This window comes from Streptococcus sp. 151470009-6 (assembly GCF_053628175.1).
In genome coordinates this window covers 115,344-230,686 of record NZ_JBSEZF010000002.1, presented here as the reverse complement: position 1 = coordinate 230,686, position 115,343 = coordinate 115,344, and the positions used below count along the sequence as shown (strand labels likewise).

Below are 115,343 nucleotides of genomic sequence, written 5' to 3'. Positions count from 1 at the left end.
GATGTTGCCTTCTATGACTACGATGCCAAGTATATCGACAACAAGATTACCATGGACATCCCGGCTAAAATCAGTGATGATGTGGTAGCTATCATGCGTCAAAATGCAGAAACTGCCTTCCGTGCGATTGGTGGCCTCGGTTTATCTCGTTGCGATTTCTTCTATACAGATAAGGGCGAGATTTTCCTAAACGAGCTGAATACCATGCCAGGATTCACCCAGTGGTCTATGTACCCACTACTGTGGGATAATATGGGAATTAGCTACCCAGAGCTAATCGAGCATTTGGTTGACCTTGCCAAGGAAAGTTTTGACAAGCGCGAAGCGCATTTGCTATAAAAATGAAAGAGAGGGTAGAAGCCAGAACTATCACTGCGTGGTGACTAGAGTTCTCGGACTTCAACCCTTTTTAAAGGAGTAGAAATGAAATTAACGATCCATGAAGTTGCCCAAGCTGTTGGAGCTAAAAATGATGTTAGTCTTTTTGCGGACGTTCAGTTAGAAAAGGCTGAGTTTGACAGTCGTTTGATTGGGACAGGTGATTTGTTTGTGCCACTTAAAGGTGCGCGTGATGGTCATGACTTTATCGAAACAGCTTTTGAAAATGGTGCAGCAGTAACCCTCTCTGAGAAGGAAGTAGAAGGTCATCCCTACATTCTAGTAGATGACGTGTTGTCTGCTTTTCAAACTCTCGCAGCTTACTATCTTGAAAAAACAGCTGTTGATGTCTTTGCGGTCACAGGTTCAAATGGCAAGACAACGACCAAGGATATGTTGGCGCATTTACTGTCAACAAGATACAAGACTTACAAAACACAAGGCAACTACAATAACGAGATCGGGCTTCCCTATACAGTTCTCCATATGCCTGAGGAAACAGAAAAGTTGGTCTTGGAGATGGGGCAGGATCACCTTGGAGATATCCATCTCTTGTCTGAATTGGCTCACCCCAAGACAGCTATCGTGACCTTGGTTGGAGAAGCTCATTTAGCATTTTTCAATGATCGTTCCGAGATTGCTAAGGGGAAAATGCAAATTGTAGACGGTATGGCACCAGGTTCTTTGCTTTTGGCACCAGCCGACTCCATTGTAGAGGACTATTTGCCAACTGATAAAAAGGTGGTTCGTTTTGGTCAAGGAGCAGAGCTGGAAATTACCAACTTGGTTGAGCGCAAGGATAGTCTGACCTTTAAGGCTAATTTCTTGGAGCAAACCCTTGATTTGCCAGTAACTGGCAAGTACAACGCTACTAATGCTATGATTGCATCATATGTTGCCCTGCAAGAGGGAGTTTCAGAGGAGCAAATTCGTCAGGCTTTTCATAATCTTGAATTGACGCGTAACCGCACCGAGTGGAAGAAAGCAGCTAATGGAGCAGATATTCTGTCAGATGTGTACAATGCCAATCCAACAGCGATGAAGTTGATTCTGGAGACTTTTTCGGCTATTCCGGCCAATGAAAGTGGCAAGAAAATTGCTGTTCTAGCAGACATGAAGGAACTTGGTGACCAGTCTGTTCAACTCCATAACCAGATGATTTTGAGCCTTTCTCCAGATGTGCTGGATACTGTTATTTTCTATGGAGAAGACATTGCGGAATTAAGCCAACTGGCTAGTCAAATGTTCCCAATCGGTCACGTTTTCTACTTTAAGAAAACAGCCGACGAGGATCAATTTGAGGACCTAGTCAAGCAGGTTAAGGAAAGCCTCAGTGCCAATGACCAAATCTTGCTCAAAGGCTCTAACTCAATGAATCTAGCTAAGTTGGTAGAAAGTTTAGAAAAAGGTTGTAAGTGATTTTGCCCAATATTATCGTATTTCTGAATTCATTTTTTTCGATTGACATGGTATAATATGTGAGAAGATTTTGAAATAATGAGGAATATTAAATGAATTTATGGGATATTTTCTTTACTACGCAAGCGACAGAACCCCCCCAATTTGATCTTGTCTGGTATGTAAGTTTATTTACATTATTAGCTTTGACCTTCTACGCTTCTTATCGCTATTACGACAAAAAAGGCTATCAACGTTTTTTCCAAATTTTGCAAGCAGTCCAGTTGATCCTTCTCTACAGTTGGTACTGGGGAAATCACATGCCACTGTCAGAAAGTTTACCATTTTATCATTGTCGTATGGCGATGTTTGTAGTGTTGTTACTTCCTGGTAAGTCAATGTACAAGCAATATTTTTCTCTACTTGGAATCTTTGGAACGCTAGCGGCTTTTGTTTATCCAGTACCAGATGCCTATCCTTTTCCCCACATAGCCATCCTATCTTTCATTTTTGGTCACCTAGCTCTTCTAGGAAATTCTTTGGTTTATTTATTTAGACACTATGATTCTCGATTATTGGATGTTAAGAGGATTGTTTTATTAACCTTCTCACTAAATGCTTTGATTTTTGTGGTTAATTTAGTGACTGGAGGAGATTATGGATTCTTGACAAAGCCACCATTGGTTGGTGATCATGGCTTAGTGGTCAATTACCTGATTGTGTCGCTGGTGTTAGCTACAGCTATTAGTTTGACTAAGAAAGTATTGGAAGTTTTTTTAGAGCAGAAAGCAGAAAAAATACTTGTGAAGAAAGCTTAAATATAAGCTTTCTTTTTTTGTAAAAAACGATACTTTTTTTAAAGTTAGGCTGTTAAGATAAAAAAATAGAAATAAAAAGCGAAAAATGACTAGGAAATTTATCAAAATCTGAGCACAATCGGATTTTTTGTGTTATAATATTCTGTGAATAGTTATGCCCAAGTATAGTTATTAAATAGAAGTGAGAAACTTGGAAGACAGAGAGGATGCGATGTAATGACTAGAGATGGTTTTTTTACAGGCTTAGATATCGGAACTAGCTCAATTAAAGTGCTAGTAGCTGAGCATAGAGATGGCGAAGTAAACGTAATTGGTGTAAGTAACGCCAAAAGTAAAGGTGTCAAAGACGGAATTATTGTTGATATTGAAGCAGCTGCTTCAGCGATCAAATCAGCAATCACACAGGCAGAAGAGAAAGCTGGTATTTCTATTAAGTCTGTTAACGTTGGACTTCCAGCAAACCTCTTGCAGGTCGAACCAACACAAGGAATGATTCCTGTTACTTCAGATACCAAAGAAATCACAGACCAGGATGTTGAGAATGTTGTCAAATCAGCTTTGACAAAGAGCATGACTCCTGATCGTGAAGTGATTACCTTTATTCCTGAAGAATTCATCGTGGATGGATTCCAAGGCATCCGTGACCCTCGTGGTATGATGGGTGTCCGTTTGGAAATGCGTGGTCTGCTTTACACAGGACCTCGTACAATTCTACACAATCTCCGCAAGACAGTGGAGCGTGTAGGTATCCATGTTGACAATGTGATTATCTCACCATTGGCAATCGTAAACTCCGTTCTCAATGAAGGCGAACGTGAATTTGGTGCGACTGTCATTGACATGGGTGGAGGTCAGACTACTGTAGCGACTATCCGTAACCAAGAATTGCAGTTCACTAACATCTACCAAGAAGGTGGAGATTACGTTACTAAAGACATTTCTAAAGTCTTGAAAACATCTCAAAAAATTGCAGAAAGTTTGAAACTGAACTATGGTGAAGCTTACGTTCCACTTGCAAGTAACGAAACTTTCCAAGTTGAAGTAATTGGTGAAGTAGAACCTGTTGAAGTAACAGAAAGCTACTTGGCAGAAATTATCTCAGCACGTATCAAACATATCTTTGACCAAATCAAACAAGAGTTGGAAAGAAGACACTTGTTAGATTTACCTGGAGGTATCGTCCTTATCGGTGGAAATGCAATTTTGCCAGGAATTGTTGAATTAGCCCAAGAAGTATTTGGTGTTCGCGTAAAACTTTATGTACCAAATCAAGTTGGAATTCGCAACCCTGCATTTGCGCACGTGATTAGCTTGTCTGAGTTTGCTGGTAAATTGACTGAAGTCAATCTTCTTGCCCAAAAAGCAGTTAAAGGAGATGAATACCTTCGTCAAAAACCAATCAACTTTGGCATTCCAAATCAACGTTTGAATCCAGTAGCGCAACCAAGTCCAGCACAAGCAGCTCCAGCTGAAACTGTGCAGGAAGCTCCAGTTGCTCCCAAGGAAGAATTCCAAGCAAGTTCTCAAAGTAAACCGAAGCTAACAGAACGTTTCCGTGGTTTGATCGGAAGCATGTTTGATGAATAAAAGAGGATAAGAAATTATGACATTTTCATTTGATACAGCAGCAGCTCAAGGCGCAGTTATTAAGGTAATTGGTGTCGGTGGTGGTGGTGGTAACGCCATCAACCGCATGGTTGACGAAGGTGTTGCTGGTGTAGAATTTATCGCAGCCAACACTGATGTACAAGCCCTTAGCAGTACGAAAGCAGAAACAGTTATCCAACTTGGTCCAAAATTGACTCGTGGTTTGGGTGCTGGAGGGCGTCCGGAAGTTGGACGTAAAGCTGCAGAAGAAAGTGAAGAAGCTTTGACGGAAGCTATCACTGGAGCAGACATGGTCTTTATCACTGCTGGTATGGGTGGTGGATCTGGTACAGGTGCAGCCCCTGTCATTGCACGTATCGCTAAAGATCTTGGTGCTCTTACAGTTGGTGTCGTGACACGTCCTTTCGGATTTGAAGGAAGCAAACGTGGCCAGTACGCTGTAGAAGGAATCAACGAACTTCGCGAGCATGTTGATACTTTGTTGATTATCTCTAACAACAACTTGCTTGAAATCGTTGATAAGAAAACGCCACTTCTTGAAGCTCTTAGCGAAGCAGATAACGTTCTTCGCCAAGGTGTTCAAGGGATTACTGACTTGATCACGAACCCAGGATTGATTAACCTTGACTTTGCTGACGTGAAAACTGTAATGGCCAACAAAGGGAATGCCCTTATGGGTATCGGTATCGGTAGTGGTGAAGAACGTGTCGTTGAAGCGGCTCGTAAAGCAATTTACTCTCCACTTCTTGAAACAACTATCGATGGTGCTGAAGATGTCATCGTCAACGTTACTGGTGGTCTTGATTTGACTTTGATTGAAGCAGAAGAAGCTTCAGAAATCGTCAACCAAGCAGCTGGCCAAGGTGTAAACATCTGGCTTGGAACATCAATTGACGAAAGCATGAAGGATGAAATCCGTGTTACAGTTGTAGCGACAGGTGTTCGTCAAGAGCGAGTGGAAAAAGTAGTTGGAGCTCGTAACAACCAACCAGTTGGACGTCCATCAACTAAAGCGCCACAAGCACACACATTTGACCGTCAATTCGACTTGGAAGAGACAGCAGAATTGCCTAAATCAAGCCCACGTCGTTTTGAAACTAACCAAGCCTCTGCTTTTGGAGACTGGGATTTGCGTCGTGAGTCTATTGTTCGCCAAACAGATCCAGTTGTTTCACCGGTAGAACGCTTCGAAACACCAGTTTCACAAGATGAAGATGAATTGGATACACCTCCATTCTTCAAAAATCGTTAATCAATGAATTTGAAAAAAAATACTGAATTAGTTTTTCAGCAAATAGCTGATGCTAGTCAAGAAGCCAACCGTGCTCTAGATGCTGTTTCAGTAATCGCAGTGACAAAGTATGTAGATGTACAAACAGCGGAAGCCTTGCTTCCGCTTGGTGTCCGTCATATAGGTGAAAATCGAGTCGATAAATTTTTAGAAAAATATCAGGCCTTGAAAGATTACCCAGTTACTTGGCATTTAATAGGAACACTACAGAGACGGAAAGTGAAAGAAGTAATCCCATTTGTGGATTACTTTCATGCTTTAGACTCCCTAAAGTTAGCCCAGGAAATTCAAAAGAGAACAGATCATGTTATCAAGTGTTTCTTGCAGGTCAATATTTCTGGGGAAGAAAGCAAGCATGGGTTTTCAAAAGAAGAATTGCTAGAACTTTTGCCAGAATTGGCTAAGTTAGATCAGATTGAGTATGTTGGTTTAATGACCATGGCTCCTTTTGAGGCAGACAGTGATGAATTGAAAGAAATTTTCAAGGATACGCAGGCTCTGCAAGCAGAAATTAGAGAAAAACAAATCCCTAATATGCCGATGACAGAGCTAAGCATGGGAATGAGTCGTGATTTTAAAGAAGCGATTCAGTTCGGCTCAACCTTTGTTCGAATCGGTACAGCATTTTTTAAATAGGAGAGAGCTATGTCTTTAAAAGATAGATTCGATAAATTTATAGATTATTTTACAGAAGACGGAGAAGAAACGACTAACTACCAGACTCAACAAGAGGAAACAGTTAGCCCAGCCATCTCATCTTCTAAAGAATTACCAGCACCTGCTCAGTCAGGATCAGCAAAAGATGCAAATATTACTCGTCTACATGCGCGACAGCAAGAATTGGCAATGCAAAGCCACCGTTCAGATGAGAAAGTGACAATTGACGTTCGCTATCCAAGAAAATACGAAGATGCAACTGAAATTGTAGATTTATTGGCTGGAAATGAAAGTATTTTGATTGATTTCCAATACATGACAGAAGTACAAGCCCGTCGTTGCCTTGATTACTTGGATGGAGCCCGTCATGTCTTGGCTGGAAACATGAAAAAAGTTGCGAGTACGATGTATCTATTGACGCCTGTCAACGTTGTCGTGAATATTGAAGATATCAAGCTTCCAGATGAATCACAAAGCGCTGAGTTTGGTTTTGATATTAAACGAAATAGAGCAAGATAATGATTTTCTTAATTCGTTTAATCCAAAATGCGGTCAGCATTTATTCCATCATTCTCGTTGCATTTGCTCTTCTTTCATGGTTTCCAAATGCCTATGAAAGCCAGCTAGGTCGCTTAGTCATCAGACTTGCTCGCCCAGTTATTGAGCCACTTCGTAAGCTCAATCTACAATTTGCTGGTCTTGATTTTACGGTTTGGGCAGCGCTGATTCTGATTCAGTTTGTTGGCAATCTCTTAACACGACTAGTCCTATTACTATGACAGTAAATCGAGCCATTTATCAGCATTTTTGCCAAGATGATATTCCCTTTATTGATAAGGGTTTAGAGTGGATCAAGCGGGTAGAAGATACCTATGCGCCGGTACTTACTCCTTTTATCAATCCCCATCAGGAACAGATTTTGAGGGTACTAGCTGGGACATATGGACTGGGTTGCCAAAGTAGTGGTGATTTTCTTCCGACAGAGTCGGTTCGAGTTCTTCTCTATCCAGATTACTTTGAACCGGAGATATCAGACTTTGAAATGGCCTTGTTGGAAATTTGCTATCCGAGTAAGTTTGAGCAACTGAGTCATGGAAAAATATTGGGAACAATCATCAACCAACTAGGGATTGACCGGAAATTATTTGGTGATATCTTGGTAGATGAAAAGAGAGCACAGATTTTTGTCAATCGTGATTTCATTCCTCTTTTTCAGGATGGAATAAGAAAGATTGGCAGACTTCCTGTATCGCTGGAGGAACGTCCTTTTACCGATAGGATTTTGTCTAAAATTGATTATAGAGAACGAGAAATTTTAGTTTCGAGTTTTCGATTGGATGCCCTCTTATCAAGTGCCTTGAAATTATCTAGAAATCAAACTAGCCAACTGATTGAGAAAAAATCTGTCCAGGTAAATTATCATGTGATTGAAAAATCTGATTACCAGGTTGCAGTTGGAGATTTGATCAGTGTGAGAAAGTTTGGTCGTTTGAAAGTTGTCAAAGACAATGGTCAGACCAAAAAGGATAAGAAAAAACTAACAGTCCGGCTACTTTTAAGCAAGTGAGAAGAAATATGTCGATTACACCACAAGAAATAAGTGATAAAGCTTTCTCAAGAACATTCAGAGGCTACAATCAGGAAGAAGTTGACCTCTTTCTTGATAAGATTTACTTTGAATTAGAGGAGATGATTCGATACAAAGATGAAACTGAACTCTATATCAAAAAACTAGAAGAACGTCTTTCCTATTATACGAATGATATTCCTAAGAGAACAGTAACAAGCGAGCAAGAACCAGAAGCAATTAATGATTCTATTTTTTATTAAGTAAGTGAGGAAAAGTATGCCAATTACATCGTTAGAAATTAAAGATAAAACCTTTGGCACAAGATTTAGAGGTTTTGACCCAGAAGAAGTAGACGAGTTTCTTGATATCGTTGTTCGTGATTATGAAGACTTGGTTCGTAGTAATCACGATAAAGAGACACACATCAAAAGTTTGGAAGAACGTTTGTCTTACTTTGATGAGATGAAGGATTCCTTGAGTCAGTCAGTTTTGATTGCTCAAGATACAGCTGAGCGTGTCAAACAAGCTGCTCAAGAACGTTCAAACAATATTATTCAACAAGCTGAACAAGATGCTCAGCGTTTGCTTGAAGAAGCGAAATACAAGGCAAATGAAATTCTCCGTCAGGCTACAGATAATGCGAAGAGAGTGGCTGTTGAGACAGAAGAGTTGAAGAACAAGAGCCGTGTATTCCATCAACGCCTCAAGTCTACGATTGAAAGTCAATTGGCTATTGTCGAGTCATCTGATTGGGAAGACATTCTTCGCCCAACAGCTACTTACCTTCAGACAAGTGATGAAGCCTTTAAAGAAGTGGTGGGTGAAGTTCTTGGTGAAACTGTATCTTTACAACCAGAGGAAGAACCAATTGATATGACTCGTCAATTCACACCAGAAGAGGTTGCTGAATTGCAAGCTCGTATCGAGGCAGGCAACAAAGAATTAGCTGAGTTTGAAGCCCAACAAAATCAACAGACAGAAGAAAGTGACCAGCATGAAGAGTCAGTTGAAGTAGAAGCTACTGCGGCAACTGAGAACGATGCAAATAAAGAATCTGTTCTTATCCTATAAAAAATGTGAGAACAAAATCCAACCAACTATATTTTCAGCGAGCGGGAGATGGTGAGAGTCCTGCAATCCCTAGTGGTTAGATTATCCTCTCAAGCAATCCAGTCCGAAAACAGTAAGACTGGACGTTCCCCACGTTACGGGAAAAGAGGAAAAGAGACCCTGTCTTTTTTCGAACAAAGGTGGTACCACGATTTTCGTCCTTTTTGCGAATCGTGGTTTTTATTTTGTCAGTTTAAATTAAAGGAGTAACAATGAAACTTAAAGAAACCCTCAATCTAGGGAAAACAGATTTTCCAATGCGTGCTGGTCTTCCAACCAAAGAACCAGTTTGGCAAAAAGAATGGGAAGAAGCAAAACTTTACCAACGTCGTCAAGAATTGAACCAAGGAAAACCTCATTTCACCTTGCATGATGGACCTCCGTATGCAAACGGAAATATCCACGTTGGACATGCCATGAACAAGATTTCTAAAGATATTATTGTTCGTTCTAAGTCTATGTCAGGATTCTATGCACCTTACATCCCAGGTTGGGATACACATGGTCTGCCAATCGAGCAAGTATTGGCAAAACAGGGCGTTAAACGCAAAGAAATGGACTTGGTTGAGTACTTGAAACTTTGCCGCGAGTATGCTCTTTCTCAAGTAGATAAACAACGAGAAGACTTTAAACGATTGGGTGTTTCTGGTGACTGGGAAAATCCTTATGTGACTTTGACTCCGGACTATGAAGCGGCTCAGATCCGTGTCTTCGGAGAAATGGCTAAGAAAGGCTACATCTACCGTGGTGCCAAGCCAGTTTACTGGTCTTGGTCATCTGAATCAGCTCTTGCTGAAGCGGAAATTGAATACCATGACTTGCTTTCAACTTCCCTTTACTATGCTAACCGCGTCAAAGACGGAAAAGGTGTCCTAGATGCAGATACTTACATCGTTGTATGGACAACAACTCCTTTTACCATCACAGCATCTCGTGGTTTGACAGTTGGAGCAGATATTGACTACGTAGTCGTTCAACCAGCTGGTGAATCTCGTAAGTTTGTAGTTGCTTCAGAATTGTTGAACAGTTTGTCTGAGAAATTTGGTTGGACGGATGTTCAAGTCTTGGCGACCTACCGTGGTCAAGAATTGAATCACATTGTGACAGTCCACCCATGGGATACAGCTGTAGATGAGTTGGTAATCCTTGGTGACCACGTTACGACTGACTCTGGTACTGGTATTGTCCATACAGCCCCTGGTTTTGGTGAGGACGACTACAATGTCGGTGTTGCCAACGGCCTTGAAGTTGCTGTAACAGTTAACGAACGCGGTATTATGATGGAAAATGCTGGTCCTGAATTTGCGGGTCAGTTCTATGACAAGGTTGTGCCGACTGTTATCGAAAAACTGGGTGATTTACTCCTTGCTCAGGAAGAAATTTCTCACTCATATCCATTTGACTGGCGTACGAAAAAACCGATCATCTGGCGTGCAGTACCACAGTGGTTTGCCTCTGTATCTAAATTCCGCCAAGAAATCTTGGATGAAATTGAAAAAGTGAAGTTCCACTCAGAATGGGGTAAAGTTCGTCTTTACAATATGATTCGTGACCGTGGCGACTGGGTTATCTCTCGTCAACGTGCTTGGGGTGTTCCGCTTCCAATCTTCTACGCAGAAGATGGTACAGCTATCATGACAGCTGAAACGATTGAACATGTAGCTCAACTCTTTGAGGAACACGGTTCTATCATCTGGTGGGAACGTGATGCTAAGGACCTCTTGCCAGAAGGATTTACTCATCCAGGTTCACCAAATGGCGAGTTCAAGAAAGAAACAGATATCATGGACGTATGGTTTGACTCAGGTTCATCATGGAATGGCGTAGTGGTCAACCGTCCAGAGCTCAAATATCCAGCAGACCTCTACCTAGAAGGTTCTGACCAGTACCGTGGTTGGTTCAACTCATCACTTATCACATCTGTTGCCAACCATGGCGTAGCGCCATACAAACAAATCTTGTCACAAGGTTTTGCCCTTGATGGTAAGGGTGAGAAGATGTCTAAATCTCTTGGAAATACCATTGCACCAAGCGATGTTGAAAAACAATTTGGTGCGGAAATCTTGCGTCTCTGGGTAACAAGTGTTGACTCAAGCAACGACGTGCGTATCTCTATGGATATCTTGAGCCAAGTCTCTGAAACTTACCGTAAGATCCGTAACACTCTTCGTTTCTTGATTGCCAATACATCTGACTTTAACCCAGCTCAAGACGCAGTAGCTTACGATGAGCTGCGTTCTGTTGACAAGTACATGACCATTCGCTTTAACCAGCTTGTGAAAACGATTCGTGATGCTTATGCCAACTTTGAATTCTTAACCATCTACAAGGCCTTGGTGAACTTTATCAACGTTGACTTGTCAGCCTTCTACCTTGATTTTGCTAAAGATGTTGTTTACATCGAGGGTGCCAAATCACTCGAACGCCGTCAAATGCAGACTGTCTTCTATGACATTCTTGTGAAAATCACCAAACTCTTGACACCAATCCTTCCTCACACTGCAGAAGAAATCTGGTCCTATCTTGAGTTTGAAGCTGAAGACTTTGTTCAGTTGTCAGAACTGCCAGAAGCTCAAACTTTTGCCAACCAAGAAGAAATCTTGGATACCTGGGTAGCCTTCATGGACTTCCGAGGACAAGCTCAAAAAGCCTTGGAAGAAGCTCGTAATGCAAAAGTAATCGGTAAATCACTTGAAGCCCACTTGACAGTTTATCCAAATGAAGTGGTGAAAACTCTTCTTAGAGCATTGGATAGCAATGTGGCTCAACTTTTGATCGTATCAGAATTGACCATCGCTGAAGGTTCAGCTCCAGAGAGTGCAGTAAGCTTTGAAGATGTTGCCTTTACAGTTGAACGCGCTGCAGGTGAAGTATGTGACCGCTGCCGTCGTATCGATCCAACTACTGCAGAACGTAGCTACCATGCAGTTATCTGTGACCACTGTGCAAGCATTGTAGAAGAAAACTTTGCGGATGCAGTTGCAGAAGGATTTGAAGCCAAATAATCAGATTAGAAATATGTCTTCTCATAGTTTAAAATGAGATGAAAAGGAAAAAGAGAGGAAGTCATTTCTCTCTTTTTTGCTGGAAAAAGTTTAGAACAAATATGCAGAAATCTAATAATTCTGGGGTTCGTTTTAAGTTGATTTTTGAGATTTTTTAAAAAAGAGGAGTCGTGTTTTAGTACTTCTCAAAAGCATGTGTTGCTTCTAAAAATCGCGACAAATAATTTGAATAATCAAGTGAAATCAGGTAGAATAGAAAGGATTGAATAATATATTGAAAAGGAAATCTTTAGAATGACACATCAGTTTTATGGAGAAAAACGACAGCGCTTTTCTTTCAGAAAGTTGTCCGTTGGGCTGGTTTCGGCGACTATTGGAAGCTTCTTTTTGAGTGGGCAAATAACTGGGGACTTGACTTCTGTAAATGCAGCAGAAATTCAAAGTCAGCAGTCTGCTCAGGTCAAATACCACTACGTAGTGGAGTCTGAATTGACGGAGGCAGAGAAGAGTGCCTTGATAAGGGAGATTCCAAAGTATGTTGAGGATGCTTCAGAGACCTATTATTTAGTTTATCGTCCGACTATTCAAGGGGATTCATCTGGAGTATTGCCTAAGACAGGTCACTCCGGCCTTTGGGAATCAACTTTTACAGCCATGGGTCTTGCATTACTAGTACTTGTAGTTGTTAGAGGCAGGAATGGGAAGAGGTATTTATCTTCGATCTTGTTGGTAACTGGAATGGGATCCATGCTACTATCTCCAACAGTCTTAGCAGTGACGAATATCGAACTCGCTGCATATAATCAAAGTCTTAACTTGGGTCTTGGAGAATCTCTTCCAGCGCCATTAAGAATTGACGGTTACGACTATATCGGTTATCTAAAGAATGAAGAACAAAATGATAGTCATTTAGCTCATTCTGCTCTGAAGGACAATCCGTCACTGGACATGGAGAAAGAGAAGGGAAGTGAACTTAAACCGAGTGAAACAAATCCGAATACAAAAGAGATTGTTTCGGATAAGGAAGACGGTCTGACAGAGCAAGATAGAGAAGCTATCGCTACTAAGGAGAGAGAACTCGCTCGCCTTGGAGCAGTTCATGAATTGCCAGAATTAAAAATTAGTGAACAAAAGTCGGTTCAAGATCTCCCTTATCAGACCCAATACCAGTATTCAGATGACTTGGTTCAAGGTCAATCAAAAGTCATACAATCAGGTGTTCGAGGTCAACGTACAGTTGTGACTCGTCATTATCGTGAGAATCAAGAAATCGTAAAAAGCGAAATGATTTCTGATCAAGTGACGCTTGAACCTGTTTCTGAAATTATTTTAGTTGGAACAGCTCCAACTAACTCGATACCAAAAGAAACTCCAGTTCACGAAGTTCCGAAATTGTCAGAATATGGCACAACTCCTGAAACAGCGCCTGTTCATGAAGTTCCAGAATTGGCAGAATATGGTACAACTCCTGAAACAGCGCCTGTTCATGAAGTTCCAGAATTGGCAGAATATGGTACAAATCCTGAGACATCGCCAGTTCACGAAGCTCCAGAATTGGCAGAATATGGAACTAGTCCTGAAACGGCTCCAGTTCAAGAGATTCCAGAATTGACGGAATATGGCACAACTCCAGAAACAGCGCCAGTTCATGCAATTTCGGAATTGACGGAATATGGCACAACTCCAGAAACAGCTCCTGTTCACGAAGTTCCGGAATTGGCAGAGTACGGAACCAGTCCCGAGACAGCTCCTATTCATGAGAATTCTGAGTTGGAATTAACTACAAATGATGAGGTTAGAATAGAAAAGATTGATTTTTCTATTGACGAGCAATATACAGATGAGATTCCAGAAGGAAGTCGTCAAATCGCGACTCCGGGAGTCCAAGGTGAGCGGACCATCAAGACTCGTGTCTACAGTTCCAATGGTCAAGAGGTTGACCGCCAAGAGTTGTCTAACGAGGAAACTCTGGCTCCTGTCACACAAATCGTCAAAGTCGGTACGGCTAAACCAAACATGGTACCAAACAATGCGCCGAAAGTGGACGCTCTGCCTGAGTATCCACTAACTTATACTGACGAAACGCGCGTTGAAAAAATCAACTTTAACATTCGTGAAGAAGAAACGGACGAATTGGTCCAAGATGCGCGCCAAATCGCAACTCCGGGAGTCCAAGGTGAACGAACTATCAAGACTCGAGTCTACAGTTCCAATGGTCAAGTTGTTGACCGTCAAGAATTATCTAACGAAGAAACTCTGGCTCCTGTAACACAAATCGTCAAAGTCGGCACGGCTAAACCAAGCATGGTACCAAGTGATGCACCGAAAGCAGATGCTTTACCAGAGTATTCGCTGACATATACAGATGAAACCCGCGTAGAGAAAATAGCCTTCAATATCGAGGAGCAATATACGGATGAGCTTGTTCAAGATGCTCGTCAAATCGTAACTCCGGGAGTCCAAGGTGAACGAACTATCAAGACTCGTGTCTACAGTTCTAACGGTCAAGAGGTTGATCGCCAAGAGTTATCCAATGAGGAAACCCTAGCTCCCGTAACGCAAGTGGTCAAAGTTGGAACGGCTAAGCCAAGCATGGTGCCAAATGAAGCACCGAAAGCAGAAGCCCTGCCAGAGTATCCACTAACTTACACTGACGAAACGCGCGTTGAAAAAATCAACTTTAGCATTCGTGAAGAAGAAACCGATGAGCTTGTTCAAGATGCCCGTCAGATCGCAACTCTGGGAGTCCAAGGTGAACGAACTATCAAGACTCGTATCTACAGTTCTAACGGTCAAGAGGTTGATCGTCAAGAGTTGTCTAATGAGGAAACCCTAGCTCCCGTAACGCAAGTGGTCAAGGTCGGCACGGCTAAACCGACTATGGTACCGAACGATCCACCGAAAGCAGAGGCTCTGCCAGAGTATCCGTTGACTTATAGCGACGAAACTCGTGTAGAGAAAATAGCCTTCGACATTGAAGAACAAACTACGGATGAATTGGTCCAAGATGCTCGTCAAATCACAACACCAGGTGTTGAGGGAGAGCGCACGATTAAGACTCGTGTCTACAGTTCCAATGGTCAAGAGGTTGACCGCCAAGAGTTGTCTAACGAGGAAACTCTAGCTCCTGTCACACAAATCGTCAAGGTCGGCACGGCTAAACCAAGCATGGTGCCAAATGAAGCACCGAAAGCAGAAGCTCTGCCAGAGTATCCACTAACTTACACTGACGAAACGCGCGTTGAAAAAATCAACTTTAGCATTCGTGAAGAAGAAACCGATGAGCTTGTTCAAGATACCCGTCAGATCGCAACTCTGGGAGTCCAAGGTGAACGAACTATCAAGACTCGTGTCTACAGTTCTAACGGTCAAGAGGTTGATCGTCAAGAGTTGTCTAATGAGGAAACCCTAGCTCCAGTAACACAAATTGTCAAAGTCGGTACGGCTAAACCAACTATGGTACCAAATGATGCACCGAAAGCAGATGCTTTGCCAGAGTATCCGCTAACTTACACTGACGAAACGCGCGTTGAAAAAATCAACTTTAGCATTCGTGAAGAAGAAACGGATGAATTGGTTCGAGATGCTCGTCAAATCACAACTCCAGGTGTTAAGGGAGAGCGCACGATTAAGACTCGCGTCTACAGTTCTAACGGTCAAGAGGTTGATCGCCAAGAGTTGTCTAACGAGGAAACTCTGGCTCCTGTCACACAAATCGTCAAGGTCGGCATGGCTAAACCAAATATGGTGCCGAATGAAGCTCCGAAAGCAGATGCTTTAGAAGAGTTCGATTTAATTTCACTGCATAATCTCTTAGCAGAAGCGGATCAGATTAAAGCTCAGGCCCGTTATTTTAACGATAGTCAGAGTCATCAAGCTAACTATGATGCTGCTTTGACGGCAGGTCAAGCGATTCTGAGTCAATCCCAAGCCAGCCAAGCAGAAGTCAACCAATTGGTGGAACAAATCAATCAAGCCAAGGCTCAATTAAGTGGTCTTGAAGTTGTCAAAACGGCTCTACAAAATGAATACGATTTAAATCCAAGAGTTAAAACTTCGGTTAAATATAAGAATGCGGATTCAGAAAAACAGACAGCTTATACTGACGAATTGACTAAGGCTGAAGGAGTTTTGAACAATCAAACTGCTACACAAGTGCAAGTCAATCAAGTTCTTGCTAGCCTGACAGCAGCCAAAGAAGCACTGAATGGAGTGCCTAAAGTCAAGCCGACAGTTTCGATTCTAAGTCTGACTGAGAATGCTGATGATAAGTCGGTGATGGTCCAATATAGATTGGAAGACCAGACCAAATCCTTCCGTTCAGCGACTGCAGAGTTGTACCAGGGAGATCAGCTGGTTCGCACTCTTCCGATTACTAACTTTGCTGGTAGCTTGAAGATTGGCGACCTAGACTACTACACAGGTTATACTTTGAAAACTAAGTTGACTTATGAACTGGATAATGGCAGCTTTACTGAGTTTGAAACAGACAGTCGTAACTTTGAGCTAGAATACAAGAAGATTGCCTTCCGTGATATTGATTCTGTTGAGTTTTATCATAAAGAAAACGACCAATATAAGCGCTTTGTATCGATGAGTTCTATGCCTACGGATCTGTCTACTTACTTCGTCAAGATCAAATCAAGCGAATCCAAGGAAATTCTCCTACCAGTTCACAGCATTTCTGAAGCAGAGAAAGATGGTAAGGCAGTCTATAAGGTTAATGTAACCCTTCCTGAACTCGTCCAAGAAAGTGAAGCGGGCTATAAGTCTGGGCACGACTTCTACATCAGTAAGGCGGTCCCAAGTCAGCAAAATGTCTACACCAGCTTTGCTGGATTGGTAGACGCTATGAAGCGAAATATGGCAGGAAATTATGTTCTGGGAGCTGATTTGGATGCGAGCGAGGTCAACCTAGCTCCTGCGGATTATGTCTACCTCAAAGGGAACTTCACCGGCAGTCTGACAGGTAGTCATAATGGTAAGCAATACGCTATTTATAATCTAGCCAAGCCTTTATTTGAAAACCTCAAGAGTGGGTCTACCATTTCAAATATCGACTTTAAAGACGTGAATATCGTGGGTACCTATGACTCGGCTGCGCTAGCACGCAATGCGGAGAATGCGCGAATCACTGACGTTTCTGTTCAGGGGAGAGTATCGGTAGTAGGCAACGCTTCTAACGTAGCGGGTCTTGTAGTTAATGGAACCAATACGAAGATTACCAATAGTTCCTTTACGGGTACCATACTATCTAACAGTCAACACATCAAAGCCTATAACGTAGGTGGTTTGGTTGCAAGCCTTAAAGGAGGAGAATCAATCCTCAGCCAAAGTAAAGCAGATGTAACGATTATTAGCGGTGCAAGATCAAATGAACAACGTATTGGTGGTTTGGTTGGCCGTCTAGAAAACAATGCTCGAATCACCAAATCTTATGTGACAGGAAAATTATATAATTCAACTACTAACGGTCAGATCGGTGGAGTGGTCGGTTCGAACTACTTTAATGGTTTAGTTGATAATGTTATCAGTAATGTTAGCGGTACAAATGTTTACAGTATTTCTGGGGATCAGGGATACAAGAACGACCGCATTACACAAGCATATAAAGTTGCCAAAAGTGAAACCTTGAAAAACGATCAGTTTGTTACTTCTACCATTACTCAAGAAGAAATGGAAGAAAAACTGACTGCTATGGACATAACAACTAGCCTAGATGACACGAATCTAAATATGCGTTTTGTCGACTATGGTCAAGTAAACAATGCTCAATTTGACCGCGGATATTCTTATGCAAATATGGAGAAACTGCTTCCTTTCTACAATAAAGAAACCATTGTTTCGTTTGCTAACAAGATTCCGAAAAATCATAAGTTGAACAAGGAGTACCTACTGGATGTTGTTCCGATGAAGGGCGACCAGGTTATCACTGATATTCATAGCAATAAAACTGGAATCAATCGTTTGATGCTGCACTACATGGACAATACCATTGACTACCTAGAAATATCTTATCAGGGAGATTTCGTAAATCGAGGCATTGCTGAGTATAGTATCAAGGGGTTAGACCTTCTTTATACTCCAGAAGCCTTTGTATCAGATTATACTAGTATTCTAAATCAAGTCCTGCCAGAGTTAAACAAGATCGTTCTTGATTCGCCAGCTATGCGAACAGCTCTTGGAGTAGCAGCAGATACTTCTTTGGATGAACTATACTTAGACACCGCATTTACGCAAGTGAAAAGCAAACTGTCAACAGAACTACGAAAAGTTCTGGCTATGGATAAGGCTATCAATACTGAAGGTGAAGTAGTTAAGGATTATCTTGTTAAGAAGATTCTTGCTGATAAAGAAGCTTTCCTATTGGGGCTGACTTACCTTAACCGTTGGTACAATATCAACTATGATACCTTTAATGTCAAAGACCTGTCGGCTTACAAGATGGATTTCTACGGTAAAAATGACGTTTTGGTTCTTGATACAATCATAGCTTTAGGGAAATCAGGACTTGAGAATCTCAAGGCTAAGAACAACTATACAGCTTATGATAATTCGCTCTCTGAAGCAACTGGTAAACGAGGACTCTTCAATTACCTTGAAGGCTATCGTCAGCTCTTCCTACCTTATAAGACCAATAATGAATGGCTCAAGACCAATACAAAAGCCTACATTGTTGAGGCTAAGTCGGATGTAGCAGAAGCGAGACAGCTTCAGGACGCAGCCGAGGGCAAGAGCAAGTATTCTGTTGGTGTTTATGACAAGATTACTGCAGATAATTGGGAACACAAGGGCATGCTCCTGCCACTCTTGACCATGACCGAGAAAGGTGTCTATGCTATCTCTAATATGTCTACCCTCTCTATGGGAGCTTATGATCGCTATCGTCTTGATGCTAATAACAGGATCCGCACAGATGCAGAACTAGTTGAATATGTCGAAGACCGAGTGAGAAAAACTGCTGAATACCAGCGCGACCACTATGATTTCTGGTACAAGATTCTCAGTCCAGAAAGCAAGGACAAACTCTTCCGTTCGGTTCTGGTTTATGATGGGTTCTTCTTGACTGACAAAGCAGGACAAAGCTATTGGGCACCAGCTAATGACAAAAGATCACAGGCAATGCAGGAATTCTTTGGACCAGCCGGCAAGTGGTATCCAAGCAAGGGTTACAATGCCTATGCTACGGGAAGTGTGACCCATTTTGATAGAGCACGACTATTAGAAGACTATGGAAACTCTGTCTACACCCATGAGATGACCCATAACTCTGACGGAGCAATTTACTTTGAAGGATATGGTCGTCGTGAGGGACTAGGTGCGGAACTCTATGCTCGCGGACTCTTGCAGTCTTCGCCGAGTGCAGATGAACCAACTATTACGCTCAATACTCTCTTCAAGGTGGACAAGGATTCTAAGACCCGTATGCATACCTATAATTTCAAGGAACGTGTTCAAAATGCAGCAGACCTGCAGCACTATGTCCATGGTATGTTTGACATGATCTACACCTTGGACTATCTAGAAGGTACTTCTATGCTGAAGCAGAGCGATGCTGCGAAACTTCAGTGGTTCAGAAAGATGGAGAATTACTATATTACAGATAAGTATGGTAAGGAGACTCATGCTGGTAACCAGACGAGAAGCTTCACTACTGAAGAAATCAAGCAATTAAAGACCTTTAACTCTCTGATTGAAAATGATGTGATCACTCGTCGTGAGAATAAAGACAGTGGTCAATATGGTCGAAATGGCTACCTCAGTCTCAGCCTCTTCTCACCGATTTACTCAGCCTTGAGTAATCCGAAGGGAGCTCCAGGTGATGTCATGTTCCGTCGCACAGCCTTTGAATTACTAGCCGCCAAAGGGTACCATGATGGATTTGTCCCTTATGTTTCTGGTCAGTACTCTCAGGAAGCCTTTGATGAAGGGATGAAAACGTGGGATGGATGGTCTGGAAGAGATGTTGGTCTTGTGACAGACCAGAAAGTCTTGGAAAATGTATTCAAGGGTGAATATGATTCCTGGGTAGCCTTCAAGAAGGCTATGTACCAAGAGCGGATTGATAAGCTAACCAAGCTCAAACCAATCACTATTGAGTACGAACTCAGAAATCCAAATAGTACCAAGAAAGTAACCATTCGTTCTTATGCAGAGATGCAGCAGTTGATGGATGCAGCAGTAGCAGAGGATGTACGCAACATTTCCAATGCTACTAGCCGTGTCGAAGCTAGCTGGGTTAACTTGCTCAAGAAGAAGATTTACAACGCTTATCTTCGTGAGACAGACGACTTCAGACAGTCTATTTTCAAGAAATAAGGAAACGATTCTGTTCAATCAAAATTTGAAAAATTCCTAGGTTTAAGGCTACCTAGGAATTTTTTCTGTGGTTTCTCCATGATCTTGTTTGTGCATTCAAGACCTGATAAGATAAGGATTTTTAAAGCTCAAATGAACTGATAAGATTAGTAGTGTTTGGTTGTTACTATTTCTAGCAAATAAATTGAATAATCTAGTAAATTTCGGTAGAATAGAGGGGATTCAAATCATGATAAAGGAAAGATTAGGAATGAAAAGAAGTTATTTAGGAGAAAAGCATCAGCGTTTTTCATTTAGAAAAGTTTCGGTTGGTTTGGTTTCTGCTCTGGTAGGGGTTTTCTACCTTTTTAGTGGAGGAGGTTCTATTGCAAATGTAGCAGCTAGTGAACAGACGTCATCCGTCACAAAACAGATTCACTATAAGTACGTGACAGAGAGTGAACTCACGGACCAAGAGAAGCAATTGGTAGTCAAAGAGTTGCCACAGTTTGTTGAGGAAACAGACGATACGTACTATTTGATTTATCGTCCGACGAGACAGTTGCCTGCAACTGGTCACAGTCAACTCATTAGCTCAATTGCAGCAGGGGCAGGCATAGTGCTACTGGTCGTAGCGATTAAACTGGGCAGAGATGATCGCAAGAAACTCGCTTCATTCATGCTTTTGACCAGTCTAGGAAGTCAGCTGATTGCGCCAACTTCCTTGGCTTTAACAAATCAAATGCTGGCAGACTATAATCAGGAATTGACTTTACAGGTTGGAGAAGCATTGCAATCACCTCTTGCGATTGAAGGTTACCAATATGTAGGGTATTTGAAATCTCAAAAAGCAGTAAAATCTCCAGTTGATGGCAAGAAAGAGTTGAATCATTCGGCTCCTATTGATACTCCAGTTCAAACTTCAAACGGAAGTCAAGCGCAGGAAGAGTATCGTGCTCAGAAACCAAGTGATGCTCCTGTATTTGAACAACCAGAGTTAAAGGTTGATAGTAAAGATACGAGTCGTACAGAGATCATTCCTTTCCAAGTGGAGGAAGTAGAGGCAGCTGATTTGCCACAAGGTCAAACTGAGGTAATTCAGGCAGGGAAAAATGGTAGTCGTACCATTGTGACCCGCAGCTACATTTTAAATGGTCAGGTAATCCATACAGAGGAGGTTTCCAATCAGGTAACGACTGAGCCGACTTCTGAGATTAGAAAAGTCGGAAGCAAGGTCCTTTCTCCTACAAAACCAAACACAGGGGAGTCCGTTAGTGAAAAACCAACAAACGCTCCAATAAATGAAGTTCCAAGCTTAAACGTTGAAGAAAAAGATGTTACCACAACGATAGCAGAACCCTACACTCGAGAAAGAGTAGAGAGTGATAGTTTGCCAGTTGGCCAAACCAAGATAACCCAAGCTGGTCAAGATGGAGTGCGTACGATTGTCACCCGTCAGTACATGGTGGATGGCAAAGTAGAGAGAAGCCAGGAAATCTCCAACGAAGTGACGACTCCAGCAGTCTCAGAGATCGTAACAGTCGGAACAGGCCCTGTTAGCGAGAAACCAACAGACTCCCCAATAAATGAAGTTCCAAGCTTAAACGTTGAAGAAAAGGACATTACCACAACAGTGGCCGAACCCTATACTCGAGAACGAGTAGAGAGTGATAGTTTGCCAGTTGGCCAGACCAAGATAAGCCAAGCTGGTCAAGACGGTGTGCGAACGATCGTCACTCGTCAGTACAGTGTAGATGGCAAAGTAGAGAGAAGTCAGGAAATCTCGAACAAAGTAACGACACCAGCAGTTTCGGAAATCGTAACAGTCGGAACAGGCCCAGTTAGTGATAAACCAACAGACGCTCCAGTACACGAAGTTCCAAGCCTAGAGGTCGAAGAAAAGGATGTTACCACAACGTTGGCAGAACCCTATCCAACCAAGGAAGTGGAAAGTGCAGACTTGCCTTTGGGGCAAAGGGAAGTTAGCCAAGCTGGTCAAGACGGTGTGCGAACAATCGTCACCCGTCAGTATTTGGTAGATGGAAAAGTTGAAAATACGGAGGAAATTTCTAATACTGTCACAAAAGAAGCAGTTCCTCAGATCATCAAAGTTGGTACAAAACCAATCTCTACAAATGCGGATCATGCTCCTGTAGAGCCAGAAAAAGGAACACTCGACCTCGAACCCTTACACCAATTAGTGGAAGAGGCCGACAGCATCCAGAAAACGCATCAGTATTTCAATGATACCGCTGCAGATCAAGAGTCTTATAAACAGGCAGTTGCAAATGCCCAAGCTATCTTTGAGACATCTCACGCTAGTCAAGAACAGGTTGATTCCTTGAAAAAGGCCCTTGAAACTGCTAAGAATAATCTAGACGGCCAACCTGTTGATAAGAAAACTCTCGGAGTTGAATTTGAGATGAAGGATGTGACTCAGTCTACAGTTGCTTACCAGTATGCTGATGAACAAGTCAAACTCCGTTATCGTCGTGCTCTAGATCAGGCCAAGCTCGTTTTGGACAATCCTTTCGCCAATCAAGCCTTGGTTGATCAAGTTCGGACGGATCTCGCGGCGGCTCGTCAAGCTCTGGATGGAGTCAAGAGAAAACCAACCCTCTCTCTAGTCCGTGTCGAGAAGGAAGAAGATAAACGCCAAGTTTCTCTTAGCTATCACTTGACGGATGCTACAGCTAGCTATCAATCAGCCAAAGTGCAGCTTTACAAGGGCGAAACGTTGATCAAGGAAGTTGACCTTGTGGATCTCGCTCAAAAATTGACACTTGATGACTTGGATTACTATACTCCTTATACCCTCAAAACCGTCATGAAATATGACCTAGGTCAAGGGGAACAAACTAGTATAGAGGATCAACGTCCAGTTCAGCTAGATTATAAGAAGGTTGAAATCAAAGACATCGACCGCATCGAACTGTACGGTAAAGATGGCAGTCACTACCGACGTTACCTATCCTTGTCAGAAGTGCCGTCTGATTTGAACAATTACTATGTCCGAATTCAGTCAGACAAGTTCAAGGATATGCTCATGCCCGTTTCTAAGATTACAGATAAGGGCAATGCCTACTCCGTAACAGTATCAGCTAATCAGCTTGTTGAGGGAGAAGGGGATCATTATCGTCCAGATTACTCCTTTGATCTTCCGAAAACCCCTCTTAGTCAAGAAGGAGTCTATACGTCCTTCAAAACGCTCATAGAGGCCATGAAGTCAAACCCGACTGGAAACTTCACATTAGGAGCGGATGTTTCAGCAGATGAGATTGAGTTGGAACAGTCTACGACAAGCTATGTTCCAGAAGAATTTTCAGGTAGCTTAACGAGTCGAGTAGATGGCAAAGATTATGCTATCTACAATTTAGCAAAACCACTCTTTGCAACCTTGAAAAATGCCACTATCCAGCAACTGACCTTGAAATCGGCTGCAGTTTCAGGTAAGGACTCTATAGGGGCCTTGGCTAGCAACGCTCAGAACGCAACGATTACGGATGTTTCTGTAAGTGGTAGTCTATCTGGTAACAAGCATATCGGTGGACTAGTAGGAGTTGCCCAAAATACAAAACTAACCAATGTTGTCTTTAAAGGGGCTATCACCAGCACCCAAGATGGAGGGCAGGAGTACAATATTGGTGGCCTAGTCGGTAATTTCCACGGGAACCAATCACTGGCGCAGAAGAGTCAAGCAGATGTATCTATCCAAGTAACGGGTCGAAATGGAGACCAGCGTGTTGGTGGCTTGATTGGTCGCTTGCAGAATGGAGCTAGATTAGAAACTTCTTATGTGTCTGGTTCTATCCAAAATGGAGGTCATTCTGGCCAAGTCGGTGGAGCAATCGGGTCTACTTGGAACAATGGACAGGTCCGAAATGTCTTGACCAGTGTCAAGGTTCAAAATGGTCATGCCATGACAGGAGATCCCTATCCTGAGGCTTCTGTTCGGGACTCACATGTTCTTGAAGGGACTACAGCAAATCGAAAAGATGAGCGTTTTGTCCGTACTATTTCAGAGGTAGATGGACAAGCCAAACGTCAGTCCTTTGGAATCACTTCAAACTTGACGGACCAAGAGCCATTGCAGCTAGCTTACCAGCATCAGACAGACTATAGTCGAGTGAGGGGAGCCCAAGAGTCCAGAAAGCTAGCCTACGAAAATGTAGAAAAACTATTACCATTCTACAACAAAGACTTCATCGTTCATACAGCCAACCAATTAGCTGAAGACGATAAACTCAACAAAGTAGCCTTGTTAGATGTGGTTCCGATGAAAGATGGGACACTGATAACGGATGTCAATAGCCATAAGGGTGAAATCAATAGACTGATGCTGCATTATGCAGATAAGACCATTGCTTATCTTGATTTGACCTACAAGGGAGATTTTGCCAATGGTCAGATTGCTGAATATAGCATCGCTGATAAGAATTTGCTCTATACACCAGAGGCCTTCCTATCGGACTACCAGTCCATTAAAGAGAGAGTCTTGGATGAACTCAAAGCTGTGACTTATAACTCAACTGCAGTGCGTAAGGTACTGGGAATTGGTGAAACAGCTTCCTTGGATGATCTTTATCTGGAAAAAGCCTTTGAACAAACCAAAGCTGAACTAGGTCAGGAGCTCCTCAAGGTACTTTCAGTTGACAAGTCGATTAACACTCTAGGTCCTGTGGTAGCGGATATGATTAGCCAAAAGATTCTGCAGAACAAAGAGGCCTTCATGCTTGGTCTGACCTATCTCAATCGTTGGTACAATGTCAACTATGGAACTTTCAATACCAAGGACCTTAATGCCTATAAGTTTGATTTCTTCGGCAATCAAGCAGCTTCGACACTCGATACCATCATTGCTCTCGGTAACTCTGGCATGGGCAATCTTCGAGCACAAAACAACTTCAATGCCTACCGACAATCTCTAGCCAAGGAAAAAGGCAAAGGAGACCTCTTTACATACTTAGAAAGTCTGCGTGAACTCTTCTTGCCACACAAAACCAATAGTGAGTGGTTTAAGGAAAATACCAAGGCTTATATCGTAGAAGCTCGTTCAAGTCTGCCAGAAATTCAGGCTAAGCAGGACAATGCGGATCGTAAGAGTAAGTATACAATCAAGGTCTACGACAGACTGACTCAGGGAGATTGGGGCTTCAAGCAAATGGTTCTCCAGCTTTTGACCTTACCTGAAAGAGATGTCTATATCATCAGCAATCTGTCGACTATTGCATTTGGTAGCTTTGGAAGCTACAGGAAAGAAGGTGGCAGAGTTCTCTCAGGTGAGGAACTCCATCGACACGTTGAAAAACTTGTGAATCAATCAGCTGAATGGCAACGAAACCACTATGACATGTGGTACAACATTTTAAGTCCAAACAGGAAAGATACCTTATTCAGACGGGTAATCGTTACAGACGGTTTCTTGCTTTATAATGATAAAGGCCAGCAATATTGGGCTCCGCGTAATGATAAGACCTCTGTTGCTATGTACAATTTCTTTGGCCCTGCTGGCAAGTATCACGGAGACAATGGACTAGGAGCCTTTGCCAATGGTTATGAAGTCTTCTACGTCTATGACCAGATGCTGGGAGCTTCTGGAACCATGGTCTATACCCATGAAATGACCCACAACTCGGATGGTTCTATCTATTTTGAAGGACATGGTCGTCGTGAGGGTGAAGGACCTGAGAGCTTTGCTACAGGGATGTTAGAGTCTGTAACCAATGTTAGCGAAAAAGGTCTCGTTCTCAATAGTTTCTATCAAGGAGATAAAGATTCAACCTCTCGTTACCATACCTATGATCCTGTTGCCCGATTCTCCTCAGCAGACGCTTTACGGGATTACATGCATGGAGTCTTTGATGTGCTAAATCTTCTGGATTATGTAGAAGGGGATATTGTTACTAGTGTTCTAACTGATCAGCAGAAAATGAAATGGTACCGCAAGGCTGAAAATTATAAATTTGAGAATACGTCTTATGGTAAACAAGCCCATGCTGATGATCGCATTGTCCCTATAACTGCTGAAGAAGCAGCCAAACTAAAATCTGTCGATGCTCTGGTTGATCATAATATCATTGGTCGTCGCGATGGTTGGGATACAGCTAGCTTTGGACGAAATGGCTACTATGTCGTTAATATGTTTGCTTCCTTCTATGCAGCTCTGGACAATCCAACTGGTGCACCTGGTGGGCTGATGTTCCGCCGTAGAGCCTATGAATTGCTCGGAGACAAGGGTTACCAGCAAGGATTTGTCCCATATGTATCTGGCCAATACGCTAGCCAAGCGCTTAAAGAAGGTCATAAGACCTACTCAATCTGGAACAGAGGAGATGTCGGTGTAGTTGGAGATGATCTGGTTTTCAAAAATCTCTATGGTAGCCAGTATGAATCATGGAAGGATTTGAAGAAAGCTATGTTGAATGAGCGATACAACAAGGCTCAAAACTTCCTTCGTCCTATCACCATCGAGTTTGAAGCCGGAAAACTAGATAGCAAACGACAAATTACGATTTCTTCTTATGAGGAATTACAAGATTATATGTACTTAGCAGTACTAGCGGATGCCTCAGCTAAGAACATTGATCGGGCATTATCAGACAGTTCTAAGAGCAGTGTCGCCCAACTCAAGTATCGTATTTTTAATGCTTATCTACGTGCCACAGATGACTTCAGACAGTCCATCTTTGAAAGATAAGTCTCTTGCAAAAACAGACACGAAAAAAGAAGATCACTTGGATCTTCTTTTTTTAGGGGAACGGCTTGCTTAGTACAAAAACGAATGAATTTACAAACCAATCTATAGATTTTTTATATCCTTCTTAGCATGTTTAGATAGAAATTTGAAATCATTCATCATCTAGTATCCTCATTTTGAAATTCCTTTTGTTTTTCATGAAAATATGATAAAATGATAGCTGTACAAATTTTTAAGGAGATTCAGATGAAAACAAATACACTTGCTCGCGTAAATGCGATTTTTGGTCTTATTTCAGGTATTGTCTTGCTGTTGGCTCCAGTTGTTATGTTTATGATAGCTGTCGGTGCTGCTGCGGCAACGGAGGACTCAGATGCAACAGTTGGGCTATTGACGATTTTTTCAATTATTTTATCATTGGTGAAAATTGCAATCTTGGTTTTAGGAATTGTAGCTATTGTTTATTACAAGGATGATGAGCGTGTGACTCCTGCACCGTCTGTCTTGTTTATCGTGGGTGGTGCTGTTGGATTGATCCCATTCTTGGGCTGGGTAGGAGGAATTTTGACAATCATTGGTGGCTCCCTCTACTTTGGACTTTTGAAAAAATTCGATGTTCAAGAATAACGACTTTTTGTTAGGAATATTTTTAAATAAGAGAAGGCGGTTAGCCTTCTTTTTTCTTACCAAGTAAGAGATAAATCTGATAGGATAAATAAACTTTTTAATTCGTAAAACCTAAAGCATTTATTTGGGACAAGGAACTCTTTTTATAGTATAATGATGAATGTAAATTACCTATATCAAAATATAATTCTAGTTATTTTCTTGATAGAGGTTAAAAAGCGAGAGGATTTAGAATGAAAAAGATTTTTGGAGAGAAGCAGCATCGTTTTTCCTTACGAAAATTAGCAATTGGTCTTGTATCAGCTTCGATTTCAAGCCTATTTTTTGTGTCCATTGCGAGCAGTGGAACTGTATTTGCTCAAGAAAATGTAGCTGTTCACTACAAATATGTGACGGATACGGAGTTGAGTGGGCAAGAAAAAGACTTGATTGTAAAGGACATTCCTAAAATTGCTGAAGATAGTGAAAGCACCTATTATCTAGTCTACCGTATGGATGAGAAAGCACAGCTAGGTCAGTTGCCCAATACAGGTGGGCAGCATAGTCTTACTAGTGTTTTATCAGGTGGAGCGCTAGCTTCGATTGGCCTTCTTATTTTTGTTGTATCCAAAAAGAAAGGCAAAAAGAAGGCCCTCTTGAATGTGATTTTGGTAACAGGGATGGGCAGTGGTTTGGTTTCTTCGGTTCAGGCTATCGAAAATCAACTTTTGCTACAATACAATCAGGAATACCAATTATCCCAAGGAGATAGTCTGCCTTTGCCACGCACCCTATCGGGTTATACTTACCTAGGCTATATTAAGCAAGACAAGGACTCTAGTCTGCAAGAAACTGCTGCTAGAGATCAACTTGACTACACGGTTCAACCTCATTTTCAGACCAATGAAGGTGGGCAAAAAGTAGAAGATGAGCAGAAAAATCTATCTCCAACAATCCCTGCTGACAAGCCAATCCCTTCTCAAGATTCATCCAATCAAAAGCCGTCTGGCATTGCTAGTGTAGATCCTCAGGACGAAGTCTTGGCAGGTCGCGTGAACAAACCAGAGCTCCTATACAAAGACCAAGAGATTGTAACCAAACTAGATGTTCCAGAAGTGGTTCAGGAAAATCCAGAACTAGCAGAGGGGACCATTCGGGTCAAACAAGAAGGGCGTGCTGGGAAGAAGGTTGAAGTCGTTCGCATTTTCACTGTTGAAAACCAAGAAATTTCCCGAGAAGTTCTATCAACTAAATTAGAAGAAGCCTTGCCACGTATAGTAGAAAAAGGGACTAAGAAGGCAGTTGTACCGAGTGAAGTACCTCAGTCTGCAAGAAAAGGAGAGCCTGAGACCCAGGCTTCCTTACCAGAATATAAAGGAGAACAAGCGGGAGCGATTGTTGCCCCTGAAACAGCTGAAAAACCAGAATATACTGGCACCCAAGCTGGAGCAGTCGTTGAACCCGAGCAAGTCGCTCCGCTACCTGAGTATCAGGGAACTCAAGCTGGTGCTATCGTTGAACCGGAACAAGTTGAGCCAGAGGTTGGGGGCGTCCAGTCTGGTGCTTTGGTGGAACCAGAAACGGCTGACAAACCAGCTTATACAGGCGAGCAGTCTGGAGCAATCGTAGAGCCTGAACAGGTGCCACCAACACCAGAGTATACAGGAACTCAAGCGGGAGCGATTGTAGCCCCTGAGACAAGCGAAAAACCAGAATATACAGATACTCAATCAGGTGCCATAGTGGAACCAGAGCAAGTCGCTCCACAAGCTGAGTATCAGGGCACCCAGGCTGGTGCTATCGTTGAACCAGAAATCCAGTCTTCCCTTCCAGAGTATACGGGTAATACCGAGCAAGTAAAACCGGAAGCTCCGACAGAAAAACCAAAAGAAAAAGATCCAGAGAAAACGCTTGAGCTAAGAAATGTTTCGGATCTGGAGCTGTATAGTCAGACCAATGGTACTTACAAACAACATGTTTCTTTAGACAGCGTTCCAAAGAATACAGAAACTTACTTTGTCAAGGTTAAATCTTCGTCATTTAAAGATGTCTATCTACCAGTTTCTTCAATAACGGCTGAAACGAAAGATGGTCAGTCAGTTTATAAAATTACAGCCAAGGCTGAGAAACTCCAGCAAGAGCTAGAAAATAAATATGTCGATAATTTCACCTTCTACCTAGCTAAGAAGGCTAGAGAGGAAACGACAACCTTTACTTCCTTTAGCAACCTCGTCAAAGCTATCAACCAAAATCTCTCTGGAACCTATCATTTAGCAGCTAGTTTGAATGCCAACGAAGTGGAGTTAGAGCCTGAAGCTAAATCCTATATCAAAGCCACCTTTACTGGTCAGTTGATCGGTGAAAAAGATGGTAAGCAGTATGCTATTTATAACTTGAAAAAACCTCTGTTTGAAACCTTGAGCGGCGCTAGAGTAGAAAAATTGAGTCTGAAAAATGTCTCCATTTCAGGGAAAGATGATATTGGTTCACTGGCCTATGAGGTTCAGAATGGCACAAAGATTCAGCAAGTTCACGTCGATGGTGTTCTGGCTGGTGAACGTGGCATCGGTGGTTTGCTGGCTAAGGCAGACCAATCAAGTATCACAGAGAGCAGTTTCAAGGGAAGAATTATCAACACTTATGAAACGACTGCTGCCTACAATATCGGTGGTCTGGTCGGTCATTTGACAGGAAGTAGAGCTTCACTGACTAAGTCAAAAGCGACAGTAGCCATTTCATCTAACACAAATACTTCAGATCAGACTGTGGGTGGACTTGCAGGCCTAGTAGACCGAGATGCACAGATCCAAGATAGCTATGCTGAAGGTGATATCAACAATGTCAAGCATTTTGGTAGAGTGGCGGGAGTAGCAGGCAATTTGTGGGATCGAACTTCTGGTGATGTAAAGCATGCTGGAAGTTTGACCAATGTCCTCAGCGATGTCAATGTAACCAACGGAAATGCCATTACCGGTTACCACTATAATGGAATGAAGGTGAAGGACACATTCAGTAGCAAGGCCAACAGAGTCTACAATGTCACCTTGGTCAAGGATGAGGTCGTCAGCAAGGAATCCTTTGAAGAAAGAGGAACAATGCTAGATGCTTCTCAAATTGCAAGCAAAAAAGCAGCAATCAATCCTCTCACTCTACCAACAGTGGAGCCCCTCTCAACAAGTGGCAAAAAGGACAGTGATTTTTCTAAGGTGGCCCATTATCAAGCTAAGCGCGCTTTGGCTTATAAAAATATTGAAAAATTGCTACCTTTCTACAACAAGGCAACCATCGTCAAATACGGAAACCTAGTTAACGAGAACTGTCTTTTATATCAAAAAGAACTCTTGTCAGCAGTCATGATGAAGGATGACCAAGTCATCACAGACATTGTTTCAAACAAAGAGACTGCAAACAAACTCTTGTTTCACTACAAGGACCATTCATCTGAGAAGATCGATCTCAAGTACCAGGCTGATTTCGCCAAATTAGCGGAATATAGTCTAGGAGATACTGGGCTTCTCTATACGCCAAACCAATTCCTGTATGACCAATCTTCTATCATCAAGCAAGTCTTACCTGACTTACAAAAGGTTGACTACCACTCAGAAGCGATCAGAAAGACACTTGGTATTTCTCCAAACGTCAAGCAAACTGAGCTCTACCTAGAAGACCAGTTCGCCAAAACAAAGGAACATTTGGAAGACAGTTTGAAAAAGCTCTTGTCAGCAGATGCTGGACTTGCTGGCGATAACTCAGTTACCAAGGGCTATCTTGTAGATAAAATCAAGCACAACAAGGAAGCCTTGCTACTTGGCTTGACCTATCTGGAACGTTGGTATAACTTTAGCTATGGTCAGGTGAATGTCAAAGACCTACTTATGTACCATCTGGACTTCTTTGGTAAGGGAAATGCTTCACCACTCGATACTCTGATTGAGTTAGGTAAATCTGGCTTTAACAATCTTCTAGCTAAGAATAATGTCGATACTTATGGTATCAGTCTTGCCAGTCATCATGGAACGACAGATTTGTTTAGCACGTTAGAACATTACCGAAAAGTCTTTTTACCAGAGAAAAGCAACAATGACTGGTTTAAATCAGAGACTAAGGCTTACATCGTCGAAGAAAAATCCACTATCGAAGAGGTGAAAACGAAGCAAGGACAAGCTGGCACCAAGTATTCTATCGGTGTTTATGATCGCATTACGAGTGCCACATGGAAATACCGCAATATGGTCTTGCCTCTCCTAACCTTGCCAGAGAGATCCGTCTTTGTTATCTCAACTATGTCTAGTCTAGGATTTGGAGCCTATGATCGCTACCGCAATAGTGACCATAAAGCGGGCAAGGCTCTCAATGACTTTGTTGAAGAAAATGCGCGTGAAACAGCCAAACGTCAGCGAGATCACTACGATTATTGGTATCGTATTTTAGATAATGAGGGACGTGAAAAACTCTATCGTACCATCTTGCTTTATGATGCCTATAAATTTGGTGATGACACAACCTCAGGAAAAGCTACATTGGAGGCTAAGTTTGATAGTTCCAATCCAGCCATGAAAAACTTCTTTGGACCAGTTGGCAATAAGGTAGTACACAACCAGCATGGAGCCTACGCTACAGGTGATGGCGTCTACTATATGTCTTACCGTATGCTGGACAAGGATGGAGCCATTACTTATACCCATGAAATGACCCATGATTCCGATCAGGATATTTATCTTGGTGGCTATGGTCGAAGAAGTGGCTTGGGCCCAGAGTTCTTCGCAAAAGGCTTATTGCAAGCGCCTGACCAACCAAGTGACGCAACCATTACCATCAATTCTATCTTGAGACACTCAAAATCAGATAGTACAGAAGACTCCCGTCTGCAAGTCTTGGATCCGACAGAGAGATTCCAAAAGGCAGCAGATCTTCAGAACTATGTCCATAACATGTTTGACCTTATCTACATGCTGGAATACCTCGAAGGACAATCAATCGTTAACAAACTAAATGTTTACCAGAAAATGGCGGCTCTCAGAAAGATTGAGAACAAGTATGTGAAAGATCCAGCAGATGGAAATGAGGTTTATGCCACTAACGTAGTCAAAGAATTGACAGAAGCAGAGGCCCGAAACCTGAATAGTTTTGAAAGTTTGATTGACCATAACATCTTGTCATCTCGTGAGTACCAGTCTGGTGACTATGAACGAAATGGATACTATACGATCAAACTCTTTGCCCCAATCTTTTCTGCTCTCAGCAGTGAGAAAGGCACGCCAGGGGACCTTATGGGACGCCGGATTGCTTACGAACTTCTGGCTGCCAAAGGCTTTAAGGATGGAATGGTACCTTACATCTCAAACCAATACGAAGAAGTTGCCAAACAAAACGGTAAAACCATCAATCTCTATGGTAAAGAACGCGGATTGGTGACAGATGAACTTGTACTGGACAAGGCATTTGAAGGTGAGTATTCATCTTGGGCTGCCTTTAAGAAAGCCATGTATAAAGAACGTGTGGATCAGTTTGGAAACTTGAAGCAAGTGACCTTTAAAGATCCGACAAAACCATGGCCAAGTTATGCGACAAAGACCATCAATAGTGTGACTGAATTGCAAGCCCTCATGGACCAAGCTGTTCTCAAGGATGCTGAAGGACCACGTTGGAGTAATTATGATCCAGAAATCGACAGTGCAGTTCATAAGTTGAAGAGAGCAATCTTTAAGGCCTATCTTGACCAAACAAACGACTTCAGAACCTCTATTTTTAAGAAATAAGGGTTGGAAAATGAAAAGGGAGGATCGACTGGTCTTCTCTTTTTATAGCTTGATATCCCTGTTAGAAAGCTGGTAGGCGATTTGTTTGTGCCTGAGAAGGTCTTTTGTTTCTGGAGCAAATATGGTAGAATGATAGCTACGAGAGAAGGAGGTTTTTATGGAGAGAGATAGATTGGTTCGACTCAATTGGAGACTGGGCATGCTGGCAGGAGTGACCTTACTTTTTGGGCCTGTCCTACGATTTTTGCTATCCTACACTGGGGCTCTCATCTATAAAGATCCTTCAAAGATGTTGGTCGTAACGGTTGCCTTTTCCTTGCTCCTGACATTTTTTAAAATTCTGGTAATCGCATTAGGCACTTTTATGCTAATCTATTTTGAAGAAGACCAACAACTTCGAAAGTTGCCTTCTATTCTATTTATCATTGGTGGCGTGATGGGATTTCTTTCAGCGACCGAGTGGATAGGAGGATTTCTAATCATTAAAGGAGCTGTTTCTTTTGCCAAATTTTTGAAAGAATTCTATGGCCTTGTCTGATAGTCTAGTGAAACAACCCATTTGTGTACTGACATCAAAAAGTTAGACAAATAATTTAGGTGAAGGATTTAGTTCTGTATTGCACAGGGCTAAGTGCTTTTCAAACTCTACTAGTTTTGCATCTTACTTCTGGTGGAACACATGTTGTCAGTGTGGTAGTATTTGAAAAAGCTAATCTTGAAAATTGCAAAGAAACAATTGAAGGTCTAATTCATAATCGTTACAATGATACTAATGTAACTAAGAAAACTGATCGCTTGATTGATGCTTTAAATAACAAATAATTGCAATCGTTTCTTGATTGAATATCGCGAATTAATAATAACTAGATGAGAGGACACTGTTCTCTCTTTTTAGTTGATTTTAACTAGCTTTTTTGTGAAAAATTGTGTAAAATAGAATAGATAAATGAGGGCAACCTCGAAAAATTAAAGGAGAATCCATCTAATGGTAAAATTGGTTTTTGCTCGCCACGGTGAGTCTGAATGGAACAAAGCTAACCTTTTCACTGGTTGGGCTGATGTTGATTTGTCTGAAAAAGGAACACAACAAGCGATTGACGCTGGTAAATTGATCAAAGAAGCTGGTATCGAATTTGACCAAGCTTACACTTCAGTATTGAAACGTGCGATCAAAACAACAAACTTGGCTCTTGAAGCGGCTGACCAATTGTGGGTTCCAGTTGAAAAATCATGGCGCTTGAACGAACGTCACTACGGTGGTTTGACTGGTAAAAACAAGGCTGAAGCTGCTGAACAATTTGGTGATGAGCAAGTTCACATCTGGCGTCGTTCATACGATGTATTGCCTCCTGCAATGCCTCGTGATGACGAATACTCAGCACATACTGACCGTCGTTACGCTTCACTTGACGACTCAGTTATCCCAGATGCTGAAAACTTGAAAGTGACTTTGGAACGTGCCCTTCCATTCTGGGAAGACAAAATCGCTCCAGCACTTAAAGATGGTAAAAACGTATTCGTAGGAGCTCACGGTAACTCAATCCGTGCCCTTGTAAAACACATCAAACGCTTGTCAGACGACGAAATTATGGACGTGGAAATCCCTAACTTCCCACCATTGGTATTCGAATTTGACGAAAAATTGAACGTAGTTTCTGAATACTACCTTGGAAAATAATCTATAAACAGAAAGCCTAGGAATCCTAGGCTTTTTTGTTTTTGCTTCTAGTTTTCAACTAGTTGAAAAAGCGTTATAATGATAGTAAAGAGTGACTTGATTGTAAGAAAAGTAGATATGCTCGAAGCCCTGAAATCAGTAGAGTAATTCACGGTTTTAAACAGTAAATCAGTTGACAAAGTCTCTGCTTCTTGGTAGAATAAGAACTGTCGTAAAGACAAATAACTTCTTCTTGGTTACAGGCATGCCAACCTGTCACTCGGATGAAGCCAAATAAAAAGGAGAAACATCATGGCAATCTCAAAAGAGAAAAAAAATGAAATCATCGCACAATATGCACGTCACGAAGGTGATACAGGTTCAGTAGAGGTTCAAGTTGCTGTCCTTACTTGGGAAATCAACCACCTTAACGAACACATCAAACAACACAAAAAAGACCACGCTACTTACCGTGGATTGATGAAGAAAATCGGTCGCCGTCGTAACTTGCTTGCATACTTGCGTAAAAACGACGTTAACCGTTACCGTGAGTTAATCAACTCTCTCGGACTTCGTCGCTAATCTTGCGTCTAAAACGTTTCTATACTTCGTTGGCTTCAGCTCGATGTACCATTAGTACAATCTTCGCCTCGTCGCCTTGTCTATAAACGTTTTATCCAGCAAGAATCATGATGCTAAGGGCGTTAAAAATACGTATGAAAATAGGGAAACGACACAGTGTTCGATGAACACAAGGAGTTTCATCTTTTTCACTAGGATTTTAGCCCGAGCTCAAATCAAGCTCTTTGGTTTCAGAGAGCTTTTTTACTTTTGTCACCCTACCTCGATATACTAAAGTATTATCTTCGGTTACGGTTTCTAGCACTGTAAGGTAAAATAAACCAAATCATCTCCCTTTGGGGAGATTTTTTGTTTCACTAGGATTCTGGCTCTAGTTCAAATCAGCTCTCTGTTATCAGAGGGCTTTTTTATTGAGGTTTTATCGGTCACAATTTTGGAGACTACAAAAACTCAACTGGGAGTCGCTCTTCCAAAGGAAACGTTTTATCGGTCACAATTTTGGAGACTACAAAAACCCATAGTCACACCATATTATTTCCGTGTATGTTTTATCGGTCACAATTTTGGAGACTACAAAAACAAGGTCGCTGTTCCAGGCTGCTAGTGATTTGTTTTATCGGTCACAATTTTGGAGACTACAAAAACCCATCATTACCGGCAAATGCACCATGTCGAGTTTTATCGGTCACAATTTTGGAGACTACAAAAACAGATGTTGACAAGTAGTTTTTCTATAGATGGTTTTATCGGTCACAATTTTGGAGACTACAAAAACCTGCATCTGTCACAACTTTTACGGTAACTTGTTTTATCGGTCACAATTTTGGAGACTACAAAAACCGTGTTTTGATGTCTTTTCTTTGCGCGTATGTTTTATCGGTCACAATTTTGGAGACTACAAAAACCTCAAATGGTATCAGCTAATGACACCATGAAGGTGCGCAGTTACTCGGCTTTTCAAGCCGAGTAACTGTCTGCAAGCCCCCTCGGAGAGCCCACACTTTACGAAGTAAAGTATAGTATGTTATACTTTACATGGAAGTAGTCACCGAATTCCAGTTAGAAATTACTTTGTAACTACGTTTTGAGGAGGAGTAAAATGCTTTCCTACGTTCGACATTACCCACTAGCGATAGCTAAATTAATGTGTCTGTGCTCTCCTAAAATCTGCTGATTTATTACTGACTAATACAGGAGGTTTTTATGGGACAGACAATCCTATCTGCTATTGGTGTTTATATTTCCACCAGTATCGATTATTTAATTATTTTAATTATTTTATTTGCACAGCTATCACAGAATAAACAGAAATGGCATATTTATGCGGGGCAATATCTAGGCACAGGCTTACTTGTAGGGGCGAGTTTAGTTGCTGCTTATGTCGTTAATTTCGTGCCTGAAGAATGGATGGTTGGATTGCTTGGTTTAATCCCTATCTATTTAGGGATTCGCTTTGCAATTGTTGGAGAAGGTGAGGAAGAAGAGGAAGAAATTATTGAAAGATTAGAACAAAGCAAGGCAAATCAACTGTTTTGGACAGTTACATTGCTGACAATTGCGTCTGGCGGAGATAATTTAGGTATCTATATACCTTATTTTGCTTCGTTAGATTGGTCACAGACCCTCGTGGCGTTGCTTGTGTTTGTAATCGGCATAATTATCTTTTGCGAGATTAGTCGGATGTTATCCTCTATTCCGTTAATATTCGAGACAATTGAAAAATACGAGCGAATCATTGTGCCCATAGTATTCATTCTACTTGGACTATATATCATGTATGAAAATGGCACGATAGAGACTTTTCTGATCGTGTAGATTTTTTTGTTTCACTAGGATTTTAGCCCGGGTTCAAATCAGCTCTCTAATTTTAGAGGGCTTTTTATGTTGTCACCCTACCTCGATATACTCAAGTATTATCTTCGGTTACGGTTCCTAGCACTGTAAGACCAACTATATTTATTTTTCTCATCTTGTTCCATTGTTGAAAATATGCTATACTTTTCATGAGAATTTTCTAAATTTTTAAGATTCTATCAAAGGAGGTTTGCATGCTTTCCAAATTTTCTGGAAGCCGACAAGACCAGCAATTTGTGTTACTTTTAGTTATTTTGCTAGGTATTTTAGGGATTTCTCTCTTTCTAGCAGTTTCAATGGGATCTGTTGCGATTGATCTAGGAGATACCTATCGGATTATTTTGAGCAGATTGGGATTTCCTCTTGAGATAGGAGAGGTTTCCAAGTCTACTCTTGCCATTGTATGGAACATGAGATTCCCCCGAGTATTGCTGGGTCTGATAGTAGGGGCTGGTCTGTCTATGTGTGGTAGTGTGATGCAGTCCACAGTGAACAATCCCATTGCAGAGCCCTATGTCTTAGGCATCTCTGCGGGTGCAACTCTAGGAGCAACCTTAAGCATCATTCTTGGTTTAAAATTGGTGATTAGCCTTGGAGCTTTCCTTGGAGCTATTTTGGCAACAATCGCTGTCCTTATCATTGCCTCTATGCAGGGAAGGATGACAACATCTAGTCTGATCTTATCAGGAACGGTGGTCAATGCTCTCTTTCTGGCTTTTTCAAACTTTATTATCTCAGTCGGCGCTAATGCGGACAGTGTGATGACCATTAAGTTTTGGACCATGGGCTCGCTTGCAGGGACTACTTGGTCTGACTTAGTCCTGCCAACTATAGTAGTAGGATTGGCCTTTCTATTTTTCGCTACCCAGTATCGTGTTTTTAATGCGATGATGATGGGAGATGAGGCTGCTTTAACTTTGGGAATTCCCTTACGCTTCTATTGGTATCTTTACGTGACCGTGGTGGCTGTGCTGACAGCTGTCTTGGTGGCGACTTGTGGGATTATTGGATTTGTTGGTCTGATTACTCCTCACTTAGCTCGAGGGTTAGTGGGAACGAATTACAGGAGGCTTTTTCCTATTGCGACCTTCCTGGGTGCCCTCTTTGTGGTCTGGGCAGATGTACTCTCTCGTGTCATCATTCCAAATGCTGAGCTGCCGATTGGTATTTTCACAGCCTTAGTAGGTGCTCCCTTCTTTATCTACATTGTTGGAGGTAGGCGAAGGGAGGTGAGGGTCTGATATGGACTTGATTTGTCAGGATGTCCACTTTGGACTAGGAGAGAAAAAAATCCTCAAAGGAGTTTCTCTTAAGGTTGATGGGCATCAATTTCATACGATATTAGGGCCAAATGGAAGTGGAAAAACCAGCCTGCTTAAACTCCTCTATCGTCAGGAAAAGGCGGACAAAGGCTTGATAAGCTTAGATGAAAAGCCTTTGGAACATTGGTCACTCAAAGAAACAGCCAAGCAAATGGCAGTTGTCACCCAGTTTAATCAATTGCAGTTTGATTGTACAGTTGAGGAAATCGTCTTGCTGGGCAGAACGCCCCACCTCTCTTTTCTACAAAAGGAAAAGGAAAGAGATTATGTCCTCGTTCAAGATGCCCTCGTCAAGGTGGATATGCTTGAGAAAAAAACTCGTCTCTATTCGTCTCTGTCAGGGGGGGAGAAACAACGAGTCTTATTAGCCCGCGCCTTGGCGCAAGAACCGTCTCTCTTGCTCCTGGACGAACCAACCAATCACCTGGATATCAAGTATCAACTAGACTTGCTGGCCATTGTGAAGAATCTCAAGGTCAATGTTTTAGCTGTCCTACATGATATTCAACTTGCTTGTCGCTATTCGGATTATCTCTATCTGATGAAAGAGGGAGAAATCCTTTACCAAGGGACTCCAAAGGAGACCATCACCCCTGAGTCATTGCAAACTGTATATGGAGTTCAAAGTCAGGTGACTTGGACTGAGGATCAGCAAGCCATGATTCACTATTTATAAGAAAGAAAAGGAAAACAAAATGAAAAAAACACTAAGCATTTTACTCGTAACAGTAGCTACCCTAACCATGGCAGCTTGTGGCAACACTACCACTGAAAAGGCTACCACACAATCTAGCACAGAAACAAGTCAAAAGGCCAGCACAGAGACGACTTATCCGTTAACGGTCAAGACCTATGATGCTAAGGGAAATGAAGTCGAACAAGTCTTTGACAAGGCACCTGAAAAAGTTATCACCAACAATCTGTCAACCACTGAAATCTTATTGGAGTTAGGCTTGAAGGATAAAATTGCTGGCATGCTCAACCCTGACAATGCTGTAACAGACAAATACAAGGATGCGATTGCGACGATTCCTCAAATTGGGGACAAAAAAACAGTCTCACAAGAGACAGTCCTTTCTTATGAGCCAGATGCTGTGATGGGTCGAAACATGATGTTTTCTGAAAAATCCTTGGGGACAGTTAGCACTTGGAATGAAAACAAAATCCCAGTCTATACGCAAAAAGCTTCTCTCTCAACGATTCAGCAAGATTTGGGAAATATCGTAGAAGATGTCAAAAATCTTGGAATGATTTTCAATGTTCAGGACAAGGCTAATGAATACGCAGCTCAATTACAAGCTAAAATTGACGCTGTTAAGAAAGCAAACCCAGCAAGCCAAGGTGAAAAGAAAAAGGCTTTGATTATGGTTGCTTATAATGACGAAACCTTCGGTGCTTACAAGTCTGCTTTGCAAGAGAGCTTGTTGAATCAACTTGGTTATACCAACGTTGCAACGGGAACATCAGGCTTGACCTTGGAAAATCTCGTGTCAATGGATCCTGAGTTGATTATCTATGTGACCAGCGACCGCAATAAAAAATTGGATGCCAACGCAGTAGAGTTGATGAAGGCAAATGAAGTTTTGGAAAATGTTCCTGCAATTAAGAATCAAAAAATCATGACCATTTCTTACGATGAGTTGATGGACTATGGTCCAGCAGTGATTGATTCCCTTGAGAAAATCAATGACTTTATCAATAAATAATGAGTTTGATTGGGAAGGGATCCAAGTCAAGGTCAGCCTTCCTTCAACCTATGATCCCAATCAAATCTATCCAGCGATTCTCTTGAATGATGGAAACTTGGATTTTCTATCTTCCCTTTCAGAATCTGTGATTTTAGTGGGCTTGACCTCTAAAAATCGCCTAGATGACTACACTCCCTGGAAGGCACCTGCTCTGAGAGATGGAGCTCCAGATTTTGGCGGTCAGGCAAATGCCTATCATAGTCATTTATTTGGAGGTCTTTTAGACAAGTTGCAGTCGCTTTATCGCCTGGACAAAAATCGCCTTGCCTATGGGGGTTACTCACTAGGTGGTTTGACAGCAGTATACAGTCTTTTCCATTTTGACAAGGTCTCCTGTATCTTCTCTATCTGCGGTTCCTTTTGGTATCCTGATTTTGTGACTTACTGCAAGGAAGAAAAGGTGAGAAATTTAGATTGTTTGCTGTATTTACAGAACGGTCAAACAGAAGGAGCCCATCATACCAATCGCTTGGCTCAAGCACCAGTCTATGCTGAGCAGATCCATACTAGCCTTCAGAAGCACTATCCGGCTGGTCAGTTTGTCTTTGATTCTTATGGGCATCATGAGCAAGTGGTTGAGCGATTTCTAGTCTTTTCCAGCTGGTTGGCCCAAGAATGGGAAATTGCATAAAAGAAATATCCCTTGGTAAAAGCCAAGGGATAATTGTATTTTTTAACCAAGAGACTCTCTCTTCTTATCTGGATTCCAGATAAAGCTTGCGATGAAGGTAAAGATAATCGTTAGGATACCAACAATCACAGCAAGGAAGAGGGCAGGGATACGGACAAACCACCAGAGTGGATTTGGTTTTTTATCATTGTGCCATTGCTTGGTTTCTTCGTCCAAACGTTGGAATTCTGCTTGGATACGGTCTGCAACCATTTCAATCCCTTCATCATTCATTTTCTTGATGTCTGAGATATCGATTGGATTTCCAAAGTTCATATCGACACGTTCACGGCTAACCAAGCCCTTCAAGGTCATGGGACCGGTGTAGGTAACCGGCATGATACGGACCTTGGCCATTTTAGCAATCAAGGCAACTCCGCCTTTGACATCTGTCGAGTGGCGACTACCACTAGGAAACATGATAAGGGAACGGTCACTTTTTTTGAGAACATTGATAGGGTATTTGATAGCAGAGGCGCTAGGATTTTCCCGGTCGATAGGAAAGGCCCCACACATACGAATCCACCAGCCAAAGATGCGGTTGTTAAAAAGCTCTTTTTTAGCCATAAAGATGAACTGTTTTGGTTTGGTCGCAAAAGCCATGTAAACTGGATCCCACCAGGTACGATGAGGTGCGACCAGGATATAGTTTTCATCTTTACTAGGGATTTTATCAGTATTGTGGTAGTGGGCATTGCCGTTGATGGACCACAAAATTAGCATGACTAGTCCACGTAAATAAGTATAAAACATGAGATCTCCTTCGATTGTATTGCTTTTATTATTATACCTTATCAAAAGACTGCTGGCAAACTTTTTCAGTTATCAGCCAACAGTTTTAGATTGAATTAGAATTCTTTTAAAAAAAATGATATGATAGAATTTATGGATAAAAATAAGATAATGGGATTAACCCAAAGAGAAGTCAAGGAAAGACAGGCTCAAGGTTTGGTCAATGACTTTACCGCATCAGCCAGTACCAGTACTTGGCAAATCATCAAACGAAATGTTTTTACACTTTTTAACGCATTAAACTTTGTTATTGCCCTAGCGCTTGCCTTTGTGCAGGCTTGGAGCAATCTGGTCTTCTTTGCTGTTATCTGCTTTAACGCTTTTTCTGGGATTGTGACCGAGCTACGAGCCAAACACATGGTGGACAAGCTTAATCTCATGACCAAGGAAAAGGTCAAAACCATCCGTGATGGTCAGGAAGTTGCCCTTAATCCTGAAGAATTGGTTCTAGGAGATGTCATTCGTTTGTCTGCCGGAGAGCAGATTCCTAGTGATGCTCTGGTTCTGGAGGGTTTTGCGGAAGTTAATGAAGCTATGTTGACTGGTGAAAGTGATTTGGTGCAAAAGGAAGTGGGCACCTTGCTTTTGTCTGGAAGTTTTCTAGCCAGTGGATCAGTTTTGGCTCAAGTTCACCATGTTGGGGCAGAAAACTATGCTTCTAAACTCATGCTGGAGGCCAAGACCGTTAAACCCATCAACTCTCGCATTATGAAATCGCTGGACAAGCTAGCAGGTTTTACTGGGAAGATTATCATTCCCTTTGGTCTGGCTCTCTTGCTAGAAGCTTTGATTTTAAAAGGCTTGCCTCTCAAGTCTTCTGTAGTGAATACTTCGACAGCACTTTTGGGTATGTTGCCCAAGGGAATCGCCCTTTTGACCATCACTTCGCTCTTGACTGCGGTGATCAAGCTGGGCTTGAAAAAGGTCTTGGTGCAGGAGATGTACTCTGTTGAGACCTTGGCGCGCGTGGATATGCTCTGTCTGGACAAAACGGGCACCATCACCCAAGGAAAGATGCAGGTGGAGGCCGTTCTTCCTTTGACCGAAGAGTATGGTGAGCATACGATTGCCAGCATTTTGACCAGCTACATAGCTCACAGTGAGGATAAAAATCCAACAGCCCAGGCTATTCGCCAGCGTTTCCAAGGAAAGGTTGCTTATCCTATGATTTCCAATCTGCCTTTTTCTAGCGACCGCAAGTGGGGGGCTATGGAGTTGGAAGGGCTAGGGACAGTTTTCTTAGGGGCGCCTGAGATGTTGTTGGACTCTGAAGTCCCAGAAGCCAGAGAGGCTTTAGAGAGAGGTTCACGTGTCTTGGTCTTAGCCCTTAGTCAGGAAAAACTAGATCATCACAAACCACAGAAACCGTCTGACATTCAAGCCCTGGCCTTGCTGGAAATCTTGGACCCGATTCGAGAAGGAGCAGCTGAGACGCTGGATTATCTCCGTTCTCAGGAAGTGGGCCTCAAGATTATCTCTGGCGACAATCCCGTTACAGTATCCAGCATTGCCCAGAAGGCTGGCTTTGTAGACTATCACAGCTATGTAGATTGCTCAAAAATCACAGATGAGGAATTGGTTGCCATGGCTGAAGAGACAGCAATTTTCGGACGTGTTTCCCCTCATCAAAAGAAACTCATCATCCAAACTCTGAAAAAAGCAGGGCATACAACAGCAATGACAGGGGACGGAGTCAATGATATCCTGGCCCTTCGTGAGGCAGATTGTTCGATCGTGATGGCGGAGGGAGATCCGGCGACTCGTCAGATTGCTAATCTGGTTCTCTTGAACTCTGACTTTAATGATGTTCCTGAGATTCTCTTTGAAGGCCGTCGGGTGGTCAATAACATTGCCCATATCGCACCGATTTTCTTGATTAAGACCATCTATTCCTTCCTGCTTGCAGTCATCTGTATCGCTAGTGTTCTTCTGGGACGGTCTGAGTGGATTTTGATTTTCCCTTTCATTCCGATCCAGATTACCATGATTGACCAATTCGTTGAAGGTTTCCCGCCATTCGTTCTGACTTTTGAGCGAAATATCAAACCTGTCGAATCAAACTTCCTCAGAAGATCCATGCTACGTGCCCTACCAAGTGCCCTTATGGTCGTCTTCAGCGTTCTTTTTGTCAAAATATTTGGAGCGAGTCAAGGTTGGTCTGAGTTAGAAATCTCAACCCTACTTTATTATCTCCTTGGGTCTATCGGTTTCTTATCCGTATTTAGAGCCTGCATGCCATTTACCCTCTGGCGTGTGATCTTGATTGTCTGGTCGGTAGGTGGCTTCCTGGCTACGGCTCTTTTTCCAACGATTCAAAAGTTGCTTGAAATTTCGACCTTAACTGGACAAACGTTTCCTGTTTATGGGGCAATGATGCTGGTATTTACGGTGATTTTCATTCTATCCAGTCGTTACCAAACTAGAAAATAAAGAAAGACCGCAATCTGTGTATTGCGGTCTTTTTAGGTGCAAGATTGCTAGCTGAAATATGGTATAATAAAAGGTAACAGAGTTTTGGAAAGAGAGAGAAGATGATTTCAAAGAGATTAGAATTGGTGGCGTCCTTTGTGCCCCAAGGTGCTGTGTTACTTGATGTGGGGAGTGACCATGCTTATCTGCCTATCGAGTTGGTAGAGAGAGGCCAAATTGAAGCTGCTATTGCTGGTGAGGTGGTGGATGGCCCCTACCAGTCTGCGGTCAATAATGTTGAATCTCATGGTCTAAAGGAGAAAATCCAAGTCCGTTTAGCCAATGGCTTGGCAGCTTTTGAAGAGACTGACCAAGTGTCGGTCATCACCATTGCAGGTATGGGTGGTCGTTTGATTGCGACCATATTAGAAGAAGGATTGGATAAGCTTGCGAGTGTAGAACGTTTAATTCTCCAGCCCAATAATCGTGAAGACGACTTGCGTATCTGGTTGCAAGAGAACGGTTTCCAGATTATAGCAGAAGGCATTCTAGAAGAAGCTGGCAAGTTTTATGAAATTCTAGTGGTGGAAGCGGGACAAATGGAGCTATCAGCTAGTGATGTTCGCTTTGGACCTTTCTTGTCCAAGGAAGTCAGCCCAGTTTTCGTTCAAAAGTGGCAAAAAGAAGCTGGTAAGTTAGAATTTGCCCTTGGTCAAATCCCAGAAAAAAATATGGAAGAACGTCAAGTTTTAGTAGATAAAATTCAAACCATCAAGGAGGTGCTCCATGCTAGCAAGTGAAGTAATTAACGCATATGAAGCCTTTTGCCCTCAGGAATTTTCAATGGAGGGAGACAGTCGTGGTCTGCAAATCGGTACTTTAGACAAGGATATCCAAAGGGTCATGGTGGCTCTGGATATTCGTGAAGAGACGGTGGCAGAGGCCATTGAAAAGGGTGTGGACTTGATTATCGTCAAGCATGCGCCGATTTTCCGTCCCATCAAGGATTTGGTCGCTAGTCGTCCGCAAAATCAGATTTACATTGATCTCATCAAGCATGACATCGCAGTTTATGTCAGTCACACCAATATTGACATCATTGAGAATGGTCTCAATGACTGGTTCTGCCAGATGCTAGGTATTGAGGAAACGACTTATCTGCAGGAAACAGGTCCAGAACGTGGGATTGGGCGTATTGGAAATATCCCGACTCAGACATTTGGGGAATTGGCTCAACATGTTAAGCAAATCTTTGGTCTAGATAGTCTTCGAATGGTGCATTATCAAGAGAGTGATTTGCAGAAGCCTATTTCAAGAGTGGCCATCTGTGGTGGCAGTGGGCAGTCTTTCTACTCTGATGCTTTAGCAAAGGGGGCAGATGTTTATATCACTGGCGATATCTACTATCATACAGCTCAGGATATGCTGTCTGATGGCCTGTTGGCATTGGACCCAGGCCACTATATAGAAGTGCTTTTTGTGGAAAAAATCGCAGCACTTCTTACTCAATGGAAGGCAGAAAATAGCTGGACTATTGATATCTTGCCTAGTCAGGCATCGACTAATCCTTTCCACCATATCTAGTTAGAAGGTGAAGACAATGAAAAGAGTAGCCATATTCGGAGCAGGGATTGTGGGGGCAACAGCTGCCTACTACCTCTCGAAAGAAAGTGACCTAGAGGTGACCGTTTTTGACCATGGTCAAGGTCAGGCTACCAAGGCAGCAGCGGGAATTATCAGTCCTTGGTTTTCAAAACGCCGTAATAAAGCCTGGTACAAGATGGCGCGCTTGGGAGCTGACTTTTATGTGGATTTGTTGGCTGATTTAGAAAAGTCTGGTCAAAAAATCGACTTTTATCAGCGTTCGGGAGTTTTCCTCTTGAAAAAGGACGAATCCAAGCTAGAAGAACTCTATCAACTAGCACTCCAGCGTAGGGAAGAATCTCCCTTGATAGGCCAGTTAGCCATTTTAGACCAAGCGTCTGCAAATGAATTATTCTCTGGCTTGCAGGGATTTGACCGCCTGCTCTATGCTTCTGGTGGAGCGAGAGTAGATGGCCAACTGTTAGTGAATCGTTTGCTAGAAGCCAGTCAGGTCAAGCTGGTCAAAGAAAAAGTGAGTCTGACACCTTTAGAATTCGGCTATCAGATTGGCGAAGAGGTGTTTGATCAGGTTATTTTGGCGACAGGAGCTTGGTTGGGGGACATTTTGGAACCTTTAGGATATGAGGTAGATGTTCGTCCCCAAAAAGGACAACTCCGAGATTATCAGCTCTCTAAAGACCTAGCATCTCACCCTGTTGTCATGCCAGAGGGGGAGTGGGATTTAATCCCTTTTGTAGGTGGGAAATTGTCCTTGGGCGCTACCCACGAAAATGATATGGGATTTGACTTGACGGTAGATGAAACCTTGCTCCAACAAATGGAGGATGCGGCCTTGCCTCACTATCCAGCCTTGGCAGAAGCTACTATAAGAGGTGAGCGAGTAGGAATCCGTGCCTATACCAGTGATTTTTCTCCATTTTTTGGGCAAGTCCCAGGCTTAGCAGGTGTCTATGCAGCTAGTGGACTAGGGTCATCAGGTTTGACAACGGGCCCTATCATTGGTTACCATCTAGCCCAATTGGTTCAAGATAAGGAGTTGACCTTGGACCCAGTAAACTATCCAATTGGAAACTATGTCAAACGAGTAAAAAGCGAATAAGATTTTACTGAAATTTTAGCCTACCTTCTAGGATGGCAAATGACATTCCCTATCAAAAATGATAAAATAAGAAAAAATAATCCGAGAATCGAGGAAAAAAGATGCAAGAAAAGATTTTGGTAACTGGCGGTGCCGGATTTATCGGAACCCACACTGTTATTGAATTGATCCAAGCAGGTCATCAAGTCGTTGTGGTGGATAATCTTGTCAACAGCAATCGTAAGAGTTTAGAAGTTGTTGAAAAAATTACAGGAGTTGAGGTGCCTTTCTATGAGGCAGATATCCGTGACACAGATACCCTCAGAGATATTTTCAAGCAGGAAGAGCCGACTGGTGTCATTCACTTTGCTGGTTTGAAGGCTGTTGGTGAATCAACACGTATCCCTCTTGCCTACTATGACAACAATATCGCTGGAACTGTCAGCCTTTTGAAAGCCATGGAAGAAAACAACTGTAAGAACATCATCTTCAGTTCTTCTGCGACAGTTTATGGAGATCCTCATACAGTGCCAATCTTAGAAGATTTCCCACTTTCAGTGACCAATCCATACGGTCGTACTAAGCTCATGCTAGAGGAAATTTTGACGGATATCTACAAGGCAGACTCAGAATGGAACGTGGTCTTGCTTCGTTACTTCAACCCAATCGGAGCGCATGAAAGTGGAGATTTGGGAGAAAATCCAAACGGTATTCCAAACAACCTCTTGCCTTATGTTGCGCAAGTAGCAGTTGGTAAACTAGAGCAAGTGCAAGTGTTTGGAGATGATTACGATACGGAAGATGGGACTGGTGTTCGTGACTATATCCACGTTGTAGATCTAGCCAAAGGTCACGTTGCAGCTTTGAAAAAACTTCAAAAAGGTTCAGGTCTTAATGTTTATAACCTTGGAACAGGTAAAGGTTACTCAGTTCTTGAAATTATCCAAAATATGGAAAAAGCAGTGGGACGTCCTATTCCTTACCGCATCGTAGAACGCCGCCCAGGTGATATCGCTGCCTGCTACTCAGACCCTGCAAAAGCCAAAGCTGAACTGGGATGGGAAGCAGAACTCAGTATCACGCAAATGTGTGAAGACGCATGGCGTTGGCAAAGCAAGCATCCAAATGGATTTGAAGACTAAGATGATGATCTCAATCATTGTCCCATGTTTAAACGAAGAGGAAGTACTTCCTCTTTTTTATCAGTCTGTTGAAGCACTGCTTCCAGAATTGGGAGCAGAGATCGAGTATGTCTTTGTGGATGACGGGTCTAGCGATGGAACCTTAGACTTGCTAAAGGCCTATCGGATGCAAAATCCTGCGGTACATTACATTTCTTTCTCGCGAAATTTTGGGAAAGAAGCAGCTCTGTATGCAGGCTTACAGTATGCAACTGGAGACTTGGTGGTCGTGATGGATGCAGACCTCCAGGATCCTCCTAGTATGTTGCTCGAAATGAAGGCCTTACTAGACCAGAATGCAGACTTAGACTGTGTTGGGACACGGAGAACTAGTCGGGAGGGAGAACCCTTCCTTCGAAGCTTCTGTGCCAATCTCTTTTACCGCCTCATGCAAAAAATTAGCCCAGTAGCCTTGCCCTCGGGTGTCCGTGATTTTCGGATGATGAGAAGGTCTGTGGTGGATGCTATTTTAGCCTTGACCGAATCCAATCGTTTTTCTAAGGGTCTCTTTGCCTGGGTTGGTTTTCGAACGCACTATCTTGACTATCCAAATGTCGAAAGACAGGCTGGCAATACCAGTTGGAGTTTTAGGCAGCTCTTTTTCTACTCGATTGAAGGGATTCTCAACTTTTCAGATTTTCCCTTAAGTATAGCCTTTGTAGCGGGACTCCTATCTTGTTTTATTTCTTTTGTGATGACTGTTTTTGTGGTGTTTCGGACCCTTATCTTGGGAAATCCGACATCTGGCTGGACCTCTCTGATGGCTGTCATTCTCTTTCTTGGAGGAATTCAACTCCTGACCATTGGGATTCTAGGCAAGTATATCAGTAAGATTTATCTAGAGACCAAAAAAAGACCACTCTATCTCGTTAAAGAAAAAAGTGATCTTTCTATTTTTGAAGGAAAAAATAGCCGGAAAAGACTATAATTTTACCTAGAAATATGCTAAACTAGTAGATGAAGGGATTAAAGTGATAAAAAGAATCTACAATATCAATCTCCCTTTTAAACTATGACGGATCTTTTAGAAGTGCACGTGTAGGACAATTTTTGATGGCCTCTAGAACATCGCTGGTCTCAGTGATTTCTCTTTGCAATTCAACTGGATCATCATAAAAGCGAACGATTCCATTATCGTGATAATCAAAGAGTTCAGAATAGGTTTGGCAAAGCCCACAGGCGATGCATCGTTCAGGTATAAGTGTGAGTTTCATATTTATATTGTAATAAGAAAGTTTAAAAAATACAAGGAGTAAGGTATGGAAAAAGAACCATGGCAAGAAGATATTTATGAAAACAATGAGGAAGAATCAAGATCGGAACGTCGTCACCGTAAACAAAAGGGAAAAGGTGTTGTTGCCAATCGTGTCTTGACAGTTCTAGCTAGCCTCTTCTTTGTAATCGTTGTAGCAATGGTTGTCATATTGATTTACCTTTCTACTGGAGGAAGCAACCGCACGGCTGCCTTGAAGGATTTTTATGATCCTTCAGCACCTGCTAGCAGTTCCACTTCAAAAGTGGAAGAATCATCCTCTTCAAGTAGCAAGGTAGAGGAAACAGCTTCTTCTGAATCAACACCTTCACAGAGCAGTTCGGAAGAACATACTACAGAGGGTGAAGGAACACTTACAGTACAGCCTGGAGAGGGAGAAGCAGCTCTTGCACAACGTGCAGGGATTTCCATTGCCCAGTTGGAAGCTTTGAATCCTTCTCATATGTCATCTGGCTCTTGGTTTGCTAACCCAGGTGATGTCATCAAGACAAGATAGGAGTCGGAAATGAAGACAATTCAAATTGCTATTGATGGTCCTGCTTCCAGTGGTAAGAGTACGGTCGCAAAGATCGTCGCAAAAGATTTTGGCTATACTTATCTCGACACGGGTGCTATGTACCGTGCTGCTACCTATATTGCCATCAAACACCAAGTAGATGCTGAAACTGTAGACCAACTTCTTCATCTCCTTGACCAACATCCCATTAGTTTTGGGCGTTCGGAGGCAGGTGAACAACTTGTCTTTGTTGGTGATGTAGATATTACCCATCCGATTCGTGAAAATGAAGTGACCAACCAGGTTTCAAGCATCGCTGCCATTCCAGAAGTGCGTGAGAAACTGGTCTCTCTCCAACAGAAGATTGCCCAGCAAGGTGGTATTGTCATGGATGGACGTGATATCGGGACAGTTGTTTTACCACAAGCTGAACTCAAGATTTTCCTAGTAGCCTCTGTTGAAGAAAGAGCAGAGCGTCGTTACAAGGAAAATATTGCTAAAGGGATTGAGACGGACCTGGAAACTCTGAAAGAAGAGATTGCGGCACGTGATTACAAAGATAGTCATCGCGAAACCTCGCCTCTCAAACAAGCAGAGGACGCAGTTTACCTCGACACAACTGGATTGAGTATCCAAGAAGTAGTCGAAAGAATTGAATCAGAAGCAAAAAAATATATGTCCTAGGGACGAGAGGAGCAGGCTAAATGAAGCCTGCTCCTTTTCTCTCTTTTGCGCGCGTTTCAAAACAGCCTTTTTGGGAGAATTTTGATAAAATAGTAGTATCAATAAAAAGGACGGAAGCATGACAAAGAAAATCGTAGCCATTTGGGCCCAGGATGAAAAAGGTGTGATTGGGAAGGAAAATCGTCTCCCTTGGCATTTGCCGGCAGAGTTGCAACATTTTAAGGAAACAACTTTAAATCATGCTATACTGATGGGACGAGTGACCTTTGATGGTATGGGACGTCGTCTGCTTCCAAAACGGCAAACCCTGATTTTAACGCGAAATAGCGAAGAAGTCATAGATGGGGCGCTCGTATTTCAAGATGTGGAGTCTGTTTTAGCGTGGTATCAGAGTCAGGAAAAAAATCTCTATATCATTGGCGGAAAGCAGATTTTTCAGGCTTTTGAGCCTTATTTAGATGAAATCATCGTGACACAGATTCATGCTCAGGTGGAGGGAGATACCTATTTCCCTGAGGAGTTTGACTTGTCTCATTTTGAGACAGTAGCAAGCAAATCTTACACCCGAGATGAGAAAAACGACTATGATTTTACCATCGAATACCGAGATAGAAAGGAAGTCTAATGGAGCGCAGTATATTTGGATTTTTTACAGCTTTTTTGTGTGTGATCTGTATTTTGACTGGAGCACAGGCTTTTCGTAAGAAGCGCTATGGACTGTCTGCCTTACTCTGGTTGAATGCTTTTACCAATCTGGTAAACAGTGTCCACGCTTTTTATATGACCTTATTTTAGATAGAATGATAAATTAGAATGGAAGGAAATCATGCCTACAAATAGGAAAAATGATATGATGGTTTATTGCTCATTTTGTGGCAAGAGCCAAGAAGAAGTAAAGAAAATAATCGCTGGGAACAACGCCTTTATCTGTAATGAATGTGTGGAATTGGCCCAGGAAATCATTCGGGAGGAGTTGGCCGAGGAAGTTTTGGCAGACTTGTCTGAAGTACCAAAACCAATCGAACTCCTCAATATCTTAAACCACTATGTGATTGGTCAAGATCGTGCCAAACGTGCCTTGGCAGTGGCTGTATACAATCACTATAAACGCATTAATTTCCACGATACGCGTGAAGAGTCAGAAGATGTGGATTTGCAGAAGTCAAATATCCTGATGATTGGTCCAACTGGTTCAGGGAAAACTTTCTTGGCTCAGACTTTGGCTAAGAGCTTGAACGTGCCTTTTGCTATTGCAGATGCGACAGCTCTGACTGAGGCTGGGTATGTGGGTGAGGATGTGGAAAATATCCTCCTCAAACTCCTGCAGGCTGCTGACTTTAACATCGAACGTGCAGAGCGTGGGATTATTTACGTGGATGAAATTGACAAGATTGCCAAGAAGAGCGAGAATGTGTCTATCACACGTGACGTTTCTGGTGAAGGGGTGCAACAAGCCCTTCTCAAGATTATTGAGGGAACTGTCGCTAGCGTACCGCCTCAAGGTGGACGTAAACACCCGCAACAAGAGATGATTCAAGTGGATACTAAAAACATCCTCTTCATCGTGGGTGGTGCTTTTGATGGCATCGAAGAAATCGTTAAACAACGTCTTGGTGAAAAAGTTATTGGCTTTGGACAGAATAATAAGGCGATTGATGAAAACAGCTCCTACATGCAAGAAATCATTGCAGAAGATATTCAAAAATTCGGTATTATCCCTGAGTTGATTGGACGCTTGCCTGTCTTTGCAGCTCTTGAGCAATTGACGGTTGATGACTTGGTTCGCATCTTGAAAGAGCCAAGAAATGCCTTGGTCAAACAATACCAAACCTTGCTTTCTTATGATGACGTTGAGTTGGAATTTGACGACGAAGCCCTTCAAGAGATTGCCAATAAGGCCATCGAACGCAAAACGGGTGCGCGTGGTCTTCGATCAATCATCGAAAAACCATGCTAGACGTTATGTTTGAAGTGCCAAGTCAAGAAAATGTGAAATTGGTCCGCATCACAAAAGAAGCTGTCGATGGAACGGAAAAACCAATCCTAGAAACAGCCTAGAGGTGACCATGGAAATCAATACACACAATGCTGAAATCTTGCTCAGTGCGGCCAATAAGTCTCATTATCCGCAGGATGAACTGCCAGAGATTGCCCTTGCAGGGCGCTCCAATGTTGGGAAGTCCAGCTTTATCAACACCATGCTCAACCGCAAAAATCTCGCTCGTACATCAGGGAAACCTGGGAAAACCCAGTTACTCAACTTCTTCAATATTGATGACAAGATGCGTTTTGTGGATGTGCCTGGGTATGGCTATGCCCGCGTTTCCAAAAAGGAACGTGAAAAGTGGGGCCGCATGATTGAGGAGTACCTAACGACTCGTGAAAATCTCCGTGCGGTTGTCAGTTTGGTGGACCTCCGCCACGACCCATCGGCAGATGATGTGCAGATGTATGAATTTCTCAAGTATTATGAGATTCCGGTCATCATCGTTGCGACTAAGGCAGATAAGATTCCTCGTGGTAAGTGGAACAAACATGAATCTGCAATCAAAAAGAAATTAAACTTTGATCCAAGTGACGACTTCATTCTCTTTTCATCAGTCAGCAAGGCAGGGATGGATCAGGCTTGGGATGCAATATTAGAAAAATTGTGAGGGAAAGAAATGGCAAAAACAATTCACACAGACAAGGCTCCAAAAGCAATCGGGCCTTATGTTCAAGGGAAAATCGTTGGCAATCTATTGTTTGCGAGTGGGCAAGTTCCTCTTTCGCCTGAAACTGGGGAGATTGTAGGAGAGACCATCCAAGAACAGACAGAACAAGTCTTGAAAAACATTGGTGCTATTTTGGCAGAAGCGGGAACGGACTTTGATCACGTTGTCAAAACAACTTGCTTCTTGAGCGATATGAACGACTTTGTTCCTTTTAATGAGGTTTACCAAACGGCCTTCAAAGAGGAATTCCCAGCTCGTTCAGCTGTGGAAGTAGCTCGTCTTCCTCGCGATGTGAAAGTCGAAATTGAAGTCATCGCAGAGATTGGATAAGCTAGTTGAAGTTTGGTTTTGCCAAACTTCTTTTGATATAAGGAGAGATAGATGACAAAAAAACAACTTCACCTAGTGATTGTGACAGGGATGAGTGGTGCAGGAAAAACCGTAGCCATTCAGTCCTTCGAGGATTTAGGATATTTCACCATTGACAACATGCCGCCAGCCCTCTTGCCAAAGTTTTTACAGTTGGTCGAAACCAAAGATGATGACCACAAACTGGCTTTGGTAGTGGACATGCGTAGCCGTTCTTTCTTCTCAGAGATTCAAGCTGTTTTGGATGAGTTGGAAAATCAAGATGATTTGGATTTCAAAATCCTCTTTTTGGATGCCAAAGATAAGGAATTGGTAGCCCGTTACAAGGAAACCAGACGGAGTCACCCTCTAGCAGCAGATGGTCGAATTTTAGATGGGATTAAGCTGGAACGTGAACTTTTGGCACCTTTGAAAAACATGAGCCAAAATGTGGTGGATACGACAGAACTTACCCCGCGTGAACTTCGTAAAACCATTGCTGAGCAATTTTCGGACCAAGAACAAGCCCAGTCTTTCCGTATCGAGGTCATGTCTTTTGGATTCAAGTACGGCATCCCTATCGATGCGGACTTGGTATTTGATGTCCGTTTCTTGCCAAATCCCTATTACCTACCAGAACTGCGCAATCAAACGGGGATGGATGAGCCTGTCTACAACTATGTCATGAAACATGCAGAATCAGAAAGTTTCTATCAGCACTTGCTTGCCTTGATTGAGCCGATTTTGCCAAGTTACAAGAAAGAAGGCAAGTCTGTTTTGACCATTGCAGTGGGATGTACAGGTGGACAGCACCGTAGTGTTGCCTTTGCCAAGCGAATCGCAGAGGACCTAGCTAAAAACTGGCCTGTCAATGAAAGCCATCGTGACAAAGACCGAAGAAAGGAAACGGTAAACCGTTCATGAGAAAACCTAAAATAACGGTGATTGGTGGAGGAACAGGTATCCCCGTCATTTTGAAAAGTTTGCGGGAAAAGGATGTTGAGATTGCAGCCATCGTAACAGTCGCCGATGATGGTGGATCTTCTGGTGAGTTAAGAAAGAATATCCAACAACTGACACCGCCTGGAGATCTTCGTAATGTTTTGGTGGCCATGTCGGATATGCCCAAGTTTTATGAGAAGGTTTTTCAGTACCGATTCTCAGAAGAGGCTGGCGCTTTTGCTGGTCATCCCCTAGGGAATCTCATCATCGCAGGCCTTTCTGAAATGCAGGGATCTACTTACAATGCCATGCAGCTACTAAGTCTCTTTTTCCATACAACAGGGAAGATTTACCCATCAAGTGACCACCCTTTGACGCTACATGCAGTCTTTAAAGACGGTTCTGAGGTGGCGGGTGAGAGCCATATTGCAGATCATCCAGGCATGATCGACCATGTCTATGTGACCAATACCTTGGATGATGAAACACCCCAAGCCAGCCGTCGAGTAGTCACTACTATTCTCGAGAGTGACATGATCGTCTTGGGTCCTGGTTCCCTCTTTACATCGATTTTACCCAATATCGTGATCGAAGAGATTGGACAAGCACTCTTGGAGACCAAGGCAGAAATAGCCTATGTCTGCAATATCATGACCCAACGTGGGGAAACAGAGCACTTTTCAGACAGTGACCATGTGGAAGTCCTCCATCGCCATCTAGGTCGGCCTTTTATTGATACGGTCTTGGTCAATATTGAAAAGGTTCCTAGAGAATACATGGATACCAACCGTTTCGATGAATATTTGGTACAGGTAGAGCATGATTTTGCTGGTCTTTGCAAGCAGGTTCCTCGTGTGATTTCTTCCAATTTCCTTCGTTTGGAAAATGGAGGAGCCTTCCATGATGGCGATTTGATTGTGGATGAATTGATGCGAATTATACAGGTGCGAAAATGAGTTTTACAGTTGCAGTAAAAGAAGAAATTCTTGGTCAGCACCATCTCAGTCGTCATGAATTATCAGCCATCATCAAGATGTCAGGTAGTATTGGTCTCTCAACTTCGGGCTTGACCCTGTCTGTTGTGACTGAAAATGCCAAGTTAGCTCGGCACCTTTATGAGTCCTTTCTCCATTTTTATGAAATCAAGTCAGAGATTCGTCACCATCAGAGAAGCAATCTTCGCAAGAACCGTGTCTATACGGTCTACACTGATGAGAGGGTACAGGAGCTTTTAGCTGATTTGCGGCTTGCGGATTCCTTCTTTGGTTTGGAGACGGGCATCGATCCTGATATTTTAGCAGATGAAGAAGCAGGTCGTGCTTATTTATGTGGGGCCTTTCTGGCAAATGGAAGTATCCGTGATCCTGAGTCTGGCAAATACCAGCTGGAGATCAGTTCTGTTTATCTGGACCACGCCCAAGGACTGGCCTCTCTCCTCCAGCAATTCTTACTGGATGCCAAGGTTATTGAGCGAAAGAAAGGTGCAGTTACCTATCTCCAGCGTGCAGAGGACATCATGGATTTCTTGATTGTGATTGGGGCCATGCAGGCGCGTGATAATTTTGAGCGCGTCAAGATTTTGCGTGAAACACGTAACGATCTCAATCGAGCCAATAATGCCGAGACAGCTAATATCGCTCGAACAGTTTCTGCCAGCATGAAAACCATCAATAATATCAGTAAAATCAAAGATAGAATGGGCTTGGAAAATTTACCCGTGGATTTGCAAGAGGTGGCTCAGTTGCGAATCCAGCACCCAGACTACTCTATCCAGCAGTTGGCAGATAGCCTCAGCAATCCCCTGACCAAGAGTGGTGTCAATCACAGACTGAGAAAAATAAACAAGATTGCTGATGAGCTATGAAGAGAGCACATAAGATAAGCGGATTTTAAGCTTCTATATATGTTTACGGGTATGAATTTGATAAAGAAGGGTGTACTCATGTTTTGAATTCTGGGGATATGAAAATAGTTGTACCCCCCCTTAATTCTTGGTACAATAGAACTAAATAAGTAGGTAGTAGTTTACGAGTGAAAACGTGGTATAGAACCTTTGAAAGAAGATGGATTTAGCGAGTATACACTGAGTATAGTAGTATCTAGCTATTGAAGCTTGTGCTATTATCAAGACGACGGTTGAAATCCGTCCACCTATAATGATTAGCCTCAATTTAATGTTGGGGCTTTTTCTTAATTCAGTCTTTTTTTCTACAATCAAATTAGCCTTTATAATATTTCTAGAGGATTTATACGTTGCGAATAATATAATTCCATTATAAAACCACGAATCGTTGATTCGTGGTTCTTTTTTATAAACTTGTCGAGTGTTTTGGTTGAACTTTTTGTTCTGGGTCGATGTAGTTGATAGCATTGTTAACAGCTGTTGGAGCTTCACCCAGTCCTGTAGCAATCAAATCAATCTTTCCTTCATAGTAGCAGCAGTCTCCGATAGCGTAAATACCCGCTTGGCTGGATTCTTGCTTGCTATTGACGATAATCTTATGACGGTTGAGATCTAGACCCCAATTTTTAAGATTTCCGACAGAAGACTTGAAGCCGTAGTTGACAAAGAGGTGGTCTACCTCAATCGTTTCGGCTTCATCCGATTTGACTTTTGTGATTTCCAGTTTATCAAGTGTTTTTCCATTTCCAAGGAGTTGGCTAGGAACGAATGGTGTCTTGATAGTCACAGATGATTCTTGCAGGGCTTGCACACTGTGTTCCAAGGCGCGGAAGTTATCTCGACGGTGAACGAGAGTAGTTGGGGCAATTTTTTCGAAAGCCAATGCCCAGTCAACTGCTGAGTCCCCTCCACCAAGGATGGTCACTTTCTTACCAGCGTATTGCTGGATATTGGCAACGTGGTAGTGGATATTTTCATGGTTTTCGACGCCATCTAATTCGAGCGGACGAGGTTTAAAGGCACCACCACCCATGGCAATAATGACTGTTTTAGTCAGGTGGCTTCCCTTGTTGGTTGTGATGGTAAAACCTTGATCTTGTTTCTCGATTTCAAGAACCGTTTCGTTGAGATGAACAGGTGTATCAAAGCCATCTAGCTGCTCAAGCAAACGATTGGTTAACTCTTCTCCAGTTAAGTTTGGGAAACCTGGCACATCAAGGATTTGCTTTTCAGGGTAGAGGATGGCAGGCTGACCACCGAGCTGGGGAAGGGAGTCGATGATTTGGACTTTGGCTTGGCGTAGGTGGGCGTAAAAGGCAGCAAAGAGGCCGACAGGACCGCCCCCTACAATGGTAATATCATAGAGTTGAGACATGATTTCTCCTTCGTTTTTTCTAGTCAGTTTATTGTATCATAATTTTGCTTAATTTAAAATGAAGTAGGATGGGGAAAAAATGAGCAGAAAATGGTATAATAGTACGGAAAGTGTTTTGACAGGGAGGAGGCCAGGGATGAATTTTCAACAATTATCCAATTGGCAATACTGGACAAGTTTGTTTTCAAGTCCTTGGACGATAGTCATCAATCTGATTGATATTTTGATTGTGACTTATATTTTGTACCATTTTACCAAAGCGATTGCAGGGACTAAAATCATGATATTGGTTCGGGGAGTTTTGGTCTTTATTCTAGGTCAGATTCTGTCCAATATGATTGGCTTAACGACCATTTCATGGTTGATCAATCAGATTATCACCTACGGGGTCATCGCAGCGGTGGTTATCTTCTCGCCAGAGATTCGGACTGGTTTGGAGAGATTAGGTCGAGCTACTGATTTCTTCTACAATGCCCCTATTAGTGCAGAAGAGCAAATGGTTCGTGCCTTTGTCAAATCAGTCGAGTACATGAGTCCGCGTAAGATAGGTGCTCTGGTTGCTGTTCAGCGAGTGAGAACCTTGCAGGAATATATCTCAACTGGAATTCCTCTAGATGCGAAAATCTCATCCGAGTTATTGATTAATATCTTTATCCCTAATACTCCCTTACACGATGGTGCGGTCATTGTCAGAGAAGACCGGATTGCCGTAACTTCAGCCTACCTACCCCTGACTGAAAATACAGGAATTTCCAAGGAGTTTGGGACACGCCATAGGGCGGCGATTGGTTTGTCAGAAGTATCGGATGCTCTTACCTTTGTGGTTTCTGAGGAAACAGGTGGAATCTCAATCACCTATAATGGAGTCTTTAAGCATGACTTGACCTTGGAAGAGTTTGAATCGGAGTTAAGAAGAATCTTGCTTCCAGCATCAGAGGAAAAACAAGGTTTGAAAGAGCGTTTGCTAGGAGGATTGAAACATGAGAAAAAATAGCCTTTATATTATTTCTTCATTTTTTTTCGCCTGCATCCTCTTTATCTACGCGACTTCTACAAACTACCAGAATAGCAATAGTGCCAGACAGGTGAGGACAGAAACCTATACTAATACGGTTCTTAATGTCCCAATCGATATTCAGTATGACAGCGATCAGTACTTTATTAGTGGCTTTACCTCTGAAGTGACCGTCTTTCTGACAGGGTCAAACAGAGTTGCTTTGGCGAGTGAAATGCAGGAAAGCACTCGGAAATTCAAGGTCAAAGCTGACTTAACCAATGCCAGTGTAGGAACTATCGAAGTTCCTCTAACCATTGAAAATTTACCAAGTGGTTTGACGGCTGTTGCGACACCGCAAAAGATAACAGTGAAGGTTGGTAAAAAAGCAAAACGAGATAATGTAATCGTTGTGCCAGAGATTGATCCTAGCCAGATTGATTCTCGTGTGAAAATTGATACAGTCACTGTGTCAGATGAAAAAGTAACGGTTATTAGTGACGAGGAGACTCTCTCTAGAGTAGATCGAGTTATTGCCATCTTGCCGACGAGTGAACGGATAACAGGTAACTATTCAGCCTCTGTTCCTCTACAAGCAGTCGATAAAAATGGAAATGTCTTGCCAAGTGTCATTATGCCATTTGACACTACAATGAAAATTACAACCAAGACAGTATCGTCTAGCTCGAGTTCTTCGTCAACGACCTCATCAACAGGATCCTCGACTAGCAGCTCGTCTTCAACGAGTTCAGAAACGAAACCAGACTCGTCTAAACAAGAATAAATAAAAAAGTAGAAAAGGATGATTAACAAAATGGGTAAATATTTTGGGACCGATGGAGTCCGTGGAGAAGCAAACGTAGAACTGACACCAGAATTGGCCTTTAAATTGGGACGTTTTGGTGGTTATGTTCTTAGCCAACATGAAACGGAAGCCCCTAAAGTCTTTGTAGGACGTGATACACGTATTTCAGGAGAAATGCTAGAATCTGCCTTAGTGGCAGGTCTCCTCTCTGTAGGGATTCACGTCTACAAACTCGGTGTCCTTGCAACACCAGCAGTAGCTTATTTGGTTAAAACTGAGGGAGCTAGTGCGGGTGTCATGATTTCAGCGAGTCACAACCCAGCCCTTGATAATGGAATTAAGTTCTTTGGTGGGGATGGCTTCAAACTTGATGACGAAAAAGAAGCAGAAATCGAAGCCTTGCTAGATGCTACAGAAGATACCCTTCCTCGTCCGAGTGCTGAGGGCTTGGGAACCTTAGTGGACTATCCAGAAGGTTTACGTAAGTATGAAGGCTACCTTGTTTCAACTGGAACTCCTCTTGAAGGGATGAAAGTGGCCTTGGATACAGCTAATGGTGCAGCGTCTACAAGTGCTCGTCAAATCTTTGCAGACCTTGGAGCTCAAATAACTGTTATCGGTGAGACACCGGATGGTCTTAATATCAACTTGAATGTGGGTTCTACACATCCAGAAGCTCTTCAAGAGGTGGTCAAAGAAAAACAGTCAGCTATTGGTTTGGCCTTTGACGGAGACAGTGACCGTTTGATTGCTGTCGATGAAAATGGCGACATCGTCGATGGTGATAAAATCATGTACATCATCGGGAAATATCTTTCTGAAAAAGGCCAGTTAGCTAAAAACACCATCGTGACAACCGTCATGTCTAACCTTGGTTTCCATAAGGCTTTGGATAGTGCTGGCATTAACAAAGCAGTCACCGCAGTTGGAGATCGCTATGTTGTCGAAGAAATGAGAAAATCAGGCTACAACCTTGGTGGTGAACAGTCTGGTCACGTTATCTTGATGGATTACAATACAACTGGTGATGGCCAATTATCAGCTGTCCAATTGACCAAAATCATGAAAGAAACAGGTAAGAGCTTGTCTCAACTGGCATCAGAAGTGACGATTTACCCACAAAAACTGGTCAATATCCGAGTGGAAAATGCCATGAAAGAAAAAGCCATGGAAGTACCAGCTATCAAAGCCATCATCGAAAAGATGGAAGAAGAGATGGCAGGCAACGGCCGTATTCTTGTCCGCCCAAGTGGAACAGAACCCCTCTTGCGTGTCATGGCAGAAGCACCAACAACAGAAGAAGTCAACTACTATGTAGATACGATTGCTGCTGTGGTTAAAGATGAAATTGGAATTGACTAAAGCCTAGAAAAACTAGATGAAATGATAAAAATGTGGTACAATTGCATAGTAAATTGTAGCAATGGGAGAGAAAAATGAATCTTAAAAGAGAACAAGAATTTGTTAGCCAGTATCACTATGATGCTCGTAACTTTGAATGGGAAAATGAAAATGGAGCTCCTGAAACCAAGGTAGACGTGAACTTTCAGTTACTCCAACATGACCAAGAAAACCAAGTGACTTCGCTTGTCGTTATCTTGAGTTTCATGATTGTCTTTGACAAATTTGTCATCAGCGGGACGATTTCCCAAGTGAACCATGTGGAAGGTCGTATTGTCAACGAACCAAGCGAATTTAACCAAGAAGAAGTCGAAACCTTGGCACGTCCATGTTTGAACATGCTCAATCGTTTGACGTATGAAGTAACAGAAATCGCCTTGGATCTTCCAGGGATCAATTTGGAGTTTTAGTCATGAAATTAGCTGTCATTACAGATTCTTCCGCCTATTTAGAGGAGAAGACGCTGCAAAGAGAGAATCTATTTATCTTGGATATTCCTGTCAATATTGATGGGGAAGAGTATGTCGAAGGTGTCAATCTGACTGCTGAAGAATTTTATCAAAAAATGGCTCAGTCTGCTGAATTGCCTAAGACCAGTCAACCAAGTATTGCCAAATTGGATGAGATTCTTAGTTCTTTGAAAGACGAGGGTTATACCCATGTCTTGGGACTCTTTCTTTCGTCAGGGATTTCAGGTTTTTATCAGAATATCCAATATATGTTAGACGAATATGAAGGTTTGACCATTGCCTTTCCAGATACTCATATCACAAGCTCCCCTCTAGGATTTATGGTAGAGAGTGCTTTTGAATGGGCAGAACAGGGCGATGATTTTGCTCAGATTCAGGAGAAGTTGGCTATTCAAATCGCTGATAACTCCGCCTTTATCATAGTAGATGACCTTGATCACTTGGTTAAGGGAGGACGTCTGTCAAATGGTGCGGCCATCCTAGGAAATCTTCTCAGTATCAAGCCCATTCTTTACTTCAATGACCAAGGTGTGATTGAAGTTTACGAAAAAGTTCGTACGGAAAAGAAGGCAACCAAACGTTTGGTGGAAATCATCAAAGAGTTGACAAAAGATGGGGACTACCGTATTACAGTCATTCATGGGAACGCTCCTCAAAAGGCGGCAGATTTGCGTCAACTCTTGATTGAGAGTGGTGTGAATTCTGAGATTCCAATTGTCAGCTTTGGTAGTGTCATTGGGACCCACCTTGGAGAAGGTAGTATCGCCTTGAGCTATACGCCAGTTGTCTAGATTGTTCTTACAAGTTTTGTATCTTAGCAATTGAACACGGCCTACCTGCCTCTTGAAAAAAGATGCCTGTCTTGCCTTTCATGGAAAGTCAGCGCCATTCCCTATTTTTCATGGGCAGCTAACGTCCTTTGTATCTTAGTCAGGAGTAGTGATGAGTATTCGAGTGATTATTGCTGGGTTTAAGGGAAAGATGGGCCAGGCCGCTTGTCAGATGGTCTTGGCTGATCCTAACTTGGACTTAGTCGCAGTTTTGGATCCGTTTGAGTCTGAGTCAGAGTGGCAGGGAATTCCTGTCTTCAATGATAAGGCAGCCTTGGCTGGTTTTGAAGCGGATGTCTGGGTAGATTTTACAACTCCAGCTGTTGCCTACGAAAATACACGCTTTGCTCTTGAAAATGGCTTTGCTCCAGTCGTAGGAACAACAGGCTTCACTAGTGAAGAAATTGCAGAACTAAAAGCATTTTCCCGTGAACAAGATTTGGGTGGCTTGATTGCCCCTAACTTTGCCTTGGGTGCGGTCTTGCTTATGCAATTTGCGGCCCAGGCGGCTAAATATTTCCCAAATGTGGAGATTATCGAGCTTCATCATGACAAGAAAAAAGATGCTCCGAGTGGAACAGCCATTAAAACAGCTGAGTTGATAGCAGAAGTTCGAGAGTCTATCCAACAAGGTGTGCCTGATGAGGAAGAACTGCTTGCAGGAGCTCGTGGAGCTGACTTTGAAGGTATGCGAATCCACTCAGTCCGTCTACCAGGATTGGTAGCTCATCAGGAAGTCATTTTTGGAAATCAGGGAGAAGGATTGACCCTCCGTCATGACTCCTATGATCGCAGCTCCTTCATGACAGGGGTCAATTTGGGAATCAAAGAAGTTGTCAAGCGTCATGAGCTTGTCTATGGATTAGAACACTTATTATGAGATTAACACAAATGCCTTCTGAATTTCAGAAGGCTTTACCAGTATTAGAAAAAATTAAAGAAGCAGGTTTTGAAGCCTATTTTGTTGGGGGCTCTGTTCGAGATGCCATTCTCCATCGTCCAATCCATGATGTGGATATTGCGACCTCATCCTATCCAGAGGAAACCAAGCAGATATTTTCCCGCACAGCCGATATCGGAATTGAGCACGGAACGGTCTTGGTCTTAGATGGTGACGAGGAGTATGAGGTAACCACCTTTCGGACAGAGGATGTCTATGTAGACTATCGCAGACCCAGTGCAGTTTCCTTTGTGCGCTCGCTAGAAGAAGATCTCAAGCGCCGTGATTTCACAGTAAACGCCTTTGCCTTGGATGAGACAGGAGAAATCATCGATTTGTTCCATGGTCTCAAAGATCTGGAAAACCAAGTCTTGCGAGCGGTTGGGGTGGCTAGTGAGCGTTTCAATGAAGATGCCTTACGTATCATGCGTGGTTTTCGTTTTCAGGCCAGTCTTGGTTTTGAACTTGAGCAAGAAACATTTGAAGCCATGAAATCTTTGACTCCGCTCTTGGAGAAAATCTCTGTGGAGCGTACCTTTGTTGAATTTGACAAACTCTTGCTTGCACCTTTTTGGCGTGTTGGCTTGTTTTCCATGATTGAGAGTCAAGCTTATGATTACCTCCCTGATATGGCAGACAGTCGAGAAAAGCTCCAAAAATTGTTTGATTTAGAGGCGGATTTCACCTTTGAGTCTTCTGAACAAGCCTGGGCGGATCTCTTGTGGGCTTTGGAGATTAAGGATGCACAGTCATTTTTGAAGCATTGGAAAACCTCACGTCAATTTGCCAAGCAGGTTCAGGATTTACTGACTATTTTGGCTTTGCGAGAAGAAGGAGAGTTGAGCAAGCGTGATTGTTACCGTTTTGACTTGGATTCCCTTCTACAAGCTGAACGTCTTCGTCAGGCTCAAGGAAAAGAGGTCAACCCCCAACTTATCACAGAAACTTACCAGAGTTTGACCATTCAAGACAAGAAAGAAATCCAGATTAACGGTGGTATTTTAATCAAGGAATATGGTTACCAGCCAGGTCCAGATTTGGGAGATATTTTAACTGAGATTGAGTTTGCCATTGTCGATGGTGACTTGGAGAATGACCGTGATGCCATTCATACTTACCTGAGGGAGAAAAAATGAGTGATTTTATCGTTGAAAAACTAAGTAAATCCGTTGGTGACAAGACCGTTTTTAAGGATATTTCTTTTATCATCCATGATTTGGACAGAATCGGTCTGATTGGTGTCAATGGGACTGGTAAGACCACTCTGTTAGATGTCCTTTCTGGTGTTTCTGGCTTTGACGGGGATGTCAGTCCTTTTTCAGCTAAGAATGACTATAAGATTGGCTACTTGACCCAAGATCCAGAGTTCGATGATAGCAAGACAGTTTTGGATACGGTCCTATCCAGTGACCTCAAGGAAATCCAGTTGATTCGTGAGTATGAACTCCTCATGCTCGACTATAGCGAGGACAAGCAGGCACGTTTGGAACGTGTCATGGCTGAGATGGATTCTCTCCAAGCTTGGGAAATTGAAAGCCAGGTCAAGACGGTCCTCAGCAAGCTAGGTATTCAGAACTTGTCAACTCCAGTTGGTGAATTGTCAGGTGGTCTGAGAAGACGGGTTCAGTTGGCGCAAGTTCTCCTAGGCAACCACGACCTCTTGCTTCTGGACGAGCCGACCAACCATCTGGACATTGCGACCATCGAGTGGCTGACCCTCTTTTTGAAAAATTCCAAGAAGACGGTTCTCTTTATCACCCATGATCGCTATTTCCTAGATGCACTGTCAACGCGGATTTTCGAGTTGGACCGCGCAGGCTTGACCGAGTATCAGGGTAATTATCAGGACTATGTTCGCCTTAAGGCGGAACAAGATGAGCGTGACGCTGCCCTTCTCCACAAAAAAGAACAACTCTACAAACAAGAACTGGCCTGGATGCGCAGACAACCGCAAGCGCGTGCGACCAAGCAGCAGGCTCGGATCAATCGTTTCCACGACTTGAAAAAGGAAGTTTCAGATAATCCTACTGAGACAGACTTAACCATGACCTTTGAGACCAGTCGAATTGGAAAGAAGGTCATCGAGTTTAAAGATGTTTCCTTTGCCTACGAGAACAAACCTATTCTGCAAGATTTTAACCTCTTAGTGCAAGCCAAAGATCGTATCGGTATCGTTGGTGACAACGGTGTTGGAAAATCCACCCTGCTTAATCTGATTGCAGGAAGTCTTGAGCCGACAGCAGGTCAAGTTGTGATTGGGGAAACGGTTCGTATTGCCTATTTCTCTCAACAAATCGAAGGCTTGGATGAAAGCAAACGGGTCATCAACTACCTGCAGGAAGTAGCAGAAGAGGTCAAGACTAGCGGTGGGTCTACAACTTCCATCGCTGAGTTGCTAGAGCAGTTCCTCTTCCCACGTTCAACCCATGGAACCTTGATTGAGAAATTGTCAGGTGGAGAGAAAAAACGTCTTTATCTCCTCAAATTGCTCTTGGAAAAACCCAATGTTCTTCTTTTGGACGAGCCGACCAATGACCTAGATATTGCGACTTTGACAGTCTTGGAAAATTTCTTGCAGGGCTTTGCAGGTCCTGTCTTGACAGTTAGCCACGATCGTTATTTCTTGGATAAGGTAGCGACCAAGATTCTCGCCTTTGAGAATGGCAAGATTCGTCCTTTCTTTGGCCATTACACCGACTATCTTGATGAAAAAGCCTTTGAAACAGAGATGGCCAATCAAGTGCAAAAGGCCGAAAAGGAGAAAGTGGTCAAGGTCCGTGAAGACAAGAAACGTATGACCTACCAAGAAAAGCAGGAGTGGGCAAGCATTGAAGGCGATATTGAAGCCTTGGAAAATCGTATCGCAGCCATTGAAGAAGAAATGCAGGCAAATGGCTCCGACTTTGGTAAACTAGCGACTCTTCAAAAAGAGCTAGACGAGAAAAACGAAGAACTTCTTGAAAAATACGAACGCTATGAATACCTAAGTGAGTTAGCATGATGGAAGAAAAAGTCATTAAACGTAGTCCCAAGAAAATCATTTGGAATGCCTTGTTTGGCTTGGCTTCAGTGCTTTTCTTCTTGTTACCTCTCTATTATCTCCATTCGTATTCGCAAGAGGGGACCAGACTTCATACGATAAGTCTTTTGTTGATGCTGTTTGTACTTTTTTGTGCTGGAGTAGTCATTTATCAGACATACAGACTGTTAAGTTCCGATAAGGAATATTTGAGATTTACAGTTAAGGGGTTTTACTACAAACCGAATCCAAAGAAACCCAGTCATTTCTACGCTTGGGCTGATGTAGAGGAATTTTCCTTCTCTCGGATTCGAGGGAAGTATAGGGATTCCTATCGGATTGAAGTTGATTTTAAAAACAAGGAAAATGTGAAATCCCAATCTCTTATAGCCCTACTGAAGAGAAGGTGTTTCCCTTTTCATCAGTCAGCAGATTTGATCATCCCTATCTTTCTACTAGATGTAGGTCTTCCTGAAAGGGTATACGAGACTATGAAGTACTATGAAAGAGAATGGCGTATCGAACAAAATCGTCAAGCAAGAAAAGAGGCAAAACAAGCTTTGAAAACCAAATCTTCCAAACAGCTATAAGTCAGTTTAGCTTAAAGAAAATCAATCAAAAAAGCCCTATCCACTGGATAGGGTTACTCTTTGTCTTCTTTTTTTGTTTCCTGGTGGAAGATATTTTGCCAAGTCTCATGGCGACGCCAGATACTAGTGTGGACGATACCATCTAACTCATAGCAAATGAGCTTGGTTTTTTGACTAATGGAAGTAATCTGAATATCCTTGATTGTAGTAGGTAGTTCTTTTGCAACTTTGTAGGCGCCCTTGTCCATCTGCTCTCCATCTTGACGAATATAGATAAAGTCCTCAGCAAGGAGTTCTTCTAATTGATTGCCTTGGTCGATCAATTGCTCGCGCATGAGTAGTTTTTTATAGACATTGTCCAAAATTTCGTCTTCAGGTATAGGAGCAGGTTCGATATGGATATCGGTATCAAATACTCCAAATCGTTCTTCTAGCATAGACTCAACCTGATCTGCAATCTCGTGACTTTCATAGACAGATAAGTCGGGATTCATTTCTAAGGTGATATCAAGGTAGATGTTGCTACCGTAGGTACGCCCTCTTTGGGACTTGACCTTACTAATCTTTGGAATCTCCATGATGGCCTTCTGGTAGTCTTCCAGCAGACGATCGTCAAAACCATCTGAAAGACTAAAGGAAGACTCGATAAAGATATCATAGGCTGTCTTTAAGATAAAGAAAGTGATGATGATAGCGACCAATTTATCCACGATTGGATAATTAAAACTGCTGGCTAGGATGGCAATGGAAGTCCCAAGCGAGGTGACAGCATCGGAAAGATTGTCCTTGGCGGCAGCCTTAAGCGCCTTGGACTTAGATTTCTTACTGAGGCGAGTATTATAGAGATAAACTGCGAACATGACTGCCGCAGAGACGACTCCGAGAGTTGCACCTAGAGGGTCGATAACTGTCTGTTCCCGACCGAGAATTTTTTGAATGGTGTCCCGAAGAACATCAAAACCAACATAGAACATGATGATGGAAGTGATTAAGCTAGCCAAATCTTCAATCTTCCAGTGACCAAAGCGATGGTCACGGTCTGCAGGTTGGCGGGCCATTCGAATCCCAATCAAGAGAGCAACATTTCCGATAATATCGGATACGTTGTTGAAACCATCCGCCACCAAACTGGAAGAATGCAGGAGGTGACCAGTTGCCAATTTTGCTGCAGACAAGAGGAGGTAGGTTGAAATACCGATAATAGCTCCACGTTCTGCCAATTTGAGATTTGACATGGATTGGTTCATCGGACTTCCTTTCTAGTGCTGAGATTCTGTTTTCATTATACTGGTTTTCATGGGAAAATTCAAATTTAGTCTTGTTTCATCGGATTTTAATTCTTGAAAATTGTTCAAATTTTGATATAATAGTACTACTCAAGGGAGTAGCTGGCAGAAACCTGTGATAGTGTCGTCATTCCGAATTTTATACTGAAAAGTATTCTTTCCGGCGCTATCTTAAACAGCGAGACTTGTTATGATTAACAGGTCTCTTTTTGTTTGTCATAAAACAAAAGAGAGCTTGTTTTGCACACAATGTCAAGGAGGAGACACATGTCAAAAGAACAAAAACGGCAAGCGTTTTATACTCAAAGTCCTGAAGAGGTCTTGAAGTCGGTTGAAGCAACTGAGCAAGGTCTTTCGTCAAGCGAAGCGCAGAAACGCCTAGCTGAATATGGGCGCAATGAACTCGAAGAGGGTGAGAAAAAATCTCTCTTGGTTAAATTTATCGAACAGTTTAAGGATTTGATGATTATTATTTTGGTGGCTGCAGCCATCTTGTCTGTCATAACTTCTGGTGGGGAAGATATTGCAGATGCCATCATTATTCTAGCCGTTGTTATCATCAACGCAGCCTTTGGTGTTTACCAAGAAGGAAAAGCAGAAGAAGCCATCGAAGCCCTCAAATCGATGTCTAGTCCAGCTGCGCGCGTTCTTCGTGATGGGCATATGGCTGAGATTGATTCCAAAGAATTGGTACCAGGAGATATCGTTGCCCTTGAAGCAGGTGACGTGGTACCAGCGGACCTACGTTTGCTAGAAGCTAATTCTCTTAAAATCGAAGAAGCAGCCCTAACAGGTGAGTCTGTTCCAGTCGAAAAAGACTTGACCGTCGAGCTCTCTGCAGATGCCGGTATTGGTGACCGTGTCAATATGGCCTTCCAAAACTCAAATGTGACTTATGGTCGTGGTCTTGGTGTTGTTGTCAATACAGGTATGTACACGGAAGTTGGTCATATCGCTGGCATGCTCCAAGATGCGGATGAGACGGATACACCACTCAAACAAAACTTGAACAACCTTTCTAAGGTCTTGACCTATGCAATTTTGGTCATTGCGCTTGTTACTTTTGTAGTCGGAGTCTTCATTCAAGGTAAAAATCCACTTGGTGAGTTGATGACCTCTGTTGCGCTTGCTGTTGCAGCCATCCCAGAAGGACTTCCTGCTATCGTGACCATCGTTCTTGCCCTTGGTACTCAAGTTTTGGCAAAACGAAACTCTATCGTTCGTAAGTTGCCAGCAGTAGAAACACTTGGTTCAACTGAAATCATCGCTTCTGATAAGACTGGTACGCTTACCATGAACAAAATGACAGTCGAAAAAGTCTTCTATGATGCAGTCTTACATGACTCTGCTGATGACATTGAACTAGGTCTTGAAATGCCTCTTCTTCGTTCTGTTGTTTTGGCTAATGATACTAAGATTGATGCAGAAGGAAACCTGATCGGGGATCCAACGGAAACAGCCTTCATCCAGTATGCCTTGGATAAGGGCTATGATGTTAAAGGATTTTTAGAGAAATATCCTCGTGTAGCTGAGTTACCGTTTGACTCAGATCGTAAGCTCATGTCAACAGTTCACCCATTACCAGATGGGAAATTCCTCGTAGCAGTCAAAGGGGCTCCAGATCAACTCTTGAAACGTTGTGTTGCTCGTGATAAAGCTGGCGATGTCGCTCCGATTGATAATCAAGTCAATGACTTAATTCACACAAATAACTCTGAAATGGCTCACCAAGCCTTGCGTGTCCTTGCGGGTGCTTATAAGATTATTGATAGCATTCCAGAAAACTTGACTTCTGAAGAACTGGAAAACAACTTGATCTTTACTGGATTGATTGGGATGATTGACCCTGAGCGTGCCGAAGCAGCTGAAGCAGTTCGTGTCGCTAAGGAAGCGGGAATTCGTCCAATCATGATCACGGGTGATCACCAAGATACAGCGGAAGCCATTGCCAAACGTTTGGGAATCATCGATGAAAATGACTCAGAAGACCATGTCTTGACTGGTGCTGAGCTCAACGAACTTTCTGATGAAGAATTTGAAAAAGTGGTTGGTCAATACTCTGTCTACGCGCGTGTATCTCCAGAGCACAAGGTTCGTATCGTGAAAGCTTGGCAAAACCAAGGTAAGGTCGTTGCCATGACAGGTGATGGTGTGAATGATGCACCAGCTCTGAAAACAGCCGATATTGGTATCGGTATGGGAATCACTGGTACTGAGGTTTCTAAGGGTGCATCTGACATGATTCTTGCGGATGATAACTTTGCGACTATTATCGTCGCAGTTGAAGAAGGACGTAAGGTCTTCTCAAACATTCAAAAGACTATTCAATATCTTCTTTCTGCCAATACAGCTGAAGTTTTGACCATCTTCTTAGCGACCCTCTTTGGATGGGATGTTTTGCAACCAGTTCATCTTTTGTGGATCAACTTGGTAACCGATACCTTCCCAGCTATTGCTCTTGGTGTTGAACCTGCTGAGCCAGGTGTTATGACCCACAAACCACGTGGACGTAAGTCAAGCTTCTTCTCAGGTGGGGTCTTGAGTTCTATCATCTATCAAGGTGTACTCCAAGGGGCACTGGTCTTGACCGTTTATGGCCTTGCTCTTACCTATCCAGTCCATGTAGGAGACAACCAAGCTATTCACGCAGATGCCCTTACAATGGCCTTTGCAACACTCGGTTTGATTCAGCTCTTCCATGCCTACAATGTTAAGTCTGTTTACCAATCCATCTTGACAGTTGGACCATTCAAGTCTAAGACCTTCAACTGGTCAATCTTGGTATCCTTCATTCTTCTTATGGCAACCATCGTTGTAGAACCGCTTGAAGGTATCTTCCACGTAACCAAACTAGACTTATCACAATGGGCTATTGTTCTAGCTGGAAGCTTCTCAATGATACTTATCGTCGAAATCGTCAAGTTTGTTCAACGTAAACTTGGTTTTGATAAGAACGCGATTTAAAAAGAAAGTCATCTTCGGATGGCTTTTTTTGCATTTGAGGGAAAGGACTAGAAGTTGCCCCCTTTTGTGCTATAATAAAGTAAAGTTGTAAGGAGCGTAAGAGAATGGAAAAGAAAATTGTCCGAGATGTCTTATTCTTGTCGCAGGTCTCGAAACCTGCAAGTCAGGAAGACCTTTATCTGGCTAAGGATTTGCAGGATACCCTGCTGGCTAATCGCGAGACCTGTGTCGGTCTGGCGGCTAATATGATTGGGGTGCAGAAGCGCGTGATTATCTTTAATCTTGGTCTAGTTCCCATGGTTATGTTTAACCCCATTCTCCTTTCCTATAAAGGACCTTATGAGACAGAGGAAGGTTGTTTGTCTTTGACTGGGGTTAGAACGACGACTCGTTATGAAACGATTACGGTTTCCTATCGCGATAGCAAGTGGCAGGAACAGACTATTACGCTAACAGGTTTTCCAGCTCAGATCTGCCAACATGAACTGGATCATTTGGAAGGACGGATTATTTAGGAGGAACTCAGATGAAACGCATACTATTTGAACTTGTTTTTATTGCAACGACCTGGTATATCTTTTTGCCTCCCTTCAATCTTACTAGCTGGGAATTCATCTTCTTTCTCTGCGGGCATCTGGTGGTGACGGGGCTTTTGTTTAGTTTCCGCAAGGATTCCAATATCATCAAAACGGTTCATGTACGTCATGGCAAGCCTGCCAACGAGCTCAATCTAGAAGGACTCCATTTTACCAAACTCAGTAGAGGATTGTTTCTGGCCGCAGGCCTTATCTTTGCCCTTGCTGGTCTTGTTAGCCTAGTAACCTCTAGCTTTTTCCAAGCAAAAAATTATGCTAATGTGGTATCCATTACAGAAAAAGACTTTAAAGATTTTCCTAAGAGTGATACCAGTAAGGTTCCAATCCTAGATCGGAGCACTGCAGAGAAGATTGGAGACCGTTATCTAGGCTCTCTGACGGATAAGGTCTCCCAGTACGTGGCAGCAGATACCTACACTCAGCTGACGGTTGATGGAAAGCCCTATCGGGTGACACCTTTGGAGTATGCCGACCCGATCAAATGGTTTAATAATCAGTCCAAGGGAATTGGCGAGTATATCAAGGTTGATATGGTGACAGGAAATGCGGAATTGGTGGATTTAAAAACGCCAATGAAGTATTCAGACTCCGAGTACTTTAATCGCGATGTCAAACGTCATCTTCGAATCAAGTACCCAACCAAGATTTTTAAAACGCCCTCCTTTGAGGTGGATGATGAAGGCAATCCTTTCTATGTAGCAACCGTTTATCAAAAGCAGTTTGGTCTAGGAGTTCCTCGCCCTTCGTCTGTTATTATCTTAGACGCCACCAATGGAGAAACCAAGGAATACAGCTTGGATGAAGTACCAGAATGGGTGGATCGTGTCTATCCAGCAGAAGAAACCATCCAGCAAATCAACTATAACGGCAAGTATAAAGACGGCTTCTGGAATGCCTTGATTTCTAAGAAAAATGTTACCCAAACGACAGAGGGCTATAACTATCTTTCTATCGGAAATGACATTTATCTCTACACGGGTGTGACTTCAGCAAATGCTGACGAAAGTAATTTAGGATTTATCCTTGAAAACATGCGCACTGGTGAAATCACCAAGTACAATCTAGCATCAGCAACCGAAGAATCTGCCCGAGCTTCCGCAGAAGGGGCCGTGCAAGAGAAGGCCTATAAAGCGACCTTCCCTATTCTTGTCAATCTCAACGACAAACCACTCTATATCATGGGCTTGAAGGACAACGCAGGCTTGGTCAAGGAGTATGCTTTGGTTGATGCAGTAGAGTACCAAAACGTCATCGTAGCAGCTACGGTAGATGAACTCCTCAGCAAATATGCCAATAAAAATGACCTCGAGCTGGATAATGAAACGGTAGAAAACATTAAGGGAATCGTCTCAGACCTTAAATCAGCTGTCATCAAGGGTGACACCGTCTACTTCTTTAAAGTTGATGGCAAGATATATAAGGTCAAGGCTTCAGTGTCAGACGACCTTCCTTACCTCGATAATGGCCAATCTTTCGAAGGTCAAGTTGGAAAAGATAACTATCTCAAAACCTTTAAAGTACAATAATACTCTTCGAAAATCAAATTCAAACTACGTCAGCGTCGCCTTGCCGTACTCAAGTACTGCCTGCGGCTAGCTTCCTAGTTTGCTCTTTGATTTTCATTGAGTATAAAAATAGGTTTTCTCAGTTCAAGGAGAAAAAAGATAAATTCTTATCTATCTTAACAAGCTTAGCTGGCACAGCCCTTGTTCTCGTGGCTATCTGGTTAGGATGGCCAAAATAAACAGAGAAACCTCGGTATGAACCGAGGTTTTTAAGATGAAATTCTTGGTCGTGATTGAAAAATATGCTACACTAACAATATGAAAATTTTAATCCCAACAGCAAAAGAAATGAACACCGAAATCCCTAGTTTAGATGCGAATCCACTGAGTCCTGAAAGTCAGGCAGTTCTTGACTCACTGGCGCACTACTCAGCTAGTGAATTAGAAAGTTTTTATAAGGTATCTGCCGAGAAAGCAGAAGAAGAATACGCTCATATTCAAGCTCTAAAAGATCGAAGGGCTAAGAATTATCCAGCCTTGAAACTCTTTGATGGTCTCATGTATCGCCACATTAAGAGAGATAAATTGACCGAGACTGAACAAGCCTATCTTGAAGATCATGTTCTGATTACCTCGGCTTTGTATGGCGTAGTTCCAGCCCTATCTCCCATGGCGCCTCACCGCTTGGACTTCTTGATGAAGTTAAAAGTGGCTGGAAAAACCCTGAAGAGTCATTGGAAATCAGCCTACGATGAGGCGCTAGAGGATGAGGACTTGATATTTTCTCTCTTGTCATCAGAGTTTGAAACTGTATTTTCTAAGGCAATCAGAGAAAAGATGGTGACCTTCAAATTTATGGAGGACAAGGCTGGTCAGTTGAAGATTCACTCAACCATTTCCAAGAAAGCGCGTGGGGCCTTTTTGACCGCCTTGATAGAGGGGCAAGTTCAAACTGTTGAACAAGCTCGCAAGCTCAGTTTCGCCGGTTTTGACTATCGACCTGATTTATCAAGTGACTTAGAACTCGTCTTTGTGAAATAAGGATAAAACCAGCTCATTCGAGCTGGTTTTTGCTTGATTAGTTGATGGCTGCAAGAAGGTTGTCAGCTTGTTTGGCAAGTGATGAAGCAGTTGTTTCTTCTAACACCAATTTTCCGTCTGCCCAAGCAGAGTCATTGACACGTGCAGCAGTGAAATCACCAACGACTTGTGTACGGATAAATGGCAAGAGGTCTTTATAAATCGCAAAGAGTTGATCGTGACCGGCATTGGCTACAGATGAGACAGTAACAAACTTGTCTTGGAGGGCAGAAGCACCACGTGTATCAGACAAGTCAATGGCACGAGAGAGCCAGTCAAGCAAGTTTTTCACTGTTCCAGGGATAGAGAAGTTGTAGACTGGAGAGAAGATCCAGATAGCATCGGCAGCAAGGACAGCTTCGCGAGCAGCAGCTACGGCTGGATGAGTTGGAACTTCAAAATCTTGGCTGAAGAGGGGAACAGCTGAGTAATCAAGATAGCTAACTTCCGCTTTTCCGGCAAGTGCTTTTTCAGCTTCGAGGGCCATTTGGTGGTTGAAAGAACCTTGGCGAAGTGAACCGACGATAAATAATACTTTTTTAGACATGATATGTCTCCTTTAGTTTAAAATTCAAAGAGCGAACCCTTTTGTTACCATCTATGTTACAACAAAAAATACTAATTAGCAATAATTTTGCTCACAAATTTTTAAATTTTTTTAAAATGTGGATTAAGTCTTCCTTTTCGCTATCTTCCAAGATGCTGAGTGCTTCTACGATAGAATCGATATGGTCAGGGAGAACCTCTTCGATTTTTCTGCGTCCTGCAGGTGTTAATTTCAGGAAAAAAGAACGACGGTCTTTTGGATCACAAGTTCTAGAAATCCACCCATCTCGAACCATGTTTCGAATAACAACAGTCATGTTTCCAGAAGTGGCCAACATTTTTTCAATCAAATCCTGAATACGCAGTTCTCCCTTGCTATAGAGAGTTTCCAGAACGGAAAATTGAGTAGGGGTTAGTCCGTGTTCTTTGGCAGCCTTGGTTTCATAAGGTTTAAAACTTCGCATCGCTTTATTGATAACGATAGCCGTTTTCAAGTCTAATTGATTTTGGGAAATTTTCTCTTTCAAATATTGTTTCATAAGGGTATTTTATCAATAATTAGATAGAAAAACAAGAACTGATATTTTATAGGAAAAGATTCTCAGAATGTTTCTGTCATTACTTGTAATAAAGAAGGAGAGATGGTAAAATAGACGAGTGAAACAAAGACAGAAAAAAGCAAAAAACAAGCTACTTATGCAGTATGGAATCGGCATTTCTCTGGTGCTGCTAGTCATGACGACTTCCTTCCTTTATCTGATATCACTCAGCATGAAACCCTATCAAGATGCTAGGGTTGAGGGAGAAAAACTGGCCAAGCAGTATGCAGAATTGGAAAAGGCAGATCAGGTTGATTTTTATAATGGACTAGAAGGTTATTACAGCGTTTTAGGACATAATAAAAAGCAAGAGGCCATTGCCGTGCTGATTGAAAAGAATGAACATAAGATTTACGTTTATCAGCTAGATAAGGGGATTTCTCAAGACAAGGCAGCGACGATTTCGAGGGAAAAAGGAGCTAGCGACATTGACAAAGTCACCTTTGGTCGTTATCAGGACAAGCCGATTTGGGAAGTTAAGTCGGGAAACCAGTACTATCTGGTTGACTTTGAAACAGGAGCAGTGATCCAATAAGGAGGGCATATGAAACTATCCAAACGTGTACTAGAAATGGAAGAGAGTGTTACTCTAGCCAGTGATGCAAGAGCCAAGGCATTAAAAGCTCAAGGAAAGGATGTTCTTTTCTTAACCTTGGGACAGCCTGATTTTCATACTCCTGAAAATATTCAGGATGCGGCGGTGGAAGCGATTCGAGATGGACGAGCTTCCTTCTATACAGTTGCTTCAGGCCTACCGGACTTAAAAGCGGCGGTTAATACCTACTTTGAACGCTACTATGGCTATTCCGTAGCAGCCAACGAGGTTACCTTTGCCACAGGTGCTAAGTTCTCTCTCTATACCTTTTTTATGGCTGTGGTCAATCCAGGTGATGAGGTCATCATCCCTACACCATATTGGGTCAGTTATGGAGACCAAGTCAGGATGGCAGAAGGTCTGCCAGTCTTTGTCCAAGCTAAGGAAGACAATCACTTTAAGGTGACAGTGGAGCAACTAGAAGCGGCCCGAACAGACAAAACCAAGGTCTTGGTTCTCAATTCGCCATCGAATCCGACCGGTATGATTTACACTCGTGAGGAGCTCTTGGCTATCGGAAATTGGGCGGTTGAGCATGATGTCCTCATCCTAGCAGATGATATCTACGGACGTCTAGTTTATAACGGAAATGAATTTGTTCCTATCTCTAGTCTGTCAGAAGCGATTCGCCAGCAAACCATCGTTATCAACGGTGTATCTAAGGCATATGCCATGACTGGTTGGCGGGTAGGTTATGCAGTAGGAAATCCTGAGATTATTGCTGCTATGAGCAAGCTAACAGGACAAACAACCTCAAACCTAACTGCTGTATCACAATATGCTACCATTGAAGCCCTGACTGGACCACAAGACTCCGTCGAAACCATGCGCCAAGCATTTGAGGAACGTTTGAACACTATTTACCCTCTCTTGTGCCAAGTACCAGGATTTGAAGTTGTCAAGCCCCAAGGAGCCTTCTATCTCTTCCCAAATGTTAAAAAAGCGATGGAAATGAAGGGTTATACCGATGTGACGGAGTTTACAACAGCTATCCTTGAAGAAGTCGGTCTTGCCTTGATTACAGGAGCTGGATTTGGAGCACCAGAAAATGTTCGTCTCAGCTATGCCACGGACTTGGATACCTTGAAAGAAGCCATTCGCCGTTTGCATCAATTTATGGAAAAATAAAACTCAAAATCTTCGCCTTTTTGGCGAAGATTTTTTGTAACGAAAATCTCGCGAATTTTCTCTAGTCGAACCTAGCTATCGCAGTCTATTTATGGTAAAATAGTGGGTAATGATGTCTTCGGACAAGTTAAAGAAAAGGAAGATAGATTATGACAAAACGTGTAACAATTATCGATGTAAAAGACTACGTTGGTCAAGAAGTGACCATCGGAGCCTGGGTTGCCAACAAATCAGGAAAAGGGAAAATTGCCTTCTTGCAATTGCGTGATGGAACTGCTTTCTTCCAAGGTGTAGCCTTTAAACCAAACTTTATTGAAAAATTTGGTGAAGAGGTAGGGCTTGAAAAATTTGAAACGATCAAACACTTGAGCCAAGAAACGTCTGTTTATGTGACAGGAATTGTCAAAGAAGACGAACGTTCTAAGTTTGGTTATGAGCTCGATATCACAGATATCGAAGTCATCGGTGAATCTCAAGACTACCCAATCACTCCAAAAGAACACGGAACAGACTTCTTGATGGACAACCGTCACTTGTGGCTCCGTTCTCGTAAGCAAGTAGGGGTCATGCAAATCCGTAACGCTATCATCTATGCAACCTATGAGTTTTTTGACAAGAACGGCTTCATGAAGTTTGATAGCCCAATCCTTTCAGGAAATGCGGCTGAAGATTCAACAGAACTCTTTGAAACAGACTACTTTGGGACACCAGCCTACTTGAGCCAGTCAGGTCAGCTTTATCTTGAAGCAGGTGCTATGGCCCTTGGTCGTGTCTTTGACTTTGGTCCAGTATTCCGTGCTGAAAAATCAAAAACACGCCGTCACTTGACTGAGTTCTGGATGATGGATGCGGAGTACTCATATCTGACTCACGATGAGTCACTTGACTTGCAAGAAGCTTATGTTAAAGCCCTTCTTCAAGGTGTTCTAGACCGTGCTCCTCAAGCCTTGGAAACCTTGGAACGTGATACAGAGCTCTTGAAACGCTACATTGCAGAGCCATTTAAACGCATCACTTACGATCAAGCCATTGACCTTTTGCAAGAGCATGAAAACGATGAAGATGCAGACTACGAGCATTTGGAACATGGAGATGACTTCGGTTCACCACACGAAACTTGGATTTCAAACCACTTTGGTGTGCCAACATTTGTCATGAACTACCCAGCAGCTATCAAGGCCTTCTACATGAAACCAGTCCCTGGAAATCCAGAGCGCGTGCTTTGTGCAGACTTGCTGGCACCAGAAGGCTATGGAGAAATCATCGGTGGTTCTATGCGTGAGGAAGACTACGATGCCCTTGTCGCTAAGATGGAAGAACTGGGTATGGATCGTACAGAGTATGAATTCTACCTTGACCTTCGTAAATACGGTACAGTACCACACGGTGGATTCGGTATCGGTATCGAGCGTATGGTAACTTTCGCAGCAGGTACAAAACACATCCGCGAAGCGATTCCATTCCCACGTATGTTGCACCGTATCAAACCATAAGAAGACTAAAACGCCATAATAGGCGTTTTTTCAAAACACTATCATACTTGAAGGAAGAGGTGAGGAACATGTAAAGTTAGGATTGACAAGTGACAAACACAAAGATACATATACACTTGTTAAAGGAGAAATGATGTTTAAACCAAATTATCGGAAGAATATCGGTCTCATGGCTGGTGTGGAATTTTTTGCCTTTCTAGGCATTACCAGCTTTTGGATTCTATTTCTCAGTCAAAACGGGATGTCGCTTTGGCAGATTGGCTTATTGGAAAGTATTTTTCACGCCACCAGTGTCATTTGCGAAATTCCCTCTGGAATGTTAGCTGACCGCTATTCCTATAAAACCAATCTTTATCTTAGTCGGATTGCTGGGATCGCATCGTCTATTCTCATGCTAGTTGGGCAAGGTAATTTTTGGATTTATGCCCTCGCTATGGTGGTGAGTGCCTTGTCTTATAATTTTGATTCGGGGACGAGTGCAGCCATGGTTTATGATTCGGCCGTGGAGGCTGGATTAAAAGATCGATACTTGTCTATCTCAAGTTTTATGTCAGGAGTAGCAGAAGGAACTCGGTCTTTGGGGACCGTTTTAGCAGGATTTTTTGTCCATGGTCAATTGCACTTGACCTACTATATCATGATTGCCACTTCTATAATCGTTCTTTTCCTAACTTGGATGCTAAAAGAGCCTAGTGTTAAAGCGCAAAAATCTGAGCGTCTGACCATGAAAAAGATTATGTTGACTGTTAAAGAGGAGTTGCGGAGAAACCCCAGTCTTTTTAGTTGGATGATTCTGTCCCAAATCATCGGGACACTGATGTGCATGTTTTATTTTTACTATCAAAATCAACTGCCGGACTTAGAAGGATGGCAGATTTCGATGGTCATGCTGATCGGCAGTGTTTTGAATATCTGGGCAGTTTATCTAGCGAGTAAGATTGGAAAGAAATATTCCGCCTTAAAGCTCTTTCCAATTCTTGTACTCTTAACGGGAGTGACCTACTTACTTTCCTACTTTGGTACGCCACGGATTTATATTTTGATTTATTTGATTAGTAACGCCTTATATGCTCTCTTTCAACCGATTTTTGACAACGATTTACAAAAGCGACTCCCAAGTGAGGTACGTGCAACCATGCTAAGTGTCTACTCCATGATGTTCAGCCTGAGTATGATTGTTATTTTTCCTCTAACGGGTTGGCTGATTGATGCTCTAGGTTTTGTAGTAGCCTTCATTTACTTAGGATTCTTTTTAGTAATAGTCGGCTTCTCATTATTTTTCATTTTGAAAGAGATGACCAGAGCTTTAGAACTGAAAGAGAATGTTATTTCTAAGCAATAGAGTTATTTTTCATTTTTATCTTTTTTCTCTTGCTATCTACTAGTATTTCTAGTATAATAGTTAATTGTGAGCAAACCTCACTTACCCCTTGCAAAGTCTTGGGGTCATTAGACCAAAAGGAGGAACATATCAATGGCTAAATACGAAATTCTTTATATCATTCGTCCAAACATTGAAGAAGAAGCGAAAAACGCTTTGGTAGCACGTTTTGACTCTATCTTGACTGACAACGGTGCAACTGTTGTTGAATCAAAATCATGGGAAAAACGTCGTCTTGCATACGAAATCCAAGATTTCCGTGAAGGACTTTACCACATCGTTAACGTTGAAGCAAACGACGACGCAGCTCTTAAAGAGTTTGACCGTCTTTCAAAAATCAACGCTGACATTCTTCGTCACATGATCGTCAAACTTGACGCGTAAGAAGGTAAATTATGATTAACAATGTTGTACTTGTAGGGCGTATGACACGTGACGCTGAGTTGCGTTATACCCCATCAAATGTAGCAGTTGCGACTTTTACTCTTGCAGTAAACCGTACATTCAAGAGTCAAAATGGCGAACGTGAGGCTGATTTTATCAATGTCGTTATGTGGCGCCAACAGGCTGAAAATCTTGCTAACTGGGCTAAAAAAGGCTCTCTTATCGGGATCACAGGTCGTATCCAGACTCGTAGTTACGATAACCAGCAAGGACAACGTGTCTACGTAACAGAAGTCGTGGCTGAGAATTTCCAAATGTTGGAAAGCCGCGGAGTGCGTGAAGGACATACAGGTGGGGCTTATTCTGCACCAACTGCTGGTCAATCAGCACCTGCAAACCCAGTACCAGACTTTTCACGTTCTGAAAATCCATTTGGAGCAACAAATCCATTGGACATTTCAGATGATGATTTACCATTCTAATGGACAATTAATACTATAAAGGAGAAAAAACATGGCTCAACAACGTCGTGGCGGATTCAAACGCCGTAAAAAAGTTGATTACATCGCAGCAAACAAAATTGAATATGTTGATTACAAAGATACTGAGCTTCTTAGCCGTTTCGTTTCAGAACGTGGGAAAATCCTTCCTCGTCGTGTAACAGGAACTTCAGCTAAAAACCAACGTAAAGTAACAACAGCTATCAAACGCGCTCGCGTAATGGCTTTGATGCCTTTCGTAAACGAAGATTAAAAAAGAGGTCCGGGTGGACCTCTTTTTCATGAGCTCGGAAATAAGAAAGCGAATTAAGACCCATATGGGTCTTTTTTTCACGAGCCTTGAAATGAGAGAGCAAGTTGAGGTCCGGGTGAATCTCTTTTTCATGTGCTTGAAAACTAGAAAGCGAATTAAGACCCCAACAGGTCTTTTTTTCACGAGCTTTGAAACGAGGGAGCGAGTTGGGTCCGGGTGGACCTCTTTTTCATGAGCTTGAAAACTAGAAAGCGAATTAAGATCCCAACGGGTCTTTTTTTCACGAGCTTTGAAATGAGAGAGCGAGTTCGTTCCAGTGGCCCTTTTTTTAGACTTTTCCAGGACTCTGTTAGAATGGAGTCCCTTTTGACCTAGCAAGATTTTTTTGTCTTACTAGGTTTTTTCTTTTAATCTTTATTATCGTGCTATAATGGTAGAAGAAAGCTATAAAGGAGCAACTTATGAAGACGACATGTTCAATTAGAAAAATGCAAGAATCTGACATAAAAAATCTATCTCGAGGATTTATCAGCCAAGGTTGGCCAAGTAGAGAGGAGATTTTAACTCGATACTTTAAGGAGCAAGAAAGTGGGGAGAGAGAAGTCTTAGTTGCAGAGGTTGAGGGTGCTGTAGCGGGTTACATTACGATTTTACCCGACGCTAAGCAGGGGCCTTTTGCTGGAATGGCTCCAGAACTTTCAGATTTCAATGTCTTTGAGCCCTTTCAAAATCAAGGTATTGGAAATCTCTTGCTGGAAGAAGCAGAAAAACGAGTTAGGCTCATATCGGATAAGGTGACCCTTGGTGTTGGGCTCCATTCAGGCTATGGTCCTGCTCAGAGATTGTACATCAAACGAGGCTATATTCCAGATGGTTCAGGTGTTTGGTATCGAAATCAGCCCTTGGAAATGAATGCTACTATTCAAAATAATGATGATTTAGTTCTGTACCTATCCAAGAAATTCGAATAAGAGATAGTGAATTTCTTTGAAGGTAGGGGATTTCTCTACTTTATGGTATAATGGAAAGAGTGATGGAAAAGAGGTAGAGAGATGGATGCAAAATTAAAATACAAGGCAAAGAAGATTAGAATCGTCTTTTTTGATATTGATGATACCTTGCGTACGTCAAAGACGGGCTTTATTCCGGTGACAATTCCCACTGTTTTTAAGCAGTTGCGAGAGAAAGGGATTTTAACAGGTATTGCCTCTGGGCGCGGTATTTTCGGTGTTGTTCCAGAGATTAGAGACCTCAAGCCAGACTTTTTTGTGACCCTGAATGGGGCCTATATAGAAGATAAAAAAGGTCAGGTCATTTATCAGCATCAGATTGCCAAAGAAGATGTGGAAGAATACATCGCTTGGACAAAACAAGAGGGGATTGAGTACGGCTTGGTTGGCAGTCATGACGCCAAACTCTCCACTCGAACAGAACTGATCAGTGAGGCAATTGATCCGATTTATCCAAACTTGGATGTGGATCCAGATTTTCATGAAAAAGTAGATATATATCAGATGTGGACCTTTGAGGAAAAAGGAGATGACTTGCACTTGCCAGATTCTTTGTCGGATAAACTTCGCATGGTGCGTTGGCATGAACATTCATCTGATATAGTGCCTATTTCAGGTTCAAAAGCCACAGGTGTAGCCAAGGTGGTGGAGCATTTAGGCTTGAAACCAGAGAATGTCATGGTCTTTGGAGACGGTCTCAATGACTTGGAACTCTTTGATTATGCAGGAATTAGCATTGCCATGGGAGTTTCCCATGAAAAAATCAAAGAAAAAGCAGATTATATTACAAAAACAGTAGAAGAAGATGGCATTTTTGATGCCTTAGAAGGATTTGGTATGGTAGAAAAAGAATTGCATTTCCCACAAGTAGACATTGAAACAGTAGAAGGTCCTCTCGCGACCATTAAGACAAATCACGGAGACTTGCGTATCAAGCTCTTCCCTGAACAGGCTCCCAAAACAGTAGCCAACTTTGTTGCGCTTTCAAAAGACGGTTACTATGATGGTGTGATTTTCCACCGAATTATCAAGGACTTTATGATCCAAGGTGGAGATCCAACTGGTACTGGTATGGGGGGCGAGTCAATCTACGGTGACTCTTTTGAAGATGAATTTTCTGAAGAACTCTATAATGTTCGTGGCGCTCTTTCTATGGCCAATGCTGGTCCAAATACCAATGGAAGCCAGTTCTTTATCGTGCAAAACCAACACTTGCCATATTCTAAGAAAGAGATTGCGCGTGGTGGCTGGCCTGAACCAATCGCTGAGATTTATGCAGAACAAGGTGGAACTCCTCACCTTGACCGCCGCCATACTGTTTTTGGGCAATTGGTAGATGCAGAATCTTTTGCTGTCTTAGATGCCATTGCAGCTGTTGAGACTGGTGCAATGGACAAACCAGTTGAAGATGTGGTTATTGAAACGATTGAAATTGAGGACTAGAATGAAAATTGGTGATAAGCTAACTGGGCGTATTACAGGAATTCAGCCCTATGGTGCCTTTGTCGAGTTAGAGACAGGGGTGACAGGGCTGATTCACATCTCGGAAATCCGAACGGGATTTATTGAGAATATCTATGATATTTTAAAAATTGGTGATGAGGTTCAAGTACAGGTGGTGGATTTTGACGAATACACTGGGAAAGCCAGTCTTTCTATCCGTACTTTGGAGGAAGAAAAACATCAATTACCAAGACGGAGACGTTTTTCAAATGATCGTATCAAGCATGGTTTTGCGCCACTTGCTCGAATGATGCCAGTTTGGACGCGTGAAGCATTAGAACATTTAAAGAAGAAGCCATAATACGATTATCTAAAACATTTGTAATATTAACATCGTTTGTTATAATGAAAGTATGAAAGAAGAACAATTATTAAAATCAGGAGAGCGAATCAACCAGCTCTTTTCGACAGATATCAAGATCATTCAAAATAGAGAAGTGTTTAGCTATTCGGTGGATAGTGTTCTCTTGTCACGCTTTCCTCGCTTTCCTAAAAATGGCTTAATTGTGGACTTTTGTGCTGGCAATGGTGCAGTAGGACTTTTTGCAAGTAGTCGTACCAAGGCAAAAATTCTCTCTGTAGAAATTCAGGAGCGTTTGGCGGATATGGCAGAGCGTTCGGTTCGGTTGAATGGCTTGGAAGAGCAGATGCAGGTTATTTGCGATGATTTGAAAAATATGCCTGCTCGCATTCAGGGAAGTAAGGTGGACATGATTTTGTGCAATCCGCCTTATTTCAAGGTGGATCCGCATTCTAATCTGAACGAAAGTGAACACTACCTCCTAGCAAGACACGAAATTGCGACTAATCTTAAGGAAATCTGTCGAAGTGCTCAGAGTATTCTCAAGTCTAATGGCCGTTTTGTCATGGTTCATCGTCCAGATCGACTTTTGGATATTCTAGAAATGCTTCAACGCCACAATTTAGCACCCAAGCGCCTGCAATTTGTCTATCCTAAACGAGAAAAGGAAGCCAATATGCTTTTAATCGAAGCTATCAAGGATGGATCTATTAGTGGCTTCAAGGTCTTGCCACCGCTCATTGTTCACAATGACGATGGTTCCTATACGCCAGAAATTCAAGAGATTTACTATGGATCATAAGGCATATATGTATGTGGTGGAGTGCCGTGATGGTTCTTACTATACTGGTTACACGATAGATGTGAAGAAACGCCTTGCCGTTCATAATAGTGGTAAGGGTGCCAAGTATACCCGAGCTCGATTACCTGTCAAACTTATCTATGTAGAGGCTTTTGCTAGCAAGGAAGAAGCCATGTCTGCCGAAGCTCTCCTCAAACGAAAGAAACGTCCACAGAAAGAACAATTTTTATCCGAAAATCAAGAAAAAAATCTAGTTAACGATATTGATGTCTAATGAGGAGTCCTTTGATTCCTCTTACTTTTGTCAAAAGAAGAAAAAAGTGCTACAATAAGATGAATAAATTTAAAGAGGTATTATCATGTCTAAGATTCTAGTATTTGGTCACCAAAATCCAGACTCAGATGCCATCGGGTCATCTGTAGCCTTTGCCTATCTTGCAAAAGAAGCTTATGGATTGGACACAGAAGCAGTAGCACTTGGAACTCCTAATGAAGAAACAGCTTTTGTTTTGAACTATTTTGGTGTAGAAGCACCACGCGTCATCACATCTGCTAAAGCAGAAGGTGCAGAGCAAGTCATCTTGACTGACCACAATGAATTCCAACAGTCAGTATCAGATATCGCTGAAGTAGAAGTTTACGGTGTTGTGGATCACCACCGTGTGGCTAATTTTGAAACTGCCAGCCCACTTTACATGCGCTTGGAACCAGTTGGATCAGCTTCATCTATCGTTTACCGCATGTTCAAAGAACATGGTGTGGCAGTTCCTAAAGAAATCGCAGGTTTGATGCTTTCAGGTTTGATTTCAGATACCCTTCTTTTGAAATCTCCAACAACACACCCATCTGATAAAGTCATTGCTCCTGAGTTGGCTGAATTAGCAGGCGTCAACTTGGAAGAATACGGTCTTGCTATGCTGAAAGCTGGTACTAACTTGGCTAGCAAATCTGCTGAAGAATTGATTGATATCGATGCTAAGACTTTTGAACTCAATGGAAATAAGGTTCGTGTTGCCCAAGTCAATACTGTTGATATTGCTGAAGTCTTGGAACGCCAAGCAGAAATCGAAGCAGCAATGCAAGCGGCTAATGCAGCAAACGGCTACTCAGATTTTGTCTTGATGATTACAGATATCGTCAACTCAAACTCAGAAATCCTTGCTCTTGGATCAAACATGGACAAGGTAGAATCAGCCTTTAACTTTAAACTTGAAAACAACCACGCTTTCCTTCCAGGTGCCGTTTCACGTAAGAAACAAGTGGTGCCTCAGTTGACTGAGAGTTTTAATGGGTAATATTTAAAGAATATTTGAGACTGTTAATTTGACTATTTATAGAAGGTGATAGCATGATGCGATTGATTGAAGGACTGCGCTTTTTGGTTGAGGTTGTGGCAATCCTTGGTCTTTTCTCCGTGTCTGTGATACAAATTTCTTGGCTGGAAAAATTCCTATTTTTTCTTCTAGCAGTTCTATTAATCTTATTTTGGGCACGATATATGGCACCAAAATCTCCACATGCTTTTAAAAAATGGCATCGACTTGTTGCTGAGATATCGATTTTTATTTTAGTTAGTGGTAGTTTTTGGTATTTGTATGGATTACAAATAGGAATCCTATACTTAGTTCTGTCTTTTGGAAGTTTGGGTCTGCTTTATTATTTTCAGCTAGAGTGATTCTTATAATATAGTTAATGAATTATTTAAATGGTAATTATTTGACTGGAGATTGACACGAGAAAACGTTAGTTTCCTTATAGTTAAAGGGGTTTCGGCTCCTTTTTTTCTAGGAGAGAAAGATGTTAGAAAATGGTGATTTGATTTTTGTGAAGTACCTTTCAGATATGGGGCAGGCCATCCAGGTTTCTACTGGGAACTATAGTCATGTAGCCATCTTTTTGGACGGTTTCATCTACCATGCTAGTGGGCAAGCAGGGGTCATTTGTCAAGAACCGGCTGAATTTTTTGAACCAACTCATCTCTACGATCTTTATGTCTATCCAGAGCTGGAAGCTGACTTGGTAAAGGAGAGAGCTAGCAAACATTTGGGTGCACCCTATAATAGCTCGTTTTATCCAGATGGGTCTGGCTTTTATTGCTCCCAGTATATCGCTGAAATCCTACCGATTTTTGAAACTATTCCCATGAAATTTGGGGACGGGGAGCAGGAGATCAGTGATTTTTGGAGGGAATACTACAGGAAACTCGAAATTCCTGTGCCCCTGAATCAACCAGGGACCAATCCTAGTCAACTAGCAGCATCCCCTCTTTTAGAATGTAAAGAAAGGAATCTTTATGATTCAGATTTTTAATCCCTCCCGTTTGACTCAACAGCCATTTTTTATAGATTTGGTGGACTATCTGGACCAGCATGACGATGTGATCCTTCGAGGAATCAAGGCCCAGTTTCCAGATGTGGCAGTTGATAAACTCATGGAAGAGTATATAAAGGCAGGTTTGATCCGAAGGGAAAACAAACGTTATTCCCTTAATCTCCCTTTTCTAGAATCAATAGACAGTCTGGTCCTTGACCAAGAGATTTTTGTCAGAGAGTATAGTCCAGTCTATCAAGCTTTGCTGGAGAAGACTTTTGAGACAGAATTGCGCAATCAAACCAATGCTGCCATTTTAGTCGAATCTACAGATTTTGCTAGAGAAAAGATGACCCTGTCTAATTATTTCTACAAGGTCAAGCACCAATATCCTTTGACAGAAAAACAGCAGAAACTCTATGCCATTTTGGGAGATGTCAATTCTGAGTATGCTCTCAAATATATGACGACTTTTTTGTTAAAATTCCTCAAAAAAGATCAACTGATGCAGAAACGCCGTGATATCTTTGTGGATAGTTTGGTCGTCCTAGGCTATATTGTTCAAAATGAAGAAGGGAAGTATGAGTTGGCTGTTGATTTCGACAAGGAACGGTTGACTTTCTATTTGTCTTAATTGTTTGCTTTTGAGCAGATTGTTTGACTTTGCTAAAGAATAAGCATAAACTAAATGTAAGCGATAACCATTATCGTATTAAAAGCAAAGGAGACAGAGCTATGTCACTTGAAAATAAATTGGATCAAGCAACTGGTGCTATCAAAGAAGGATTTGGTAAAGTTACTGGCGATAGCAAGACAGAAGCAGAAGGCACTGTAGAAAAAACAGTTGCCAAAGCAAAAGAAGTAGTTGAAGATGCTAAAGGTGCTGTAGAAGGTGCCGTTGAAGGTCTTAAAAATTCATTTAAAAAAGAAGACTAAAAAAATCAAGGGAATGTTTCCCTTGATTTTTTTATAGATAACGTTCTGCGATGGCTGCATCTCCAGGATAGTCTTCTTTCTTTCCTTGGACGATCTGGTAACAATCAGCTCCCTTACCTGCAATAATCACGGCATCAAGTTCTTGATTTGTGATGGCCATCGCTGCTTTGATGGCTTCTTCACGATCGGCAATCTTTTCAACAGGATGACTGATGTAGCTGCTGATTTCTTCAGCAATGGCCATTGGATCTTCATAGTTTGGATCATCAGCGGTGAGAAAGACTTGAATCTCAGGATGTTGATTGAGAAGGAGTCCAAAGTCTTTGCGCCGACTTTCACCCTTGTTTCCAGTCGAACCGAGAACCAGAACAATCTTTCCAGTTTGATGGGTTTCAACAACAGAAATCAGTTTTTTCAGACTATCACCATTGTGGGCGTAGTCGATGAAGACCTTGGCTCCATTTTTCTGAGTGAGAACTTCCATACGTCCAGGAACGCGGGTTGCAGCGATCCCTTTTTTGATGTCCTCCAGACTGGCACCTAGACGAAGACAGGCAAGTCCTGCAGCAACTGCATTTTCTTGGTTAAAGTGGCCGATGAGTTGGATATCATAATCACCAGCGAGTTTACCTGTAGCTGAAAAGCTAAAGGCTTTGGAGTTCTCGATTTGGTTACTTGACTGGCTACCATAGAAGTCATGCTCTTGATCTTCCACTTGTTCTTTCAATACAGAAAAGTGGTCCATGTCGCTATTAATGACAACTGCTCGGCTATTTTTCATCAAGAGACGTTTGTGATAGAAGTAGTCTTCAAAGCTAGGATGCTCAATCGGACCGATATGGTCAGGAGTGATGTTAAGAAAGACACCTACATCAAAGGTCAGGCCATAGACTCGATGAACAAGATAGGCTTGGCTAGAGACTTCCATTACAAGATGGGTTCTTCCATTCTTAACAGCCTGGGCCATCATGTCGAAAAGATCGATATTTTCAGGCGTTGAGAAGGAAGATTTAAAGAAGGTCTTGCCATCCAGAGTTGTGTTCATAGTTGACAAGAGAGCTGTTGGGTAGCGTTGAGATAGGATGTGGTAAGCAAAGTAAGCAGCTGTTGTCTTCCCTTTTGTCCCTGTGAAAGCGAGAATTTTGAGTTCCTCTTGTGGATTACCATAAAATTCCATAGCAATCAAACTCATGGCTTTTTTGATATCGTTCACAACTATGACGGGGATATCGACCTCGTAGTCCTTTTCTGCGACATACCAAGCTAAGCCCTGACTTATAGCAGAAAGGAGGTATTCTTTTTTAAAGGCAGCGCCTTTTGCAAAAAAAAGAGTCCCTTCTTTTACTTTTCGACTGTCGTAACTGATGCTGTCAAAAACAACTTCACTGTAGTTGTAGTGGTAATGACCTTGGTCAATAATCTCGCGAAAAAGGCCATCTTTCTTTAAAATATCTAATACGGTTTCAATCTTAATCATACTTTCTATTATAAACTTCAAGCCCGAATTTTACAAGTAACAAGGAAAAGTTTATAATGGAAGATAAGGAACTTTTCCTAGTTATCAAAATTGAATGAGGAAGCTATGTCTAACGAAAACAATCACCAGCAAGCCCAGATGTTGCGAGGGACTGCTTGGCTAACAGCTAGTAACTTTATTAGTCGCCTCCTTGGTGCTATCTACATTATTCCCTGGTATATCTGGATGGGAACTTATGCAGCCAAGGCAAATGGTCTCTTTACCATGGGCTACAATATTTACGCCTGGTTCTTGCTGATTTCGACAGCGGGTATTCCAGTTGCGGTTGCCAAACAAGTGGCTAAGTACAATACCATGCGAGAAGAAGAGCACAGCTTTGCCTTGATTCGGAGTTTCCTAAGCTTTATGACGGGTTTGGGTCTAGTCTTTGCTTTGGTCTTGTATCTCTTTTCTCCCTGGTTAGCAGACTTGTCAGGTGTGGGGAAAGACCTGATTCCTATCATGCAGAGCTTGGCTTGGGCGGTCTTGATTTTCCCATCTATGAGTGTCATTCGAGGCTTCTTCCAAGGGATGAATAACCTGAAACCTTATGCCATGAGTCAAATCGCTGAGCAGGTGATCCGTGTTATCTGGATGTTGATGGCAACCTTCTTCATTATGAAGATGGGTTCTGGTGACTACTTATCAGCCGTTACTCAGTCAACCTTTGCAGCCTTTGTGGGGATGGTGGCAAGTTTTGCAGTTTTGATTTATTTCCTTGCCCAAGAAGGTTTGCTTAAAAGAGTCTTTGAAACACGGGATAAAATCAATAGTAAGCGACTCTTAGTCGATACCATCAAGGAAGCCATTCCCTTTATCCTGACAGGATCAGCCATTCAACTCTTCCAAATCTTAGACCAGATGACCTTTATCAATAGTATGAAGTGGTTTACTAACTACAGCAATGAAGACTTGGTTGTCATGTTTTCTTATTTCTCTGCCAATCCTAATAAAATTACTATGATTTTAATCTCTGTGGGGGTTTCAATTGGGAGTGTCGGTTTGCCATTGTTGACGGAAAACTATGTAAAAGGTGACTTGCAGGCAGCGGCTCGCCTAGTCCAAGATAGCCTTACCATGCTCTTCTTATTTCTACTGCCTGCAACGGTTGGAGTGGTCATGGTAGGGGAGCCTCTTTATACAGTTTTTTACGGTAAGCCAGATAGTCTGGCCATGGGCTTATTTGTCTTTGCAGTTTTGCAGTCTACTATCCTAGGATTGTATATGGTCTTGTCTCCTATGCTTCAGGCCATGTTCCGAAACCGCAAGGCAGTTCTTTACTTCATCTATGGTTCCATTGCTAAGATCGTCTTGCAATTGCCAACCATAGCTATTTTCCACAGCTACGGTCCTTTGATTTCAACGACTATCGGCTTGATTATTCCAAATGTCTTGATGTACCGAGACATCTGCCAGGTAACAGGTGCTCGTCGAAAGATTATATTGAAGCGAACCATCTTGATTACCATCTTGACCCTTGTCATGTTTATCCTAGTTGGCTTCTTGCAGTGGCTACTCGGTTTTGTCTTCCAACCAAGTGGGCGTTTCTGGAGTTTCCTTTATGTGGCTCTCATCGGAGGGATTGGAGGAGGTCTTTATGGTTTGATGAGCCTACGGACACGACTCTTGGACAAGATAATCGGCAAAGCTCAAGCAGACCGACTACGTACACGATTGAAAATATCGTAAAAAGATTTATAAATAAAAGTAATGAATTTAACCTTTCTTTAACAGAAAGGTTTTTATACTACATTTTTCTTAAAAAAAGAGAACTTTTTCTAAAATCAAGAGCAAAAAATATGCTTTTTTAAGTTTTTCTTCAGAAATCACTTGACTAAATAAAACCAAAGCTGTATAATAAGACAAAACTTTTAAACAGGAGGTTCTGGAAATGAAAAAGTCTAAGGCCAAGTATCTGACACTTGCAAGTGTCGTGTTAAGCGCAGGTATTCTACTGAGCGCATGTGGAAATTCAAGTAGCGCTACTAAAACATATAACTATGTTTATTCGAGCGATCCATCTAGTTTGAACTATCTTGCAGAAAACCGTGCAACAACCAACGACATCGTGACCAATTTGGTGGATGGGTTGATGGAAAATGACCAATACGGTAACTATGTTCCATCATTGGCAGAGGATTGGACTGTTTCTCAGGACGGTTTGACCTATACTTACAAATTGCGTAAGGATGCAAAATGGTATACTTATGAGGGTGAAGAATACGCCCCTGTAACAGCCCAAGACTTTGTGACAGGTTTGAAATATGCTGCTGATAAAAAATCCGAAGCTTTGTACCTGGTTCAAGACTCGGTAGCAGGTTTGGATGACTATATCAACGGGAAAACAACTGACTTTTCAACTGTCGGTGTTAAGGCGGTTGACGACCAAACAGTTCAGTACACTTTGACACGTCCAGAATCTTATTGGAATTCTAAAACAACTTCAACCATTCTCTTCCCTGTCAATGCAGATTTCTTAAAATCAAAAGGGGATGACTTTGGTAAGGTAGACCCTTCTAGTATTTTGTACAATGGACCTTTCTTGATGAAATCGTTTGTTTCAAAATCTGTTATCGAATTCAAGAAAAATCCCAACTACTGGGATGAAAAAAATGTCTTTGTGGATGATGTGAAATTGGCCTATTATGATGGTAGTGACCAAGATGCACTAGCACGTAACTTTGTAGAAGGAGTATACAGCTACGCGCGTCTCTACCCAAATAGCTCAAGCTTTGAAGGTATTAAAGAGAAGAACAAGGATAACATCATCTATAGTATGCAAAACGCAACTTCTTATTACTTGAACTTCAACTTGGACAGAAAGTCTTATAACTTCACGTCTAAATCTTCAGATATCGAAAAGAAATCAACCCAAGAAGCAGTTCTGAATAAAAACTTCCGTCAAGCCTTCAACTATGCTTATAACCGTACAGCCTATGGAGCACAATCTCAAGGGGAGGACGGAGCAACAAAGATTATTCGTAACTTGGTTGTACCTCCAACATTTGTAAGTATCAACGGAAAAGACTTTGGCGATGTTGTTTCAGAAAAGATGGTCAACTATGGCCAAGAATGGCAAGGAATCAACTTTGCAGATGCTCAAGATCCATACTACAATCCTGACAAGGCCAAGGCTAAATTTGCAGAAGCTAAGAAAGAATTGGAAGCTAAGGGTGTGCAATTTCCAATCCACTTGGATGTAACAGTTGACCAATCAGCTAAAAAAGGTGTACTTGAAGCAAGTTCTTTGAAACAATCCATCGAATCTGTTCTAGGAGCTGAGAATGTGGTTATCGATATCCAACAGCTATCAACAGATGACTTTGACAACTCTAGCTACCTAGCTCAAACTGCAGCTCAAAAAGACTTTGATATCTATAATGGCGGTTGGAGTGCGGACTACTTGGATCCATCAAGTTATCTTGATATCTTAAATGTCAATAACGGTGGTATGTTGCAAAACATTGGTCTAGAACCAGGTGAGGTCAATGACAAGGCTAAGGCAGTTGGTCTGGATGCTTACACTCAAATGTTAGAAGAAGCGAACAAGGAGCAAGATCCAGCAAAACGTTATGAAAAATATGCTGAAATTCAAGCTTGGCTCGTTGATAGCGCCCTTGCAATTCCAAACGTTTCTCAGGGTGGAACACCGACCTTGAGAAAGACAGTTCCATTCTCATCACCATTCTCACAAGCTGGAAATAAGGGTGTCGAATCATACAAATACCTCAAGTTGCAAGATAAGACTGTAACGACTGATGAGTATGAAAAAGCGAAAGAAAAATGGCTAAAAGAAAAAGAAGAATCAAATAAAAAAGCCCAAGAAGAACTGGCAAAACACGTTAAATAACCAGTCTATTCAACAGGAAAAACGATAGTTTCTAAAGGAGCTATCGTTTTTATATAGTTTGAAACTATAACTAGCTCTTGAAAACAAGAAAATGAGTTAGTGAAAATAAGTGGTACAATAGTTACTATAGATTTGGAGGTATTGTATGAGCAAAGAACTACACATCAACACAATTTTAGCCCAGGCGGGTATCAAGTCAGATAAGGCAACAGGTGCTTTAGTGACGCCACTTCATTTTTCAACCACTTATCAGCATCCGGAGTTCGGTCAGTCTACTGGATTTGACTATACGCGTACTAAAAACCCAACTCGCAGTAAGGCGGAGGAAGTCTTGGCGGCAATCGAATCAGCAGATTATGCCCTAGCGACAAGTTCAGGAATGGCTGCGATTGTACTGGCCTTTAGTGTTTTTCCAGTAGGAAGTAAAGTCTTGGCTGTTCGTGACCTTTATGGAGGCTCTTTCCGTTGGTTCAACCAAGTGGAGCAAGAAGGCCGTTTCCATTTTACCTATGCCAATACAGAAGAAGAGCTAATTGCTGAGTTAGAGAAAGATGTGGATGTTCTCTATATCGAAACACCAACCAATCCCTTGATGTTGGAATTTGATATTGCAAAACTTACAAAACTTGCTCATACCAAAGGTGCCAAGGTAGTGGTGGACAATACCTTCTACAGTCCAATTTACCAACGTCCGATTGAAGATGGTGCGGATATCGTTCTTCATTCTGCTACCAAGTATCTAGCAGGGCACAATGATGTTTTAGCTGGGGTGGTTGTGACTAATAGTTTAGAACTATATGAGCAACTTTTCTACAATTTGAATACGACTGGTGCGGTCTTGTCACCATTTGATAGTTATCAGTTGATTCGTGGTCTCAAAACTCTACCTCTTCGTATGGAACGTTCGACAGCCAATGCCCAAGAAGTGGTTGCTTTTTTGAAGGATTCACCTGCTGTTAAGGAAGTGCTCTATACAGGACGTGGGGGGATGATTTCCTTTAAAGTAGTGGATGAAAAACGTATTCCTCATATTTTAAATAGCCTCAAGGTCTTCTCTTTTGCTGAGAGTTTAGGTGGGGTGGAAAGCCTGATCACCTATCCGACGACTCAAACCCATGCGGATATTCCAGCAGAAGTGCGTCATTCCTATGGCTTAACAGATGACCTCTTGCGCTTGTCAATTGGGATTGAGGATGCCAGAGATTTGATTGCGGACTTGCGACAAGCTTTGGAAGGATAAGATAGATATGGGAAAATATGATTTTACAAGCCTGCCCAATCGTTTTGGGCATCATACCTATAAATGGAAAGAAGCGGAAGCTGATCGAGAAGTTCTACCAGCTTGGATAGCAGATATGGACTTTGTGGTTTTGCCTGAAGTTCGACAAGCTGTACAAGCCTACGCAGATCAGTTGGTCTATGGCTATACCTATGCCAGTGATGCTTTGATTGAGTCGGTTCAGGACTGGGAAGCCACACAACATGGCTATCACTTTGATAAGGATGCCCTCGTCTTTATCGAGGGTGTGGTACCAGCTATTTCAACAGCCATTCAAGCCTTTACAAAAGAAGGAGAGGCTGTTCTGATTAACACACCGGTCTATCCACCTTTTGCCCGCAGTGTCAAACTGAACAATCGCAGATTGATTACCAATTCTTTGGTGGAAAAGGACGGGCTGTTTGAGATTGACTTTGACCAGTTGGAGAAGGAATTGGTGGAAGAGGATGTGAAGCTTTATATCCTTTGCAATCCCCACAATCCTGGTGGACGTGTTTGGGAAAAGGAAGTGTTAGAAAAGATTGGGCATCTCTGCCAAAAACACGGTGTTTTGTTGGTTTCAGATGAGATTCACCAAGATTTGGCCCTCTTTGGTCACAAACACCAGTCATTCAATACCATTAATCCAGCTTTTAAAGACTTTGCCCTTATCTTGAGCAGTGCCACTAAGACCTTTAATATTGCTGGGACGAAAAATTCCTATGCAGTTATTGAAAATCCAAAGCTTCGTGTGGCTTTCCAAAAACGCCAGTTGGCCAATAACCAACATGAAATCTCAGGCTTGGGGTATTTGGCGACAGAAGCTGCCTACCGTTATGGCAAGGACTGGTTAGGAGAGTTAAAAGAAGTCATCGAGGACCACATTAACTATGTAGTGGATATTTTGGGCAACGAAACCAAGATTAAGGTCATGAAACCACAAGGTACCTACTTGATCTGGCTTGATTTTTCAGTCTATGAGCTAACGGATGACCGCTTGCAAGAGCTTTTGAAGAATGAAGCCAAGGTTATCTTGAATCGAGGTTTGGACTTTGGAGAGGAGGGAACTCTTCATGCCCGCCTCAATGTGGCTATGCCGAAGTCAGTACTGGAAGAGGTTTGCCAACGCATCGTGACCACTTTTGCTACACTTTAAAAATCGAGCCTTCTAGGAGAAAAGTCTTCCTAGAAGGCTATTTTCGTAGGGGAAAATGTGGTATAATGAAAAGATAAGATAAAGGGGTAACTATGGCTAAATTGATTCCGGGAAAGTTGCGCATGGAGGGGGTTGCACTCTATGAAACAGGCAACATTGAGATAATCAAGGAAAAAGGGAATCGCCTCTATACTCGTGTGGCGGGAGAAGACTTGCGCTACAGTTTAGAGGATGATCTGGTTTTTTGTGCTTGCGATTTTTTCCAAAAAAGAAGTTACTGTGTTCACCTCGCAGCGCTCGAGCATTATCTGAAGAATGATGAAGAAGGCCAGGTGATTTTACAAGCCTTAGAAAAAGGACATGAAGAGCAAGAAGAGGTCGAAACCAAGGTTAGTTTTGGCGGTAGTTTTTTGGAGTGTATCCAACCTCAGAAGAGAGAGAAAATCTACACTTTGTCGTCTCAAGGCCAGGTGGAAGCTGGAACCAATCGCCTCCTTTGGACTCTCCGAATCGGTTTAGCTGATAGTCAAAAATATTATGTCATTCGTGACATCCCTCTCTTTTTGAAGGTCTTAGTCCATCGAAAGCCATATATGATTGGGAAGCACTATGAAAATGACTTGTCTTGGGATGCTTTTGATACAGCTAGTCAAGAAGTTCTTACTTTTTTATGTGGCTTAATTGAGGAGGGACTGAGTCAAGACCTCTTTTTCCCCAATCAAGGTCGTCACCTCTTTTTCCCTCTGACCTTTTTTGAGCAGGGAGTGGAGTTGCTGATGAACTTGGAAGATTTTCATTTCGAACATCAGATTACTAGTTATGAAAATCTTCTCTTTCATGATTTAGATCCAGATGCAGAGATTTTCTCTTTTTCCGTGCAGGAGTATCCCGATTATTTTGAGATGGAAATTTCTGAGACTGACCGAGTTAACGTATTCTATGGGGGAGCGGTTCTCTTTCGTAAGGGGAATCTTTATCTCTTAAATCCTAAACAAATCAGCCTCCTAAAGGAAATAAAGGATCTCCCTCAGGAGGAAAGAGGGAGAAAATGCCTCCAGTTTGACAACAGTGATCGTGATCGTCTGGCCGCCTGTCTTCCTTTATTTGGACAGCTGGGTATAGTTTCTGCTCCTGAGCGCTTGCAAATCAGACCCTTTTCACCAATCTTTTACTTTGATAGGGAGGATGACGGCAGCATCCGTTTGGATATCCAATTTGACTATGGAGATGTTAAGGTGACTAGTCGTCAACAGCTGGAACAATTACCTTTTTCAAGTGATGCTGTCTTGGAAAACCAACTATTTCAAGTCTGTTTAGAGGCTGGTTTTGAGGCTGATTTTCAGTCTTGGAGACAGGCTTTGAAGCCAGAGGCAGTTTATTCTTTCTTTCACCGTACGATTCCAGCTTTTGAGAAGTTGGGTCAGGTTTTCTTGTCTGATGAGATGAATCAGCTCTACAGTGTCCAAGCTCCTCAGGTTCAGATTGAGTCCAAGGGAGGACTGTTGGAGATTCAGTTTGATTTCCAAGGGATTGCCCAAGAAGAGATTGATCAAGCTCTTAAAGCCCTGACCAGCAATCAGGATTTCTATATCAGTTCTTCTGATCAAGTGTACTTTTTTGATGAGGAAACTAAGCAGATTCGTCAAAATTTGCAGGAACTGGGGGTTGAGCTAAAAGATGGTTCTTTTCAAGCGCGAAAATCTCTGGCTTATAGCCTTTCTCAGCTTTTTGAAGGTCGAGACAGGATCTCCTTCTCGGAAGAATTTCAGCATTTAGCTCATGATTTGACCCATCCAGAGGACTTTCCTTTGGGAGATATACGGGTGCAGGCGAGTTTGAGAGACTATCAGGAAAAGGGTGTCCGTTGGCTCCAGATGCTTCATCACTATGGCTTTGGTGGCATCCTAGCCGATGATATGGGACTGGGAAAAACACTGCAAACTATTGCTTTTTTGACCAGTCAGGTGACAGAAGATAGTCGGGTCTTGATTTTGGCGCCGTCAGGTTTGATCTACAACTGGGCAGATGAATTCAGAAGATTTGCACCGCAATTGGATTTGGCAGTTGTTCATGGTTTGAAAGCGAATCGAGAAGAGATTCTTTCTCAAAATCATCAAATCTATGTGACTAGCTATGCGAGCTTTCGTCAAGACAGTGACCTCTATCAAGAGATGTCCTTTGATTTTCTCTTTTTAGATGAAGCCCAGATCATGAAAAATGCTCACACCAAGATTGCCCAGAGTTTGCGCCAGTTTGTGGTGCCAGCAGTCTTTGCCTTGTCAGGTACGCCCATAGAAAACCATCTAGGAGAGTTGTGGTCTATCTTTCAAATTGTGCTACCCGGTCTTTTACCGAACAAGAAAGAGTTTATGAAATTACCAGCTGAGCAGGTGGCGCAATTTATTAAGCCCTTTGTCATGAGACGTAAGAAAGAAGAAGTTCTAACAGAACTGCCTGATCTGATTGAAGTCGTCTATAAAAACGAACTGGAAGACCAGCAGAAGGCCATCTATCTGGCCCAGTTGCAACAGATGCGAGAGCGTCTAGCGCAAGTGACAGATCAAGAATTCCAGAGAAGTCGCGTAGAAATCTTATCTGGTCTCATGCGTTTGCGCCAGATCTGCGATACGCCAGCTCTCTTTATGGACGATTACCAAGGTGCCAGCGGTAAACTCGATAGTCTCCGAGATTTATTGCTACAAGTGGCTGATGGTGGGCATCGTGTCTTGATTTTCTCACAATTCAAAGGAATGTTGGAAAAAATTGAGCAAGAACTTCCAGACTTGGGTTTGACTTCTTTCAAAATCACAGGCTCAACTCCTGCTCAAGACAGGCAAGAGATGACCAAGGCCTTTAATCAGGGAGAAAGAGACGCCTTTCTCATCTCTCTGAAGGCAGGAGGTGTCGGTCTTAATCTAACGGGTGCTGATACCGTCATCCTAGTGGACCTCTGGTGGAATCCTGCGGTTGAAGCCCAAGCTATCGGACGTGCCCATCGTATGGGACAGGAGCAGAAGGTAGAGGTTTATCGCTTGATTACGAAAGGAACCATTGAAGAAAAGATTCAGGAACTTCAAGAACAGAAAAAGCATTTGGTTTCTCAGGTTTTAGATGGTACAGAGTCGCGTTCGAGCCTCAGTCTGGCAGAAATTCGAGAAATTTTAGGGATTTCTGAAGCCAACACTTGAAAAATCAAGACAATACGCTATAATGAAGAGTTGAAAGGAAATACAAAATGAAACAAGATCGATTTCCATTGGTGTCAGATGACGAGATCATGCTGACCGAAATGCCAGTCATGGACTTGTATGATGAGTCTGACTTTATCAGCAATATCAAAGGCGATTACCGAGATAAAAACTATTTAGAATGGTCCCCTATTGTTGAGGAAGCTAGTGTAGTTGCTCCTGTGGTTAGCAAAAAGCCAGAACCAGCTCCAGAGGTAAAAAAAGTTGAAAAGACTTATGCAGAGTTGGCTCGAGAAGAGGCGCGTGCGGATCTAAAAAAGAAACGTTCAGCCAAATACCTGACCCAAGATGTTAGCCATACCAGACGACACAATGGTTCAACACTTGTTTGTCAGGGAAATCAACCCACAGCGCCATTTCAAAAGGAAAATCCAGGTGAGTTTGCTAAATTTAGCAAAAACTTGAGCCAGTCCCACTATATTTTAGCTGAAGAAGCTGGACAAGTAGCGACTCCGAGTCTTGAAAATCAAGCTGGAAAAGCTAAAAAGAACAACTATGATTTTCTGAAGAAGAGCCAGATTTATAATAAAAAGAATAAGCAATCAGAACAGGAACGTCAGGTTGCCCAAGAGTTGAACCTGACAAGAATTACGGAATAAGGGAGAAAAGCATGTCAAAGACATATCATTTTATTGGAATTAAAGGATCAGGGATGAGTGCCTTGGCCTTGATGTTGCACCAAATGGGGCATAAGGTTCAAGGGTCAGACGTTGAAAAGTACTACTTTACACAACGTGGTTTAGAGCAAGCAGGAATTACCATTCTTCCGTTTGATGAAAAGAATCTGCAAGGCGATCTAGAGATTATCGCTGGGAATGCCTTTCGTCCAGATAATAATGTTGAAGTTGCCTACGCTGATCAAAATGGCCTCAGCTATAAACGTTATCACGAATTCCTCGGTAGCTTTATGCGCGACTTTGTCAGCATGGGAGTGGCAGGAGCACATGGAAAAACTTCAACGACAGGTATGTTGTCACACGTCTTGTCTCACATTACAGACACGAGCTTTTTGATTGGGGATGGAACAGGCCGTGGTTCAGCCAATGCCAAATATTTTGTCTTCGAATCAGACGAATATGAGCGCCATTTCATGCCTTATCATCCAGAATACTCTATCATCACCAATATTGACTTTGACCACCCAGACTACTTCACTAGTCTAGAAGATGTTTTCAATGCCTTTAATGACTATGCTAAACAAATCACGAAAGGTTTGTTTATCTACGGTGAGGATGCTGAGTTGCGTAAGATTACAGCCAATGCTCCGATTTACTATTATGGTTTTGAAGCTGAGGGCAATGACTTTGTAGCTAGCGATCTCCTTCGTTCAACAACTGGTTCGACCTTCACTGTTCATTTCCGTGGACAAGAGCTGGGGCAATTCCACATTCCAACCTTTGGCCGTCACAATATCATGAACGCGACAGCGGTAATTGGTTTGCTTTACACAGCAGGATTTGATTTGAACTTGGTTCGTGAACACTTGAAAACTTTTGCGGGTGTTAAGCGTCGTTTCACTGAGAAAATCGTTAATGATACGGTAATCATCGATGACTTTGCCCACCATCCAACAGAAATCATCGCGACCTTGGATGCGGCTCGCCAGAAATACCCAAGCAAGGAAATCGTGGCAATCTTCCAACCGCATACCTTCACTCGAACTATTGCCTTGTTAGATGATTTTGCACAAGCCTTGAATCAGGCAGATGCCGTTTACCTAGCTCAAATCTATGGATCTGCTCGTGAAGTGGACCATGGTGATGTCAAGGTAGAAGACCTAGCAAGCAAGATTACGAAGAAAAACCAAGTTATCACCGTTGAAAATGTATCGCCACTCCTTGACCATGACAATGCTGTTTACGTCTTTATGGGAGCAGGAGACATCCAAACCTATGAGTACTCATTTGAACGTCTCTTGTCAAACTTGACAAGCAACGTCCAATAGGAAAACCAAATGGAAATTCCAATTACTATAAGGCAAACCACCTTATCAGATCTAGATGAAATGTTGGCGATTGAAGAAGCCAATTTTTCAGCAGAAGGGGCAGTGAGTCGACAATTCTTAGAAGAGAGTATCCGCAAGTCTGCGGGTACCTTTCTTGTAGCTAGGGATGAAAATCAGCTGGTGGGCTATGTTCTTGGGGCTGAAGTGTCAGAAACACACACTCAAGCACTCCTAAACCTTGAAATCAAGCGTTTAGCCATTCATCCAGACCATCATGGACAAGGTTTGGGAACTCTTCTTCTTGCAGCCTTGAAACAGGTGACAGTCGAACTAGATTATCAAGGTATTCTTTTGCAGAGTCCTGATGAACTACTATCTTATTTTGAAATGAATGGCTTTGTTGAAGAAGAAGTGACAGGGATTCAATATGACAGTGGTTCTGAATGGTATCTGATTTGGGTCAATCCTTTTTATCAGGAGGAAATATGAAAATCAGACAAGCAAGATTTTCGGATTTGGACCGAATTTTCGAGATAGAGCTAGAGAATTTCTCCCTGGAAGAAGCCATTCCTCGTTCGATCTTTGAGGCGCATTTACGTGAAATTCAGACCAGCTTTCTCGTCGCTGAAAAAGAAGGACGTGTCCTTGGCTACATTGAAGGTCCAGTCGTCCCACACCGCCATCTCCAAGATCAGTCCTTTACAGAAGAAATAGCGGACCATAGTCACAAATCTGGAGGTTATATCTCTGTAACCTGTCTATCTATTGCCAAGGAAGCACAAGCTTTGGGTGTCGGTAAGAGATTGCTGACGGCCCTAAAAGAAGTGGCTTTAGAGCATGAAAGGGAAGGTATCAACCTGACCTGCCATGACTACTTGATTCCCTATTATGAAAAGCACGGTTTTGTTAATGAAGGAATATCCCAGTCAAGCTTTGCTGGGGAAACATGGTATGATATGGTTTGGCAGCCTGATAATAAAGAAAACTAGCTAGGGAATGCCCTAGTTGGTTGCTTTTCTGCGACTTTTAAGGTATAATATTAGGGATTGTCAACAAGGAGGTAATGCTTTTGACTGAAAAATCAAGAGAAGAAGAAAAATTAAGCTTTAAAGAGCAGATTCTACGTGATTTAGAAAGAGTAAAAGAACAAGATAGAAGAGAGAAAGAAGTAGAGATTCCAAATCTGACGGCTTCTTCATCTCCAGCTAGTTCAGCAACTCCTTCAGATATTGAACCAGAAACATCAACAGAAGAGTTGATGGCTGATTCCCTGTCTGTTGTCGATAAAATTCTAAAGAATGCACCAAGTGTTCCTCCACTTTCAAGTGCTAGAACTGATGAAACGGATGACCAAGAAGAGAAAGAGATTAGACAGCCAATCATTGATAAGATTGAAGTTGTAGAATCTGAAGAACCTCTAGTAGAGCCGATTCATATGGCTGAAGAACCTGTAGTGGAACCTGTTCAACCTAAGGTAGAACCAGTTGAGCTTAAACCCGAAGAAAAAGAATTTAACGATACTCCAACCAAGGTTGCCGTAACCTATAAAACAGAAGACAAGAAAGAGGAAATCACCCCAGGAATGCCTGAAAGAGTTGAGCCTGTTTCTACAGAATCTACCAGTGGATTAGCTGATGCTCCACGTCGTAGTCGTCGTCAAGGTGCAACATCAACTAAGAAAAAGAAAAAATCAAAAGCTAAAGGTTGCCTAGTAACAGTTCTAGTTCTCCTAGTACTCGTTACAGTTGGTGGTTACTTTGGTTATGGTTACGTTCAAGATTCCTTGAAACCTGTGGATGCAAGCTCTAAGGATTACGTAACGGTTCAAATCCCAGACGGTGCAAATGTTCAAGAAATTGGAAGCACCTTGGAAAAATCTGGTTTGGTTAAACATGGACTGATCTTTAGCCTTTATGCTAAATACTATAGTCATGCCAACTTGAAGTCAGGTTATTACAACTTGAAGAAGAGTATGAGTACGGATGAGTTGATTCAAGAATTGCAAAAAGGTGGAACTCCTGAAGCTCAGGCACCTGTTCTTGCAAACTTGACAATTCCAGAAGGCTATACATTAGAGCAAATCGCTCAAACAGTAGGACAACTTCAAGGTGAATTTAAAGAACCTCTTACTGCGGATGCTTTCTTGGCAAAAGTTCAAGATGAGACCTTTATCTCACAATTAGTAGCCAAGTATCCAAACCTACTTGGAAGCCTCCCAACAAAAGACAGTGGCGTTCGCTATCGTCTTGAAGGATACCTTTTCCCAGCAACCTACACTATCAAAGACAGCACAACTGTTGAAAGCTTGATTGATGAAATGGTTGCGGCTATGGACAAGGCTATGTCACCATATTACGCTACGATTAAAGAAAAGAATCTGACAGTTAATGAATTGCTCAGCATTGCTTCTCTTGTCGAAAAAGAAGGTGCTAAGACCGAAGACCGCAAGAAAATCGCAGGTGTCTTCTATAACCGTTTGAATGTCGGCATGCCACTTCAAAGCAACATTGCTATCTTGTATGCTGAAGGCAAGCTTGGTCAAAAGATTAGTCTAGCTGATGACACTGCAATTGATACAAATATCGACTCACCATACAATGTCTATACGCACCTTGGCCTCATGCCTGGACCAGTTGATAGTCCAAGTCTGGATGCTATTGAAGCAAGTGTAAATCAGACAAAGAGTGACTACTTGTACTTTGTAGCCAATGTAGAAGATGGTAAAGTATACTTTGCAACAACCAAAGAAGAACATGATCAAAATGTTGCAGAGCATATCAATAGCAAATTACCCCAATCAAGTAGTTCAAACTAAAATTATGTGGTTTTCCACATAATTTTGTTTTAAAAACCTAATAGAAAAAGAAAGTTGAGAAAAATGGCAGAAAAAACTTACCCAATGACCCTTGAAGAAAAGGAAAAACTTGAAAAAGAATTAGAAGAATTGAAACTCGTTCGTCGTCCCGAAGTTGTAGAGCGTATCAAAATCGCTCGTTCATACGGAGACCTTTCAGAAAACAGTGAATATGAAGCAGCAAAAGATGAACAAGCCTTTGTTGAAGGACAAATCTCTAGTTTGGAAACAAAGATTCGCTATGCTGAAATCGTCAACAGCGATGCAGTTGCACTGGATGAAGTTGCGATTGGTAAGACTGTAACTATCCAAGAAGTCGGTGAAGACGATGAAGAAGTTTACATCATCGTTGGTTCTGCGGGTGCAGATGCTTTTGCTGGTAAAGTATCAAATGAGAGTCCGATTGGACAAGCCTTGATTGGTAAAAAGACTGGAGATACAGCAACCATCGAGACACCAGTTGGCAGCTATCAAGTAAAAATTTTGAAGGTTGAAAAAACAGCTTAATGAGAATAAAAAGGAGTAGGGGAGGCTTTTCGCCTCGTTCAACTCCTTTTTGGTTTTTTAGATGAAATGGGGGACCATATGAGTGAATACAAGAAGAAAAATAAAATGGAGCGTGGATTAACCAATCGCCATGTTCAGGTGATGGCTATTGCGGGAACAATCGGAACAGGACTTTTCCTAGGTGCTGGTCGCTCTATCAGCCTTACAGGACCTTCGATCATCCTGATTTATATGATTACAGGAGCCTTTATGTTTTTGATGATGAGAGCTGTTGGGGAGATGCTGTATCAGGATCCAGAACAGCATACCTTTATCAACTTTATCACCCGTCATTTGGGGAAAGGCTGGGGATATTTTTCAGTTTGGTCTTATTGGTTGTCTGTTGACTTTATCGGTATGGCAGAAATCACTGCCATCTCAGACTATGTCCGCTTCTGGTTCCCTACCTGGCCTAGCTGGATGATTCAGCTTGTCTTTTTAACGATTTTGGCTTTGGTCAACTTGATTGCGGTTAAGCTCTTTGGAGAAGTCGAGTTTTGGTTTGCTATGGTCAAGATTGTGGCGATTTTAGCCATGATTGCCACTGGGGTCTTTATGGTTTTGACGGGCTTTAAGACACCTCATGGTGTTACAAGTTTGGCAAATATCAGCGACCAGTTCTCTCTTTTTCCAAATGGAGTTATGAACTTTGTCATGGCCTTTCAAATGGTATTTTTTGCCTATCTGATGATTGAGTTTATCGGGGTGACAACATCTGAAACAAAGAACCCTCGTCAGGTCTTGCCCAAAGCTGTTAAGGAAATTCCTCTCAGAATTATCTTCTTCTATGGAGGAGCTCTTATTGCGATTATGGCCATTATTCCTTGGTCCTATCTTAATTCTTCAGATTCTCCATTTGTAACGGTTTTTGAACTGGCGGGGATCAAGTGGGCAGCGGCTCTAATCAACTTTGTTGTCTTGACCTCAGCAGCGTCTGCTCTTAACTCAACTCTCTACTCAACAGGGAGACACTTATATCAGATTGCCCATGATTCGCCCAATCGTTTCTTAAAGGCCATCAAGGTCGATACCCTTTCTCGCCACAATGTTCCACAAAATGCCATCATTGCCTCAGCAATCTTGATTGCTCTGGCTGCCTTTATCAATGTGTTGCCTGGTGTTTCAGATGCTTTTGCTTTAATTACGGCATCTTCATCAGGTGTCTATATTGCAATTTATATCTTGATTATGGTGGCTCACTTCAAATACCGCAAGTCACAAGACTTCATGGCGGATGGCTACCTCATGCCTCAGTATCGTTTGCTCAATCCCCTAACCATCCTCTTTTTTGTCTTTGTTTTTGTGACCCTCTTTTTGCAAGAGTCGACTTTCATGGGGGCAGTTGGTTCTGCTATTTGGATCCTTGTTTTTGGGATTTATAGTCAGTGGAAATTTAGAAAATAAATCATGAACTCATCAACTCTGTTTGGTGAGTTTTTTCTTGTTTGACAGTCGATCGAAATAAGGCTATAATCAAGCTGTAGCAGTTTATTAGGAGGTTTGGATGTACCTTAGATTGGAAAATAAGGAATCGCATAAAGCGCAAGAAATCGCGAATCAAATTCGTGCTTATAATCGTTCCAAAAGAGAAGAGGCTGAGAGCGTGCCACTGAATCTTTATCTCGAAGACGAAAAGGGCAATCTCATGGCGGGCTTAGTAGCAGAGACTTTCGGAAATTGGTTGGAAATCGAATATTTGTTTGTCAAAGAGGAATTAAGGGGACAAGGAATTGGTTCGCAACTACTGCAGCAAGCAGAAAATGAAGCCAAGAATCGAAACTGTCGTTTTGCTTTTGTCAATACCTACCAGTTTCAAGCACCAGATTTTTATCTAAGTCATGGCTACAAGGAAGTTTTTACCTTGCAAGACTATCCATACACAGGACAAAGATATTATTACCAAAAGGATTTGTAAGCTGAATATGAAAGTATAAAGCAAAGAGGAAATCTTCACATCACTATGGAGGTAGGCAGATGAACATAATATTGGATATGGGCAACGTTTTATTAGAATGGAACAAGGATAAGATTTTGCAGGGTGTTTCGGATACGAAGGAAGAATATTTGATTTTAGATAAGGCCATTTTTCAGTCGGGACTTTGGGAAAGATTAGATCTTGGAACCATGACGAGAGAAGAGTTGGTGCTTAAAGTTGTGTTAATGATTGGCAGGACCTATCAAAAGAAGGTCGAAGAAGTTATCTGGAATTGGTCTAGCTATATCGCTATTTATACGGAAGTCTTTTCTGTCTTGTCAGAACTAAAGAAAAAGGGGCATCGCATCTTTGTCTTGTCCAATACCTCAAAGGTATTTTACGACTTGCTGGAAGAGCAACTATCTCCCTTAAAGGATCTTTTGGATGGTTTTGTTCTATCCTGTGATATAAAAGCTATAAAGCCTGATTTGGCAATGTTTAAGGAGATTCTCGATAAATACAAGTTAGATCCTACAAATTGTGTTTTTCTAGATGATATTGAGGACAATACAATCGCAGCTGAGAAATTGGGAATTAAGGCCCATCAGGTCAAGAAAAGAAGTGATGTCGTCGATATTTTGAAATCCTATATTTAAACTCAGAACTCTCTATTATTTTGTGGTAGAGAGTTTTTTGTTAATAAAATCTTACAAAATGACATTTATATATTGCATTAAGTTAGATATATGGTATAATGTATTTGAGAAAAGGAGTGTAACTTTTTAAAAATTAAAAGGAGGAAACAAGTGGTTAAAAATTTAAAGTTAAAGCTAGCTCGAGTTGAGTTAGATATGACACAAGGGGATTTGGCAGAGGCCGTTGGGGTTACGCGGCAGACTATCGGCTTGATAGAAGCAGGGAAATATAATCCTAGCCTCTCCCTTTGCCAGTCCATTTGCAGATGCTTAGGTAAAACTTTGGATCAATTATTTTGGGAGGAAGAAGATGAAAAATAGATTTTTTTATTATCAATTATTAGACGAAAGAGAAGAACAACTGTTTAACAAAGCTGGGACAGAGTCTTTTTATATGTTTATCGGGCTCATTCTGGTAAGTTATTTGATGGCTGTATTAGCACCTGCTCTTTTTAATCCTAATATTCTTCTGGTTACCCTTCTGTTAGGAATTTTATTCTTTTTCAATCGTGCACGACAACTTGGAGTGACCTACTATAGTCGTTTTCATTTTACAATTTTAGGGTGTTTGCTGGTAACTCTCGCTATTACGACTCTTTTGATGTTGCAGAATTATCAATTTAACATAGAAATTTATCAGCACAATCCTTTGAACGTTAAATACTTATCTGCTTGGGTCATTACTTATCTGATTTACCTTCCTTGGGTTTTTATCGGTAATCTCGGCCTTAAAAGTTATGGCGAATGGGCTCAAAAAAAGTTTGAACAAGATATGGATGAACTGGAGAATGGAGAATAGCTTGTTAGCTTTTTATCAATCCAGATAAAATGTGTTATAATAGTACTAATTTATCGTACGGTGTGAAAGTGGTAGAATACGTTCATACCTTTGTAAAGTAGGAAGAAGGAAAACAGATGTATCCAGATGATAGTTTGACATTGCACACGGACTTGTACCAGATCAACATGATGCAAGTTTACTTTGACCAAGGAATTCACAATAAAAAGGCGGTTTTTGAGGTCTATTTCCGTCAGCAACCGTTTAATAACGGCTATGCGGTTTTTGCTGGTTTGGAAAGAATTGTACATTATCTTGAAGACTTACGCTTCTCAGATAGCGATATTGCCTACTTGGAGACGCTTGGGTATCATGGAGAATTCTTGGATTATCTACGAAATCTCAAGTTGGAACTAACGGTTCGTTCTGCTCAGGAAGGGGACTTGGTTTTTGCTAATGAGCCGATTGTACAGGTTGAAGGCCCTCTTGCCCAATGTCAATTGGTCGAAACGGCTCTCTTGAACATCGTTAACTTTCAAACCTTGATAGCGACCAAGGCAGCACGTATTCGTTCAGTCATTGAAGATGAGCCCTTGATGGAATTCGGGACACGTCGTGCGCAAGAAATGGATGCGGCTATCTGGGGAACACGCGCAGCCGTGATTGGTGGAGCCAACGGGACTAGCAATGTGCGAGCAGGGAAGCTCTTTGGTATTCCAGTATTGGGTACTCATGCGCATGCCTTGGTACAGGTTTATGGAAACGACTATGAAGCCTTTAAGGCCTATGCTTCAACCCATCGTGACTGTGTCTTTCTAGTAGATACTTATGATACGCTTCGCATTGGTGTGCCAGCTGCCATTCAGGTAGCGCGTGAACTGGGAGAGAAGATTAATTTTAAAGGTGTTCGTATCGACTCGGGGGATATAGCCTATATTTCCAAGAAAGTTCGCCAACAGTTAGATGAGGCTGGATACCCAGATGCCAAAATTTACGCTTCCAATGACCTCGATGAAAATACTATTCTTAACCTCAAAATGCAACACGCTAAGATTGATGTCTGGGGTGTCGGAACCAAGCTGATTACAGCCTATGACCAGCCTGCTCTTGGGGCAGTTTATAAGATTGTAGCTATCGAAGATGAAACTGGTAAGATGCGCAATACCATCAAGCTTTCAAGCAATGCTGAAAAAGTGTCGACACCAGGTAAGAAGCAGGTATGGCGGATTACCAGTCGTGAAAAAGGCAAGTCAGAAGGTGACTACATCACCTATGACGGTGTGGATGTTGCCAGCATGACAGAAATCAAAATGTTCCATCCGACCTATACTTACATTAAGAAAACCGTTCGAAACTTTGATGCCGTTCCTCTCTTGGTGGATATCTTTAAAGAAGGAAAATTGGTTTACGATTTGCCTAGTTTGACTGAGATTCAGTCCTATGCTCGCAAGGAATTTGACAAGCTTTGGGATGAGTATAAACGGGTGCTCAATCCACAGCACTATCCAGTAGATTTGGCGCGTGATATTTGGCAAGATAAGATGGATTTGATTGATAAGATGCGCAAGGAAGCCCTTGGCGAAGGAGAAGAAGAATGAGTTTGCAAGAGACCATTATCCAGCAACTAGGGGTTAAACCAGTGATTGACGCCCAGGAAGAAATTCGTCGTTCGATTGACTTCTTAAAAAAATACCTGAAAAAACATCCCTTCCTTAAAAGTTTTGTTCTAGGAATTTCTGGAGGACAGGACTCGACTTTAGCGGGACGTTTGGCGCAATTAGCTATGGAAGAAATGCGAGCAGAAACTGGAGATGACAGCTACCAATTTATCGCTGTTCGTCTCCCTTATGGAGTCCAAGCTGACGAAGAGGATGCCCAAAAAGCCCTTGCTTTCATCCAACCAGATGTCAGTGTGGTAGTCAATATCAAGGACTCTGTTGATGCTATGGCCTTAGCGGTAGAAGCTACAGGCAGTCCAATGACAGATTTTAATAAAGGAAATATCAAGGCTCGTAGTCGTATGATTGCTCAATATGCGCTTGCTGGAGCCCATAGCGGAGCTGTTATTGGGACTGATCATGCAGCTGAAAATATCACAGGTTTCTTTACTAAGTTTGGTGATGGTGGTGCGGATATTCTTCCTCTTTACCGCCTCAATAAACGCCAAGGGAAACAACTCTTGAAGGAATTTGGTGCAGACCCAGCACTTTATGAAAAAATCCCAACAGCAGACCTAGAAGAAGACAAACCTGGACTTGCTGACGAAGTCGCACTTGGAGTCACTTACAATGAAATTGATGATTATCTCGAAGGAAAAACAATCAGCCCAGAAGCCCAAGTGAATATTGAAAACTGGTGGCACAAAGGCCAACACAAACGCCACCTACCCATCACCGTATTTGATGACTTTTGGGAGTAAAAATCTCCAGTGGAGGTTTTTAGCCTCTCACCTTGAAATAAAAAAGTGAGAGTTAGTCCTGGGGACCTTTTCAGCCCGAGTCTAGAAATGAGAAAGCGAGGAAGGTCCTGTAGACCTTTTTACCCTGAGTCTAGAAACGAGAAAGCGAGGCAGATTCGGTAACTCGTAGAGTTCGATTTTCGTTGTCTCACCCCCGCAACGATGACTAGGTTTGAAAAAGCTTGGTAAAGTGCATTTCAAACCAGACAGCGACTGCGTCAAGTAACTAAATGAAAAACTTGTTTTCTAGCTGATACTGAGTATAGTCTTTTTACCCTGAGCCTAGAAATAAGAAAGCGAGGTAACATTATGAAAGCAATCGGTACGAAAATGTTACAGACAGAGCGTTTAATCTTGAGAAGATTTGTGGAGAGTGATGCGGAAGCCATGTTTCAAAATTGGGCTTCGTCTGCTGAGAATCTGACCTATGTAACCTGGGATCCTCATCCTGATGTTGAGGTGACTCGGAACTCGATTCGAAATTGGGTTGCTTCCTATGCCAATCCCAACTACTATAAATGGGCCATTTGTCTCAAAGAGAACCCAGAGCATGTGATAGGAGATATCAGCATCATTGAAATGCACGAGGAAGATTTAAGTTGTGAAATTGGGTATGTTTTAGGAAAAAACTATTGGGGCCGTGGTATGATGACGGAGGCCTTGAAAGCTGTGTTAGACTTTTGTTTTACTCAAGCAGGCTTTCAAAAAGTCAGAGCTCGATATGCTAGTCTCAACCCAGCTTCAGGCCGTGTCATGGAAAAAGCGGGAATGTCTTATCTAAAAACCATTGCCAATGGTGTGGAGAGAAAAGACTACGTTGCGGACCTTATTTATTACCAGATAAGCAGAGAAGACAGGTAATTTCTTTTCTGTTTCTATCAAAGTCAGACCTTGTCTGGCTTTTTTTGTGCAAGATTTTTAAATAAGCTGATTAAATTCCTATTTTTCCCTATCATTGTCCCTGTTTTTTCTGGAGTTTTGGAGCTATAATAGTCCTATCAAATCAAAGAATGGAGGAAGGCAATGGACAATGTAATCTTTTTTATCAGTGTTTTTCTTGCTGGAGTTCTTTCCTTCTTTTCTCCTTGTATCTTACCCTTGTTACCGGTCTATGCAGGGGTCTTGTTGGATGACAAAGATGGTGCTCAGGTTTCTAGCGGAAAAATTTCAATCTCACTTGTTAGTTTATTGCGAACTCTGGCCTTTATAGCGGGGATTTCTTTTATCTTTATCTTACTGGGCTATGGAGCTGGTTTTTTAGGCAATTTGCTGTATGCTTCTTGGTTTCAGTATGTGACAGGTGCAGTTATCATTCTCTTGGGCTTACACCAGATGGAAGTTTTACATTTGCAGGGGCTCTACAAGGAAAGAAGGCTACAATTAAAGAGACAGGGGCAAAAGGGTAACGGCTATAGTCAGGCATTTTTACTGGGGTTTACCTTTAGTTTTGCTTGGACTCCATGTGTAGGGCCAGTTCTGGGGTCTGTTTTAGCCTTAGCGGCTTCAGGTGGTTCAGGAGCTTGGCAGGGAGCTGGTCTCATGTTGGTTTACACGCTGGGATTGGCGCTACCATTTTTGGTTCTAGCTCTCGCCTCCAGCTATGTTTTGAAACATTTTCGAAAACTCCATCCTTATCTCGGAACCCTCAAAAAAGTGGGTGGTTTCCTCATTATCGTGATGGGAATCTTGGTGCTTTTGGGAAATGCTTCTATTTTGACAAGATTATTTGAATAGAGAGGAAGAAGAAATGAAAAAATGGCAAACATGTCTCCTTGGAGTAGGCTCCATCTGTTGCTTGGCAGCCTGTTCGGATAAAAACATGTCAGACGAATCAACTATGAAGGAACAATCCAAAACAGAACAAGTCAGCTCGCAAACTGCCACCAAGGGTCAGGCGGTTGCTGATTTTGAACTAACAGGAGTAGATGGTAAGACTTATCGTTTATCTGACTACAAAGGCAAGAAAGTCTATCTTAAATTCTGGGCTTCTTGGTGTTCCATCTGTCTAGCTAGTCTTCCAGATACGGATGAAATTGCTAAGGATGCAGGTGATGACTATGTGGTCTTGACAGTGGTGTCTCCTGGTCACAAGGGAGAACAAGCGGAAGCAGACTTTAAGAACTGGTACAAGGGCTTGGATTATAAAAATTTTCCAGTTCTAATTGATCCGTCAGGCAAACTTTTGGAAAGTTATGGTGTTCGTTCTTACCCGACTCAAGCCTTTATAGACAAGGAAGGCAAGCTGGTCAAAACGCAACCAGGTTTTATGGATAAGGATATGATTTTAAAAACATTAAAGGAAATGAGGTAGAGAAAGGCTATGAATGATAAAGTAAAACTGTTTGTCTTGGCAGGGGTCATTCTCCTAGTCCTAACCGGTTTCTATTTTCTATTGATGCGAAATGCAGGGCAGACAGATAGCTCACAAATTGAGAAAGCGTCAGTTAGCCAAGGAGGAAAAACAGTGAAAAAAACAGAAGTTAGTAAAGACGCAGACTTGCACGAAATTTATCTAGCTGGGGGATGTTTCTGGGGAGTGGAGGAATACTTCTCACGCGTGCCCGGAGTGACAGATGCCGTTTCAGGCTATGCAAATGGTAGAGGGGAAACAACCAAGTACGAATTGATCAACCAAACAGGACATGCAGAGACTGTCCATGTCACCTATGATGCTAATCAAATTTCCCTCAAGGAAATCCTGCTTCATTACTTCCGCATTATCAATCCAACCAGCAAAAATAAACAAGGAAATGATGTGGGGACTCAGTATCGTACCGGCGTATATTACACAGATGACAAGGATTTGGAGGTAATCAACCAAGTCTTTGATGAAGTTGCTAAGAAATACGACCAACCTCTGGCAGTTGAAAAGGAAAACTTGAAGAATTTTGTGGTGGCGGAGGATTATCACCAAGACTACCTCAAGAAAAATCCAAATGGCTACTGTCATATCAATGTTAATCAGGCTGCCTACCCTGTCATTGATGCCAGCAAATATCCTAAACCAAGTGATGAGGAATTGAAAAAGACCTTGTCACCTGAGGAGTACGCAGTTACCCAGAAAAATCAAACAGAACGAGCTTTTTCAAACCGCTATTGGGATAAATTTGAATCCGGTATCTATGTGGATGTAGCTACTGGTGAACCCCTCTTTTCATCAAAGGACAAGTTTGAGTCTGGTTGTGGCTGGCCTAGTTTCACCCAACCCATCAGCCCAGATGTTGCTACCTACAAAGAAGATAAGTCTTACAATATGACACGCATGGAAGTGCGGAGCCGAGTTGGAGATTCCCACCTTGGCCATGTCTTTACGGATGGACCAGAGGATAAGGGGGGCTTGCGCTACTGTATCAATAGTCTTTCTATCCGCTTTATTCCTAAAGCCCAAATGGCAGAAAAAGGCTATGCTTATTTACTAGATTATGTTGATTAAGAAGTCTTTCCTAAGCAGTTAGAGGAGAATTTTGCTATACTGATACTAGTAAGTGACAAAGGAGCAGAGCATGACCTACACAATCTTAATCGTAGAAGATGAATATCTGGTAAGACAAGGCTTGACCAAACTGGTCAATGTAGCAGCCTACGATATGAAAATCATCGGTCAGGCTGAAAATGGAAGACAGGCTTGGGAATTGATTCAACAACAAGTGCCGGATATCATTTTAACCGATATCAACATGCCTCAGCTAAATGGCATCCAGTTGGCCAGTCTGGTCCGAGAAACCTATCCTCAGGTGCACCTAGTTTTTTTGACAGGTTACGATGATTTTGATTATGCCTTGTCTGCCGTCAAACTCGGTGTAGATGACTACTTGCTCAAACCCTTTTCTCGTCAGGATATTGAGGAAATGTTGGGGAAAATCAAGCAAAAACTAGACAAGGAAGAAAAAGAAGAGCAGTTACAAGATTTATTAACCGATAAGTTTGAGGGAAATATTGCTCAGAAAATCCAGTCCCATCTAGCTGACAGTCAGTTTAGTTTGAAGTCTTTGGCCAGTGACCTAGGTTTTAGTCCGACTTATTTGAGTTCCTTAATTAAGAAAGAGTTGGGCCTGCCTTTTCAGGATTACCTGGTGAGAGAGCGTGTTAAACAAGCCAAGCTCTTGCTTCTGACCACAGATTTAAAGATTTATGAGATCGCAGAGAAGGTTGGTTTTGAAGATATGAACTACTTTACCCAACGCTTTAAACAGATTGCAGGTGTGACACCTCGTCAGTTTAAGAAGGGAGAAGGTCGATGAAGCGTTCTTCTCTCCTAGTAAGAATGGTTATTTCCATCTTTCTGGTCTTTCTCATTCTCCTAGCTCTGGTTGGGACTTTCTACTATCAATCTAGTTCAGCAGCCATTGAGGCTACTATCGAGGGCAATAGCCAAACGACCATTAGCCAAACTAGCCACTTTATTCAGTTTTATATCAAAAAATTAGAAACCACCTCTACCAGTTTGACCCAGCAGACGGATGTTCTGGCCTATGCTGAAAATCCTAGTCAAGACCAGGTCAAGGGAATCCGAGATTTGTTTTTGACCATCTTAAAGGCTGACCAGGACTTGAAAACGGTGGTTTTGGTAACCAAGTCTGGTCAGGTCATTTCCACTGATGACAGTGTGCAGATGAAAACTTCCTCAGATATGATGGCTGAGGATTGGTACCAAAAGGCCATTCATCAGGGAGCTAAGCCAGTTTTGACACCAGCTCGTAAATCAGACAGTCAGTGGGTCATTTCTGTCACTCAGGAACTTGTTGATACAAAGGGAGCCAATCTTGGTGTGCTTCGTTTGGACATTTCCTACGAAACTCTGGAAGCCTATCTCAACCAGCTCCAGTTGGGCCAGCAGGGCTTTGCCTTTATCATCAATGAAAACCATGAATTTGTTTACCATCCTCAACACACAGTTTATAGCTCATCTAGCGAAATGGAGGCCATGAAACCCTATATTGAGACAGGGCAGGGCTATACGCTGGATCATCAATCCTACGTCAGTCAGGAACAGATTGCAGGTACTGATTGGACGGTTATAGGTGTGTCTTCGTTGGAGAAGTTAGACCAGGTTCGGAGTCAACTCATGTGGACCT

101 protein-coding genes, 1 pseudogene and 1 CRISPR repeat array (2 of these 103 cut by a window edge) are annotated in these 115,343 nt (G+C 42.2%); of the genes and pseudogenes, 95 read left to right on the top strand and 7 right to left on the bottom strand.

The window, feature by feature from the left end; genetic code table 11:
• The 25 genes from ACUW6H_RS04535 to ACUW6H_RS04415 form a co-directional block, all read left to right on the top strand.
• A protein-coding gene (locus ACUW6H_RS04535; RefSeq protein WP_454361967.1) for a D-alanine--D-alanine ligase crosses the window boundary here: on the top strand, positions 1–339 show its 3' end. The gene continues 705 nt to the left of window position 1, outside the view; the window shows 339 of its 1,044 coding nt (coding positions 706–1,044); its start codon lies off the left edge, out of view; its stop codon occupies positions 337–339.
• 84 nt (positions 340–423) lie between these two features.
• Positions 424–1,797, top strand: a complete 1,374-nt coding sequence (locus tag ACUW6H_RS04530) for a UDP-N-acetylmuramoyl-tripeptide--D-alanyl-D-alanine ligase (protein WP_454361965.1) — start codon at positions 424–426, stop codon at positions 1,795–1,797.
• A 92-nt stretch (positions 1,798–1,889) separates the two neighbouring features.
• Positions 1,890–2,594: a YwaF family protein gene (locus ACUW6H_RS04525; RefSeq protein ID WP_454361963.1), complete on the top strand. Its 705-nt coding sequence runs from the start codon at positions 1,890–1,892 to the stop codon at positions 2,592–2,594.
• A 216-nt stretch (positions 2,595–2,810) separates the two neighbouring features.
• The gene (ftsA, locus tag ACUW6H_RS04520; RefSeq protein ID WP_454361961.1) at positions 2,811–4,181 is read left to right on the top strand and encodes a cell division protein FtsA; all 1,371 of its coding nucleotides are present in this window, start codon (positions 2,811–2,813) and stop codon (positions 4,179–4,181) included.
• Between the two features lie 16 nt (positions 4,182–4,197).
• Positions 4,198–5,454 (top strand): cell division protein FtsZ, encoded by a 1,257-nt coding sequence (gene ftsZ / locus ACUW6H_RS04515; RefSeq protein ID WP_000144261.1) that lies wholly within the window; start codon positions 4,198–4,200, stop codon positions 5,452–5,454.
• A gap of 3 nt (positions 5,455–5,457) precedes the next feature.
• Positions 5,458–6,129 (top strand): YggS family pyridoxal phosphate-dependent enzyme, encoded by a 672-nt coding sequence (locus ACUW6H_RS04510; RefSeq protein ID WP_049505659.1) that lies wholly within the window; start codon positions 5,458–5,460, stop codon positions 6,127–6,129.
• 9 nt (positions 6,130–6,138) lie between these two features.
• On the top strand, positions 6,139–6,669 hold the full coding sequence (locus ACUW6H_RS04505; RefSeq protein ID WP_000053367.1) for a cell division protein SepF: 531 nt from the start codon (positions 6,139–6,141) through the stop codon (positions 6,667–6,669).
• Entirely contained in the window at positions 6,669–6,929 is a 261-nt protein-coding gene (locus ACUW6H_RS04500; RefSeq protein ID WP_000576501.1) for a YggT family protein, read from the top strand. The genes ACUW6H_RS04505 and ACUW6H_RS04500 overlap by 1 nt, the downstream gene beginning before the upstream one ends.
• Positions 6,926–7,717, top strand: a complete 792-nt coding sequence (locus ACUW6H_RS04495) for a YlmH family RNA-binding protein (protein WP_454361957.1) — start codon at positions 6,926–6,928, stop codon at positions 7,715–7,717. The genes ACUW6H_RS04500 and ACUW6H_RS04495 overlap by 4 nt, the downstream gene beginning before the upstream one ends.
• Before the next feature lie 8 nt (positions 7,718–7,725).
• A complete protein-coding gene (locus ACUW6H_RS04490) occupies positions 7,726–7,980 on the top strand; it encodes a DivIVA domain-containing protein (RefSeq protein ID WP_000028988.1) in 255 nt (84 codons plus the stop codon).
• A gap of 16 nt (positions 7,981–7,996) precedes the next feature.
• On the top strand, positions 7,997–8,791 hold the full coding sequence (locus tag ACUW6H_RS04485) for a DivIVA domain-containing protein (protein ID WP_044020427.1): 795 nt from the start codon (positions 7,997–7,999) through the stop codon (positions 8,789–8,791).
• 251 nt (positions 8,792–9,042) lie between these two features.
• Positions 9,043–11,835 carry an isoleucine--tRNA ligase gene (gene ileS / locus ACUW6H_RS04480; protein WP_454361954.1) on the top strand — a complete coding sequence of 931 codons (2,793 nt, stop codon included), beginning with the start codon at positions 9,043–9,045 and terminating at the stop codon, positions 11,833–11,835.
• 294 nt (positions 11,836–12,129) lie between these two features.
• Positions 12,130–20,154: a ZmpA/ZmpB/ZmpC family metallo-endopeptidase gene (locus ACUW6H_RS04475; RefSeq protein ID WP_454361952.1), complete on the top strand. Its 8,025-nt coding sequence runs from the start codon at positions 12,130–12,132 to the stop codon at positions 20,152–20,154.
• A gap of 250 nt (positions 20,155–20,404) precedes the next feature.
• The gene (locus ACUW6H_RS04470) at positions 20,405–26,830 is read left to right on the top strand and encodes a ZmpA/ZmpB/ZmpC family metallo-endopeptidase (protein WP_454361950.1); all 6,426 of its coding nucleotides are present in this window, start codon (positions 20,405–20,407) and stop codon (positions 26,828–26,830) included.
• Positions 26,831–27,076: 246 nt separating this feature from the next.
• A complete protein-coding gene (locus tag ACUW6H_RS04465; protein WP_096406343.1) occupies positions 27,077–27,457 on the top strand; it encodes a hypothetical protein in 381 nt (126 codons plus the stop codon).
• 233 nt (positions 27,458–27,690) lie between these two features.
• A complete protein-coding gene (locus tag ACUW6H_RS04460) occupies positions 27,691–33,195 on the top strand; it encodes a ZmpA/ZmpB/ZmpC family metallo-endopeptidase (protein WP_454361948.1) in 5,505 nt (1,834 codons plus the stop codon).
• 157 nt (positions 33,196–33,352) lie between these two features.
• On the top strand, positions 33,353–33,733 hold the full coding sequence (locus ACUW6H_RS04455; protein WP_454361946.1) for a hypothetical protein: 381 nt from the start codon (positions 33,353–33,355) through the stop codon (positions 33,731–33,733).
• A gap of 59 nt (positions 33,734–33,792) precedes the next feature.
• Complete coding sequence (locus ACUW6H_RS04450; protein ID WP_454361944.1) at positions 33,793–34,017, top strand: hypothetical protein; 225 nt, start codon at positions 33,793–33,795, stop codon at positions 34,015–34,017.
• A 163-nt stretch (positions 34,018–34,180) separates the two neighbouring features.
• Positions 34,181–34,873, top strand: coding sequence for a phosphoglycerate mutase (locus ACUW6H_RS04445; RefSeq protein ID WP_000240125.1), 693 nt, complete (start codon positions 34,181–34,183; stop codon positions 34,871–34,873).
• Between the two features lie 291 nt (positions 34,874–35,164).
• Positions 35,165–35,434, top strand: coding sequence for a 30S ribosomal protein S15 (gene rpsO / locus ACUW6H_RS04440; RefSeq protein ID WP_001018251.1), 270 nt, complete (start codon positions 35,165–35,167; stop codon positions 35,432–35,434).
• 415 nt (positions 35,435–35,849) lie between these two features.
• Positions 35,850–36,339: a CRISPR direct-repeat array (repeat unit 35 nt; unit sequence GTTTTATCGGTCACAATTTTGGAGACTACAAAAAC).
• A 298-nt stretch (positions 36,340–36,637) separates the two neighbouring features.
• Entirely contained in the window at positions 36,638–37,249 is a 612-nt protein-coding gene (locus ACUW6H_RS04435) for a CadD family cadmium resistance transporter (protein WP_096422585.1), read from the top strand.
• 233 nt (positions 37,250–37,482) lie between these two features.
• Positions 37,483–38,529, top strand: a complete 1,047-nt coding sequence (locus ACUW6H_RS04430; protein ID WP_454361821.1) for a FecCD family ABC transporter permease — start codon at positions 37,483–37,485, stop codon at positions 38,527–38,529.
• Position 38,530: 1 nt separating this feature from the next.
• Positions 38,531–39,286, top strand: a complete 756-nt coding sequence (locus ACUW6H_RS04425) for an ABC transporter ATP-binding protein (protein WP_454361819.1) — start codon at positions 38,531–38,533, stop codon at positions 39,284–39,286.
• 19 nt (positions 39,287–39,305) lie between these two features.
• Complete coding sequence (locus tag ACUW6H_RS04420) at positions 39,306–40,316, top strand: ABC transporter substrate-binding protein (protein WP_268710588.1); 1,011 nt, start codon at positions 39,306–39,308, stop codon at positions 40,314–40,316.
• Positions 40,297–40,989 (top strand): alpha/beta hydrolase-fold protein, encoded by a 693-nt coding sequence (locus ACUW6H_RS04415; protein ID WP_096406356.1) that lies wholly within the window; start codon positions 40,297–40,299, stop codon positions 40,987–40,989. Before ACUW6H_RS04420 ends, ACUW6H_RS04415 begins: the two co-directional genes overlap by 20 nt.
• A gap of 42 nt (positions 40,990–41,031) precedes the next feature.
• On the opposite strand, the gene ACUW6H_RS04410 is transcribed toward ACUW6H_RS04415, so the two are convergent.
• Positions 41,032–41,781 (bottom strand): lysophospholipid acyltransferase family protein, encoded by a 750-nt coding sequence (locus ACUW6H_RS04410; protein ID WP_096406359.1) that lies wholly within the window; start codon positions 41,779–41,781, stop codon positions 41,032–41,034.
• Positions 41,782–41,913: 132 nt separating this feature from the next.
• On the opposite strand from ACUW6H_RS04410, the gene ACUW6H_RS04405 reads away from it, so the two are divergent.
• The 6 genes from ACUW6H_RS04405 (at position 41,914) to ACUW6H_RS04380 (ending at position 49,021) form a co-directional block, all read left to right on the top strand.
• A complete protein-coding gene (locus ACUW6H_RS04405; RefSeq protein WP_454361816.1) occupies positions 41,914–44,250 on the top strand; it encodes a cation-translocating P-type ATPase in 2,337 nt (778 codons plus the stop codon).
• 101 nt (positions 44,251–44,351) lie between these two features.
• Positions 44,352–45,029: a tRNA (adenine(22)-N(1))-methyltransferase gene (locus ACUW6H_RS04400; RefSeq protein ID WP_454361814.1), complete on the top strand. Its 678-nt coding sequence runs from the start codon at positions 44,352–44,354 to the stop codon at positions 45,027–45,029.
• The gene (locus tag ACUW6H_RS04395; protein WP_454361812.1) at positions 45,016–45,813 is read left to right on the top strand and encodes a Nif3-like dinuclear metal center hexameric protein; all 798 of its coding nucleotides are present in this window, start codon (positions 45,016–45,018) and stop codon (positions 45,811–45,813) included. Before ACUW6H_RS04400 ends, ACUW6H_RS04395 begins: the two co-directional genes overlap by 14 nt.
• A gap of 16 nt (positions 45,814–45,829) precedes the next feature.
• Positions 45,830–46,933, top strand: a complete 1,104-nt coding sequence (locus ACUW6H_RS04390) for an NAD(P)/FAD-dependent oxidoreductase (protein WP_454361810.1) — start codon at positions 45,830–45,832, stop codon at positions 46,931–46,933.
• 101 nt (positions 46,934–47,034) lie between these two features.
• Positions 47,035–48,054, top strand: a complete 1,020-nt coding sequence (galE, locus tag ACUW6H_RS04385) for a UDP-glucose 4-epimerase GalE (protein ID WP_454361808.1) — start codon at positions 47,035–47,037, stop codon at positions 48,052–48,054.
• 1 nt (position 48,055) lies between these two features.
• Complete coding sequence (locus ACUW6H_RS04380) at positions 48,056–49,021, top strand: glycosyltransferase family 2 protein (RefSeq protein ID WP_454361806.1); 966 nt, start codon at positions 48,056–48,058, stop codon at positions 49,019–49,021.
• A gap of 82 nt (positions 49,022–49,103) precedes the next feature.
• Here ACUW6H_RS04380 and ACUW6H_RS04375 read toward each other — a convergent pair whose 3' ends face one another.
• The gene (locus tag ACUW6H_RS04375; protein WP_009755186.1) at positions 49,104–49,307 is read right to left on the bottom strand and encodes a ferredoxin; all 204 of its coding nucleotides are present in this window, start codon (positions 49,305–49,307) and stop codon (positions 49,104–49,106) included.
• Between the two features lie 45 nt (positions 49,308–49,352).
• On the opposite strand from ACUW6H_RS04375, the gene ACUW6H_RS04370 reads away from it, so the two are divergent.
• From ACUW6H_RS04370 to whiA, 9 genes and pseudogenes are all read left to right on the top strand, one after another.
• Positions 49,353–49,862 carry an SAG1386/EF1546 family surface-associated protein gene (locus tag ACUW6H_RS04370; protein WP_454361804.1) on the top strand — a complete coding sequence of 170 codons (510 nt, stop codon included), beginning with the start codon at positions 49,353–49,355 and terminating at the stop codon, positions 49,860–49,862.
• A gap of 9 nt (positions 49,863–49,871) precedes the next feature.
• Positions 49,872–50,546 (top strand): (d)CMP kinase, encoded by a 675-nt coding sequence (cmk, locus tag ACUW6H_RS04365; RefSeq protein ID WP_096406377.1) that lies wholly within the window; start codon positions 49,872–49,874, stop codon positions 50,544–50,546.
• A gap of 118 nt (positions 50,547–50,664) precedes the next feature.
• Complete coding sequence (locus tag ACUW6H_RS04360) at positions 50,665–51,171, top strand: dihydrofolate reductase (protein ID WP_454361801.1); 507 nt, start codon at positions 50,665–50,667, stop codon at positions 51,169–51,171.
• 201 nt (positions 51,172–51,372) lie between these two features.
• Positions 51,373–52,604 (top strand): annotated as a pseudogene (gene clpX, locus ACUW6H_RS04355) (ATP-dependent Clp protease ATP-binding subunit ClpX).
• Positions 52,605–52,612: 8 nt separating this feature from the next.
• On the top strand, positions 52,613–53,200 hold the full coding sequence (gene yihA, locus ACUW6H_RS04350; RefSeq protein ID WP_000405203.1) for a ribosome biogenesis GTP-binding protein YihA/YsxC: 588 nt from the start codon (positions 52,613–52,615) through the stop codon (positions 53,198–53,200).
• 9 nt (positions 53,201–53,209) lie between these two features.
• A complete protein-coding gene (locus tag ACUW6H_RS04345; RefSeq protein ID WP_001140420.1) occupies positions 53,210–53,590 on the top strand; it encodes a RidA family protein in 381 nt (126 codons plus the stop codon).
• A 51-nt stretch (positions 53,591–53,641) separates the two neighbouring features.
• Positions 53,642–54,532 (top strand): RNase adapter RapZ, encoded by an 891-nt coding sequence (gene rapZ / locus ACUW6H_RS04340; protein ID WP_096406386.1) that lies wholly within the window; start codon positions 53,642–53,644, stop codon positions 54,530–54,532.
• On the top strand, positions 54,529–55,506 hold the full coding sequence (locus tag ACUW6H_RS04335) for a YvcK family protein (RefSeq protein ID WP_444817369.1): 978 nt from the start codon (positions 54,529–54,531) through the stop codon (positions 55,504–55,506). Before rapZ ends, ACUW6H_RS04335 begins: the two co-directional genes overlap by 4 nt.
• Entirely contained in the window at positions 55,503–56,414 is a 912-nt protein-coding gene (gene whiA, locus ACUW6H_RS04330; protein ID WP_042902710.1) for a DNA-binding protein WhiA, read from the top strand. The genes ACUW6H_RS04335 and whiA overlap by 4 nt, the downstream gene beginning before the upstream one ends.
• A gap of 445 nt (positions 56,415–56,859) precedes the next feature.
• Here whiA and ACUW6H_RS04325 read toward each other — a convergent pair whose 3' ends face one another.
• Complete coding sequence (locus ACUW6H_RS04325) at positions 56,860–57,828, bottom strand: NAD(P)/FAD-dependent oxidoreductase (RefSeq protein ID WP_454361795.1); 969 nt, start codon at positions 57,826–57,828, stop codon at positions 56,860–56,862.
• Between the two features lie 136 nt (positions 57,829–57,964).
• Between ACUW6H_RS04325 and cdaA the strand changes: the two genes are divergently transcribed.
• The 9 genes from cdaA (at position 57,965) to ACUW6H_RS04280 (ending at position 66,877) form a co-directional block, all read left to right on the top strand.
• The gene (gene cdaA, locus ACUW6H_RS04320) at positions 57,965–58,822 is read left to right on the top strand and encodes a diadenylate cyclase CdaA (protein ID WP_454361793.1); all 858 of its coding nucleotides are present in this window, start codon (positions 57,965–57,967) and stop codon (positions 58,820–58,822) included.
• Positions 58,809–59,606 (top strand): CdaR family protein, encoded by a 798-nt coding sequence (locus ACUW6H_RS04315; protein ID WP_061586680.1) that lies wholly within the window; start codon positions 58,809–58,811, stop codon positions 59,604–59,606. Before cdaA ends, ACUW6H_RS04315 begins: the two co-directional genes overlap by 14 nt.
• A gap of 30 nt (positions 59,607–59,636) precedes the next feature.
• On the top strand, positions 59,637–60,989 hold the full coding sequence (gene glmM / locus ACUW6H_RS04310; RefSeq protein WP_454362093.1) for a phosphoglucosamine mutase: 1,353 nt from the start codon (positions 59,637–59,639) through the stop codon (positions 60,987–60,989).
• 74 nt (positions 60,990–61,063) lie between these two features.
• On the top strand, positions 61,064–61,438 hold the full coding sequence (locus tag ACUW6H_RS04305; RefSeq protein ID WP_049505295.1) for a DUF1149 family protein: 375 nt from the start codon (positions 61,064–61,066) through the stop codon (positions 61,436–61,438).
• 2 nt (positions 61,439–61,440) lie between these two features.
• Positions 61,441–62,289 carry a DegV family protein gene (locus ACUW6H_RS04300; protein ID WP_454361790.1) on the top strand — a complete coding sequence of 283 codons (849 nt, stop codon included), beginning with the start codon at positions 61,441–61,443 and terminating at the stop codon, positions 62,287–62,289.
• 151 nt (positions 62,290–62,440) lie between these two features.
• Entirely contained in the window at positions 62,441–63,208 is a 768-nt protein-coding gene (gene dapB, locus ACUW6H_RS04295) for a 4-hydroxy-tetrahydrodipicolinate reductase (RefSeq protein ID WP_454361788.1), read from the top strand.
• Positions 63,205–64,404 (top strand): CCA tRNA nucleotidyltransferase, encoded by a 1,200-nt coding sequence (locus ACUW6H_RS04290; RefSeq protein WP_454361786.1) that lies wholly within the window; start codon positions 63,205–63,207, stop codon positions 64,402–64,404. Before dapB ends, ACUW6H_RS04290 begins: the two co-directional genes overlap by 4 nt.
• Positions 64,401–66,269 (top strand): ABC-F family ATP-binding cassette domain-containing protein, encoded by a 1,869-nt coding sequence (locus ACUW6H_RS04285; protein WP_454361784.1) that lies wholly within the window; start codon positions 64,401–64,403, stop codon positions 66,267–66,269. The genes ACUW6H_RS04290 and ACUW6H_RS04285 overlap by 4 nt, the downstream gene beginning before the upstream one ends.
• On the top strand, positions 66,266–66,877 hold the full coding sequence (locus tag ACUW6H_RS04280) for a hypothetical protein (protein WP_454361782.1): 612 nt from the start codon (positions 66,266–66,268) through the stop codon (positions 66,875–66,877). The genes ACUW6H_RS04285 and ACUW6H_RS04280 overlap by 4 nt, the downstream gene beginning before the upstream one ends.
• Before the next feature lie 53 nt (positions 66,878–66,930).
• On the opposite strand, the gene ACUW6H_RS04275 is transcribed toward ACUW6H_RS04280, so the two are convergent.
• Positions 66,931–68,124: a cation diffusion facilitator family transporter gene (locus tag ACUW6H_RS04275; RefSeq protein ID WP_454361780.1), complete on the bottom strand. Its 1,194-nt coding sequence runs from the start codon at positions 68,122–68,124 to the stop codon at positions 66,931–66,933.
• Between the two features lie 306 nt (positions 68,125–68,430).
• On the opposite strand from ACUW6H_RS04275, the gene ACUW6H_RS04270 reads away from it, so the two are divergent.
• From ACUW6H_RS04270 to yaaA, 5 genes are all read left to right on the top strand, one after another.
• Positions 68,431–71,127 carry a cation-translocating P-type ATPase gene (locus tag ACUW6H_RS04270; RefSeq protein WP_454361778.1) on the top strand — a complete coding sequence of 899 codons (2,697 nt, stop codon included), beginning with the start codon at positions 68,431–68,433 and terminating at the stop codon, positions 71,125–71,127.
• A gap of 104 nt (positions 71,128–71,231) precedes the next feature.
• Positions 71,232–71,642: a peptide deformylase gene (locus tag ACUW6H_RS04265; RefSeq protein WP_000412253.1), complete on the top strand. Its 411-nt coding sequence runs from the start codon at positions 71,232–71,234 to the stop codon at positions 71,640–71,642.
• A gap of 11 nt (positions 71,643–71,653) precedes the next feature.
• The gene (locus ACUW6H_RS04260) at positions 71,654–73,249 is read left to right on the top strand and encodes a hypothetical protein (RefSeq protein WP_454361776.1); all 1,596 of its coding nucleotides are present in this window, start codon (positions 71,654–71,656) and stop codon (positions 73,247–73,249) included.
• Between the two features lie 86 nt (positions 73,250–73,335).
• Complete coding sequence (locus ACUW6H_RS04255; RefSeq protein WP_002874755.1) at positions 73,336–73,467, top strand: DUF3953 domain-containing protein; 132 nt, start codon at positions 73,336–73,338, stop codon at positions 73,465–73,467.
• Positions 73,468–73,546: 79 nt separating this feature from the next.
• Positions 73,547–74,269, top strand: a complete 723-nt coding sequence (gene yaaA, locus ACUW6H_RS04250; protein WP_454361773.1) for a peroxide stress protein YaaA — start codon at positions 73,547–73,549, stop codon at positions 74,267–74,269.
• A 37-nt stretch (positions 74,270–74,306) separates the two neighbouring features.
• Here yaaA and ACUW6H_RS04245 read toward each other — a convergent pair whose 3' ends face one another.
• Both ACUW6H_RS04245 and ACUW6H_RS04240 read right to left on the bottom strand, forming a co-directional pair.
• On the bottom strand, positions 74,307–74,855 hold the full coding sequence (locus tag ACUW6H_RS04245; RefSeq protein WP_454361771.1) for an NADPH-dependent FMN reductase: 549 nt from the start codon (positions 74,853–74,855) through the stop codon (positions 74,307–74,309).
• A gap of 91 nt (positions 74,856–74,946) precedes the next feature.
• On the bottom strand, positions 74,947–75,393 hold the full coding sequence (locus ACUW6H_RS04240) for a MarR family winged helix-turn-helix transcriptional regulator (RefSeq protein ID WP_454361769.1): 447 nt from the start codon (positions 75,391–75,393) through the stop codon (positions 74,947–74,949).
• A 118-nt stretch (positions 75,394–75,511) separates the two neighbouring features.
• On the opposite strand from ACUW6H_RS04240, the gene ACUW6H_RS04235 reads away from it, so the two are divergent.
• From ACUW6H_RS04235 to ACUW6H_RS04155, 17 genes are all read left to right on the top strand, one after another.
• Positions 75,512–75,988, top strand: a complete 477-nt coding sequence (locus tag ACUW6H_RS04235) for a cell wall elongation regulator TseB-like domain-containing protein (RefSeq protein WP_454361767.1) — start codon at positions 75,512–75,514, stop codon at positions 75,986–75,988.
• A gap of 9 nt (positions 75,989–75,997) precedes the next feature.
• Entirely contained in the window at positions 75,998–77,176 is a 1,179-nt protein-coding gene (locus ACUW6H_RS04230) for a pyridoxal phosphate-dependent aminotransferase (RefSeq protein WP_454361765.1), read from the top strand.
• Between the two features lie 149 nt (positions 77,177–77,325).
• Positions 77,326–78,669: an asparagine--tRNA ligase gene (gene asnS, locus ACUW6H_RS04225; RefSeq protein WP_454361763.1), complete on the top strand. Its 1,344-nt coding sequence runs from the start codon at positions 77,326–77,328 to the stop codon at positions 78,667–78,669.
• A gap of 133 nt (positions 78,670–78,802) precedes the next feature.
• Positions 78,803–80,011: an MFS transporter gene (locus tag ACUW6H_RS04220; RefSeq protein WP_454361761.1), complete on the top strand. Its 1,209-nt coding sequence runs from the start codon at positions 78,803–78,805 to the stop codon at positions 80,009–80,011.
• A gap of 132 nt (positions 80,012–80,143) precedes the next feature.
• The gene (rpsF, locus tag ACUW6H_RS04215; RefSeq protein WP_001151782.1) at positions 80,144–80,434 is read left to right on the top strand and encodes a 30S ribosomal protein S6; all 291 of its coding nucleotides are present in this window, start codon (positions 80,144–80,146) and stop codon (positions 80,432–80,434) included.
• Positions 80,435–80,445: 11 nt separating this feature from the next.
• Positions 80,446–80,916, top strand: a complete 471-nt coding sequence (ssbA, locus tag ACUW6H_RS04210) for a single-stranded DNA-binding protein SsbA (protein ID WP_000609596.1) — start codon at positions 80,446–80,448, stop codon at positions 80,914–80,916.
• 31 nt (positions 80,917–80,947) lie between these two features.
• Positions 80,948–81,187 (top strand): 30S ribosomal protein S18, encoded by a 240-nt coding sequence (gene rpsR, locus ACUW6H_RS04205; protein WP_000068664.1) that lies wholly within the window; start codon positions 80,948–80,950, stop codon positions 81,185–81,187.
• Positions 81,188–81,648: 461 nt separating this feature from the next.
• On the top strand, positions 81,649–82,158 hold the full coding sequence (locus ACUW6H_RS04200; RefSeq protein ID WP_454361508.1) for a GNAT family N-acetyltransferase: 510 nt from the start codon (positions 81,649–81,651) through the stop codon (positions 82,156–82,158).
• An 81-nt stretch (positions 82,159–82,239) separates the two neighbouring features.
• Entirely contained in the window at positions 82,240–83,640 is a 1,401-nt protein-coding gene (locus ACUW6H_RS04195) for a bifunctional Cof-type HAD-IIB family hydrolase/peptidylprolyl isomerase (protein WP_454361506.1), read from the top strand.
• Position 83,641: 1 nt separating this feature from the next.
• A complete protein-coding gene (locus ACUW6H_RS04190; RefSeq protein ID WP_000689618.1) occupies positions 83,642–84,001 on the top strand; it encodes a S1 RNA-binding domain-containing protein in 360 nt (119 codons plus the stop codon).
• Positions 84,002–84,053: 52 nt separating this feature from the next.
• On the top strand, positions 84,054–84,803 hold the full coding sequence (locus ACUW6H_RS04185) for a tRNA1(Val) (adenine(37)-N6)-methyltransferase (RefSeq protein ID WP_454361504.1): 750 nt from the start codon (positions 84,054–84,056) through the stop codon (positions 84,801–84,803).
• Positions 84,793–85,077 carry a GIY-YIG nuclease family protein gene (locus ACUW6H_RS04180; protein ID WP_454361502.1) on the top strand — a complete coding sequence of 95 codons (285 nt, stop codon included), beginning with the start codon at positions 84,793–84,795 and terminating at the stop codon, positions 85,075–85,077. The genes ACUW6H_RS04185 and ACUW6H_RS04180 overlap by 11 nt, the downstream gene beginning before the upstream one ends.
• 85 nt (positions 85,078–85,162) lie before the next feature.
• Positions 85,163–86,098, top strand: a complete 936-nt coding sequence (locus ACUW6H_RS04175; RefSeq protein ID WP_268709218.1) for a manganese-dependent inorganic pyrophosphatase — start codon at positions 85,163–85,165, stop codon at positions 86,096–86,098.
• A gap of 53 nt (positions 86,099–86,151) precedes the next feature.
• Entirely contained in the window at positions 86,152–86,478 is a 327-nt protein-coding gene (locus ACUW6H_RS04170; RefSeq protein ID WP_180833378.1) for a DUF2568 domain-containing protein, read from the top strand.
• A 122-nt stretch (positions 86,479–86,600) separates the two neighbouring features.
• Entirely contained in the window at positions 86,601–87,113 is a 513-nt protein-coding gene (locus ACUW6H_RS04165; protein ID WP_454361499.1) for a YiiX/YebB-like N1pC/P60 family cysteine hydrolase, read from the top strand.
• Positions 87,097–87,747 (top strand): DUF1803 domain-containing protein, encoded by a 651-nt coding sequence (locus ACUW6H_RS04160; protein ID WP_454361497.1) that lies wholly within the window; start codon positions 87,097–87,099, stop codon positions 87,745–87,747. Before ACUW6H_RS04165 ends, ACUW6H_RS04160 begins: the two co-directional genes overlap by 17 nt.
• A gap of 101 nt (positions 87,748–87,848) precedes the next feature.
• Positions 87,849–88,049, top strand: coding sequence for a CsbD family protein (locus ACUW6H_RS04155; protein ID WP_000051179.1), 201 nt, complete (start codon positions 87,849–87,851; stop codon positions 88,047–88,049).
• Between the two features lie 31 nt (positions 88,050–88,080).
• On the opposite strand, the gene ACUW6H_RS04150 is transcribed toward ACUW6H_RS04155, so the two are convergent.
• Positions 88,081–89,526, bottom strand: a complete 1,446-nt coding sequence (locus ACUW6H_RS04150) for a UDP-N-acetylmuramoyl-L-alanyl-D-glutamate--L-lysine ligase (protein ID WP_454361494.1) — start codon at positions 89,524–89,526, stop codon at positions 88,081–88,083.
• Positions 89,527–89,631: 105 nt separating this feature from the next.
• On the opposite strand from ACUW6H_RS04150, the gene ACUW6H_RS04145 reads away from it, so the two are divergent.
• The 24 genes from ACUW6H_RS04145 to ACUW6H_RS04030 all read left to right on the top strand — a co-directional run.
• Positions 89,632–91,254 carry a putative polysaccharide biosynthesis protein gene (locus ACUW6H_RS04145; protein ID WP_454361492.1) on the top strand — a complete coding sequence of 541 codons (1,623 nt, stop codon included), beginning with the start codon at positions 89,632–89,634 and terminating at the stop codon, positions 91,252–91,254.
• Positions 91,255–91,456: 202 nt separating this feature from the next.
• Positions 91,457–93,415: a peptide ABC transporter substrate-binding protein gene (locus tag ACUW6H_RS04140; RefSeq protein ID WP_454361491.1), complete on the top strand. Its 1,959-nt coding sequence runs from the start codon at positions 91,457–91,459 to the stop codon at positions 93,413–93,415.
• A 145-nt stretch (positions 93,416–93,560) separates the two neighbouring features.
• Positions 93,561–94,655 carry a cystathionine gamma-synthase gene (locus tag ACUW6H_RS04135; protein ID WP_454361489.1) on the top strand — a complete coding sequence of 365 codons (1,095 nt, stop codon included), beginning with the start codon at positions 93,561–93,563 and terminating at the stop codon, positions 94,653–94,655.
• Between the two features lie 7 nt (positions 94,656–94,662).
• Positions 94,663–95,829 carry a MalY/PatB family protein gene (locus ACUW6H_RS04130; RefSeq protein WP_000521336.1) on the top strand — a complete coding sequence of 389 codons (1,167 nt, stop codon included), beginning with the start codon at positions 94,663–94,665 and terminating at the stop codon, positions 95,827–95,829.
• A gap of 92 nt (positions 95,830–95,921) precedes the next feature.
• Complete coding sequence (locus ACUW6H_RS04125; RefSeq protein ID WP_454361486.1) at positions 95,922–99,017, top strand: DEAD/DEAH box helicase; 3,096 nt, start codon at positions 95,922–95,924, stop codon at positions 99,015–99,017.
• Positions 99,018–99,064: 47 nt separating this feature from the next.
• Positions 99,065–99,676, top strand: coding sequence for a cystathionine gamma-synthase (locus ACUW6H_RS04120; protein WP_454361484.1), 612 nt, complete (start codon positions 99,065–99,067; stop codon positions 99,674–99,676).
• Positions 99,677–99,687: 11 nt separating this feature from the next.
• Positions 99,688–101,022 (top strand): UDP-N-acetylmuramate--L-alanine ligase, encoded by a 1,335-nt coding sequence (gene murC / locus ACUW6H_RS04115; protein WP_454361481.1) that lies wholly within the window; start codon positions 99,688–99,690, stop codon positions 101,020–101,022.
• 9 nt (positions 101,023–101,031) lie between these two features.
• Positions 101,032–101,511, top strand: coding sequence for a GNAT family N-acetyltransferase (locus ACUW6H_RS04110; protein ID WP_454361479.1), 480 nt, complete (start codon positions 101,032–101,034; stop codon positions 101,509–101,511).
• On the top strand, positions 101,508–102,011 hold the full coding sequence (locus tag ACUW6H_RS04105; protein WP_454361477.1) for a GNAT family N-acetyltransferase: 504 nt from the start codon (positions 101,508–101,510) through the stop codon (positions 102,009–102,011). The genes ACUW6H_RS04110 and ACUW6H_RS04105 overlap by 4 nt, the downstream gene beginning before the upstream one ends.
• Before the next feature lie 74 nt (positions 102,012–102,085).
• Positions 102,086–103,837: an endolytic transglycosylase MltG gene (gene mltG, locus ACUW6H_RS04100; RefSeq protein ID WP_454361475.1), complete on the top strand. Its 1,752-nt coding sequence runs from the start codon at positions 102,086–102,088 to the stop codon at positions 103,835–103,837.
• A 63-nt stretch (positions 103,838–103,900) separates the two neighbouring features.
• Complete coding sequence (gene greA, locus ACUW6H_RS04095; protein ID WP_000818752.1) at positions 103,901–104,383, top strand: transcription elongation factor GreA; 483 nt, start codon at positions 103,901–103,903, stop codon at positions 104,381–104,383.
• Positions 104,384–104,461: 78 nt separating this feature from the next.
• The gene (locus tag ACUW6H_RS04090) at positions 104,462–105,826 is read left to right on the top strand and encodes an amino acid permease (RefSeq protein WP_454361472.1); all 1,365 of its coding nucleotides are present in this window, start codon (positions 104,462–104,464) and stop codon (positions 105,824–105,826) included.
• Positions 105,827–105,926: 100 nt separating this feature from the next.
• A complete protein-coding gene (locus ACUW6H_RS04085; RefSeq protein WP_454361470.1) occupies positions 105,927–106,337 on the top strand; it encodes a GNAT family N-acetyltransferase in 411 nt (136 codons plus the stop codon).
• A gap of 59 nt (positions 106,338–106,396) precedes the next feature.
• Positions 106,397–106,993, top strand: coding sequence for an HAD family hydrolase (locus tag ACUW6H_RS04080; protein WP_454361468.1), 597 nt, complete (start codon positions 106,397–106,399; stop codon positions 106,991–106,993).
• Between the two features lie 150 nt (positions 106,994–107,143).
• A complete protein-coding gene (locus tag ACUW6H_RS04075; protein WP_006151491.1) occupies positions 107,144–107,353 on the top strand; it encodes a helix-turn-helix transcriptional regulator in 210 nt (69 codons plus the stop codon).
• Positions 107,343–107,831 (top strand): DUF6773 family protein, encoded by a 489-nt coding sequence (locus tag ACUW6H_RS04070; RefSeq protein WP_454361466.1) that lies wholly within the window; start codon positions 107,343–107,345, stop codon positions 107,829–107,831. The genes ACUW6H_RS04075 and ACUW6H_RS04070 overlap by 11 nt, the downstream gene beginning before the upstream one ends.
• A 116-nt stretch (positions 107,832–107,947) precedes the next feature.
• Complete coding sequence (locus ACUW6H_RS04065; protein ID WP_454361464.1) at positions 107,948–109,408, top strand: nicotinate phosphoribosyltransferase; 1,461 nt, start codon at positions 107,948–107,950, stop codon at positions 109,406–109,408.
• Positions 109,405–110,229, top strand: coding sequence for an ammonia-dependent NAD(+) synthetase (gene nadE, locus ACUW6H_RS04060; RefSeq protein ID WP_454361462.1), 825 nt, complete (start codon positions 109,405–109,407; stop codon positions 110,227–110,229). The genes ACUW6H_RS04065 and nadE overlap by 4 nt, the downstream gene beginning before the upstream one ends.
• Positions 110,230–110,577: 348 nt before the next feature.
• Positions 110,578–111,129, top strand: a complete 552-nt coding sequence (locus ACUW6H_RS04055; protein WP_454361460.1) for a GNAT family N-acetyltransferase — start codon at positions 110,578–110,580, stop codon at positions 111,127–111,129.
• 162 nt (positions 111,130–111,291) lie between these two features.
• Complete coding sequence (ccdA2, locus tag ACUW6H_RS04050; protein ID WP_454361458.1) at positions 111,292–112,002, top strand: thiol-disulfide oxidoreductase-associated membrane protein CcdA2; 711 nt, start codon at positions 111,292–111,294, stop codon at positions 112,000–112,002.
• Positions 112,003–112,015: 13 nt separating this feature from the next.
• Complete coding sequence (locus ACUW6H_RS04045; RefSeq protein ID WP_454361456.1) at positions 112,016–112,579, top strand: redoxin family protein; 564 nt, start codon at positions 112,016–112,018, stop codon at positions 112,577–112,579.
• Positions 112,580–112,588: 9 nt separating this feature from the next.
• Entirely contained in the window at positions 112,589–113,701 is a 1,113-nt protein-coding gene (gene msrB, locus ACUW6H_RS04040) for a peptide-methionine (R)-S-oxide reductase MsrB (RefSeq protein WP_454361454.1), read from the top strand.
• A gap of 70 nt (positions 113,702–113,771) precedes the next feature.
• Entirely contained in the window at positions 113,772–114,509 is a 738-nt protein-coding gene (locus ACUW6H_RS04035; protein ID WP_414398267.1) for a response regulator transcription factor, read from the top strand.
• On the top strand, positions 114,506–115,343 hold the 5' end (the start) of the coding sequence (locus ACUW6H_RS04030) for a cache domain-containing sensor histidine kinase (RefSeq protein WP_454361451.1). It continues 854 nt past the right edge of the window; only the first 838 of its 1,692 coding nucleotides appear in the window; its start codon is at positions 114,506–114,508; its stop codon lies off the right edge, out of view. Before ACUW6H_RS04035 ends, ACUW6H_RS04030 begins: the two co-directional genes overlap by 4 nt.

Bases quoted from the DNA above. Each gene is read 5' to 3' on its own strand.
- ACUW6H_RS04445 (WP_000240125.1), top strand. From the start codon at position 34,181: ATGGTAAAATTGGTTTTTGCTCGCCACGGTGAGTCTGAATGGAACAAA.
- yihA (WP_000405203.1), top strand. From the start codon at position 52,613: ATGGAAATCAATACACACAATGCTGAAATCTTGCTCAGTGCGGCCAAT.
- ACUW6H_RS04035 (WP_414398267.1), top strand. From the start codon at position 113,772: ATGACCTACACAATCTTAATCGTAGAAGATGAATATCTGGTAAGACAA.
- ACUW6H_RS04510 (WP_049505659.1), top strand. From the start codon at position 5,458: ATGAATTTGAAAAAAAATACTGAATTAGTTTTTCAGCAAATAGCTGAT.
- ACUW6H_RS04455 (WP_454361946.1), top strand. From the start codon at position 33,353: ATGGAGAGAGATAGATTGGTTCGACTCAATTGGAGACTGGGCATGCTG.
- greA (WP_000818752.1), top strand. From the start codon at position 103,901: ATGGCAGAAAAAACTTACCCAATGACCCTTGAAGAAAAGGAAAAACTT.
- ACUW6H_RS04315 (WP_061586680.1), top strand. From the start codon at position 58,809: ATGAGAAAAAATAGCCTTTATATTATTTCTTCATTTTTTTTCGCCTGC.
- ACUW6H_RS04415 (WP_096406356.1), top strand. From the start codon at position 40,297: ATGACTTTATCAATAAATAATGAGTTTGATTGGGAAGGGATCCAAGTC.
- murC (WP_454361481.1), top strand. From the start codon at position 99,688: ATGTCAAAGACATATCATTTTATTGGAATTAAAGGATCAGGGATGAGT.
- ACUW6H_RS04285 (WP_454361784.1), top strand. From the start codon at position 64,401: ATGAGTGATTTTATCGTTGAAAAACTAAGTAAATCCGTTGGTGACAAG.
- ACUW6H_RS04530 (WP_454361965.1), top strand. From the start codon at position 424: ATGAAATTAACGATCCATGAAGTTGCCCAAGCTGTTGGAGCTAAAAAT.
- ACUW6H_RS04165 (WP_454361499.1), top strand. From the start codon at position 86,601: ATGTTAGAAAATGGTGATTTGATTTTTGTGAAGTACCTTTCAGATATG.
- ACUW6H_RS04475 (WP_454361952.1), top strand. From the start codon at position 12,130: ATGACACATCAGTTTTATGGAGAAAAACGACAGCGCTTTTCTTTCAGA.
- rapZ (WP_096406386.1), top strand. From the start codon at position 53,642: ATGACAAAAAAACAACTTCACCTAGTGATTGTGACAGGGATGAGTGGT.
- ACUW6H_RS04400 (WP_454361814.1), top strand. From the start codon at position 44,352: ATGATTTCAAAGAGATTAGAATTGGTGGCGTCCTTTGTGCCCCAAGGT.
- ccdA2 (WP_454361458.1), top strand. From the start codon at position 111,292: ATGGACAATGTAATCTTTTTTATCAGTGTTTTTCTTGCTGGAGTTCTT.
- ACUW6H_RS04485 (WP_044020427.1), top strand. From the start codon at position 7,997: ATGCCAATTACATCGTTAGAAATTAAAGATAAAACCTTTGGCACAAGA.
- ACUW6H_RS04045 (WP_454361456.1), top strand. From the start codon at position 112,016: ATGAAAAAATGGCAAACATGTCTCCTTGGAGTAGGCTCCATCTGTTGC.
- ACUW6H_RS04155 (WP_000051179.1), top strand. From the start codon at position 87,849: ATGTCACTTGAAAATAAATTGGATCAAGCAACTGGTGCTATCAAAGAA.
- ACUW6H_RS04270 (WP_454361778.1), top strand. From the start codon at position 68,431: ATGTCAAAAGAACAAAAACGGCAAGCGTTTTATACTCAAAGTCCTGAA.
- ACUW6H_RS04305 (WP_049505295.1), top strand. From the start codon at position 61,064: ATGAATCTTAAAAGAGAACAAGAATTTGTTAGCCAGTATCACTATGAT.
- ACUW6H_RS04130 (WP_000521336.1), top strand. From the start codon at position 94,663: ATGGGAAAATATGATTTTACAAGCCTGCCCAATCGTTTTGGGCATCAT.
- ACUW6H_RS04425 (WP_454361819.1), top strand. From the start codon at position 38,531: ATGGACTTGATTTGTCAGGATGTCCACTTTGGACTAGGAGAGAAAAAA.
- ACUW6H_RS04070 (WP_454361466.1), top strand. From the start codon at position 107,343: ATGAAAAATAGATTTTTTTATTATCAATTATTAGACGAAAGAGAAGAA.
- yaaA (WP_454361773.1), top strand. From the start codon at position 73,547: ATGAAAATTTTAATCCCAACAGCAAAAGAAATGAACACCGAAATCCCT.
- ACUW6H_RS04275 (WP_454361780.1), bottom strand. From the start codon at position 68,124: ATGAACCAATCCATGTCAAATCTCAAATTGGCAGAACGTGGAGCTATT.
- ACUW6H_RS04300 (WP_454361790.1), top strand. From the start codon at position 61,441: ATGAAATTAGCTGTCATTACAGATTCTTCCGCCTATTTAGAGGAGAAG.
- ACUW6H_RS04125 (WP_454361486.1), top strand. From the start codon at position 95,922: ATGGCTAAATTGATTCCGGGAAAGTTGCGCATGGAGGGGGTTGCACTC.
- ACUW6H_RS04180 (WP_454361502.1), top strand. From the start codon at position 84,793: ATGGATCATAAGGCATATATGTATGTGGTGGAGTGCCGTGATGGTTCT.
- ACUW6H_RS04370 (WP_454361804.1), top strand. From the start codon at position 49,353: ATGGAAAAAGAACCATGGCAAGAAGATATTTATGAAAACAATGAGGAA.
- ACUW6H_RS04150 (WP_454361494.1), bottom strand. From the start codon at position 89,526: ATGATTAAGATTGAAACCGTATTAGATATTTTAAAGAAAGATGGCCTT.
- asnS (WP_454361763.1), top strand. From the start codon at position 77,326: ATGACAAAACGTGTAACAATTATCGATGTAAAAGACTACGTTGGTCAA.
- msrB (WP_454361454.1), top strand. From the start codon at position 112,589: ATGAATGATAAAGTAAAACTGTTTGTCTTGGCAGGGGTCATTCTCCTA.
- ACUW6H_RS04460 (WP_454361948.1), top strand. From the start codon at position 27,691: ATGAAAAAGATTTTTGGAGAGAAGCAGCATCGTTTTTCCTTACGAAAA.
- dapB (WP_454361788.1), top strand. From the start codon at position 62,441: ATGAGTATTCGAGTGATTATTGCTGGGTTTAAGGGAAAGATGGGCCAG.
- nadE (WP_454361462.1), top strand. From the start codon at position 109,405: ATGAGTTTGCAAGAGACCATTATCCAGCAACTAGGGGTTAAACCAGTG.
- ACUW6H_RS04420 (WP_268710588.1), top strand. From the start codon at position 39,306: ATGAAAAAAACACTAAGCATTTTACTCGTAACAGTAGCTACCCTAACC.
- ACUW6H_RS04390 (WP_454361810.1), top strand. From the start codon at position 45,830: ATGAAAAGAGTAGCCATATTCGGAGCAGGGATTGTGGGGGCAACAGCT.
- galE (WP_454361808.1), top strand. From the start codon at position 47,035: ATGCAAGAAAAGATTTTGGTAACTGGCGGTGCCGGATTTATCGGAACC.
- ACUW6H_RS04090 (WP_454361472.1), top strand. From the start codon at position 104,462: ATGAGTGAATACAAGAAGAAAAATAAAATGGAGCGTGGATTAACCAAT.
- rpsF (WP_001151782.1), top strand. From the start codon at position 80,144: ATGGCTAAATACGAAATTCTTTATATCATTCGTCCAAACATTGAAGAA.
- ACUW6H_RS04470 (WP_454361950.1), top strand. From the start codon at position 20,405: ATGAAAAGAAGTTATTTAGGAGAAAAGCATCAGCGTTTTTCATTTAGA.
- ACUW6H_RS04280 (WP_454361782.1), top strand. From the start codon at position 66,266: ATGATGGAAGAAAAAGTCATTAAACGTAGTCCCAAGAAAATCATTTGG.
- ACUW6H_RS04085 (WP_454361470.1), top strand. From the start codon at position 105,927: ATGTACCTTAGATTGGAAAATAAGGAATCGCATAAAGCGCAAGAAATC.
- ACUW6H_RS04055 (WP_454361460.1), top strand. From the start codon at position 110,578: ATGAAAGCAATCGGTACGAAAATGTTACAGACAGAGCGTTTAATCTTG.
- ACUW6H_RS04490 (WP_000028988.1), top strand. From the start codon at position 7,726: ATGTCGATTACACCACAAGAAATAAGTGATAAAGCTTTCTCAAGAACA.
- ACUW6H_RS04325 (WP_454361795.1), bottom strand. From the start codon at position 57,828: ATGTCTCAACTCTATGATATTACCATTGTAGGGGGCGGTCCTGTCGGC.
- ssbA (WP_000609596.1), top strand. From the start codon at position 80,446: ATGATTAACAATGTTGTACTTGTAGGGCGTATGACACGTGACGCTGAG.
- ACUW6H_RS04145 (WP_454361492.1), top strand. From the start codon at position 89,632: ATGTCTAACGAAAACAATCACCAGCAAGCCCAGATGTTGCGAGGGACT.
- ACUW6H_RS04430 (WP_454361821.1), top strand. From the start codon at position 37,483: ATGCTTTCCAAATTTTCTGGAAGCCGACAAGACCAGCAATTTGTGTTA.
- ACUW6H_RS04065 (WP_454361464.1), top strand. From the start codon at position 107,948: ATGTATCCAGATGATAGTTTGACATTGCACACGGACTTGTACCAGATC.
- glmM (WP_454362093.1), top strand. From the start codon at position 59,637: ATGGGTAAATATTTTGGGACCGATGGAGTCCGTGGAGAAGCAAACGTA.
- ACUW6H_RS04105 (WP_454361477.1), top strand. From the start codon at position 101,508: ATGAAAATCAGACAAGCAAGATTTTCGGATTTGGACCGAATTTTCGAG.
- ftsZ (WP_000144261.1), top strand. From the start codon at position 4,198: ATGACATTTTCATTTGATACAGCAGCAGCTCAAGGCGCAGTTATTAAG.
- ACUW6H_RS04170 (WP_180833378.1), top strand. From the start codon at position 86,152: ATGATGCGATTGATTGAAGGACTGCGCTTTTTGGTTGAGGTTGTGGCA.
- ACUW6H_RS04395 (WP_454361812.1), top strand. From the start codon at position 45,016: ATGCTAGCAAGTGAAGTAATTAACGCATATGAAGCCTTTTGCCCTCAG.
- ACUW6H_RS04410 (WP_096406359.1), bottom strand. From the start codon at position 41,781: ATGTTTTATACTTATTTACGTGGACTAGTCATGCTAATTTTGTGGTCC.
- ileS (WP_454361954.1), top strand. From the start codon at position 9,043: ATGAAACTTAAAGAAACCCTCAATCTAGGGAAAACAGATTTTCCAATG.
- ACUW6H_RS04110 (WP_454361479.1), top strand. From the start codon at position 101,032: ATGGAAATTCCAATTACTATAAGGCAAACCACCTTATCAGATCTAGAT.
- ACUW6H_RS04335 (WP_444817369.1), top strand. From the start codon at position 54,529: ATGAGAAAACCTAAAATAACGGTGATTGGTGGAGGAACAGGTATCCCC.
- cdaA (WP_454361793.1), top strand. From the start codon at position 57,965: ATGAATTTTCAACAATTATCCAATTGGCAATACTGGACAAGTTTGTTT.
- ACUW6H_RS04220 (WP_454361761.1), top strand. From the start codon at position 78,803: ATGTTTAAACCAAATTATCGGAAGAATATCGGTCTCATGGCTGGTGTG.
- ACUW6H_RS04120 (WP_454361484.1), top strand. From the start codon at position 99,065: ATGAAACAAGATCGATTTCCATTGGTGTCAGATGACGAGATCATGCTG.
- ACUW6H_RS04240 (WP_454361769.1), bottom strand. From the start codon at position 75,393: ATGAAACAATATTTGAAAGAGAAAATTTCCCAAAATCAATTAGACTTG.
- ACUW6H_RS04360 (WP_454361801.1), top strand. From the start codon at position 50,665: ATGACAAAGAAAATCGTAGCCATTTGGGCCCAGGATGAAAAAGGTGTG.
- rpsO (WP_001018251.1), top strand. From the start codon at position 35,165: ATGGCAATCTCAAAAGAGAAAAAAAATGAAATCATCGCACAATATGCA.
- ACUW6H_RS04175 (WP_268709218.1), top strand. From the start codon at position 85,163: ATGTCTAAGATTCTAGTATTTGGTCACCAAAATCCAGACTCAGATGCC.
- ACUW6H_RS04080 (WP_454361468.1), top strand. From the start codon at position 106,397: ATGAACATAATATTGGATATGGGCAACGTTTTATTAGAATGGAACAAG.
- ACUW6H_RS04265 (WP_000412253.1), top strand. From the start codon at position 71,232: ATGGAAAAGAAAATTGTCCGAGATGTCTTATTCTTGTCGCAGGTCTCG.
- ACUW6H_RS04195 (WP_454361506.1), top strand. From the start codon at position 82,240: ATGGATGCAAAATTAAAATACAAGGCAAAGAAGATTAGAATCGTCTTT.
- ACUW6H_RS04500 (WP_000576501.1), top strand. From the start codon at position 6,669: ATGATTTTCTTAATTCGTTTAATCCAAAATGCGGTCAGCATTTATTCC.
- ACUW6H_RS04200 (WP_454361508.1), top strand. From the start codon at position 81,649: ATGAAGACGACATGTTCAATTAGAAAAATGCAAGAATCTGACATAAAA.
- whiA (WP_042902710.1), top strand. From the start codon at position 55,503: ATGAGTTTTACAGTTGCAGTAAAAGAAGAAATTCTTGGTCAGCACCAT.
- ACUW6H_RS04345 (WP_001140420.1), top strand. From the start codon at position 53,210: ATGGCAAAAACAATTCACACAGACAAGGCTCCAAAAGCAATCGGGCCT.
- ACUW6H_RS04495 (WP_454361957.1), top strand. From the start codon at position 6,926: ATGACAGTAAATCGAGCCATTTATCAGCATTTTTGCCAAGATGATATT.
- ftsA (WP_454361961.1), top strand. From the start codon at position 2,811: ATGACTAGAGATGGTTTTTTTACAGGCTTAGATATCGGAACTAGCTCA.
- ACUW6H_RS04160 (WP_454361497.1), top strand. From the start codon at position 87,097: ATGATTCAGATTTTTAATCCCTCCCGTTTGACTCAACAGCCATTTTTT.
- ACUW6H_RS04185 (WP_454361504.1), top strand. From the start codon at position 84,054: ATGAAAGAAGAACAATTATTAAAATCAGGAGAGCGAATCAACCAGCTC.
- ACUW6H_RS04245 (WP_454361771.1), bottom strand. From the start codon at position 74,855: ATGTCTAAAAAAGTATTATTTATCGTCGGTTCACTTCGCCAAGGTTCT.
- ACUW6H_RS04525 (WP_454361963.1), top strand. From the start codon at position 1,890: ATGAATTTATGGGATATTTTCTTTACTACGCAAGCGACAGAACCCCCC.
- ACUW6H_RS04260 (WP_454361776.1), top strand. From the start codon at position 71,654: ATGAAACGCATACTATTTGAACTTGTTTTTATTGCAACGACCTGGTAT.
- ACUW6H_RS04190 (WP_000689618.1), top strand. From the start codon at position 83,642: ATGAAAATTGGTGATAAGCTAACTGGGCGTATTACAGGAATTCAGCCC.
- ACUW6H_RS04465 (WP_096406343.1), top strand. From the start codon at position 27,077: ATGAAAACAAATACACTTGCTCGCGTAAATGCGATTTTTGGTCTTATT.
- ACUW6H_RS04290 (WP_454361786.1), top strand. From the start codon at position 63,205: ATGAGATTAACACAAATGCCTTCTGAATTTCAGAAGGCTTTACCAGTA.
- rpsR (WP_000068664.1), top strand. From the start codon at position 80,948: ATGGCTCAACAACGTCGTGGCGGATTCAAACGCCGTAAAAAAGTTGAT.
- ACUW6H_RS04380 (WP_454361806.1), top strand. From the start codon at position 48,056: ATGATGATCTCAATCATTGTCCCATGTTTAAACGAAGAGGAAGTACTT.
- ACUW6H_RS04505 (WP_000053367.1), top strand. From the start codon at position 6,139: ATGTCTTTAAAAGATAGATTCGATAAATTTATAGATTATTTTACAGAA.
- ACUW6H_RS04140 (WP_454361491.1), top strand. From the start codon at position 91,457: ATGAAAAAGTCTAAGGCCAAGTATCTGACACTTGCAAGTGTCGTGTTA.
- cmk (WP_096406377.1), top strand. From the start codon at position 49,872: ATGAAGACAATTCAAATTGCTATTGATGGTCCTGCTTCCAGTGGTAAG.
- ACUW6H_RS04135 (WP_454361489.1), top strand. From the start codon at position 93,561: ATGAGCAAAGAACTACACATCAACACAATTTTAGCCCAGGCGGGTATC.
- ACUW6H_RS04435 (WP_096422585.1), top strand. From the start codon at position 36,638: ATGGGACAGACAATCCTATCTGCTATTGGTGTTTATATTTCCACCAGT.
- ACUW6H_RS04405 (WP_454361816.1), top strand. From the start codon at position 41,914: ATGGATAAAAATAAGATAATGGGATTAACCCAAAGAGAAGTCAAGGAA.
- ACUW6H_RS04230 (WP_454361765.1), top strand. From the start codon at position 75,998: ATGAAACTATCCAAACGTGTACTAGAAATGGAAGAGAGTGTTACTCTA.
- ACUW6H_RS04375 (WP_009755186.1), bottom strand. From the start codon at position 49,307: ATGAAACTCACACTTATACCTGAACGATGCATCGCCTGTGGGCTTTGC.
- mltG (WP_454361475.1), top strand. From the start codon at position 102,086: ATGCTTTTGACTGAAAAATCAAGAGAAGAAGAAAAATTAAGCTTTAAA.